Genomic DNA, 112,175 nt, shown 5'->3' on the forward strand with positions numbered 1-112,175 from the left:
AGGCGCTGCTCGGCGCGTCGTGGGATCTCGACATCGCCGGCCGGCAGCACGCGCTGGCGCGCGCCGCCGCGCTGCGTGCGGACCAGCAGCGCGCGCTCGAGCGCGCGGCCGCCGTGTCGCTGCAGGCGGCGATCGTCGAAACCTATCTGCAGCTCGCGCTCGAACAGCGACTGCTCGCGATCGCGCGCGATACGCTGCAGCAACACAGCTATCTGCTGCGCCTCACGTCGCAACGCGCGGACGCCGGCCTCGACATGCAGGTCGCCGTGCTCAGGGCGAGCGAACCGATTCCGCACGCGCAGGCCGACATCGACACGCATGCGGCCGCGTCAGCCCGGCTGCGCCACCGGCTCGCCGCGCTCGTCGGCCGGGGGCCCGGTTACGCCGATGCGCTGACGCCCGCCGCGCCGCCGGCCGCGGCGCTGCCGATGCCGGCCGTCCTGCCCGCGGCGCTCGTCGGCCGCCGGCCCGACGTCCTGGCCGCGCGCTACCGGGTCGAAGCCGAAGCGGCGAACATCGACGCGGCGCGCGCCGCGTTCTATCCGGACGTCAACCTGCTGGCCTTCGCCGGCGTGCAGAGCTTCGGCTTCCGCGCGCTGTTCCACGGCAACAGCGGCACATTCGGCGCGGGCCCCGCGATCACGCTGCCGATTTTCGAGGGCGGGCGCCTGCGCGCCGGCCTGCGCGCGCAAACCGCCGCGTACAACGCCGCCGTCGCGACGTACGACGACACGGTCGTCAACGCGCTCGCGCAGGTCAGCGACACCCTCGTCCAGATCGACACCCTCGGCCGGCAGCGCGCGCTTCAGCGCGAGGCGCTGTCGCGCGCGCAACAGGCTTACACCATCGAAACGCAGCGCTACCGGAAAGGCATTTCCGGCTACCTCGACGTCCTGCTCGCCGAAGGCCGGCTGCTCGAGGACCGCGCATCGGTCGCCCGCGCGGACGCGTCGTTCGCGATCGAGCATGCCCGCCTGATCGCCGCGCTCGGCGGCGCCACTTCCACTGGAGTCACCCAATGAACCGTCCCGAATCCCCCGCCGCCGAGCCCGCGCTGCAGCGCGCGCGCCGGCGCTACTTCCGCTGGTTCTTCATCGCGCTCGCCGGCGCGGCCGGCCTCGCCGCCGTCGCGTGGGCCACCACGCGCGGCACCGAGACGACCGACGACGCGTACGTCTCCGGCGACGTCGTGCAGATCTCGCCGCAGATCGGCGGCACCGTCGACGCCGTGCGCGTGCAGAACGCCGACTGGGTCCGTCCCGGCGACCTGCTGTTCAGCGTCGACAAGACCGACGCCCGGCTCGCGCTGGACGAAGCGGTCGCGCAACTCGCGCACGCGGTGCGCCAATACCGCACCGCGCACGCGGACGCGGTGCGCGACGAAGCGCAGATCCGGGTGCGGCGCACCGAATGGGCGAAGGCGAACGACGACCTGCAGCGCCGGCTGAGCCTTGCGCAAGACGGCGGCGTGTCGCGCGAGGATCTGCGCCATGCGCGGGATGCGATGGACGGCGCGGCAGCCGCGCTGAACGCGCAGCAGGCTGCCTACGACGCGACCCTCGCGCGCACCGACGGCACGTCGATCGATACGAATCCGCTCGTGCGCGCGGCGGCCGCCCGGGTCCGCAGCGCGGCGCTCGCGCTGCGCCGCACCGAAATACACGCGCCGCTCGGCGGGCTCGTCACGCGCCGGGTCGTGCAGGTCGGCCAGCACGTGTCGCCCGGCACGCCGTCGATGGCGCTCGTGCCGCTCGATCACGTGTGGGTCGAGGCCAACTTCAAGGAGTCGCAACTGCGCGGCATGCGCGCCGGGCAGCCGGTCGAGCTGTTCTCGGACCTGTACGGCAGCGACGTGGTGTTCCACGGGCGCGTCGTCGGGCTCGAAGCCGGCACCGGCGCCGCATTCGCGGCCGTGCCCGCGCAGAACGCGACCGGCAACTGGATCAAGGTCGTCCAGCGCGTGCCGGTCCGGATCGCGCTCGATCCCGCCGAACTGCGCGCGCATCCGCTGCGTATCGGCCTGTCGATGACGGCATCGGTGCCGGTCGATCACGGCCCCGGCACCGCATCGGCATCGCCGCCCGCCCGTCCGCCCGAAGCGCGCCGGTCGATCGACGCCACGTCGATCTATCGCGACGACGACGAAGCGGGCGAGGCGCTCGTCACCGAGACGATTCGCGCGAACAGCGGCGCACGCCCGCTCGCACCGGGAGCCTGACGATGCGCTTCTTCACCCGGAACGCGGCGCCGAAACTGCCGCTGGAGCCGCTCGCCGGCATGCCGCTGGCGCTCGTCGCGATCGCGGTCAGCGTCGCGAATTTCATGCAGACGCTCGACCTGACGATCGCGAACGTCGCCGTCCCGACCATCGCGGGCGATCTCGGCGTCGCCCCGGACATGGGCACGTGGATGCTGACCTCGTTCGCGACGCCGCTCGCGATCACGCTGCCGCTCACCGGCTGGCTCACGCAGCGCTTCGGCCAGGTGCGGCTGTTCCGCGTGTCGGTGCTGCTGTTCGTGCTCACGTCGGTCCTGTGCGGGATGGCGCCGAACTTCGAGTCGCTGCTGCTGTTTCGCGCGCTCCAGGGCGCCGCGTCGGGCCCGATCACCGCGCTGTCGCAGGCGCTGCTGCTCGCGGTATTCCCGTCGGCGCGCCGCCACGTCGCACTGGCCGTGTGGCAGACCACGACGTTCGTCGCGCCGGTGCTCGGGCCGATCGCCGGCGGCTGGATCACCGACAACCTGAGCTGGCCGTACATCTTCTACGTGAACGTGCCGCCGGGCGTGCTCGTGCTGGGCGTGCTCGCGCGGCTGCTGAAGGGACGCGACAACGCGACGCGGCGCTTGCCGGTCGACGTCGTCGGGCTGCTGCTGCTCACCGCCGCGTTCGGTTCGTTCCAGTTGCTGCTCGATCGCGGCCAGAACCTCGACTGGTTCGCCTCCGACGAAATTCGCATGCTGGCGGTCGTGAGCATCGTGTCGTTCGTCGCGCTGATCCTCTGGGAGCTGACCGACAACCATCCGATCGTCGACCTGCGGCTGTTCGCGGACCGCGACTTCACGACGAGCACGCTCGCGATCACGGTCGGCTTCGGGCTCTACTTCGGCGCGCTGGTGCTCGTGCCGCTGTGGCTGCAGACCCAGCAGGGATACACGGCCACCTGGGCCGGCATCGCCACCGCGCCGCTCGGCGTCGCGGGGATCGTGATCGCGCCGCTGCTCGGCCGCTTCCAGGGCCGCACCGACCCGCGCCTGCTCGCGACCGTCGCGCTCGTCGGCTGGGGCGCCGCGTCGTTCTGGCGCATGCATTTCAACAGCGACGTGACCCTCGGCGACATCGCCGCCAATTCGTTGCTGATGGGCGCCGCCACCGCGTTCTTCATCACGCCGCTCGTGTCGCTGTCGCTCGCCGGGCTGCCCCGCGAGCGGCTGCCCGCGGCATCCGGGCTGCAGAACGCGCTGCGCCGGATCGGCACCAGCGTCGCGACCTCGGTCGCGCCGACCTACTTCGAGCGTCGTTCCCGCGTGCACAACACCTATCTCGTCGACCACATCACGCCGTACGATTTCGCGTCCGGCGACTGGTTCGCGCGGCTCGATCACGCGGGGCTGTCGCCGTCCGGCGCGCTCGCGTCGGTCTCGCATGCGATCGACGTCGAAGCGCACATGCTCGCGCTGAACGATTTCTCGTTCGGCTGCCTGCTGCTGTTCGGCGCGACGCTGCTGGCGGTCTGGTCGATCCGCTACCGTCATGCGTGACGTCGTGAACGGAAACCGCCGGAAGCCGTGTCGCCCGGCGGAGCGATCGACCGGGTAACCGGACGACAGGCGGCGGAAATCTCCGCCGGATCGCATTGCCGTCATCGATGAATCGACGGCGCGGGCCGCATTCGACGGCGCCCCGAATGAAAAAAGGGTGCCGCGCCGATCGACACGGCGCGGCACCCCCTCGACTTCAACTTCGACTTCGCTTAACGCGGATCGCCGGCCGCCGGCACGTAGCCGTCGGCCAGGATGCCGATCGTCCGCGCGGCCGGCTCGCGCAGACGCTTGGCCGCCTGATAGCCCTCCGACCGATACCACTCGCGGGCGCGCTCCGCCGACTCGAATTCGAGCACGACGACGCGCTTCGGCGCCCAGTCTCCTTCCAGCGTCTCGACTTCGGCGCCGCGCACCAGGAAGCGCCCGCCGTACGCGGCCACCGTCGGCGCGCCGAGCCGGCGGTAGGCCTGGTACGCATCGACGTCGTGCACGTCGATATCGAACACAACGTACGCGCTCATGATCGCGCCTCCGCCGGCGTCGCCGCATCGGCCGGCGCGAGCTGCACGAACACGCGGCCGTTCTCGATCTTCACCGGATAGGTGTGCACGCACGTCGTCAGCGGCGCGCACAGCGCAATGCCGGTCCGCACGCTGAAGCGCCCCTGATGCAGCGGGCATTCGATCTCGTCGTCGAGCAGGAAGCCGTCGCTCAATCGCGCGTCGCCATGCGTGCACTGGTTCTCGGTCGCGAAGATCTCGTCGCCGACCGCATACAGCGCGATGTCGCGGCCGCCCACCCAGACGCCGAGTATTCCGTCGGCGCGCACCGCTTCCGGCGCGACCGCATCGATCCATTCCGTAGTCACTTTCGGCACCTCGTTCAGATCGGATAAATCAGCGAGTTCGGAATCATCTCGCTGTCGTACACGCAAATGCGCGACTCGAAACGCAGCCCGTGCGGCGTACGCACGATCCGGTCCAGGTAGCGCCCGGTGTTGTACACGTCGCTCATCTGCTCGGTCTTCGTGCGCAGCACCGCGTAGTTCGTCTCCGCCTCGATCACCGCGTCGTCGAGATACGTGATGAACGGCAGCCCGATCACGTGGCGCTGGTAGTACGGATCGAAGAACAGCGTCTCCTTGATCCCGTAGACGCGATCCTTCAGCATGCCCTTGCTCTCGAAGTCCATCACCGCGAGGGGCAGGTTGCGCTCGTGGTTCTCGCGCGGCACCACCGTGTACCGGCATTGCTCGACGAAGAATTCCGGCCATGCGTCCCAGTCGCCGCCGTCGAGCACGGCCGCGTACCGCGCATTGAACTGGACGAGTGAATAGAAATCCTCGAAGTTCGCGCCGCCCGCGTGCGGCTCGGCGGACGGCCGTGCCGTTCGTGTCGTGATCGTGCTCATTCAGGCCTCCATCACTTGGCGCCAGTACTGGTACATGCCGCGCACCAGCGTTTCGCTGACCATGTGTTCGGTCTGCTCGTCGATCTGCCGGCCGCCGAGCTCGTTGTAAACGTTGCCGTGCTGAATCTGCTCGAAGCTCTGCTGCACGCATTCGATGACCTCGCCGTCGTCCGCCGACACGAAGCCGGCAGGCCCGAACAGATTGGCCTGACGCAGCCGGCGCCGCGTCATCTCCTCCGTGTCGGTCTCGAAACCGAAATGCGTCCACACGTAGTCGAACACGCCCGGGCCGATCGGCCGGATGCGACGCGTCGACAACGCATTGACCTGCTGCTGGATGATGACGCTCGGCATCAGCGTGAGCATCACGACCGTCGGATCGCCCCACCACGGTTCGTGCACGACATCGAGGAAGCGGTCGTCGTGCAGCGTCATGCGCTCCTTGAAGCTCGTCACGTTGTGGGTCACCTCGCCGCCGCCGCCGCCGCTGCGGATCGACACCATCGCGCCATGCCGGTGATGCGCATCGGTCACGAGCCGGGCGGGATTGTCCGCGCGCCACAGGCCGAAGTTGACGAACCAGGTATGCAGCAACCCCGCGTGATACGGATCCTTGATGTTCTCGACCATCAGCTTCCAGTTGCTCGGCACGCGCTGCCGCGTGTAGCCCAGCACGGTCAGCTTCGGGCCGTGGAACAGGCGATCGTAGTAAGGCAGGATGCGCGGGCCGAGGAAGTCCTCGAACGATTCGACGTTCTCGTCGAACGACGCGAACACGGCGCCGCCGCGCGTCGACACGCGCAGGCGCCGCAGCGCATGCTTGCCGGGCTCGAAATCCGCCGGCATGCCGCCGTTGATCGTGCCGCCCTGACGCACGCCGCGCCGGAACGGCACACCGATCAGGTTGCCCTTCAGGTCGTAGTTCCACTGGTGATACGGGCAGTGGAAATCCTTCGCTTTCCCCGAGCGCTCGCGGCAGAACTGCATGCCGCGGTGCGCGCACGCGTTTTCGAAGACGACGATCTCGCCGTCCTCCGTGCGCGTCATCACGACGGATCGCTCGCCGACTTCCGTGCGCTGGAAATCGCCGGGGGACGGCACTTCGGCTTCGAGGCCGATGTAGCACCAGTGATTCGCATAGAACAGGCGCTCGAGTTCCCGCTGGTACAGCGCTTCACTCGTATACGCCTCGTATGGCGTGCGGCTGGCGCCGTCGCCTTTCCAGTCGAGCGCGCGGGCGATGTCGATGGGTGAGTTCAAGAGAGCTCCTTTCATTCAGTAAGAAACGGCCTGCATCGCGACGGCGGCGCCGTGCGCGATGAAGCCGGCTGGCGAACGCCGCCGCGCAACCGCCGCGGCAGCCAACTGCTCGACGAGTTCGGCCGTGTGATCCCAGCCGAGACATGCGTCGGTGATGCTTTGGCCGAATACCGGCGGCGTGCCCGGCACCAGGTCCTGCCGCCCCTCGACAAGGAACGACTCGATCATCACGCCCACGATCGCGCGCTCCCCGCGATGCAGTTGCGCGGCGACGTTGCCGCAGACGTCGATCTGCGCGCGGGTCTGCTTGCCGCTGTTGCCATGGCTGGCGTCGATCACGACATACGGGGGAAGATGGGCGTCGCGCAGCGCGGCGCAGGCGGCCGCGACGCTGGCGGCGTCGTAGTTCGGCGTCTTGCCGCCGCGCAGGACGATATGCGTGTCGGGATTGCCGCGCGTGGTCGCGATTTCCACGCTGCCGGACACGGACGACCTCAGGTAGCTGTGCGACGCCCGCGATGCGCGGATCGCGTCGATCGCGACCTTCACGTTGCCGTCGGTGCCGTTCTTGAAGCCGACCGGCAGGTCGAGCCCCGATGCCGCCTGGCGATGGATCTGCGATTCGGTCGTGCGCGCGCCGATCGCGCCCCACGACACGAGGTCGTCGAGATACGGCGCGGTCATCGGATCGAGAAATTCGGTCGCGGCCGGCAAGCCCAGCGCATTGATGCCGAGCAGCACCTTGCGCGCAACGCGCAGGCCGTCCTCGATCCGGAAACTGCCGTCGAGATACGGGTCGTTCAGCAGCCCTTTCCAGCCGACCGTGGTGCGCGGCTTTTCGAAATAGACGCGCATCACGATCTCGAGCACGTCGGCGTACCGCTCGCGCAGCGGCGCGAGCCGGCGCGCGAACGCCAGCGCGGCGTCCGCATCATGGATCGAGCACGGGCCGACGATCAGCGCCAGCCGGTCGTCGTCGCCCGCGATGATGCGCGCCAATGCGCGCCGCGCATCGCCGATCGACCGTGCCAGGCCGGGATCGCAGGGCAACTCGGTGCGCAACCGCTGCGCACTGATCACCGCCACGCCTTGCGTCAACGCTGCCTCAACGGATTTTTCCATTTAACGCTCCACTCTCGCTGATCGGATGCCGATTTACGGAGCCAATTAGAGCGCGGTCAAATCGCCGGTGATACTGTCATTTATCTCAGAAGCATTTCACATAGTGGATATCTGTGATTTCCGACAGTATTCCGATATGCGGTTCACGTCTAACTTAACTCCTGCCAAAAACGTTCTCACCAGCCGTTCTGCCAAGGAGCCTCGTAATGACAAGAAAATATTTTGAAACCCGAATCGACGTGAAGTATCGGGAAACGGACGCGATGGGCCATGTGAGCAGCCCCGTCTATTACGACTATCTGCAGCACGCATACCTGACCTACATGCACGATCTGCTCGAGCTGCCCTATTCGGAAAAGCTGCCGCACATCATGGTCAAGACCTCGTGCGAATATCTGAAGCCCGCGCAGTACGGCGATACGATCACGGTCCGCAGCAGCGTCACGCGCTTCGGCTCGAAGAGCTTCGAACTGGAATACCTGATGGTGCGCGACGGGCAGGCGGGCACCGAGGATTCGGCCGATGATCCGGCCGTGGTCGCGCGGGCCGTGTCCACGCATGTGATGTTCGACTACGGCAGCAAGACCACGGTGCCGGTGCCGGAAGAGTTCAGAACGCGCGTGCTGTCGTTCCAGGGCGCGATCTGATGCCGCAACCGGGGGTCCGCGACGGACGCCCCGGTACCGTTCAAGCAAACACGATCAGGCCCATCAACACGGCTTTCACGACCGCATTGGTCTTGTTGGACGCGTTGAGCTTGACGATCGATCTCGAAATATGGAAGTTGATCGTCCGCTCGGTCAGGCCGAGAATGATGCCGATCTCATAGGCGGTCTTCCCTTCCGCCGCCCATCGCAACACCTCGCATTCGCGCATGCTCAGCGCGACATCCACGGGAGCCGCTATATTCGCCGCACACTGAATCATTCGTTTCTCCATCCAGAATAAGACGCCAATGTTTCAGATTCGTTATTTCCACCGTTCACCTCAATTCACATACCCCTCGGATTGGATATTTATTCTTTAAAGGCGTCACGAATATTCGGCGAATTCACATGCAACGATCGTCCCACGCATTATCTCCGGCGTTGTCACAATGGATTCGAGCATACCGAATCGATTTACGCTGCGGAAGATGCACGAGACGCAATGTATCAATGACGTTGACGCACGCCACCAGAGTTGCATGACGCGTCACATCGAAGCGACCGCGTGACAAGCGGGTGCGATCGCCTCGGCCACGCGCGGCGCGCAGATACCGCGCACGCAATCGCGCAGCCAGCGATGCGCGGGGTCGCGATCGAAACGCGGGTGCCAGATCTGCGAGACGGTCAGGTCCGCGATCGGCAACGGCAGCGTGAAGCTGTACATGCCGACGCGGGACCGTTCGGTCTGCCGCTCCGGCACGCTCGCGACGAAGTCCGAACTGCGCGCGAGCGACAGCGCGGTCGGAAAGCTCGACACGACGGTGGTCACCGAGCGCGCGATGCCGAGCGAATCGAGCAGCGTATCGATCGGGCCGTTGAACTGCCCGCGGCGCGACACGCTCACTTGCGGAAACGATGCGAAGCGTTGCGGCGTGATTTCGCCGGTCGCCAGCGGATGATCGGCGCGGACCACGCCGATGAAGCGGTCGCGAAACAGCGCCTGCACGCGCAGCTCCGGGCCGGCCTGGCCGATCACGCCGACCTCGAGATCGATGTCGCCGTTGCGCAGCGCGTCGACATGCTTGTTGGGTTTCGGCGCGAAGCGCAGCCGCACGTCGGGCGCGGCGCGCGACGCGTGTTCGAGCAGCGCCGGCGCGAAGGTCTCGACGAATGCCTCGTTCGCGCGAATCGAGAACGTGCGCTTGAGCGTGCTCATGTCGACCCGTTCGCACGGACACATGACCGAATGCGCCTCCACGACGAGCGCATGCACCCTGTCGCGCAACTCGAGCGCGCGCGGAGTCGGGACGAGATCGCGCCCGGCCCGCACCAGCAACGGGTCGCCCGTCATCACCCGCAAGCGTGCGAGCGAGCGGCTGAGGGCGGACGGACTGAGGCCGAGCGCGTTGGCCGCGCCCACGACGCTGTTCTCGGACAGCAATGCGTCCAGAACGACGAGAAGATTGAGGTCGATGGAAGTCGCCATGTTGCGCTCTTGCTGTACTGTCGGGACCGGCCGGCCGATGGGCCGACGGCATCGTGCCTCGGGCGCATGTGCTCCGTGATTCGCGATAGACCGGAAATCGGCAGTCGCGCCGCCGAGCCCGACGCACGAATCGTGCGTCCGCCGAAATGGCGGGCAGCGAATGGCGGGGAGTATTCGTGCCGCTGAGAAAATCCGCTACGGATTTATTGCACTTGTGAACGATTGTGCACCGCGCTGCAATAAATCGCAACCTGACGCGATGCGTATCGGGTTTAAATGAAACGATGCGCGCGAATGAACAATAAAACAAAACCGTTTTCGACTGTGTCGATCCGCGCATCGCGCACGCAAGCCGGCAGTGAAGCAGGGCCCGCGGCGGCAAAGCCTGGGCGGGCGTCACCGGACGCCGCATGCCCGGCCGGCACGGCTTCCGCGCGAAGCACCGCACATTCCCGCACATCGCGATCGAATATCAGAACATTTAGACGCTTCTATTGACTTTCACACCGATATTCCGCGCTGGCTCGCATACGTTTCACGAAACCTATTCGATCGGCGGATTCGCGCAGGTCTTCCCGCGATATGAGATAACCTGCTGGATTGTCCGGCCTGCCCCTTTTGTGACTCGATCGATATTTCACTTGTCCGGTGACGTTTGGTCCTATCCGCGCTGCCCGAGTCTTGACCCTGGTCAAAATTGTGGCATCACCCGATCAATTGTTTCACGGGCGCCCCGCCACCGACCTCACCGGCGCACCGAGCCGGGCCAAACGGTTGTCACATTCAGCAAGAAAATTCGAATATTTGTCGGGCTAGCGCCACTGCAAACTTAACACCGCTCTTTCGGTTGCGACCTTCAGGGGTTCGTTGTAACCGCTATCGCCGAGCGCTTGCCCGCTACGATGTAGTGTTGTCGCCCGGCAAACCGGAAAGGATTGCTCCGATAATCCACCGATGATGTCCCAGCGGCTCTTTGCTCTCGATATCTTAGCGGGCGAGCCGTGCCGTGATGCCACGTTTCTTCAAGCAATGTCGGCACCCTCGGCAGTCGTAGCCTATGTCCGGGGCAGCCTGCTGAGCCACGTGTGCAACCGCGCCATCTCGACCCGGCATCGCCGGAATAGCATTGAGCGTTGCTCCAAACGCCATCGAGTCATGTCGGTGGCACCTGTGACCGCCTGCAGAATGTCACGAGTGCCAGCCTGCTCATCGCCTCGACCGTGAACTGTTTCGGTGTCCGACGCTAACAGCTTGCCCAAAAAGTTAGCATCCCATATGAATCTCTATGAACCCGTCTCCTAGCGCCATCCGCGCGATTTGCTGGAGGCTCGCCTGGCAATTCTGCCGGGTTCAAGTCATCGATCGTGCCCGTGGACCGCAACCTCGGTAGGGTTAAAGCATCTTCCGCTTGCAACACCATCCGAAATCGGCTAACAATGCGAAAGCACAACGAAAGAATTGCGAAATTATCTTGTAGTAATGCCGAACGGGTTTTTGATCTTTGGAGGCATGGACTTTGACTTGCGCAATTCGCATGGGACCGTGCGGATCCAATCGGCCTATCTCGGAATTACCTTGATGTTGAGGGATGTCTTATCCAAGGCTGCATGACACTTCGCGGTGTTAGATAAAGCAACAACTCTCGTGGCGCCTTATTCATCAACTTGTTTCGCAGTTCTATGTAAATAATAGTATGGAGCGTGCACCCTCAAGCGATTGACGGGCGATCTACGGCCGCGAGGTACCAGACGCAGTGCGCGATCAGCGTGATCGATTTCGGACTGAACAAGCTGATTCGCGCGACGCATGTCCGCACCGTCAAAGGCCCGGATGTCATCCGGTTCGTCGACAGCCTGCCAGGCGTCCCTTATTGCGACAGAACCGACTTTATCGACCGCTCATCAAAAAAATTCACATAACTAGGTCAATCGGCAACCAACCGACCGTTTAACCCCCCCACAAAAAACTTATCTCTCGCCAATCACGGCGAAAGATATTTTTTGTCAAATTATTTCAACACCCAGGAGGGCAAATGAAATTATTGTGGTGACCAATTATGCGAATTTTTATTATAAATTATGCAGATAAATTCATGAGAAAAATCACCAAAATAGCGACTGCCACTATTTTTTTAACGATATTTAAAAACAGTGTATTCGCACAAAACATCCTACCACCCATCAACATCAATGCATCTAGTTGGAAGGGGATGCCTTCTGATTTTATGGGTGACATTGGACCACCATCCAACGGGCCATCTGTTTTCGCGCAAGCCTACATCCCTTTCGGACCGAAAATGAAATGCGATTTCACAAGATCCCTCAAAATGGATTTGATGAATGTCAAAAGTTGCGACCTAAACAATCCGCCTGACATCGGTCGCTTCAGTATCGAACAGCAATTGGCGCGCAACCAGCCGATCCGGGCAGGCGTTCGGCTTGTTTGGCCAAATTATGCCAAACTTCAGAACGGATGCGGCCCCGCCAATGGTTGGATAAGGCATATCATTCCGAACAGCATCGGAGGATTCGATTTTACTGGAGCATGCAATGCCCATGACGTATGTTACGGTAGCGGGATCAGAAAGGGCGAATGCGATGACAAATTCGATTCCGATATGCGCGGAATCTGCGGTGGAAATGGTTTCTGCAATTCCGCAGCAGATATCTATTCCAAGGCCGTTCGTGACCATGGACAATCGGCATGGGAAGAAGCACAGGATCAGTACAAGTGTGCCATGTACGGAGCCATGCGTGGGCACATTAGTCAATTCCTGCAATATAATTGGTGCCAGCTTTAAGGGACGAAAATGAATAATACAGTTAAATTATTAATTGCAGTAGTTCTTTTGTTGATTGCGTACTTCGGCTACCGATCGACACGGGAACCCGCGCCTGCCGCGAAGATTGTTGACGAAAAAATCAGTACCGAAAGCGGCGCAATCAATTTCGGCAACCAACAGCCGGTTGCCGAGAAGAAGGGAGAAATCTCGATTCCGAAAAAGTTTCAGCTCGCGGAGGCATCCGCGCCCGATAAATTCGAGACGGATGAAGATTTGAAAAATTCTTTCAATGGGTCAGATCGTTTAATCATGGATGAATTCTACAAGAATTTCAATGGAAATATCATTGCCTTCAACCGTCCCGGACAGTATGCATGGTTAGTAAAGAATGGCTACCCGCTCCCCGAAGATGTTATAGCCGCTCACCAAATGAGCTCTGAAGATTTGGGGAAATTGGTTGAAGAAGGAAACTTCAAAGCCAGCTACTTTTATCTCATACGAGAAGTTTTTAACAAAAACCCTGACACATACTTCAATGACTTGAAAATAAATGGCCAGGATGGATCGCTGGTAAAAAGGAACAGCATGGCTGAACAGACCATATTGAAGAGCGGCTCGCCTTTCATCGGATATATTTGGGGGATGAGAAATTATCAGAATGGCAAAAATCCAGAAAGCTTGTATGCAGGTTATGCCTTGGCGGCCATCATGGGTGACGGACGTGCATTGAATGAAGTCGCCATGATTCCACAAGGGGAGTTTTCACAACGATCCTTTGTATCCAGTTTGTCCAGTTACATCGACATGGTGAAAATGGCAAATCCTAGCGCCTTCGCGGGCAGAACGAGTCAATTTCCGGACATGTATAGCGTTGGTGTAAGACAATAATTGAAGATGAAGCCCGGTTTGTGCCGGGCTTTTTGTGTGCGCCCGACACGGGCACGCTTCGAGTTAAAGTCAAATATGGTGCGTCGGCACGATCAAGGGGGGCCAGCTGTTGCTGCGCCGGCCTGCTGTCGGTTACCGAGACGTCGTCTTTAAACGCGATTCCACCGAGCATCTCCGCAAGCTTCTCAACGCACCGAGATACGTGCGAAATCACCTATTACGTCGTTGATTCCTTCGATCTCCGTCTCCGATTTCACCGATCGGGACATTTCCCCCAATCGCGCGACATGGGTTCGTCGGTCTCGTTGTGCAGGCAACACAGCGCCGCGCGGCCGTCTATGTCTTTCTCCGCGAACGGTCGTGGCCGATAATGGACACGCCGTTCGTCCCGGCATGACGACACACGTCGCGAGGATCGACGGACACGGCAACCGCGCCAGGAGGACCCGCCGCATGACCACCTCATTCAAGCTGGGCGACCACGTCCGCTGGAATTCCGAGGCCGGCTACGTGACCGGCACGATCATCGCGATCCACACCGCCGACTTCGACTACAACGGCCATCGCCATCGCGCGTCGCCCGACGATCCGCAGTGCCACATCAAGAGCGACCGGACCGACCCTGTCGCCGCGCATCGCGGCCGCGTGCTCGAACGGATCGCCGGCAAGGACCGCGCATGACGCTCCCGTTCTACACGATCGGCCATTCGAACCGCACACTCGACGAATTCGTCGATCTGCTCGATGCGGTCGAGATCACGCTGCTCGCCGATATCCGCAAGATGACGCGTTCGCGCACCAACCCGCAGTTCAACGAAGCGACGCTGCCCGATACGCTCGCCGCCGCCGACATCGCGTACGAACACATCGCCAAACTCGGCGGCCTGCGCGGCAAGTCGCGCGGCATACCCGACGACGTCAACGACTTCTGGACGAACCGCAGCTTTCACCGCTACGCGGATTACGCGCTGTCGCCCGAATTTCACGCGGGCCTAGACCGATTGATCGCCCAGGGGCACGAGCAGCGCTGCGCGATCATGTGTTCGGAAGCCGTGTGGTGGCGCTGTCATCGACGCATTGTGTCCGACTACCTGATCGCGTGCGGCGAAACGGTACTGCACATCATGGGGCGCAACCGCGTGGAACCCGCGTGGAACCCGCGTGGAACCCGCGTGGAACCCGCGTGGAACCCGCGTGGAACCCGCGCGGCTCACGGCCGGCGCAGTCGTCCGGCCCGACGGCACGATCGTCTACCCGAATGTCGACGACGACCACGACAGCGCCGCGCCAGCGAAAGACGCCCCACCGGACGCGTGACATCGCGCACGCGCCCCGCACCGGCTTCCGGCGGCCGCCATCCTGCATTACCATCGTGCGGCCACCCCGCCCGCGCTCGTCCGGCAGCGGGCCCCGCCACCTCTTCCGTTGCGCACCGATGCTCGCTCTCATCATCCTCGCCGGCCTCTGGGCCGGCCTGCAGAACGCCCTCGCGGGCGGCGGTTCGTTCATCACGCTGCCCGCGCTGATCGTGTCGGGCATGTCGCCGCTCGCGGCCAACATCACGTCGACGGTCGCACTGTTCCCCGGTCAGGTCACGACCGGCTGGGCGAGCCGGAACATGGTGAGCGGCGTGGGCAGGCTGCCGTTTCGCGCACTGTTCGCGATCAGCGTGGCCGGCGGCGCGCTCGGCGGCCTGCTGCTGCTGAAAACGCCGTCGTCGATCTTCTCGCACCTGGTGCCGTGGCTCGTGCTGTTCGCGACGGTCGTGTTCGCGTGGGGCAGTTTCTTTCGCAAACCGCGCGCAGGCGCGCAACATCTCGGCCCCGTCGCGGCCGGGGTCTCGCAGTTCCTGATCGCGGTCTACGGCGGCTACTTCGGCGGCGGCATCGGGTTCCTGATGATGGCCGCGCTGACGATGGCCGGCCTGCCGCCGCGTCACGCGATGTCGACGAAGAATGCGCTCGCGGGCGTGATGAACGCATCGGCCGTCGTGCTGTTCGTGACGTCGCCCCAACTGCACTGGCGCGCGGCGATCGCGCTCGGCGCCGGCGCAATCGTCGGCGGCCTGCTCGGCGCGTGGGCGCTGCATCGCGTGAACGAACGCGTGCTGCGCATCGCGATCGTCTGCATCGGCGCGCTGCTGACCGTCGGGTTGTTCGTCAAGCCGATCTGATGCACGCGCGCCGTTGCCGCGGCAACCGGTCCGGCCCGGCGTGCGCGTTCAGCCGAACGGCCGCACGCCGATCAGCGGGCCGTGCAGGAACCGCGCGAACACGGCCCACGCGACGAGCCCGGCCGCAACGGCCGCGACGTCGCCGGCCAGCGCGCCGGCCGGATAGCGGACGCCGTCGCGGCGATCCCGCGCACGCGACACGACAAAATCGACGATCGACCACACGAAGAACGCGCCGAACAGCACGACCGCGTGCACGGTGCCGTTCACGAGCAGGTGCGCAACCGCCCAGACCATCACGCCGGCCAGCATCGGATGCCCGACGAGCGTCTTGATCCGGTTGCGCGGCACGTACGATGCGGCGATCAGCACGAACGCGACGGCGGTCAGCATGCCCGTCAGGTGGCGCACGCCGACCGGCGACACCCACAGCAGCGTCGCGCCCGCGCGGGCGAGCCCGTACCCCCAGACGATCAGCACGAAGCCGACGATCGACGCGATCGCGTAACCGCCCTTCCAGCCCTTCTCGCCGATCCGCTCGATCGTCGCGGACCGCCAGCCGTCGGCGACGATCCGGATCGAATGCACACCGAGGAAGATCGCTAAACCGAGAATCAGGACGAGCATCGGCTGTCTCCGTCTGGAATGATGGGTGGGGAAGCGTTCCACGCGGCGTCCGGTGCGCCGTTCGCGGGGCCGGCGGCGGGGCCGGCGCGGGTCGCGCGAGGCATGGGCGCAACCCGCGCCGATCATAAACGCCGGGGCCGCCGTTGTGAAGCATGCGGGACGTGCGGTGCGTCAAGCTCGATGCATTCACGCACCGGATCGTGCGGGCACATTGGTCGCGCAGCGTGCTGGTCGGCCGCGACGGGCACGCCTGAAAAAGTAAGGAAGGCGAAAACCGCGACGCTGTCGCTTCTCGTGATCGGGAACTACGCCTGCTTGCGCTTCGTCGCGGGTTTCGGTGCCCGCGCGGTCGACGATTGCGATGCCGGATTCGCTTTCTGCGCGGACGCGCGTTTCGATGCCGTGTTCGCCGCCGGTTTCGTTTCCCGTGCCGACGCGGATTTCGTTGCCGGTTTCGTCGCGGGCTTCGCTGCCGGTTTCGTTACCGATTTCGCTGCAGGCTTCGCTGCCGGTTTCGCTGCACGTTTCGACGCGGCCTTCGGCCCCACCCCGGACACCGTCTCCGACGCCACCTTCGCCTTGCGCTTCGGCGGCCCGGCCAGCAGCGCCGCGCGATACGCGCTGCGGCACCAGTCGAACAGCGCGCCCGCATCCTCGAGCACGTCGGCCGGCGTCTCGTAATAGCCCTCGAGCGAGACGGTGCGCGTGGGCCGCGCGTACGAGAACGGCCCCATCCCCGCCGCGACGAACGCCGGCCGGTTCACGTCGTCCACACGCAGGAACAGCGACCCGCGCGACATGAAGCCGAACATCACGCCATCGAGCCGCAACGCCGCCCCGCTGAAGAACCGCGCAACGGCGACCGTACCGAGCGGCGCAAGCTGGTACGCGATTTCCTCGCCGTGCGCCTTCTCCGCCTGCCAGCTCATGCGGGCACCTCGCAGCGCTGCGTCCATGCATCGAGCGCGGCCGCGTCGATGCCGACGGCCGCCGCGCTCTCGCGAATCTGCCGCCACGTCGCGCGGTCGACCGGAATGCCGGTCGTGCCGCGTGCGGCGCGGCTCGCTTCTTCAGGTTCGCCGGGCATCTGCACCGGTGTATCGCCGGCCTGCGGCGACGCCTTCGCCCACGCGACGAACGCATCGGCTTCGCGTTCGGCATCGGCCGCGTCGAACGCTTTCGGATCGATCAGCACCGACAGCATCCCGTTGACGATCGCGCTCGTCTTCTGCAGCGTATCGCCGTACGTCGTATGCCCGCCCACGAGTGCGCCGCCGAAGATCTCGCACATCGCCGCGAGCGCATATCCCTTGTGCAGCCCGAACGGCAGCAACGCGCCGAACGGCTGCTCGTGCATCACGGCCGGATCGTCGGTCGGCTCGCCGCGGTGGTCGATCAGCGACCCGGCCGGCACGCGCTTGCGCTGGTTGTACGCGACCCGCGTCTTGCCGTACGCGATCGCGCTCGTCGCGAAATCGAGCAGCAGCGGCGGCTTGCCCGCACGCGGATACGCGGCGCAGAACGGGTTCGTGCCGAAACGCGGATCGGTGCCGTGCAGCGGCGCGACCAACAGGTCGCCCGGCACGTTGACGAAATGGAAGGACACGAGCCCCGAGCGCGCGCACTGCTCGGCCCAGTGCCCGATGCGGCCGAGGTGATGGACGTCGCGCAGCCCGATCGCGCAGATGCCCATGCGCCGCGCCCGCTCGATCCCTTCGACCATCGCCTCGAACGCGATCACCTGGCCGAAGCCGCGCCCGCCGTCGATCGTCAGCACCGCGCCGCCGTCGCGGACGATCGACGCGTGCGCGTTCAGCTGCAACTGCCCTTCCCGCCACGATGCGACGTAATTCGGGATCATCCCGATCCCGTGCGAATCGTGGCCCGCGAGATTCGCGCCGACCAGATGATCGGCGACGAGCGTCGCCTCGCGCGGATTGCTGCCGGCCCGCTCCCAGAGTGCCGCGACGAACGCATGCAGCGGTTCGGCGCGCATGCGCAGCGGTTCGGTGTCGGGCGTCGGCAGTGCGGTCATCGGCAACACTCCATCCAGTCGGTTCGGGTCGGGCAATAGGTACGTCGAATCGGTACGTCGAACGCTGCGACGCTCAGCGCGCGGTCGCGATCACGTCGGCCACCGCCGCCGTGAGCTTCTTCGCATACGGCACGTGCAGGAACTCGTTCGGGCCGTGTGCGTTCGACTTCGGCCCGAGCACGCCGCACACCATGAATTGCGCGGCGGGAAAGCCTTCCTGCAGCACGTTCATCAGCGGGATCGTGCCGCCGAGCCCCATGTACGCGCAGTCGGCGCCGAAGTGGCGGCGCGACGCGGCGTCGAGCGACGACGCGAGCCACGGCGCGAGATCCGGCGCGCTCCAGCCCGTCGCGGCGCCTGCGTCGGGCTTGAACGTGACTTTCGCGTTGTACGGCGGATCGAGTTCGAGCAGTTCCTTCAGCTGCTGCACGGCCTGCACGGCGTCGACGAGCGGCGGCAGCCGCAGCGACAGCTTGAACGCGGTGCGCGGACGCAGCACGTTGCCCGCATCGGCGAGCGCCGGCATGCCGGCCGCGCCCGTCACCGATAGCGACGGACGCCACGTCGAATTCAGCAGCGCCTCGCGCGGATCGGTCGTGGTCGGCAGCACGGGCTTGCCGTCCTGGCCGCACGCCCAGGGCAGCCCCTTCCACACCGTATCGCCGAGAATCGCGGCGGCCGCTTCGGCTTCGCGCACGCGGCTCGACGGAATCTCGCAATGGAACACGCCCGGCAGCAGATTGCCGTTCTTCGCGTCTTCGAGGCGTTCGAACAACTGGCGCATCACGCGGAAGCTCGACGGCGCGATGCCGCCGTACACGCCCGAGTGGATGCCTTCTTCGAGCACCTCGACCTGCAGGTCGCCGGACACGAGGCCGCGCAGCGACGTGGTGAGCCACATCTGGTCGTAGTTGCCGGCGCCCGAATCGAGGCACACGACGAGCGATACCTGGCCGAGCCGGTCGCGCAATGCGTCGACGTACGGCAGCAGGTCGTAGCTGCCCGACTCTTCGCAGGTCTCGATCAGGCCGACGCAACGCGGCCGCTCGACGCCCTGCTCGTCGAGCGCGCCGAGCGCCGCGAGGCTCGCGTAGATCGCATAGCCGTCGTCCGCGCCGCCGCGGCCGTACAGCTTGCCGTTCTCGAACTTCGGCGTCCACGGGCCGAGATCCGCGCGCCAGCCGTCGAATTCGGGCTGCTTGTCGAGGTGGCCGTACAGCAGGATCGTGTCGGTGCTGCCCGAACGCGTGGCCGGCGACTCGAAGAAGATCACCGGCGTGCGGCCCGGCAGACGCACGATTTCGAGCTTCAGGCCCTTCACGGGCTGCCGTTCGGCCCACTGCGCGGCATCGCCGACGACGCGTTCGAGATAACCGCGCTTCGCCCAGTCGGGGTCGAATGCGGGACTCTTCGCGGGAATCGCGATGTAGTCGGTCAGCGCGTGGAGGATTTCATCGTTCCACTTGCGCTCGATGAAGGTGACGAGCTTGTCATGGTCGAGGACGGGGGTAGTGTCGACGGAAGTCATGGTGGGGTGCCTGGATCGGGCTGACGAAAATCCAGATCATACGCCGATGCTCCCCCGCCGGCGCCCCTCCCGACCGTTCAGCCAGCCTTCGGAAACGCGTCGCGCAGCCCGGCCGCGCAGGCGAGCGCGTCGCGCCACAGGCGCCGCGTCAGTTCGCCGGCATCTTCTTCGCGCGCGAGCGCCGCGGCCTCGCCCGACCACAGCAGCGAGAAATCGTCGCGGCCCTGCCGCTCGAACGCGCCGCGCAGCGGATCGACCGCGGCCGTCGCGAGCGGAAACGCGGGCGCGAGCGCACTCATCGGCCCCTGTTCGCGCATGAAGCGCGTCAGCAGCCCGCGTGCGGGGCGGCCCGTGTACAGGTTGGTGATGCGCGTACCGTCGTCGCGGGCGGCGCGCACGGCCGCTCGATGTTGCGCCGAGCGGCCGGCCTGCGGCGTCAGCAGGTAGCCGGTGCCGATCTGCACCGCGCTCGCGCCGAGCGCGAACGCGGCCGCGATGCCGCGCCCGTCGGCGATCGCACCGGCCGCGATCACCGGCGCGCGGACGGCATCGACGATCTGCGGCAGCAACGCGAACAGGCCCGGTTGCGCGTGGATATCGTCGGTCAGAAACATCCCGCGATGGCCGCCGGCCTCCGCCCCCTGCGCGACGATCGCGTCGACGCCGCGCGCATCGAGCCAGCGCGCCTCCTCGACGGTCGTCGCGGACGACACCACCTGTGCCCTCGTGCGACGCACGCGGTCGAGCAGCGCGTCGTCCGGCAACCCGAAATGGAAGCTCACGACGGCCGGCCGCAGTTCCTCGACGACCGCGCACATCGCATCGTCGAACGGCGCGCGGCCGGGGCCGCCTTTCACGTCGGCCGGGTCGAGCCCGGCTTCCGCGTAGTAGCCGCCGAGCGCCGCGCGCCAGCGGGCGTCGACCTCGGCATCGGACGCGGGCGGCGCATGGCAGAAGAAATTCACGTTGAACGGCGCGGCCGTGCGCGCGCGGATCGCCGCGATCTCGTCGCGCAACTGCTGCGGGCCGAGCGCCGCGCACGCGAGCGAACCGAGTCCGCCGGCTTCGCACACGGCAATCGCGAGCGGGCTCAGCGAGCCCACCATCGGGGCCTGGATCAACGGCAAACGGGAAGGCAGCATCGTCATCGGAATCCCTTTTTTTGAATGAGTGGCCGCGCCACGTCGGGGGTGCTTTTCTTCGTCGCGCACGTGCGATCCGGCCCGGCGCCTGCTACGTGCCGCCGCGATCCATCCCGCGCCGGTACGCGGCCGGGCTCGTCGCCGCGACGCGCCGGAAATGCCGGCGCAGCGATTCCTCGGACCCGAATCCGGCACGCGCCGCGACCTGCGCAAGCGGCAACGCGGGGTGCGCTTCGAGCATGTCCTTCGCGACGTTCACGCGTTCGCGGATCAGCCATGCGAGCGGCGACATCCCGGTCGCATCCGCGAACTGACGCTGCAGCGTGCGCGTGCTCATCGCGGCCTGCGCGGCGAGCGACCCGAGCGTGTGCGGCTCGGCCGCATGCGCGCGCATCCAGTCGATCAGCTTCGCGAGCCGGTCGGTGCCGCCCGGCGCGACCGGACGCGGCACGAACTGCGCCTGCCCCCCGTCGCGATGCGGCGGCAGCACGAGGCGCTGCGCGACGCGATTCGCGATCGCACCGCCGTGATCGCGGCGCACGAGATGCAGCAGCATGTCGAGCCCCGCCGCCGAGCCGGCCGACGTGACGATCTGTCCTTCATCGACGTACAGCGCATCGGGATTCACGCGCAGCGCCGGATAACGCGCCTGCAGGCGCTCCGCATACCGCCAGTGCGTCGTCACGGTGAGACCGTCGAGCACGCCGGCCGCCGCCAGCACGAACACGCCCGAACAGATCGAGCAGAGCCGCGCGCCGCGCCGGTGGGCCGCCCGCAGCTTCTTCAGCAACGGCTCGGGCGGCAGTTCGTCCGGATCCCGCCAGCCGGGAATCACGATGGTGTCCGCGCGATCGAGTGTCGCAAGCCGGTAAGGCGCGGCAACGGTAATGCCGCCCGCCGCGCGCACGGGCCCCGGTTCGCTCGCGCATACCGCGAAGCGATACCAGCCGACGCCGAGTTCGGGGCGCTCGAGGGCGAACAGTTCGACCACGCAGCCGAATTCGAACGTGCAGAGACGATCGTAGGCGAGCGCGACGACGAGATGATTGTGCATGGCGCGATGTTACCGGAACTTGTCGATCGCGCCACTGCCGCGAAACGGCCCGAACCGCGATACTGCCCTTCATTGCGGCGCGTTCCGTGCCCGCTCAACCAGGAGAGCCCGACCATGTCCTATGTCACCGACGTCCCCGCCGCCGACAGCCCCGCCGCGCTCGCGCACTTCGAGGCATCGCTGCGCTTCGAGACCGATTGCTGGGACGTGCACGACGCACTCGCGTCCGGCACGCCCGATTTCGTGCTGCTGGACGTGCGCGGCCCCGACCTGTTCGCCGCCGGCCACGTGCCCGGCGCGCGCAACCTGCCGCGCCGCAAGATCATCGAAAGCAAGCTCGCCGGTTACCCGGCCGATACGCTGTTCGTCGTCTACTGCGCGGGGCCGCACTGCAACGGCGCCGCGCGCGCGGCGATCCGGCTCGCGCGCCTCGGCCGGCCGGTCAAGCTGATGATCGGCGGTGTGACGGGCTGGCTCGACGAAGGTTTCGCGCTGAGCAAAGACGCGCAGCCAGCCGACGCCGAAGCCGCCTGATCGTCACCAAAAGCGCAACAATCAATTGCCTGCACACGAACGGAAAAAGCGCGACAATCAGCCTCATTGCAGTTCGGACGGAGCAGCACCATGCATGATGCAGTCCTGATTCAAGTGGCCGGTTCAGTCGCGGCGATCGCGCTCTATTTCCTGCCGGCCGTCATTGCCGACCGGCGCGGCCGGCACGACAAACTGACGATCGCGATGTTCAACGCGCTGTTCGCGTGGACGGGCATCGGCTGGCTGATGACGCTGTACTGGGCGTGCCAGCCGAACCCGCGCACCGACGTCGCGCAGACGATCCTCGCGAAGCGCCGCGGCGTCAGCATGCGGACCTTCTCGACCGGCCTCGTCGAACGCGTGCAGCGCCGCGTCGCCGCCCAGGAGCAATGGGCGGAAAAACAAGGCTGCCGTTAAGCCCCCCTTTCCGCTTCACCGACTCGCGTCGAACTTCGGCATCCTGACATTGGTCGACGCGCGGTAATCCCACCTCAGTGCGCCGCGCGGCGGCCAGCCGCCCGCGCGCAATCGCGCCGCGAACGCCCCCGCCGTCACCGCCCGTGCGATCCGCTCGCCCGGACACCCGTGCGGCCCCGTGCCGAAGCCGAAATTCGGCCCGGCCGTGCGCCCCGGCATCAGCCGGTGCGGATCGCGGTGCACGGCCGCATCGCGGTTCGCCGCCGCGAGCACGACGAGGATCGCATCGCCGGCCTCGACGCTCACGCCTTCGATCGACGTGCGCGCCGCGACGAAGCGGCGCGTGTTCTGCACCGGCGCATCGAAACGCCCGACTTCGGCGACGAATGCGTCGAGCGCGGCCGCGTCCGGCACCGCGCCTGCTTCGCCGTTCCATGCCACGATTGCATTGCCGAGCCAGGCGGCCGTCGCCTCGCACGTCTGCGACAGCAACCCGACGAGATTCGCGACCAGCGCGCCGCTCGCGTGCCAGCCCGACGGGCGGGCCGCCTGCTGCACGGCGGCGACCAGCGTGCCGTCGTGCGCGTGCGACTGCGCGACGCGTTCCGTCATCCGGTCGAGCAGGTGCCGCGCCGCGTCGCTCGCGCGCGCCAGCGCCGCGGCATCCGACAGCGGCGACAGCGCGGCGACGAACTCGACGACCCGCGCGGCGATGTCGTCGAGTTGCGTGTCGTCGAAGCCGAGCAGGTCGGCAACCGCGCACACCGGCACCGTCATGCACCACGCGTTCAGCGCATCGGCATCGCCCGGCGTCGGCAAGCGCCGCGCGGCAAGCGCGTCGGCGCGAGCGCGCAGCGCGTCCGTGTCGATCGGAGCGAACGCCGTGCGCAACACCTGCTTCGGCAGGTCGTGTCGCGACGCGCCATCGTTCATGCGCACCAATTCGCCGAACAGCGCACCGGCCGTCGTGCCGCGCAGCGCGGGCGGCACCGGCGCGTCGAGCGGGCGCACGCGGCAGGCCGGATGGCCGAGCACGGCCGTCACGGCCGCCGCGCGGCTCGCGACCCACAGGCCGAGCGTGGCGTCGAACGCAAGCGGCGGCCCGTCGACGAGCGCGGCGTAATAGGGATAGGGATCGCGGTGCGTGACCGCGGCAATGGGATCGGTCGGGTTCATGCGTTCAGTATCGGCGCAGCGCGCCGCCGCATGTTTCGGTATGGCGTGAAATGTCGTCGCACGGCCGCCGCGCGTCGCGGCATCGCGGCGGCCGGCCGGCGTCAGGCCGCCGACCGGTAGCGGTGCGACTGCATGCGCAGCCGAACCCGCCCGGCCGAAATCGCGCGCGGCTCGGGCGCCACCGTGTCGTGATGAAACATTTCCTGCCGGAACTCGCCGTTTTCGTCGAACCACTGGCAGATCAGCCAGTCGCCGTCGTCGAACACGACCGGCCCGGCATAGGTGACGGTCATGCGCGGCCCGCCCGTTTTCAGCGTCACGACATCGCCCACGCGAAACCTGACGCGGTGATTTTCTCGGATCGTCATCGCTCTCTCAGCTTTTTATATATTGAATATATTGATATTCCCGGCAGCCCACTCGCCGGCCATTCGAACGTGACGCAGATTATCAATCAAAAAATCATCCGGCAACTCCCGTGGACTGAAACGTTCTGAACGGGAACCTGCAACAATGGGCGGTATCGTCGCGCATGAGGGCCCGTCGGGCCTCGGATCCGGCGTCGTTTGCGCGCCGGCGGCGGCTGATCGGGCGGAATGCGGAGAATAAACGACGATTTTCGCATCAGCATCGACGATTAATGCGGACGCGAAACCGATTGATTATTGTCAATCAATGCTTGATTGGAAACGATTCCGGATTTTATTGGGGCTCATTCGCCGGACAAAATCGGCGAATTATCCGGCGCCGCGAACCAGCGGTTGATATCGCGCCCCGGCACGGCTGCCCGGGCAAACGTGAACGTGCCGTCGCGCCTCATCTCCGTCGCCGCGCGCAGGAATGCGCCCAGCGCGGCCCGCGCCAGCGCGCCGCCGACGCTGACGCGCTTCACGCCGAGCGCGGCCAGCTCGTCGAGGCTCAGCAACCCGCCCTGCAGACCCATGACGACATTGACGGGCGCGCCGACCGCGCGGGTCAACGCCGCGATCTCGTCGGCGTCGGTGATGCCGGGCGCATACAGCACGTCGGCGCCCGCGTCGCGATAGGCGACGAGCCGCGCGATCGTGTCGTCGAGGTCGCGGCGGCCGTGCAGGTAGTTTTCGCAACGCGCGGTCAGCGTGAACGGAAACGGCAACGCGCGCGCCGCGTCGACGGCCGCCGCGATGCGTTCGACCGACGCGTCGCGCGCATAGATCGGCGCATCGGCGCGGCCGGTCGCATCCTCGATCGAGCCGCCGACCGCGCCCGCCTCGGCCGCCAGCCGGATCGTTTCGGCCACCGTGTCGGGCGCGTCGCCGAAGCCGTTCTCGAGATCGGCGCTGACGGGCAAGCCGCCCACGGCGACGAGATCGGCGATGTGATCGAGCATCGCGTCGCGGTCGATCGCGTTGTCGGGCCGCCCTTTCGAAAACGCGTAGCCGGCGCTCGTCGTGGCGAGCGCTTCGAAGCCGGCCATCGCGAGCAGGCGCGCGGTGCCGGCGTCCCACGGGTTCGGGATGATGAATGCGCCGGGGCGCGTGTGCAGTGCACGGAAAGCTTCGGCGTGGCGGGCTTGCTGGTCGGAACGGGTCATCGCGAACTCCGGGAAGGTGTTGACGGTGAGCTTACGCCGGTCGTGCACGCGACGTTTCAGCGTTTGCCGAAATGTCGTCGCGCAACGGGAAAACTCGCCCGTGCCGAATGCGGGCCCCCGCGCACGGTCGCCCGCGTCGCGTCACGTCGATGCCAGCCGCCCGACGTCGACGCCGAGCAACACGTCGGTGACGGCCTCGGAGAACCGCATCGCGCGACCGTCGATCACCACGCCTTCCGGATTCGACGGATCGCGCACCGCCGGCGGCACGCCGTACGCAAGCAGCATGCGCGCGCACGCTTCCCAGTCGGGATCGCCGACGCCGGCCGGCTCGTTGACGGACGCCCACGACAACGTACCGAGCGCATCGCTGCCGAACCCGTGCAGGTCGCGCCATCTCGCGCCGTGTGCAAGCAGGAACGCCAGCAGCTCGGCATCGCCGCGAAACACCGCGTGATTCAGCGCGCTCGCGTCCCAGTCGCCGCCGCGCGCGGCGATCGGCCAGCCCAGCTCGACCATCACCTTCACCGCATCGCGCGAGCCCCATGCGGCGGCATCCGGCAGCAGCCGCAGCCGGTCGCCGGACAGCGCGCCGGGGAGTTCGGGGTGTTCCGCCTGGATGCGCCGCGCGTCGTCGGCATCGGCACGCGCGCAGGCCGCGATGAACGCGTCGTGCGCATCGAGCGCCTCGTCCGCGCCGGCCGCGCGCAACAACGCCGCGACGTCGGACAACCCGGTCTGCATAGCCAGCCGGTACGCGCCGACGCCCGCCGCGGTCCGCGCGCCGGGATCGGCGCCGGCCGCGAGCAGCGCGGCGACATGGCGTGCCGGGCAACGCACGGCGATCGCACGCAGCAACGGCGCCCCCCACAGCTTCGTCGGCCCTTCGCCGGCCGGTTCGTTCGGGTCGCCACCGTGCGCGAGCAGCAGCTCGAGCGCGGCCGCGTCCGGCACGTCGAGGGCGCGCCGCAACGCATTCGTCCCGCCCACCCGTGCGCCGTGCTCGAGCAGCAGACGCGTGCACGCCGGATTCTCCACCGAGTGATACAGCGATTCGCCGTCGTTCGGATCGGCGCCGGCTTCCAGCAGCATCGCGGTGAGCACCGGATCGCGATTGACGCCGGCGGCGCCATATAGCGCCGACAACGGTTTCGACTCGTCGGGCTCGGCAAGCGAGGCCGGCGGATACCGGTTGCCGATCCGCTGATTCGGATCGGCGCCCGCATCGAGCAGATGACGTGCGCACGCACGCAGCCTAACCGCGAATTCGGGAAGCTGCGCGAGCCGCGAATGCGTGACGGCGACGAGCGGCGGCAACTTCAGCGCACCGTCGGCGCGCGCGATCCAGCCGGAATCGGCAGCCAGCGCCGCCTTCACCGCGTCGAGATCGCCGGCCGCACACGCGACGGTCGGGTCCGCCGACACGAGATCGGGATGATCGAGCAGCAATTGCGCGGCGACGCGCGGCCGGGCCGCGTCGAAGCCGCCGGTCACGTCGGCGCCGTAGGCGAGATCGAGCCAGCGCCGGATCAGCCGCGAGCGCGGTTGCCGCGTGAGTGCATGCGTTTCGACGAACACGCCGAGATCGGCCCACGAAGCAAAGCCGTACTCGCGTGCGATGCAGGACTGCGCGTCGTGCAGGCGCAGCCCGAGCGCGAGCGTTTCGTCATGCGTGCGATGTGCGGCGGCGGGTAGCGACTGGACGAAGCGCGCGACGGCATCGGCGTCGCCCTGCCGGTACAGGCGCAACAATGCCTTCGCCTGCTTTTTCAGATGATCGGGATGGGCGTTCGGAGGCAGCTTTTTCATGCGGATCCTCGTGCATGGATGGCCGAAGGTCCGCAATACCGCCAGCACGAAGGATGGGGAAGACTGGATTGGCAACGACAGGTGGGTTGAACCCTTTCCGCGGACCCGGAAGCGACCTGCATCGCTGCCCGGTATCGTAGGCGACGGCCGCCGGCATCGTCAACCGTGCCGCGCGGCGCCGTTCAGCCCGCGAGCTTCTTCGTCAGGAAGATGCGCGTGTGCCCGACCGGATAATCGGGCAGCTCGCCGAAACGCACATACCCGCGCTTCTCGTAGAACGGCCGCGCCTGGAAGTCGAACGTGTCGAGCCACGCGCTGTGGCAGCCGCGCGCGACGGCCTCTCGTTCGGCCAGATCCATGATGCGCGTGCCGGCGCCCTGGCCGCGCGCAGTCTCGGGCACCACGAGCAGGTCGACATGCAGCCAGCCGAACGCCGTGCCGCCCCACAGGCCGCCGACCACCGCGCCGGCCGCGTCGGTCGCGATCACGGCCAGCGGCCGGAAATCGGCCGGGCCGGCCTGGCTTTCGTTGAAGCGGACGAGCGGCGCGACGATCTGCTTGCGCACGTCCGCGTCGGCCGTGTCGGTCACTGCGTAGGTCAACGTCATCGGTTGCATCGGGTCGTCATTGAAAGTGGGCCCAACAAGCTGCATGGATCGCGCCCGTCAAACGACGTACGCGCCCTTCGCGTGCAGTTCCGCCTCGGTCCGCTCGAGCGCCGCGACCGCATCGCTGCCCTCGAGCGCCAGCAACTGCGCGACGAGCGCCTCGGCCATCGCATGCGCGGCCACCAGCGACGGAAAGAACGACGGGCTGTCGTGCGTGAAGATCAGTTGCGCGTCCGCGTGCAGCGCGATCGGCGACACCGCGCTGTCCGTGATCGCGACGATCTTGCTGCCCTGGGCTTTTGCCGCCTGCGCGACGCGCGTCGCCTCGGCCGAATACGGCGCGAAGCTGATGATCACCGTCACGCTCTGCTTCGCGATCGCTCGCAGCTCCATTTCGAGCGAACCGGCGACGCCGTTGAGCAGCGACACGGTCGGACGGAACAGCCGGTAGCCGTAGACGAAACCGAATGCGACCGGATAGCACGAGCGAAACCCCGCCACGTGCACGTGCGATGCCTTGCGGATCAGCTTCGCCGCATCCGCGAGCGCGTGCTCGTTCTGCGTGGCGGTGGCCGACAGGTTGTGCTGCTGCGCGGCGAGCAGATCGTGCGCGAGCGACGCCTTCGCGTCGGGCCGCACGAGCGAGCGCGCGCGTTGCGTGAGCGGCTCGGGACGCGTGCGCACGCGCGCGACGCACAGGTCGCGCAGCTCGTTCCAGCCGGGAAAACCGAATTGCTGCGCGAGCCGCACGAGCGATGCAGGCTGCACCTGCGCGCGCTGCGCGACCTTGCGCATCGACGACGTGGCGACTTCGTCGGGATGATCGAGCAGGAAGGCGGCGCCCGCCTGGAATTGCGGGCTCAGCTCGGAAAATTGCGCCCGGATCCGGGACGCGAGTTCGTCGAAATTGGCGGCCATCTTGGTGGGAACGGGAACCGGTCGTCCATGGTATCACCGGCCCCGCGCCCACCGGTCAGCGCAGCACTTCGACGTGATCGGCGTCGACCTTCACGCTGCCCGACCACTTGCGCTCGAATTCGCCGGTCAGCTTCACTTCGCTCCGGTCGCTGACAGGCTGGCCCGCCGCCCACAACTTGTGGTCGATCTCGACGCGGATCGTGCCGGTGGCGTCGGCGAACTCGTAATCCTCGCCGCCGACGTGCTTGACGATGCGCCCCTGCAACTGCACGTGCTGGTCGTCCCGGCCGTTGGCGAGCAATTCCTTCACGGTCGTCGTGGTCAGCGCGGACGGCCCCGTGTATTGCGCGTAGACGGCGGCAGGCAGCGCGACGAGCGCAACCGCCAGGATGCTGGCCAGGTGTTTCATGATCTCGGTCCTCTCGTTGATGTGGCGCCGCGCTCCGTTGAACGCGACGGCGCCATATTACGGACCGTAAGATTAAACAAACCTGAAGGGCGTACCGACGTGACACGGTGCTGCATTGGACGAGTACGAAAGCGGGTCGCGCACCGCGCGCATTTAAGCTTCGCCTAAGACGCGTGCGCTTATCATGAGTACCCCGGGCGCCGCGGCGCCCCCGTTGGAGAGGCACGAAATCCATGCGCGTACTGCTCGTCGAGGACGATCCGCTGATCGGTAGCGGGCTCGAACAGGGCCTCAAACAGGAAGGCTTCGCGGTCGACTGGGTGAAGGACGGCGACGCCGCGTCGCTCGCGCTGCGTACGACCGGCTACGGGCTGCTGCTGCTCGATCTCGGGCTGCCGAACCGCGACGGTTTGTCGGTGCTCGCCGCGCTGCGCCGCCGCGACGAAAACCTGCCCGCGATCATCATCACCGCGCGCGACGGCGTGCCCGACCGCATCGCGGGCCTCGACAGCGGCGCGGACGATTATCTCGTCAAGCCGTTCGAGCTCGACGAACTGCTCGCCCGCATCCGCGCAGTCACCCGCCGCCATGCGGGCCGCGCGCAGACGACGCTCGCGATCGGCCCGCTGCGGCTCGATCCCGTCAAGCACCTCGTCTGGCTCGACGACGACGAAGTACCGCTGTCGCCGAAGGAATTCGTGCTGCTGCACGAGCTGATGCGCGAACCGGGCGCGGTGATCTCGCGCGAACAGTTCGAGGAACGGCTGTACAGCTGGGGCGAGGAAATCGAGAGCAACGCGGTGCAGGTGCATATCCACAACCTGCGTAAAAAGCTCGGCCACGACATGATCCGCACGGTGCGCGGCGTCGGCTACCGGATCGGTGACGGCACGTGACGCGGATGCAACGCGCGGTCGCGCGCTGGCGCAACGCGTCGCTGCGGCGGCGCCTGCTGACGTGGCTGCTGCCGGCCGCGTGCGTGATCGGCCTGGTCGCGAGCGCCGGCACCTACTGGGGCGCGCTGCGCGAACTCGACGACCTGCTCGACGACCAGATGCGCAGCATGTCGAAACAGATCGTCGTCGGCCCGAACGGCGAGCTGTCGTTCAGCAACCACGCCAAGGGCAAGCACGGCTTCGAAGCGAGCGACCCCGATGCCGTGCTGCTGCAGGTGTGGCGCAACGGCACGCTGGTGTATTCAACCGACCGCGATTCGAAACTGCCGCCGCCCGCGCAGCAGGGCATCGGGAGCGTCGACGTCGGCGGCCAGCCGTGGCGCACCTACGTGACCGAGCGCGGCGGCACGACGATCCGGCTCGCACAGGCGCGGCATGCGCGCTGGGAAGCGATCGCGGGCATCGCCGTCCACCTGCTGTGGCCCGTGTTCTCGATGCTGCCGCTGCTCGCGCTCGGCCTGTGGTTCGGCATCGGTGCGGGGCTGCGGCCATTGCGGGCGATCGCGGCCGGCCTGAAACGCAGGAATGCAAACAATCTCGAGCCGGTCGACGTCGCATCGATGCCGAACGAGGTTCGTCCGCTCGCCGAAGCGATCAACGACCTGCTCGCACGCCTCGACCGCTCGTTCACGCTGCAGCGGCACTTCATCGCCGATGCCGCGCACGAGCTGCGCACGCCGATCATGGGACTGTCGATCCAGTCGGAACTGCTGCGGCGTGCAGCGACCGCGGAGGAACGCGAGCATATCCTCGCGCAAATCCATGCGGGCACGACGCGCCTCGGCCACCTCGCCGAACAGTTGCTGACGCTCGCGCGCCTCGAACCCGATGCGCAAGCGGCCGTCGCCGCATCGGCGCCGGTCGATCTCGCCGCGCTGTGCCGCTCGGTGGTGTCGGACCGCGCGCGTGTCGCCGATGCGCACCGCATCGATCTCGGCGCGATCGTCGACGCACCCGTGATGGCCGCGGGCAATGTCGACACATTGCGCGTGCTGCTGAACAACCTCGTCGACAACGCGATCCGCTATGCGGGCGAAGGCGCGCGCGTCGACGTGTCGGCGCGCATCGACGGCGAGACGCCCGTGCTCGAAGTCGCCGACGACGGCCCCGGCATTCCGGAGGCCGAACGCACCGACGTGTGGGAGCGCTTCTATCGCGGCGAAGGCGCACAGGCGGTCACGTCGTCGGGCAGCGGGCTCGGGTTGTCGATCGTCAAGCGAATCGCCGAACAGCATCGCGCGACCGTCGCGCTCGGCACCACGCGCGGCGGGCGCGGGCTGACCGTCACGGTGCGCTTTCCACGGCCGGCCTGATGCGCGTGGCGGGCGGCTTTTGTCCACAGATTATGTTGGCAAGCTTGTGGACAAGCTTCCATTAACGGCATCAAGCCATTGATCGGAAAGGGTTTGTCGTGCGTGCGCGGCAAACGCGCCGGCGCGGCGCGAAGCTGTCGGCCTACCCGTCGTCCGCCGTCGTCAGTCCGCACCTGTTCCAGAAGGTCGGCGTGGCCGGTATCTGCACCGCTTGAGCCGGCGTGCGAATCGTGGCAACGCGTGGCATCGGCCGAATCGCGAACGCGGACTTCTCCACAGAAAATGTTGGCAAGCTTGTGGATATCCTGCGCACCGCGACGCTAAACCCTTGATCCGATGGACTTTGGCACGCGTGATGCAGATGCGGCGCGCGTCATGGCCATCGCGCACACCGCTTCGCCGCACTTCGCATCACGATGCCAACGACGCCGCGCCGATGCGAGTCCGATGCACGCCATAACCGCCGCACGCGGGCCTGACTTGCCAGGCGGCACTTACCCACAGATTGTGTTGGCAAGCATGTGGATAGCCTGCGCATACCGTGACCAAGCGCTTGATCCGAAAGGCTTTGTCCGCGCTGCTTCGAAAGCGGCGCGCGGCCGCCCAATAGCCGGTTGCATGCCGCCTCGGCGCGTGGCGCGCCGCCTGCCACGCCGGCTGCCCTGCTTGTCCACAATTTTTGTTGGCAAGCGTGTGGATAGCCTGCGCATACCGCGACCAAGCGCTTGATCCGAAAGGCTTTGTCCGCGCTGCTTCGAACACGGCACGACGGCGCGTGTCACGCCGCACGACGCAGCGCGCAGGCTTGTCCACAATTTTTGTTGGCAAGCATGTGGATATCCTGAGCATGCGTGTTCCAAGTCGTTGATCGCACAACGTTTGAGCGCGCGGGTCACGACTGCGGCACGGCGCGTCCGCGGAACTCGCCACGCGCGCCGTGCCACGCTGCTCAGCCGAACGTCTGCGCGACGATCCGTGCGACCGACGCGATCACGTCGTCCTTCGCCCGCGCATCGGCGCGAGCCTGCGTGTAGTACACGGCCAGCACGATCGGCGCGCGCGACGTCGGCCAGATGACGCCCACGTCGTTCGTCGTCCCGTAGTCGCCGGTGCCGGTCTTGTCGCCCACCGCCCACCCGGCCGGCACGCCCGCACGAATCCGCTTGTCGCCGACCTTGTTGCCGCGCAGCCATGCGACGAACTGCGCACGCTGCGCGGCCGGCAATGCGTCGCCGAGCGTCAGCACGCGCAGGCTGGCGGCCATCGCGGCGGGCGTCGTCGTGTCGCGCGTGTCGCCCGGCAGCGCGGTATTCAGTTCGGTCTCCCATCGATCGAGCCGGAACGTGTCGTCGCCGATCGAGCGCGCGTAGGCGGTCACCGCCGACGGGCCGCCGATCAGCTTCATCAGCAGGTTCGCGGCCGAGTTGTCGCTGTACTGGATCGTGGCCTCGCACAGCGCGGCGACCGTCATGCCCGCGCCGACATGCTTCTCCGACACCGGCGAATAGTTGACGAGGTCGGCCTTCGTATACGTCACGCGCTGTTGCAGCAAGCCCGGCCGCTCGACGCTCTGCGCGAGCACCGCCGCGCTCAGCATCGCCTTGAACGTGCTGCAGAACGGGAAGCGCTCGCTCGCGCGATGCTCGATGACCCGGCCGCTCGCCGTGTCGATCGCGCACACGCCGAGACGGCCGCCCGCGTCGCGCTCGAGATCGGCAAGCGTCGCCGCGGCCGCCGCGGGCGCGATGGCATCCGCGGCAGCCGCCGCTGCCGCCGTGGCTTCGTCCGGCGCGGCGGCCGGCCGCGACGCGCACGCGGTGACGGTGAAAACGAGCGGCGCCGTCGCGGCGGCCAGCAACAGGGTTCGACGTTTCGATGAGTAGGTCATGTCGGTTGTCTCGTGGTGGAATGGCGGCGAAACGTGGTCGACGCGTTGAAAACGGCCGGCCGCCGAGACCGCACTATCGAGACTTTACGGTTGACTGACAAGCAACGATAATTGGGCGCTGACAAAAGAAATTCTTATGACTAAGCTCCGCCCTCATCTTCCGCTCAATGCGTTGCGCGCGTTCGAATCGTCGGCGCGCCACCTGAACTTCACGCGCGCCGGCCTCGAGCTGAGCGTGACCCAGGCCGCCGTCAGCCAGCAGGTGCGCTCGCTCGAGGAGCGACTCGGCTGTACGCTGTTTACGCGGCTGCCGCGCGGCCTGGGGCTGACCGACGAGGGCCGCGCGCTGCTGCCGGTGCTGAGCGACGCGTTCAGTCGCATCGAGACGGTGCTCAAGCAGTTCGACGGCGGACGTTTCCACGAGGTGTTGACGCTCGGCGTCGTCGGCACCTTTGCCCTAGGCTGGCTAATGCCGCGGCTGAAGCAGTTCGGCGACACGCACCCGTTCGTCGAGCTGCGGCTGCGGACCCACAACAACGTCGTCGATCTCGCCGCCGAGGGCCTCGACTTCGCGATCCGCTTCGGTGAAGGCAACTGGCCGGCGACGCGCAACGAGCGGCTGCTCGATGCGCCGCTCACCGCGCTGTGCGCGCCGGACATTGCGCGGCGCATCGCGCAGCCGGCCGATCTCGCGAACGAAACGCTGCTGCGCTCGTATCGCACCGACGAGTGGCTCGGCTGGTTCGACGCCGCGCGGCTCGAACCGTGGGCCGTCAACGGGCCCGTATTCGATTCGTCGCGGCTGATGGTCGAGGCCGCGATGCAGGGTGCGGGCGTTGCACTCGCGCCTGCCTGCATGTTCGCGCGCGAACTGCAGCTCGGCCAGCTCGCGCGGCCGCTCGACATCGACGTGCGCGCGGGCGGCTACTGGCTCACGTCGCTGAAGTCGAAACCGCTGACGCCCGCGATGACGCTCTTTCGCGACTGGATCGTCGCGGAAGCGGCCGGCGCGGCGGCGGCCGGGTAACGCGGCGTCGCTTGTCCACAGAAAGTGTTGGCAAGGATGTGGATATCCTGGGTACCCGCGGCCTAAGCCCTTGATCGCGCACGCATTCACGTGCAGATGCACGGAGCGGGCAGCCTTGGCGCGCGGGCTTCGCGCATGCGGCCCCTGTCGATCGGATCGTCAACCATTGCGACGCAATCGATTGCAAGTTGTCCACAGATTTTGTTGGCAAGCCTGTGGATATCCGTCAGATCGGACGCATAACATCTTGATACACAAGGGGATTCGATCCACGGACCTTGACCGGTCAATGGTGTGGCACCGGAATGGTTGTCGAACCGCACGCCTTGCACGCGCGGCGCGCCCGGCCCGGGGACGGGCGGTTCTCCACAGATTGTGTTGGCAAGCTTGTGGATATCCTGCGTATCGGGCACCTAACTGATTGAGCGCACGGGGTTTTGTGCCGCGTCCACCGAATCGGGCAGCGCGTGCGCGGCCCGTGCATCAGTGACGGTCGAGGCCGCCGCGCAATTCGCTCGCCTTGTCGCGCAGCGCTTCGTAGCCGGAACGCGCATGCTCGGGCAGATCGGGATCGCCGATCAGCGCGCCGAGCGTTTCGATCAGGCTGAACAGGATGCCCTTCGCCGCGCCGACCGCAATGCTCTGCGATTCGATCGACTTGTGCAGGTGGTCGACCGCCGCTTCGAGATTCTCGAGCTTGTGCTCGCCGTCGTCGGGCCGGTTGTCGGTCGTCATCGTCTACCTCCGCCATCGTTCAAGGGTCATGTCACGATTCTATGCCGCTGCGCGCGAACGTGGCGCGACATCGCGCAACGTTCGCGCGGCACCGCGCTACAGCACCGCGACCACCTGCACGCGGCCCGGCTGCTCCGCCGCCGCGATGACCTGGCCGTCGACACGGCGGAACGTCAGCGACACGGTTTCGTCGCCGACGCGCAGCGCATCGATCCGCAGCCAGTCGACGCCTTCCGGCAATGCCGGGCGCTCGACGCGCACCTCGTGGCGCGACGCGTCGATGCTCACGCCGAGGCACGCCTGCAGCATCATGAACGGCGCGCCGGCCGCCCACGCCTGCGGCAGGCAGGCCACCGGATACGCGGTCGGCGGTTCGCCGCGCCGGCGCGGGAACCCGCAGAACAGCTCCGGCAGGCGCATCTCGAAGCTCACCGCCGCCTCGAACAGCGCACGCAGCAGATTCACCGCGGCCGTCTTGTCGCCGTAGCGCGCCAGGCCGCGCGCGATCAGCGCATTGTCGTGCGGCCACACCGAACCGTTGTGATAGGCCATCGGATTGAAGCGCGGCTGGCCGGCCGCCAGCGTGCGGATGCCCCAGCCCGTCTGGAACAGCGCCGAGCCGAGCACGCCCGCGACCGCCGCGCCGCGCTCGGCGTCGGGCAGCCCGAATGCCAGCAGGTGGCCCGCGTTCGACGCGGACACGCGGCACAGCTCGCCATGACCGTCGAGCGCGATCCCGTAGAAATCGCCTTCCGGCATCCAGAACAGCGCATCGACCTGGTCGCGCAGCGTCTTCGCGCGCAACGCATAGCGCGTCGCGTCGGCCGCATGGCCGCGCCGGCGCGAGCACGCCGACATCGCGTCGAGCGCCGCGCACGCATAGGCCTGCACTTCGACGAGTGCGATCGGCCCGTCCGGGAAACGGCCATCCGCGTGGAACACCGAATCGTGGCTGTCCTTCCAGCCCTGGTTCGCGAGGCCGCGCTCCGACGTGCGCTGGTAATCGAGCAGCCCGTACGGGTTGCGGTCGCACTTGTCGATCACCCATTGCGCGGCGCGCTCGAGCGCGGGCCACAGCTCGTCGATCAGCGCATCGTCGCCGGTGCGTTCGGCATAGGCGCCCGCGAGCACGATGAACAGCGGAGTCGTATCGACGCCGCCGTAGTACAGCGCGAACGGCACCTCGCCCGTCGCGGCCATCTCGCTGCGGCGGAACTCATGCATGATCTTGCCGGGCTCCGCATCGCGGAACGCGGAGGTCTCGCGCGCCTGATGCTCGGCGAGAAAACGCAGCACGCCGCGCGCGAGCGACGGCTGCAGCCACAGCATCTGCAGCGACGTGATGATCGCGTCGCGGCCGAACGGCGTCGAGAACCACGGAATGCCCGCATACGGGTACGGCCCCGTGTCGAGCTGCGTCGTGAGCAGCCCGAGATCCGCGAGCGAACGATCGAGCCAGGCGTCGAACAGCGGATTGCCGGTGTTCACGCGCGCCATCGACTCGCGCCGTGCGCGCATCTCGCGATGCACGCCGACGAGCGCGGTGCGCAGCGCGACGCGGCCGCATCCGGGCCCTTCGGCCTGCGCGGGCCCGAGCGTCGCATCGACGGTCAGGTAGATCGACACGCACGCCTGCGCGGCGATCGTCAGCGTGTAGTCGGCGCGATCGACCGACAGCGCGTCCGGCGCCGGCGAGAAATGCACGGTCACGTTGCGCTCGACGCTGTCGAGGCCGTCGTAGCGCAGCCGCACCGCGCCCGCGTCGACGCGCGGCGCGCCCACCGTGCCGCGCTTCGGCCGCTGCGTGCCGCGCACTTCGAACATGTCCTTGAAATCGGCCGCGAACGACAGCGACAGCGGCACCTCGGCTTCGCTCGCGCCGTAGTTCGTCAGCGTCAGCGCTTCGTACAGCACGTCGCCCGCGAGCACGCGCATGCGCTCGATATGGATCACGCCCTCGGGCGTCTCCTTGCCGCCGAGCGGCGGCAGCGGGCGGTTCGTCAGGTGCGCGGTGAACGACGCGTTGTCGGCGCTCGTCGCACCCGACAGCAGCGACGGCGCGCGGCCGCCGAACGTCAGGCGCCAGGTCGACAGCACGCGCATGTCGTCGACGAACAGGCCGTCGTCATGCCCGCCGATGTCGCCGAGCGCGTCGCTGACCACGAACGCGTCGCCGGATTTCAGCACGTACTGGTTGTTGCGCGCGAGAACCTGCGGATCGGCTTCGGGCGCGATGAAGGCGGGACCCGACGCGGGGGTCGCGGCAATCGGCGCGACTTGCGGCGCCTGCGTCGTCGTGGCTTCGGCGTGGTTCGGCATCGATGCTCCTGTGTCGAGGCGCAACGCGCGGCGCGCGTCGCGTGTTTCGCACAGGATAGGCCAGAACGGCGAACGTGCGCAGCGACGAAACGGCCGCGGCGCGGGGCGACGTTGCTTCGTCGCCTCGCGCCGCGTATGGGCACATCAGTTGCCGGTCAGAATTTCCACAGGATGTTGCCGAGGATCGCGTTGTCGCGCACGCCGCTGCCGAATTGGCCGCTGTACGTGAGGCCGAGCGTCAGGCGCTTCGTGATGTTCGCGTCGATGCCGGCTTCGAGCACCGCGCTGTCGCGAGCAATCGGCACGCCCGACACCTGGAACGACGTGCCGCCGTTCGCGAACGTGAACGCCGACGACGGCCGCACGTTGCCGAACGCATGCCGCCAGCCGACCGTCCCGCGCGCGGTGAACGTGCCGCTCGCGATCGAGCCGAGCTGCGACGCCGCACGCAGGCCGAGCGTCGAGAAGCCGACGTGGGTCGTCTCGCCGCCGGCGCGCAGCGCGGCCGCGCCGCCGGTTTCCGTATAGCCGTCGGTATGCAGGTTCACATACGCGAGGCCCGCGAACGGTTCGATCGCAACCGGCCCGACCGGCACCGCGTAGCCGACTTCGCCGAACACCTGCGCCGAATGCGCGTTGTAGCCGGCCGAATCGTGATCGGAGAAGCCCGCGAAGCCCGGATAGCGGTCGCTGTTGATCCGATACCACGTGTACGACGCGCCGCCGCGCACGCCGAGTGCGCCATACTGCGCGCCGCCGTACAGCGACACGTAGTAGCTGTTCACCGCCGCCGACGAACTCTGGTCGTTGTCGAGCGAGCTGTGCGTGACGCCCGCGGCCAGACCCGCGCGCCACTTGTCGTTGAGCGCCATGTCGGCGCCGGCGATGAAGCCCGTCATGCTGCGGTTGATCGACGACGCGTTGCCGTCGCCCCCGAGCCGGCTACGACCGCCGAACGCTTGCCCCCAGACGACCGGCTGATAGGGCGTCCCGCCGTAGCACCCGGCGCGCGAACCGATTCGGCGTTCTGGCGGCAGCGTCGGATCCGCCACGCCGGCCGTGTTGTCGCCGCACAGCGCGGCGCCGCCCGACGACAGGGCCGCGAGCGGGCCCGATCCGGGTGCGAGGCCCTGACGAACGCGATCGGTCACCGCATCGCGCACGTAGCGGCTGTCGAGCAGCAGCATGCTCTTCAGGCTCGCCTGCAGCTCGCCGTCGAGCAGCCCGTACGCGCGGCGTGCGGTCGGCGCGTCGGTCGTCAGCACCGTGTCGTACAGCGGATTGCCGGTGCCGAGCGCGGCCACCGCGGTTGCGACCGAGCGCTGGTTCGGCGTCGTCGCGACGTCGGGCAGCGCCGTGCCGTTCTGAGCCAGTTGCAGATACACGTGACCCGGATCGTAGCTGAGGGTCGGCGTCAGGAACGCATAGTTCGCACTCACCTGGGCGAACGCGCCCTGCACGCCCGACGACGCACTGAGGATCGTGTACGTCGTGCCCGGCTGATAGGTGCTCTGGTTCGCGAGCACCTGCACGGTGCCGCCGTTCAGCGTCGCCGTGCCGCTCGCCGCGAGGCTGCCGCTTTGCTGCGGCGTGGCGGCGACCTGGAACGTCGAACCCGGCTGGAACGTGACGTTGCCGCCCACGTTCAGCGCCGCGCCCGGTTGCGTGGCGGCCGCCGTCGCGCCGCCCTGCACCACGAGGCCGCCGATCGTACCGGTGCCCGTCACCGTCGCACCGTTCTGCACGGTGACGGTCGACTGGCCGAGTGAACCGTTGACGGCGAGCGTGCCTGCGCTGACCGTGGTCGGGCCGCTCAGCGTGCTCGTGCCGGTCAGCGTGAGTTGCCCGGTTCCGGCCTGGGTCAGCGAGCCGGTACCGGACAGTACGCTCGCGATCGTCACGTTGCCCGATTGATTGACGACCAGCGCACCGTTGTCGACGACGTCGCCGGCCACGCTGCCCGACGTGCCGCCGTTGCCGAGTTGCAGCGTGCCGCCGGCTGCGATCGTGGTGCCGCCCGTGTACGTGTTGCCGCCGGTCAGTACCTGCGTGCCGCTCGCCACCGTCACGCCGCCCGTGCCGCCGATCGTGCCGCCGAACGTGCTGCTGCCGCTGCCGTTCAGCGCCAGCGCGTTCGCGCCGAGATTCACGTTCGTGCCGGCCGTACCCGAGAGCCCGCCGATCGTTTGCGCGCCGGTCGCACCGCTCACGTCGAACGTCGCGCCCGTGCCCGCGAGATTCACCGTGCCGGTCGACGCCAGGCTGCCGCCCGCGCCGAGCGCCAGCGTGCTGCCGCCGCCGATCGTCGTGCCGCCCGTGTACGTGTTCGCGCCCGTCAGCGTTTGCGTGCCGGTGCCGGCGAACGTCACCCCGCCCGTCCCGCCGATCGCGCCGCCGAACGTACCGTTGCCGCTGCCGTTCAACGTCAGCGCATTCGCGCCGAGATTCACGTTCGTGCCGGCCGCGCCGGACAGCGTGCCGAGCGTCTGCGCGGCCGTCGCGCCGCTCACGTCGAACGTCGCGCCCGCGCCCGCGAGGTTCAGCGCGCTGCCGGACACGAGGCTGCCGCCCGCGCCGAGTGCGAGCGTGCTGCCGCCGTTGATCGTCGTGCCGCCGGTATACGTGTTCGCCCCCGTCAGCGTTTGCGTGCCCGTACCGGCGACGGTTACACCGCCCGTCCCGCCGATCGTGCCGCCGAACGTACCGTTGGTGCCGCCATTCAGCGTCAGCGCATTCGTGCCGAGGTCGACGTTCGTGCCGGCCGCACCGGTCAGCGTGCCGATCGTCTGCGCGCCGGTCGCGCCGCTCAGATCGAGCGTCGCACCGGCGCTGGCGAGGTCCACCGCGCCGGTCGATGCGAGGCTGCCGCCCGCACCGAGTGCGAGCGTGCCGCCGCCGCTGATCGTGGTGCCGCCCGTGTACGTGTTCGCGCCCGTCAGCGTCTGCGTGCCGCTGCCGGCCAGCGTCAGGCCGCCGGTGCCGCCGATCGCGCCGCCGAACGTGCTGCTGCCGTTGCCGTTCAGCGTCAGCCCGTTGCCGCCGAGGTTCACGTTCGTGCCGGCCGCGCCGGTCAGCGTGCCGAGCGTCTGCGCGGCCGTCGCGCCGCTCAAGTCGAACGTCGCCCCCGCGCCCGCGAGGTCCAGCGTGCTGCCGGACGCCAGGCTGCCACCCGCGCCGAGCGCCAGCGTGCTGCCGGCGCCGATCGTCGTGCCGCCCGTATAGGTGTTCGCGCCGGACAGCGTCTGCGTGCCGGTACCCGACAACGTGAGACTGCCGGTGCCGCCGATCACCCCGCCGAACGTGCCGCTGGCCGTGCCGCCGAGCGTCAGGGCGTTGCCGCCCAGATTGACGTTCGTTCCCGCGACGCCCGACAGCGCACCGAGCGTTTGACCGCCTGTCGCGCCGCTCAGGTCCAGCGCCGCGCCCGCGCCGGCAAGGTTCATCGTGCCGGTCGACGCGAGGCTGCCGCCTGCGCCGAGCGCCAGCGTGCCCGCGTTGATCGTCGTGCCGCCTGTATAGGTGTTCGCGCCGGTCAGCGTCGTGGTCGCCGCGCCGTCCTTCACGAGGCTCCCCGTGCCGGAAATCGCGCCACCGAGCGTGAGACTGTTGCTGCCGCCCAAGGTGAGTGCGGCACCCGTGCCGAGATTGACCGCGTTGCCCACCGACAACGCGGCATTCGTATCGAGCGTCGCCGCGCCGCCGACGGTCAGCGCGCCGAAACCGAGTGCGCCGCCGTTGCCGAGCACGAGGCTGCCGCTATTCAGGTTCGTGCCGCCCGTGTAGATGTTTGTGCCGGTCAGCGTCTGCGTGCCGGTGCCCGCCAGCGTCAGACTGCCCGTGCCGCCGATCACCCCGCCGAACGTGCCGCTGGCCGTCCCGCCCAGCGTCAGCGCGTTGGCCCCCAGGTTGACGTTCGTTCCCGCCACGCCCGACAACGCGCCGAGCGTTTGACCGCCTGTCGCGCCGCTCAGGTCCAGCGTCGCGCCCGCGCCGGCAAGGTTCATCGTGCCGGTCGATGCCAGGCTGCCGCCCGCGCCGAGCGCCAGCGTCCCCGCGTTGATCGTCGTGCCGCCCGTATAGGTGTTCGCGCCGGTCAGCGTGGTGGTTGCCACACCATCCTTCACGAGGCTGCCCGCGCCGGAAATCGCACCGCCCAGCGTGAGGCTGTTGCTTCCGCCCAAGGTGAGTGCGGCGCCCGTGCCGAGATTGACCGCATTGCCCACCGACAACGCGGCATTCGTATCGAGCGTCGCCGCGCCGCCGACGGTCAGCGCGCCGGAACCGAGCGCCCCGCCGTTGCCGAGCACGAGGCTGCCGCTATTCAGGTTCGTGCCGCCCGTATAGGTGCTCGCGCCGTTCAGCGTTTGCGTGCCGGTGCCCGCCAGCGTCAGACTGCCGGTGCCGTCGATCGTGCCGCTGAACGTGCCGCTGGCCGTCCCGCCCAGCGTCAGCGCGTTGGCGCCGAGGCTCACGCTCGTACCCGCCACGCCCGACAGCGCGCCGATCGCCTGCGCACTGCCCGTACTGATGTCGAGCGCCGCCCCTGCGTTGGCGAGATCCACCGTTCCCGTTGCCGCGAGGCTGCCGCCCGCGCCGAGCGCCAGCGTGCCCGCGTTGATCGTCGTGCCGCCCGTATAGGTGTTCGCGCCGGTCAGCGTCGTGGTCGCCGCGCCGTCCTTCACGAGGCTGCCCGCGCCGGAAATCGCGCCCCCGAGCGTGAGACTGTTGCTGCCGCCCAGGGTGAGTGCGGCGCCCGTGCCGACGGTGATCGCATTGCCGACCGACAGGCTCGTGGTCGTATCGAGCGTCGCCGCGCCGCCGACGGTCAGCGCGCCGGTGCCCAGCGCCCCGCCGTTGCCGAGCACGAGGCTGCCCGCGTTCAGCACCGTGCCGCCCGCGTAGGTATTCGCGCCGGACAGCGTGAGCGCCGCCGCGCCGTTCTTCACGAGACCGCCGCCACCCGCGACCACGCCACCCAGGCCGAGATCGGCGCTGCCACCGAGCGTCAGCGTCGTGCCCGTCGCGATGTTGACGCCGTTCGCGAGCGACACGTTGGCAGTGGCATCGAGCGTCGACGAACCGTTGACATTCACCGCGCCGAGGCCGAGCGACGTATTGCTGCCGACGACGAGGTTGCCGCCGTTCAGGTTCGTGCCGCCCGTGTACGTGTTCGTGCCGGTCAGCGATTGCGTACCGGTACCCGACAGCGTCAAGCTGCCGGACCCGCCGATCGTGCCGGCATAGGTGGCATTGATGCTGCCGCCGAGCGTCAGCGAATTGGCGCCGAGGTCCACGTTCGTGCCGGCCGCGCCGGCCAGCGCGCCGATCGTCCGCCCGCCCGACGCGGCGCTCATATCGAACGTTGCGCCCGCACCGGTCAGGTTGACCGTGCCGGTCGCCGACAGACTGCCGGCCCCGCTCAGCGCGAGCGTGCCGCTGTTGATGGTCGTGTCGCCCGTATACGTATTCACGCTGCTCAGCGTCGTGGTTGCCGCGCCGTTCTTCGTGAGGCCGCCGCTTCCGCTGATCGCGCCGGTCAGCCCGAGATCGTTGCTGCCGCCGATCGTCAGCGTCGAGCCGGTCGCGAGATTGACCGCGTTGCCGAGCGTCACGTTCGTGCTGGTGTCGAGCGACGCCGACGCGTTGACGTTCAGCGCGCCGGTGCCGAGCGCCGAATTGTTGCCGACCACCAGCCCGCCGGCATTCAGGTTCGTGGCGCCCGTGTAGCTGTTCGCGCCGGACAGCGTCAGCGTGCCGCCGTCGTTCTTCGTCAGCGCACCGCCGCCCGACACCGTGCCGGACAGCGTCAGCCCGGTCGCGCCCTGCACCGTCAGCCCGCCCGCGCCAAGCGACACGTTGTTGGACACGTCGAGCCCCGCCGTGCCCGCCTGCAACGCGCCGCCGTTGCCCGTGACGGTACCGGTGCCGAGCGACGCGTTGTCGTTGATGATCGCCACGCCGCCCGTCAGCGTCGCGTCCTGCGCGGTGGACGCGCCGTTGATCGTCCAGTTGCCGCTCGTGACGTCGAGGTGATTGAAGTTGATGTAGTTGTTGACCGCGATCGTGCCGTTCGCCGCGACGCCCTGCTGCAGGTTGAGCGTATTGTTGCCGCCCGCGCCGCCGTCGACGACGCCGGTTGCCGCCACGCCGAGCGTGACCGGGCCGACCGTGATGTTGAACGCGCCGCCGGTGCCGCCGGCCGTATTGACCGACGAGCCCGTCACGGCATTGAACGTATTCGTGCTGTTCGCCCCCATCGACACGCCGCCGTTGATCGTGCCCGAGTTGGTGAACGTATTGCCCTGTCCCGGTGTGCCGCTCGAACCCAGCGACACGCGACCGGTGATCGTTCCGCTGTTCGTCATGTTGACCGTGCCGCCGCCGTACGCGGCGACCACCGGCGCATCGGCGCCGACGAGGGTCGCGCCGACCAGCGGGGAGGAGCCGATCGTACCCGTGTTCGTAATCGTCGACGTGCCGCCCGTGCCGTTTTGAACCGACAGCGCCATGCCCGTCACGCCGCTGACCGCGACGCCGGTCGAGCCCATCATCGTGCCGTTGTTGGTCACGGTCGTGGTGCTCGCCGCCGCGTTGCCGACCACCGCACCGCTCGACAGCACGCCGAGCCCCGAGCCGAGCGCCGACGGGTCGATCGTGCCGTTGTTGGTCAGCGTGACGTTACTGCCGGTCAACGACATCGCCGTGCCGCCGACACCCAGCAGCACGCCGACGGTCGCACCGGGATTGACCGTCGCGTTCAGGTTGTTGGCGCTGTTCGAATAACTGGGCGCCAGCGGATTTGCGACGCCGGAACAGGTCACCGTGGTGCCCGCCGTGCTGCAGGTCGCATAGGCGGGGACAATGCCCGCGCCCGACAGCGCCAGAAACACGCCGGTGGGCAACAGCAGTCGCGGAAACGGCTCACTCGTTTTTTTCGGACGGACAGGGTTCATGCTTTCCCTCTTTATTGATTTCGGCTTTGGTATTGGTATTGCGGCCGCAACGGACGGCACGCAGCAGAAAATCGCGGATAAAAGCGTCCTCCCCGGCAATCGCGATGCGCTGTCGGTTTATTCGTGATGAGTTTTTTTATCGGCCCGGGAATGCAGCTGCGGAACTAGTCGAATGACATGATGGCGGCCCCTGGTTTCTGCAGCGACTTTCTGGTTGATTTGATTACTGCCCGCTTTCGTCAGACTAGGCTATATCAAAGTCAAACCGTTTTCCAGTCGATATTTTCCCAACGGATCAACGGCCGACGATTATGTACTTTTTTTACTTTCTGACGGACACGCAGTAAAAACATGCGACGCACTCTTCGCCGGCTTTCCTTGATTTTTCGCAAAGACAGCGGTTGTTCCGCATCGGTGGAAACACCGATATATCGTCCTGATTCAATACGCGCGGATTTTGCATCGCAATATTTTTACCGCGACGAATGATCCATGCAGATAATCAACGTCCGCTTAATAAATCGATCGAATCCGGATTATGGAACTGTCGGCGAAATTGTTTTGATTTTTCGCTCGCAAGAATCTGTAACGCGAATCGTTATTATTTATTCATTGCCCGTGACATTCGCGCGGCAGGCGCGAGACGACGGGAAACCGGAGAAAACAAACGAAACCGCTCGCACCGGAAGCGCGCGCTTGCGGGCCGCCCCGTCACGAAAACAGGCGCATCAGATAAAGCATCGGCCGAAACGAAACCGGCCGCGCATCGGGATTCACCCACAGCCGCACCGCATACACCGCGTAGGCCGGCACCTCGCGCCAGCTCGAATAGAGATCGCGCCACTGGAAGCGGCGCGGATACGCGGCGGAGATGTTCGACCGCGCAATGCCGACGCGCTCGAACGCGAGGCGCGCCCGCGCGAGGTGGTAATACTGGCTGACGATCAGCACGCGCGACAGGCGATGCGCGCGCAGGTAGGCAAGCGTGTGCTGCGCGGTCGCGAGCGTGTTGTCGCCCTGGTCGTCGACGGCGATCCGGTCCGCCGGCACGCCGCGCGCCACGAGGTAGTCGCGCATGGCCGTCGCCTCGTTCAGCCCGGGGCCGTCGATCGCGCCGCTGACCAGAAACGCCGGGCACTGCCCCGCGCGGTAACAACGCACGCCGACATCGAGCCGGGCCGCGAGCACGGGCTTCGGCGCGCCGGTTTCGTCGAGCGCGTTGCCGAAGATCACGGCGACGTCCGCCGGGTCGCTCGGCATCCGCATGCCATGGACGACGATCGCGGCGGCCGCCGCTGCCCAGACGCACGCGACGACGGCCAGCACGCGGCCGGCCCGGGCCGCGAAGCCCCGTTTGGTTCGATGTTTCAAGGTATTCGGTCTCTCAGGTGTCGTCGGGCGCGTCGGCCGGCCCGGCCCCGAACGGGCGCGTCACGCTAGCACGGCGCGCCCGCGCCTGTCCATGCGATGGACCGATGCCCGCCGAGCGGGCCGGCCACCGGGAGATCGAAAAAATGTGAAGGCGTGCGCCGGGCCGCGGCCGGCAGCACCGGCCGGCTCAATCGGCCGGGCACATCGCGAGCCGCCCCATCGCCTCGCCGGCGCCGCGCACCGCGCAGGTGGCCGGCTCGTCGGCGATCCGCGCGACCAGCCCGGTCTCGTCGTACAGCAGGCGTTCGAGATCGGCGAGCAATGCGCCGCCGCCGGTGAGCACCACGCCGCGATTCGCGATGTCGGTCACGAGTTCGGCCGGCGCATTTTCCAGCACCGACTTCACCGCGCCGATCACCTGCTTGAGCGGTGCGGCCAGCGCGTCCGCGACGTCGTGATTGGACAGCTCGACCGAGCGCGGCAGGCCGTCGCCGATGCTGCGGCCGACGGCGCGGGTCGACGTGCGCGGCACCGCGCTGGTGGCCGAGCCGATCGTCTTCTTCACGTGCTCCGCCGTCTGCTCGCCGAGCAGCACGCCGTACAGGTTGCGGACGTGGTTGACGATCGCCGCGTCGAACTGGCTGCCGCCGACGCGAATCGCCTCCCGGTACACGATGCCGCCGAGCGCGACGACCGCGACTTCGGTCGTGCCGCCGCCGATGTCGATGATCATCGAGCCGACCGGCTCGGTCACCGGCAAACCCGCGCCGAGCGCGGCCGCCAGCGCTTCCTCGATCAGTTCGACCTCCGATACGCCGGCCGCGAACGCGGCCTCGCGGATCGCGCGGCGCTCGACGGCCGTCGCGTCGGACGGCACGCACAACGTGACCTCGACGCGGCGGCTGAAGCGCGAGCGGGTGCGCGACATGTCGATGAAGCTGCGGATCATCTGCTCGGCCGCATGCGCGTCCGCGATCACGCCGTGCCGCATCGGCCGCACGGCTTCGAGATGCCCCGGTTCGCGGCCGAGCAGCGCCTTCGCGAGCTCGCCGACGGCCTCGAGCGTCGGCCGCGCGTCGCTCGCGCCGCCCTTGCGGAAGCAGACGACCGACGGCTGGTTCAGCACCACGCCGCGTTCGTGCGTATAGATCCGCGTACTCGCCGTTCCCGGGTCGATCGCAACGGGTTGCGCAAACAACTTTCCGAACAGCGGTGTCGACATATCAAACCTTTGTGAGGGAACGGGCCGGGACAGCCGCGCCGCACATTTTGCCGCGCGTCCATGCCGCCCCATCACGAGCTTAGCGGCAAATCGTTCCGATACTTTAGGCAATTCCGATGATTTTTTCGCGGCGGAATTGCCGGATGGGGCGTTTCGGGCACGTCCGTCCACGCAACGGCCGCTCGCGTCGGGCCTGTAAAACACGGTAATCTCTCGGTCTTGCCTGCTCCCGGCAGGCCTCAGACGCACGATCACGCCAGGTATGTTCACCATGACAGCGACCGTTTCCTTCCGCCGGGCGCCGGTGCGCCCGCTCTGCACGACGCTCGTTGCCTTCTGGTGCTGCACGGTCTTCGCGCAACCGCTGCCGGCCGCCGAACCCGCCGCCGCCCAGACCGCTGCCGCCAATGCGCCGGCTGCCCCCGCACCCGCCGCACCCGCTGCGGCGGCGCACACCTGCACGGCCGACGGCGGCTCGGCCGGCCGGCCGTCGATCGGCCTCGTGCTGTCCGGCGGCGGCGCGCGCGGCTACGCACACCTCGGTGTCCTGAAAGTACTGGAGGACAACCGGATTCCGATCGACTGCATCGCGGGCACCAGCATGGGCGCCGTGGTCGGCGGCCTGTACGCGAGCGGGATGGCGGCCGACGAGATGCAGAAGCGGCTGTCCGAGGTCAACCTGGCGGATATCGCGTTCGACGTGACGGACCGCGCGGACCTGCCGCAAACCAGCCGCGAAGACGAACGCCTGTACATCAACGGGCTGACGCTCGGCTTCGGCAAGAAAGGCGTCAAGGCGCCGGTCGGCCTCGTCCAGGGCAACCGGCTGCAGGCACTGCTCGCGAACTGGACGGCCGCCGTGCCGACCAACCAGCCGTTCGACCAGCTGCCGATCCCGTACCGCGCGGTCGCGACCGACCTGCAGACCGGCCAGATGGTCGTGCTCGACCACGGCTCGCTGCCGCTCGCGATTCGCGCGAGCATGGCGATGCCGGGCCTGTTCGCGCCGGCCGAGATCAACGGGCGCGCGCTCGTGGACGGCGGTCTCGTCAGCAACCTGCCCGTCGACACCGCGCGGCAGATGGGCGCGAACGTCGTGATCGCCGTCGACATCGGCTCGCAACTGCGCCCGCTCGACGCGCTCGCATCGCCGGCCGACGTGATGCAGCAGATGGTCGGCATCCTGATCCGCCAGAACGTGACCGCCCAGCGCAAGCAGCTCGACGCGCAGGACGTGCTGCTCACGCCGGACCTCGGCGCGCTCGCGTTCACCGATTTCCAGAACGCGAAACAGGCGATCGCCGCCGGCGAGATCGCCGCGACCGCGGCGCTGCCGAAGCTGCGGCGGTTCGCGCTCACGCCGGAACAGTACGCGGCCTACCGGTCCGCGCACGCGCAGCCGCTGCCGCCGCCGATCCGGATCACACGCATCGACATCAAGACCAGCGGCGGCGTGCCGAAGCGCGTCGTCAGCAACGCGCTGCACGTGAAGCCCGGCGACATCTACGATCCGAAGACCGTCAGCCAGGATCTGCTCGGGCTCACGACGGGCGGCAACTTCGAGAGCGTCACACAGCAGATCGTGAGCCGCGGCGACGACAACGTGCTCGAGATCGACGCGCGCGAGAAGTACTGGGGGCCCAACTTCCTGCTGTTCGGGCTCGGCATGTCGAGCAGTTCGACCGACGAAGGCGGCTTCCGCCTGCACGTCGGCTACCGGCGGCCGTGGCTCACGGAGTCGGGGCTGGAATTCCGCGCGGACACGACGATCGGCAGCGACCTGCAGTCGGCGCGCGTCGAATTGCGCCAGCCGCTGTCGACTGCGTACGGCGTGTACCTGTCGCCGTACGCGGAGTATCAGCGTCGCTACGCGAACCTGTACGACGACTCCGGCGACGTGAAAATCACGCAGTACCTGATGCAGACGGCGCGCGCCGGGATCGACCTCGGCCTGCCGATCGCGCGGCTCGGCGATTTCCGCGTCGGCCTCGGTTACGTGACGGGGCACGGCTCGCCGACCTACAACCTGCCGTTCCCGGCAGACGACGGCAGCGGCCAGAGCCTGCTGTGGCCGAGCTTCACGTCGCAGGCGCTGATCGCGCGGGCGCGGCTCGTCATCGATCAGCTCGACGATCCGATGTTCCCGCGCAAGGGTTATTTCGGCGAACTGCGGGTCGAACGCTCGCTGGTGTCGCGCAACGGCGGCTCGGCGCAGGCATTCGCCGACGAGACCAGCAACGCGCCTTATACCGAGATCTACGGCAAGGCGATGATTGCGCAGCAGTTCGGCCGGCACAGCGTCAGCGCGACGATCGAAGGCGGCAAGAGCATCGGCGGCACCAACCTGATCAACGCGTTCAACTTCACGCTCGGCGGCTTCCAGCATCTGTCCGCCTATGCGGCCGACCAGTTGAACGGCAACGAGCTCGCGTACGGGCAGATCACGTACATGAACCAGTTGATGACGTTCAACGCGTCGCCGGTCAAGGCGCTGTCGGTGGGCGCCAGCGCGGAAGTCGGCAACGTGTGGTCGAGCGGCCAGAAGATCGGCGGCGGCGCGCTCAAGCAGAGCTACACGTTCTTCACGAGCCTGTCGACCGCGTTCGGGCCCGTCTATATCGGCGTGGCGCTCGCACCCGGCGGCCGACGCAACTTCTACCTGCAGCTCGGCCGCACCTACTGAGCATGCGCGGATGCCGCGTCGGCGGCATCCGTGCCGAGCGGCGCGCGACGTCGCACTAGACCGGCCAGCTGATCTCGAACCGCGCGCCGCCAAGTTCGACCGGATCGACGACCGCGATCCGGCCGTTGTGCGCGTGGAGCACCTGCCGCGTGATCGAGAGGCCGAGCCCGTAGCCGCCGGTGCGACGGTCGAGACGCACGAACGCGTCGAAGATCCGTTCGCGCTCGCTTTCCGGCACGCCCGGGCCGTCGTCCTCGACGAAGATCCCGATGTTGCCGTGCACGAGCGCGATCCCGACGACGATCCGTGCGTTCGCGTACTTGCTCGCGTTGCGCAACAGGTTGCGCATCGCATACGACATCAGCCGACGGTCCATCTTCACGCGCAGATCCGATCCGATCGCGACGCGGGCCTCGATCGTACGGTCCGGATACAGCAGTTGCGCGTCGTTCACCTGGTGCTCGAACCACGCGACCGGCGCGGTCATCTCGAGGTTCGACTGCAGCGAGCTGTATTCGAGCCGCGCGTACGTGAGGCTCATGTCGATCAGCTCCTCGAGCTCGGTCACGTCCTGCGCGATGCTCTCGAGCGCGCCCTGGTATTCGGCCGCCGAACCCGGTTCGCGCAGCATTTCGAGCGCGAAGCGCACGCGCGCGAGCGGCGTGCGCAGTTCGTGCGAGATCCCGTTCGTCAGATCGCGCTGCGCGGCGATCAGCCGCTCCATGCGCATCGCGAGCGCATTCAGCGTGCGCGCGAGCGGGCCGATGATCACGCTGTGCGATTCGCGGGCGCGCGTGTTGAAGCGCCCGCCGGTGAAGTCGATTGCGCGCTCGCGCACCATCACGAGATCCGACCAGACCGGCCGCATCCACCGGTACGCGGCGAGCGCGGGCGCGGTGAACACGAACGCGAGCACGATCCAGATGTCGCCCGGCAGCGAGTCGAACGCATGCCACACGACCTGCGGCGACAATTCGACGCACAACGCGAGCGCGGGCACCAGCGCGGTGAGCAACACGAGGCCGATCAGATGCAGGTAGGTGCGCACGTACAGGCGCGACCAGCTCGGAATGCGGTCGGCGCGCGTGTCGGTCCACGCGCGGCGGAAATGCAGCCAGCGCCATTTGACGTAGCGCAGCGTCGGCAGCGGCGGTGCATCGGGGTGCGAACGGGTTCGTCGAATCATCGCGGCTCCCGGCCGGCGGGCGGAATGCCCGCGCGGAACGTGACGGCGTCGCGCGACGGCGGCGTCATTCCCACGCGTGCTTGCTGAATTGATAACCCTTGCTGCGGATCGTCTTGATCCGCTGCGGGTTGCTCGCGTCGTCGCGCAGCTTGCGGCGCAGCTTCGAGATACGCCCGTCGATCGTGCGGTCGAGGCCGTCGAATTCGACGCCGCGCAGCTGCAGCATCAGATCATCGCGGCTGACGACTTCGCCCGCGTGGCACACGAGCGCCCACAGCAGGTCGAATTCGGCCGACGTCAGATCGGGCGTGCTGCCGTCGGGCAGCACGACGGTGCGGTCGGTGCGGTCGATCGAGAACTTGCCGAACGCGTAGCGCTCGGGCTGCGGCGCGGTGCTCTCGGCCGCGCGCGCGGGCGCGCGGCGCAGTTGCGCCTTGATCCGCGCGAGCAGGATGCGCGGCTCGACCGGCTTGTGCACGTAGTCGTCCGCGCCGAATTCGAGGCCGAGCAGCTCGTCGAACGGTTCGTCGCGCGCCGTCACCATGATGATCACGCCGTCGTACTGCTTGCGCGCCTCGCGGCAGATTTCGAAGCCGTCCTTGCCCGGCAGGTTCACGTCGAGGATGACGAGATCGGGACGAATGGACAGGATCGCCGGCACCGCGGCATCACCATGCAGCACGGTGTCGACTTCATAGTCGTTCTTGCGCAGGTAGCCGGCGATCAGCGTGGACAAGCGGGTGTCGTCTTCGACGAGCAGGATGCGAAAAGACATGGGCGGCGGTCGGATCATCGGGGAAGCCACGGGGGCGCCGGCGGGTGCCGGACGCCGGCCCTCGGCCGAAACGTACCGCATGATACTGCGCCAGCCGCTCGCCTGTTTGCCGGTCTTGAAAATAAGGGCGCGATTCGGGCCGCGCTTGACGAATCGGCGCCGGGACGGTTCCATACGGGCTCGCCGGAATCCGGCCGTGCCTCTACCCTGCCTGACGTGATGAATTACCAATCGATTCTTGAACGCATCCACACCGAACTCGCCCCCTGGATCGGCCAGGGCCGGGTCGCCGACTACATCCCCGAACTCGCGAAAGTGCCCGCCGACAAGTTCGGGATGGCCGTCGTGACGCTCGACGGAAACGTTTACACCGTCGGCGACGCGCACGAGCGCTTCTCGATCCAGAGCATCTCGAAGCTGTTCGCGTGCACGCTCGCGTTTCAACTGCTGGGCGACGCGCTGTGGGAACGGGTGGGCCGCGAGCCGTCCGGCACCGCGTTCAATTCGCTGGTCCAGCTCGAAAGCGAGCGCGGCAAGCCGCGCAATCCGTTCATCAACGCCGGGGCGCTGGTCGTCACCGACGTGCTGTGCCGCCGCTTCGTGAAGGCCGAGACGGCGCTCGTCGAATTCGTGCGGCGGCTGATCGGCGCGAACGACATCAACTACGATTCGCGCGTCGCGACGTCGGAGCTGCAGCACGCGGAGCGCAACCGCGCGATGGCGCATTTCATGGCGAGCTTCGGCAACATGCAGATGCCGCCTGATACCGTGATCGACGCGTATTGTCGGCAGTGTGCGATCGAGATGAATTGCGTCGAGCTGGCCAGCGCCGCGCTGTTTCTCGCGAACGGCGGTGTCGCGCCGGCAACCGGCGAGCGGATCGTCGATTCGAGTTCCGCGAAGCGGCTGTCGGCGCTGATGCTGACCTGCGGCACCTATGATGCGGCCGGCGATTTCGTGTATCGGGTGGGGCTGCCGGCGAAGAGCGGCGTCGGCGGCGGGATCGTCGCGGTGCTGCCGGGGGAGATGGCGGTGTGCGTGTGGGCGCCGGGGCTGGATGCGAACGGGAACTCGCTGGCGGGCACGCTGGCGCTGGAGTGGTTGACGACTTATACGGGAAGGTCGATTTTTTGAAGGGGCGAAGTTGAGCGCGCGTCATTTGCCGCAACGGCGACAGGTAAATATCGGCGTACCCTCCGATGGCTCATACAAAAGATTAAAAGATGAAAATATTGCCGATCGCCGCACTAGGAATTTCATTGTTTTCTCAACTATCCGCAGCCTTTGCGGATAGTGACAACGGGAAAAGGATCTTCCTGGCGAGATGCGCCATGTGCCACGGAGCAGACGCCCGAGGAACGGGACCGTTGGCCAACAAAAGCCGCCCGCCCACGCCCGACCTTACGACACCCACCTTCAAAAAACGGCTTAATGACTATCCGGGCGTCATCGTTTCATCCGTCATACTTCGTCCAAACGGAGATCTGATTCCAAAAACCTTGCGGGAAAATGGCGTAAAGCTGCCTCCACATCCATGGACGGTTAAAGATTTTCGCGATCTGAATCAATATATGACTGGATTGATTTTAAAGAAATAGCGCGCTGAACCCCCGGATATACCGGCCGAGCGATTTCATCCATTCGCCGTATCGACGGGTCGAATCCGCAGGCCGAGGCGCTCTCACGCGTACGCGTCAGTCCGGCATCCCGTCATGGTCTCCGAGCGGTCGGGTGGGCCAGTCGACCCATCGGTCCGCGCGGGTAAGTTCGTACGCTTCGTTGAGCGGGTAACGGATACGGTTGTCGTCGCGAGGACGTTCGCCGATCACCATCAACCTGACTTCATCGTTCGTATTGTTGATGAAGGTGTGACAAATTCCGGTGCCTGCCGGAAACGCGACGGAATCGCCCTCGGCAACCGGGTGAAGCACGCCGTCGATCCATACATCGGGCTTGCCTTCGAGCACGTACACAAACTCCTGCTCGGTACTTTCGGCGTGCGGATATGACGTCCGCCGTCCGGGCAGCAGCCTGACATGATGGATTCCGATACGCGTAATGCCGAGCGCGGCGGAAAGCGGCGCGTCGAGCGCCATTGGCTCGGTATCGCCGCGATAGGAGTGGGCATCCGGTTCTTCGAGTTCAGTCCAGTGCTTAATGAAATCTGGCCGGCTCATCGGGTTTTCTCCTTTAAGTTGAACGTCCATGATAGCGGCTTGCAGAAAGGACAAAACGCGTCCGCAGCGCGCAGCATTTTGGACGTCGGGCTGCAACCGACGCGAGCGACCGTTTCGCCGATCCATGTTGACGCTGGAGTCGTTGACGGCTTATACCGAGCGGTCGACTCCTGGAACGACACGCACGAAACATTCAGATGCGATTTGCCAACAGCACGGAGAACGTCATTCATGAACGAGGAAAACGCACCGGATATCGAAATGGCAACCCACTCACCCGCCACTGATGACAACGCGCGCGCTCAAAGCACGATCGACCGGATTCCCCGCATCGCGCCTTCCCAAACCGCGCTGCTCGTCATGCATTACCAGACCGACATCCTCGGCCTCTTCCCGTCGGTCGCGCCTGAACTGCTCGCCAATACGCGCCGTCTCTGCGACGCCGCACGAGCGGCCGGCGTCGGCGTCTGGTTCGCGAATCTCCGGTTCAGCCCCGGTTATCCGGAAGTCAGCCCGCTGAACAAGAACGGCCAGGGCATCAAGCAGCTCGGCCTGTTCATCGACGATGCCCCGTGCCCCGAACTGGCCAGGCAGCCCGACGAACCGCTGATCCTGGCCCACCGCGCGAGCGTGTTCTTCGGCACCGATCTACAGGCGCGTCTCATCGCACAGGGCGTCGATACGCTGATCATGGTCGGCATCGCGTCGACCGGCGTGATGCTGTCGTCGATCGCGCATGCGAGCGACGCCGATTTCCGCCTCTACACGGTCAAGGATTGCTGCTACGACCCGGACCCGGTGGTCCATGAGCATCTGTTCGCCACCGCGTTCGAATCGCGCACGACGGTCCTGTCGCTCGCGGATGCGCTGCGGCTGCTGGCGTAACGACGGACTCGTGGCACCGCCGTTCGAAACCGTCCTCCAGACGGCGGCTTACCGGGCTGCCGCCCCGATCCCCGCCAGAATGAGGTCGATGCCGGCCAAGAACTGCGCGCGCTCGTCGTGCGCGGCCAGTTGCGCCGCCACCTTATGCACGAACGGATACTGCGCCGATTCGAGCTGCGCCCACCGCTCGGCAACGGTCGCGACGATCTCCGTCGGCCCCGTCTCGCGCGGATGCAGCCGCGCGCCGGCCGCATACTGGCCGGCCAGCCCGAAGATGTAGTGCATCAGCGCCGACGCCGCGTTGAATTGCGCGGGCTCGGGCACGCCCAGCGCCTGAAGCTGACCGCCGATGCGCTCCAGGATCCGCAGCACCGCCTGCTGCCACGGCTCGCGGAACAACTGCGCACCTACCCACGGATGCGCGCTGAACGCGTCGAACAGGCGCAGCGCGATGCGCCGGAGCGCTTCGGCCGCATCACCGTCACGCTGCGTCGGCACGTCCGTCAGCGCAGCCGCGATCACTTGATCCGCGGCCGCTGCCAGCAAATCGTGCTTGTCGGCGACATGCCAGTAGATCGCGCCGCTTCCGGTCGCCAGGTGCGCGGCGAGCGCGCGAAACGTCAGCGCGCCCTCGCCTGCATGGTCGAGAATCGCGATCGCGGCCTCGACGATCCGCTCTTTCGACAGCGCGTCCGCACGCCGCTCGGTCCGTTTGCTGGTTTTCATGCGCGCTAGCTTGACACATCTGGAACATCGTTCCAACATCTCGCCGATGGAACAATGTTCCATTACTTTCCCGAAGAGTGCGCAATGCCGGCGCGTACCGCCCTTTCGACCACGCCGGGCCGCTTTGACCCAAAACCAAGCCATCGATGAATCTGTCCGTCACCCATGATGTCGTGATTGCCGGCGCTGGCCCTGTCGGCCTGTTTCTCGCGTGCGAGCTGCGCCTTGCCGGTGCAACCGTGCGGGTGGTCGAGCAAACGGACGATCCGGAATCCCCGCTGAAGCATCTCCCGTTCGGCATGCGCGGCCTGTCCGCGCCGGCGATCGATGCGCTCTACCGCCGCGGCCTGCTCGACGGCATCGCGCTGCCGGCCCGCGCAACGGACACCGCGCACTGGATGCAGCAAGCGCGTCGTCCGGCCGGCCATTTCGCCGGCATCCCGTTCTTCCACGACGACATCGATGCGTCGCAGTGGCCGTACCATCTGCCCGGCCCGGCCGGCACGCACCTGGCGACCGACATCGCGCGAATCGAATCCGTGCTGACCGCCCGTGCGCACGCAACGGGCGTCGAGATTCGGCGCGGTCTGATCGTCGAGGGTTTCGACCAGTCGGACGATGGCGTCATGCTACACGCAGGCGGCGAGACATTCCACGCACGCTGGCTCGTCGGCTGCGACGGCGGCCGCAGCGCGGTCCGCAAGGCCGGCGGCTTCGCGTTCGCCGGCACCGACGCCGAGTTCACCGGCTACTCGATCGAAGCCGAGCTCGCCGATCCGGGCGCGCTGCTGCCGGGCCGTCACACCACGTCGGCCGGCATGTACACGTACACGCCGCCCGGGACCGTCGCGCTCGTCGAGTTCGACGGCGGCGCGTTCCACCGGAGCGGGCCGATCACGCTCGAGCATGCGCAGGCCGTGCTGCGCCGCGTGTCCGGCACCAGCGTCACGTTGACCGCGCTGCGGCTCGCCACCACGTGGACCGATCGCGCGTACCAGGCATCGACGTACCGCGACGGCCGCGTGCTGCTCGCGGGCGATGCCGCGCACATCCATTCGCCGCTCGGCGGCCAAGGGCTCAATCTCGGGCTCGGCGATGCGATGAATCTCGGCTGGAAACTCGCCGCGACGATCCGCGGCGACGCGCCGGCGGGCCTGCTCGACAGCTACACGGACGAACGACATCCAGTGGGCGCGCGCGTGCTCGACTGGTCGCGTGCGCAGGTCGCGCTGATGCGGCCCTCGCCGGGCTCGCGCGCGCTCGCGGCGATCATGCGCGATCTCGTCGACACGCGCGACGGCGCGACGTACTTCGCCGAACGTCTGTGGGGCGTGTCGCTCGCGTACGATTCCGGCAGCGGCCATCCACTCGTGGGCCGCGGCGTTCCGGACTTCGAACTGGTCGACGGCACGCGGCTCGGCGAACACGTCAGGCACGGCAAGGGCGTGCTGCTGGACTTCGATGCGAACCAGCCGCTTCGGGCCGTGGCAGGCCGCTGTCGCGACCGCATCGCCTATATCGCGAGCGACGCGAAGGACCGGCTCGGATTGCGCGCGGTACTCGTGCGCCCGGACGGTTTCGTCGCGTGGGCTTGCGGCGACGATGCGGACGTGGACGTCGACGCCGCCACGCAGGCGGTCACGCGATGGTTCGGCGCGCCTTGCGCGGCACATTGAGCGCAGCCGCCCAACGCAGGAAGCGAATGTGTGTCGCCGACCGCCAAACGTCCATGCGAGCCGGCCACGGCGCTCCCGGCATCCTCGAGTGCCCACAGCCCACGACGTGCGCGATATCGCGCACGTCGGCCGCCCCCATCACTTCGCGATAAACACCCCCGACGTCGGGCACGTACCCTGCGTATTGCCGTCCGTCACGAGCGACGCGGCGCTCGGAAACTGCGCGGTCGCATTCGTCTTCACCGCGATCCATGCTTCGGTGAAGTAGCTCACGCCGTTCGTCTTCGTGCATTTCAGCGACACCGCGCTGCGCGTGTTGCTGCCGAACGCGCCTTCGAACGCCGACAGCAACTGGTTACGCGTGACCGTCTTGCCCGCGTTCGCCTGCAGGAACGCGTTGAACGACGTGTTGCCCAACCGGCTGATCATGCCCGACGCCTGGTTCCAGTAAGCATCGGGCGTCGCCGAATTCGAACAGGTGCCGTGCTTGAACCATTCGTGCTTGTCGAGACACGATGCGACGCCCGGCATGTACGTCGACAGCATGTTGCGGGTCGCGCTGCTGATCGGGTACGCGTCCATGCTGCACCACTCGTGCGCGTTGTCGAGGTCGATGTCGTTCTGCGGCACGCCGCAGTAGAACGGCTGGTTCCCGTCGTAGCGGTTCGGCCACAGCCCGTGCAGCGACAGGCTCGTCGCCGCATACGAGCCGGCGAGGTTCGTGCATTCCGGTGTGTCGTGCGACGCGCAGAAGCCGGGCTCCCACGACGCGGCGAGCAACAGGTAGTCGTAGCTGGTCTGCGCGGCGGCGTGCAGTGAAACGGAAGCGACGGCGAGTGCGGCGGCGGCGCGGGCGAGCGTCTTGAGCATGGCGTGTTTCCTCGGAAAAGGCTTGCGGTCGCGGGATGCGCCGCAAGATTGTCGAATGTCTGCCCGCGATTGTTGCCGCCGCAACGTGGCACGAATGTGAAGGTGCACGAAAGAATGCGCGTTTCGCTCAGGTGCCGAGCTGCGTGCACGCCCGTGCCGACGCTTCGGGGCCTTCGAGCGAGAGAATCTGCCACACGCCGACGCTGACGCGCCGGCGCGCGGCCGTCGACGGATCGGCCAGCAACGCCTCGACACGCGGTGCGGCATCGGGCGCCTTCTGCTGCAAGGCAGCGTGGTGCCGCGCACGCGCCGCCGGTTCCGGCTCGTACACGTCGCACAGGCGCACCATGCCGGCGAGGCCGGCCAGCGTATCGTCCTTGTCGATCGCGGCCGGCTCGACGGGCACGAGCCCGTCGCGCTCCGCGGGCGGCAGCTTGTTGCGCGCGCCTTCGTCGATCGCCGTGGCGGAAGCCGGCGGCAGGCCGCCGATCGCCGCGACGATCCGGCTGCCGGCGGCGATCATGTCGCCCTGGCACGCGATCTTCTCGGCGGCCGCGACGTTCGAGCAGAACGACACCGACATCCGGTACACGTCGTTGCTCATGCGCGGCACGTCGTCCGTGCCCGCCTGCGCGAGGCCGGTACTCGCCAGCGCCAGCGCCAGCGTCAGCGCGGCGGGCGTCAGGATGCGGAACGCTCTCGTCTCGTTCATCGTTGTCGTCCGTGGGTTTTTATGGCGGGCAATCTCGCCGGGCCGCGCGGTGGCGCCCCTTGTGATACCGGGCCCTCATCCGGCGCCACGCGTTCACTTCATCGATGCTGCCTCCGATCCGCCGGGCGACAGCGCCGCACTGTCCTGCTCGCGCCACGCGCGGCGCGACGCCATGATCGCGCTCACCGCCGAGCGCGCGACCTTCCACCACGCGAACGGACGCGGATCGGCGAGCATGCTGAGCGCGCGCGCATAGTCGAGCGTGAGCCCGGGCGTCCACGCCATCGTCACCGCGCGCTTGCGGATCTGCGCGGCCACCCACAGCTCGGGCGTGAGCAGCAGCCGCACGAATGCGCCCCACCCGGCCCGCTCGCCCTTCAACCGCCACACTGCGCCGTCGAGCGCGGCCTCGAGCGCATTCGACACGGTGCTCGAGCAGTTGCGGTGCGTGAGGTTGTACGTCGTGTTCTGCCGGTACGACGACCAGAACGCGTCGAGCTTGGCCGGATCGTAGTTGCGGATGCGCACGCGCACGGTCGACGGGCACCACGCCTTCGACTCGGTCGCATAGTCGGGCTGGAACAGGCCGGGCACGTCGTTCTCGCGCGTTGCGCGCAGGATGCGCGTGAACTCGTCCGGAGAACGATCGATTTCGACACCCGGATACAGGCTGATGTAGATGCCCTCCGGCGACTCCAGCGCCGCATGCCCGGTCGAGATCACGCCGTTGACGTCCACCGCCGCGATGTAGCGGTCGATCACCGGATAGCGCTGCGCTTCGGCCTTCGACGTGCCGGTCGGTGTCCATACGTGCACGGTGAGCGCGCGCTCGCCGTCGGCCGGCGGGCCGTCCCATTCGGATTGGGCGAACTGCGGCAGGTCCTGCGCATCGTCGAGATCCGGCGCGAGGGCCGGCGCGGGCGACGTCGCGAACGCCGGGTTGCGCGTCAGCCGCCGCACGCGCGCGGCGAGGCTCAGCATGTGCATGCCGCCGAACATCAGCAGCAGGCCGAGGCAGTACGGCACGGTGCCCGCGTAGTGCGTCGGGTACGGCTGAAAGAAGAAGATCGCCAGCAGGATCTCGACGACGCCCCACGAGAACGCGACGTGCCAGCGGCGATAGCGCACCATCCATGCGGACGTGCACTGCAGCAGCCCGTCGACGAGAAACAGCGTGCCGAAGATCATCGACAGCAGGAAGTGGCCGTGATGATGGCCGGCAAACACGAGCCCCGCGGCCGCCACGACCGCGATGCCCTTCACGTAGCGCAGGATGCGCTGCCCGCCGACACCGCTGCCGGCCACCGCGAGCGTCGCGAGCCCTTCGATCAGGAACAGCCACGCGAACAGCTCGATCGGGAAATGCAGTGCGCCGTCGAGCGCATCGACGAAAATGCCGATACCCGCGACGACCCACAGCCAGCCGAGCACGGTCAGCCCGCGCCAGCGGGTTCGCAGATATTCGATGCCCAGCAGCAGCAACACCAGTCGTACCATTGCGCCCTCGTATCTTTTTCGGGACACGCGCGGCCTCGCGTTCCCTGTCGTGTCGGCCGGCACGCGCCGCTCTGGCCGAATAATAAGATATGGCGGAGCCGGTTGAAAGCGTCGCGGAAACGTTTTCGATGGAGCGAGGACGGGCGCGGCTGCCCGCTGCCGCGGCAGGGTTCGGGTTCGACAACGTGCGACGGATACGCGAGAATCCAGCCTCCGAGGGCGAAAGCCACCCAACCGAACCGCACAGACGGGACAACAAGAAATGAGCCTATCCATCACGCGCCGGCGCCTGCTGGCCGCCGGCGTCGCCGCAAGCAGCCTCGCACTGTCGGGCTGCTTCACGCCGAAGCTGTACAAGAACGACGCGTACAGCGAACACGTATCCGCATTCATGATGACCGAAGACGGCAAGAAACTGGTCGTCCTCGGCACGCGCTACCATTACATCTTCGATCTGCCGGCCCGATTACGGCCCGTCCTGCTGTCCGGCTACCGCAAATCGGTACGCACGACATTCGCGGACTTTCATGCGAGCGGCGGCAGCGTCACCGGGCATTACCGGATCGTGCTGCCGAAAGACGCATCGGACGACGATCGACGGGCCGCCTCCGCCGACGGCTTCGTCAGCGAGCCGGCCGGCCTCGTGCTCGAAGGCGACATCGACGGCAAGCGCTACTCGACGGAAGGCTTCGTCGAGAAGGACGAGGCGGCCGCGCAACCCTTCAACCGCCCGTACTCGGTCTACATCGTGGAATCGCCGTCCGTCGTCGGCATGGGTCTGCGGATTCTCGCCACGCCGATCACGGTGGCCGCCGACGACGTACTCGTGCTGGGCGGCATCGTGCTCGTGCCGTTCGCGGCAATCGCAATCCAGGCAAGCGGCGGCATCCGGATCACGTAACGGCGCGGTAACGACGCGCCCGGCACGACCAACAGGAGCATCGCCATGACCGCCTCACCGCTTCACGCGTCCTCGCTCGGCCCGCAACTGAAGCGCTGGCGCGCGCTGCACCGCGTGAAGCAAAGCCATGCGGCCGAACTGTTCGGCGTCGCGCAATCGACGATTTCGCGCTGGGAGGCCGGCCTCCAGCAGATGTCGCCCGACGAGCGCGCGACGGCCGAACGGCTGCTCGCCGCACGCATCGATTCGGCGGGCGACCGCGCGCTCGCGCGGCTGATCGCCGGCAGCGCGGGCCGCATGCATCTCGTCTGCGACCTCACGCACCGCCTGCTTGCCGGCTCGCCGGCGCGCGCGGCCGAGTTCGCGCAGCCGCTTTCGACGCTGCTCGGCACGTCGCTGTGGCGCTACGCGACGCCGGAAATCGTCCGCATGGAAGCCGCGCTCGACCCGCTCGGCTGGCACGATCGCGCGGGGCCGCCGAGCGTCGAGTTCGACACCGGCGCGAATGCGTCGCGCGTCGTGCCGATTCGCGGCAGCCGGTGCCGGTGGACGCGAATGGCGCTGTCGGATGGCGCGGCCGTGCGGCTCGTGGAAACGCTCGACGCCCGCTGACGCGCCGCGCATATTTCATGCGTGGACGACGCGCGGCCGGCCCGCGTACGCTTGACGGCTCATCGCAAGGACTCCGACCATGAATTCCGACACGATCCACGCGCGGCTCGATTTCCTGCGCGAAGCCGAACGCCTGAAGAACGTGCTGCGCAGCGGCTACACGTCGGCCGGACGCCCGGAGAGCACGGCCGAGCACAGCTGGCGACTATGCCTGATGGCGCTCGCGTTCGCCGACGCGTTGCGCGGCGTCGACACGCTGAAGCTGCTGAAGCTGTGCATCGTCCACGACCTCGGCGAGGCGCTGCACGGCGACATCCCCGCGATCGAGCAAGCCGCGCACCCCGACAAGAGCGCACACGAACGCGACGATCTGCTGACGCTGACCGCGTCGCTCGATCGCACGCTGCGCGACGAGATCGTCGCGCTGTGGGACGAATACGAGGCGGCCGCGTCGCCGGAGGCCCGTGCGGCGAAGGCGTTCGACAAGCTCGAAACGATCCTGCAGCACAACCAGGGCAGCAATCCGCCCGATTTCGACTATGCGTTCAACCTCGGCTACGGCCGGCGCTACACCGACGCCGCGCCGCTATTCAGCGCGATCCGCGAGATCGTCGACGCCGATACGCAGCGCAGGATCGATGCGGGCGGACACCGCGCGTAAGCGCGCGGCATCGGGCGACCTTCACGCTCGCGCACCGGGACGAATGGGCATCGACGCCGGAGCAGGTCGACACGCTGACCGCGCTCGATGAGGAACGCGATCGGCCGATGACGGCGATCTTCGCCGCGCGGCGGTAACGCCGGGCGCCGCCTTTTCACAGATCGCAACAATTGCGCGGTCTGGCCGACCGCATGGGTACGGCATCCGCACAATTCAGCACAATTTCCACACGATGCGGCGCGAATTCGTCGCTTACCATGAGCGCCTGATTCGATTCGGCACGCCTGCGCGACACGTACGCGGCTTCCGTCGCGGGCAACACGCCCGACATGCGACGTCGACCGGATCGTTCCGTTCGGCCGCACGCATCGCCGGCGCCGGCTTCATCCTCGCTGCATGCTCATGACCCAGAAGACCCATCGCCGCCGGCGCCTCGTGCTGGCTACCCTTGCCGTCGTCGCGATCGCCGCCGGCCTCACGCTGAAGGCCTGCGCGCCCGCCAAGCCTCCGCAATACCTGTCCGCGCCCGTCACGCGCGGCGATCTCGAGAACGCGGTGCTCGCGACCGGCGCGCTGCAGGCGTTCAGGCAGGTCGACGTCGGCGCGCAGGTGTCGGGGCAGTTGAAGACGCTGAAGGTCAAGCTCGGCGACAAGGTCACGAAAGGTCAATGGCTCGCCGAGATCGATCCCGTGATCTCCGAAAACGCGCTGCGCCAGGCGCGCGCCAGCGAAGAAAGCCTGCGCGCGCAGCAGCAATCGGCGGCTGCACAGCTGACGCAGGCCGAACTCGCGTTCCGCCGCCAGCAGGCGATGCTGCCCGACGACGCGACGTCGCGCGAATCGTTCGAGGCCGCGAAGGCGACGCTCGACGTGCAGCGCGCGACCCTCGCGTCGCTCGCCGCGCAGATCCGTTCGGCCCGCATCCAGATCGAGACCGCCCAGGCCAACCTCGGCTACACGCGCATCGTCGCGCCGATCGACGGGGAGGTCGTCGCGATCGTCACGCAGGAAGGCCAGACCGTGATCGCGCAGCAGCAGGCGCCGGTGATTCTGAAACTCGCGAATCTCGACACGATGACCGTGAAGGCGCAGGTGTCGGAGGCCGACGTGATTCGCGTGAGCGCCGGCCAGACCGCGTATTTCACGAGCCTCGGCGAACCGGACAAGCGGCACTACGGCAAGCTGCGCGCGATCGAACCGGCGCCGCAGAACTACGCCGACGTGCAAAGCCCGCTCGGCGGCGGCGCGAAGCCGAACGCCGCCGTGTTCTACAACGCGTTGTTCGACGTGCCGAATCCCGAGCACCGGCTGCGCATCGCGATGACCGCGCAGGTCAACATCGTGCTCGGCGACGCGCGCAACGCGCTGATCATCCCGGCCGCCGCGCTCGGCGAAAAGCGCAAGGACGGCACCGTCGCGGTACGCGTGCTGCGCGCCGACGGCAGCACGGAAACGCGCCATGTCCGCATCGGCATCAACAACAACGTGCGCGTCGAAGTGCTGGCCGGCCTGAAGGACGGCGAGCGCGTGGTGATCGGCGAAGCATCGGCGGACGAACGCGCACCGCTGGCGGACGTGGTGTAACGATGCGCCAGCCCCTGCTCAAGCTCGCTGCCGTCACGCGGCGATTTCCGGCCGGCGACAAGGACGTCGTCGTCCTGAACAACGTCAACCTGTCGATCGACGCGGGCGAGATCGTCGCGATCGTCGGCGCGTCGGGGTCCGGCAAGTCGACGTTGATGAACATCCTCGGCTGCCTCGATCATCCGAGCGAAGGCACGTACACGGTCGGCGGACGCGACACGCACATGCTCGACAGCGACGAGCTCGCGCAGCTGCGCCGCGAGCACTTCGGCTTCGTGTTCCAGCGCTATCACCTGCTGGCGCACGTCGACGCGGTCGCGAACCTCGAAATGCCGGCGATCTATGCGGGCACCCCGCGCGCCGAGCGGCACGCCCGCGCCCACGCGTTGCTCGCGCGCCTCGGGCTCGCGGATCGCGCGCATCACCGGCCCGGGCAACTGTCCGGCGGCCAGCAGCAGCGCGTGAGCATCGCTCGCGCGCTGATGAACGGCGGCCAGGTGATCCTCGCCGATGAACCGACCGGCGCGCTCGACACGAAAAGCGGCCAGGACGTGATCCGCATCCTGCACGAACTGAACGCGCTCGGCCATACGATCGTGATCGTCACGCACGACAAGGCCGTGGCGCGCCATGCACGGCGCATCATCGAGATCAGCGACGGCGAGATCGTCGCCGACCGGCCGAACCGCCAGTACACGGAAGCGCTCGCGGAATCCGGCGTCGCCGCGGCCGCAAACGCCGTGACGCCCGAAACGGCAACCGACACGCCGTCCGCACCGGCTTCCGACGATGCCCCGTCGCCCGCCGGCGCCGACACCGATCCCGCCCCGCGCGCCCGATGCTTCGCAGCCGGCACCGGCCGCTTCACCGAAGCGTGCCGGATGGCGTGGATCGCGCTCGTATCGCACCGGCTGCGCACGCTGCTGACGATGCTCGGCATCGTCATCGGCATCACGTCGGTGGTATCGATCGTCGCGGTCGGCGAAGGCGCGAAGCGCTACATGCTCGAAGAGATCGGCAGCATCGGCACCAATACGATCAGCCTCTATCCGGGCACCGACTGGGGCGACAGCCGCGCGGACGCGATCCAGACGCTCGTGCCCGCCGACGTCGCCGCGCTCGCCGAGCAGCCGTACGTCGACAGCGCGACGCCCGAAACGTCGCGCACGCTGCTGCTGCGCTACCGCAACATCGACGTCCACGCGCTCGTGAGCGGCGTCGGCGATAGCTACTTCCACGCGCGCGGGATGCGTTTCGCGCTCGGTGTCCCGTTCGACGACGATGCGGTGCGCCGCCAGGCGCAGGTCGCGGTGATCGACCAGAACACGCGCCGCAAGCTGTTCGGCGCGACGCGCAATCCGGTCGGCGAAGCGATCCTGGTCGACAACGTGCCGTGCGTCGTGATCGGCGTGACGGCCGACAAGAAAAGCGCATTCGGCAGCGTGAAGAGCCTGAACGTATGGCTGCCGTACACGACCGCGAGCGGGCGCCTGTTCGGCCAGCGCCATCTCGACAGCATCACCGTGCGCGTGCGCGACGGGCAGCCGAGCGCCGCAGCCGAAAAAAGCCTCGAGAAGCTGATGATCCAGCGCCACGGCCGCAAGGACTTCTTCACGTACAACATGGACAGCGTCGTCAAGACCGTCGAGAAAACCGGCCAGTCGCTGACGCTGCTGCTGTCGCTGATCGCGGTGATCTCGCTCGTGGTTGGCGGGATCGGCGTGATGAACATCATGCTGGTGTCGGTCACCGAGCGCACGCGCGAGATCGGCATCCGGATGGCGGTCGGCGCGCGCCAGTCCGACATCCTGCAGCAGTTCCTCGTCGAGGCCGTGCTCGTGTGCCTGCTCGGCGGCACGATCGGCATCGCGCTGTCGTTCGGGCTCGGCGCGCTGTTCTCGATGTTCGTCGCGCAATGGAAGATGGTGTTCTCGGCCGGCGCGATCGTGACCGCGTTCGTGTGCTCGACGCTCACCGGTGTGATTTTCGGGTTCATGCCCGCGCGCAACGCGTCGCGGCTCGATCCGATCGATGCGCTCGCGCGCGACTGACGAAACATGGCGATCACGCATTCCTCCCCGCTTCACCGTCTCGGCGCATTCGCGTGCGCGGCCGCGCTGCTCGCCGGCTGCGCGGGCACGCGCCACGATCCGCTGCCGGCCGTCGCGATGCCGGCGAACTGGGCCGCGCCGGTCACGGCCGACGCGCCGGCCGCCACGCGCGACTGGTGGCGCAGCTTCGGCGATCCGCAACTCGACGCGTTGATCGACGATGCGCTGCGCGCCAACAACGATCTCGCGATCGCGGCGATCCGCGTGTATCGCGCGCAGTTGCAGGCCGGGCTCGTCGATACGAACCTGACGCCCAACGTGACGCTCGGCGCGAACGGCGCCGTGTCGCGTACGCTCGATACGCACCGGACGAGCCGCTCGAGCGGCGTCAACGGTTCGCTCAGCTACGAAATCGACCTGTGGGGCCGGCTGGCCTCGCTGCGCGATGCCGCGCACTGGGAAGCCGACGCGACGGCCGCCGATCTCGAGGCCGCGCGGCTGTCGCTGATCGGCACGACCGCGGCGCTGTACTGGCAGATCGGCTATCTGAACCGGCAGATTGCGCTCGGCGACGCGAACATCGCGTATGCGGAACGCACGCTCGCGCTGGTGCGGTCGCGCCACACGGCCGGCGCCGTGACGGGGCTCGACCTCGCGCAGGCCGAACAGAGCCTCGCCGCGCAGCGCGCCGCGCAAACGCAGCTGATCCAGCAGCGCACCGAGAACCGCCACGCGCTCGCGATCCTGTTCGACCGGCCGCCGCAGCAGCGGGCGGCCGAACCGTCGGCGCTGCCCGACGCCCCACCGCCCGACGTGGCGGCCGGCCTGCCGGCCAGCCTGCTCGGCCGGCGCCCCGACCTGCGCGCGGCGGAATTCCGGCTGCGCGAGTCGCTCGCGCAGGTCGACGCGACGCGCACGAGCTTCTATCCGACCTTCACGCTGACCGGCAGCGCCGGCACGACGAGCACGAGCCTCGAGCGCGTGCTGGCGAACCCGGTCGGCACGCTCGGGCTCGGCCTCGCGCTGCCGTTCATCCAGTGGAACACGATGCAGTTGCAGATCAGGGTGTCGAAGTCGCAGTACGAGGAAGCGGTGGTCGGCTTCCGCCAGCGGCTCTACACCGCGCTCGCCGAAGTCGAGAATGCGCTGTCGGCGCGCGTGCAGCTCGAACGCGAAGCCGAACAGCGCGCGCTGTCGCTCGCGCAGGCGCAGCGCGCCGAACGGCTGGCCGCCGCGCGCTTCGCGGCCGGCGCGACCGCCGTGCAGCCGTGGCTCGACCAGCAGCAGGTGCTGAGGAGCGCGCAAAGCGCCAACGAACTGACACGCCTGAACCGGCTCAACAATCAGATGAAGCTGTACCGCGCGCTCGGCGGCGGGATCTCCTGACCGGCCGTCGCACGCCACGCGCCACGCGCCGCGCGACGGTCCGGCCGCGTCATTCGCACACGGCCGCCCCGCGCCGCGCCGGCGCGAACGCCACCGCGCTCGCGGCCGCGAGCACGGCCACGCCCGCCGCGCCGTACACCATCACCCAGCCGAAGCCGTGCACGAGCGCCGCGTGCAGTGCCGCGCCGCTCGGGTCGGCCTGCGCGAGCGCCGGCGCGATCGCCTGCAGCCCGTCGGTGCGGCCCGACGCGATCTCCTGCGCGAGCCGGCGCAGCGCCGCATCGCCGATCGCACCGGCCGGGCCGCCCTGCAGGCTCGCGACGATCCCCGCCACCAGCACGAAGCCCATCGCCGCGATATTCAGCGCAAGCGAGATCATCCGCGCGCTCATGTCGATGCCCGACGCCATCCCGGCCCGCGCACTCGGCACCGCGCCCGTCGTCGTGTTGGTGACCGGCGTGTTGGTCAAACCGAGCCCGATGCCGGCGATCACGCAACCCGGCAGCATCGTCAGCCAGCTCGCCTGATCGGCCGCGCTGCCGAGACGCATCAGCACGAACCCGGCCGCGATCGTGAACAGGCCGCCCGGAATCACGACGCCCGGCCCGTAGCGCAGCGCGAGCCGTTCGCCGAACGGCGGCGCGATCAGCGTCGGCAGCGTGTACGCGAGCAACGCGAGGCCGGCCGTCACGCTGTCGTAGCCGAGCGCGACCTGGAACCAGATCGGCAGGTAGATCATGAACGGCCAGAAGCTGAAGTTCATCCCCATCGAGCCGAAGATCGCGCCGGTGAACGCGCGGATCCGGAACACCGAGAAGTCGAACATCGGCCGCGCGCTGGCGCGCTCCGCGATGAAGAAGCCGATCACCGCGAGCACGGTCGCGCCGAGCACGCCGAGGCCGGCCGCGCTCGTCAGCCCGAGCTCGGCGCCTTGAGTGATGTAGAACGCGAGGCCGAGCACCGCGAGCGACAGCGTGACGATGCCCGCGACGTCGAGCGTGCCCGCATGCGGATCGCGCGATTCCTGCACCGCGCCGCCGATCAGCACGAGCGCGACGGCCGCGAGCGGCGCATGGACGAGGAACACCCACGGCCAGCTCGCCAGCGCGACGATCGCGCCGCCGACGATCGGCCCGAACCCGAGCCCGATGCCGAACACGATCCCCCAGATCCCGAACGCGCGGCCGCGTTCGCGCCCCTCGCGGAACTGGTGCGACAGCACCGCGATCTGGCAGATCAGCATCGCGCCGCCGCTCGCGCCCTGCAACAGCCGGCCCGCGACGAGCACCGGCACGTTCGGCGCGAGCCCGCACAGCAGCGACGTCGCGCCGAACAGCACGGTGCCGATCACGTACACGCGCTTGCGGCCGAACCGGTCCGCGAGCGTGCCGGCCGCCATCAGCACCGTCGTACAGGCGATCGTGTACGCGTTCATGATCCACTGCATGCCGTTGAAATCGCCATGCAGCACGTGTTCGAGCGTCGGCAGGATCACCGGCACGCTCGATATTTCGAGGCCGAACATCAGCGACGTGAGACAGACGGCCGCGAGCGCGACCGCATTCCTGCGGGAGTCGGATAGCGTCATGCGTATTGCGCGGCGGCCCGGCGACAGGCCGCGCGCCTCCAGGTCAGTAGGATTCGCCGCGTGCGGCCGGCAACGCACGCTGGACGGGAATCGGTACTATAGTGAGAATTTTCATCTCCATTGACGCACGCACTTCCATGCACTGGGGAATCTCCGGACCCAATCGACGCAACCCACGATGACCGACAGACTCGACGGCGTAACGACCTTCGTCCAGGTCGTGGAATCGGGCAGCTTCGCGCTGGCCGCGGAGCGGCTCGACATCACGCGCTCGGCGGTCGGCAAGGCGATCGCGCGGCTCGAGAAGCGGCTCGGCGCACGGCTGCTGCAGCGCACGACGCGCAGCCAGAGCCTGACCGACGACGGCCAGGCGTACTACGACCGCTGCGTGCGCGCACTGGCGGAGCTGGAAGCGGCGGAAGCCGATCTCGACTGCGGCCGCCACGAGGCGCGCGGCAAGCTGCGGCTGAGCGTGCCGCTCGCGTTCGGGCACCACTGCGTGACGCCGATCGTGCTCGATCTTGCGCGCACTTACCCGCACCTGCGGATCGACGTATCGATCACCGACCGCTTCGTCGATCTCGTCGAGGAAGGGATCGATCTCGCGGTGCGGATCGGCACGCTCGCGGACAGCACGAGCCTCGCGGTGCGGCGGCTCGGCACGCAATACGGCAGCCTCGGCGCGGCGCCGTCCTATCTCGCGCGCCACGGGATGCCGAAGACGCTCGACGACCTGAAGCACCACCGGACGATCGCGTATTCGCGTTCGGGCGTGGTGCAGCCGTGGTACCTGCGTGCGCCGGACGGCTCGACGGTCCACATCGACATGCCGCATCAACTGAGTTTCGACGACGTGCAGGCGATCGCCGCAGCCGGGGCGGCCGGGTTCGGGATCGCGTGGGTGCCGAGCTGGCTGCTCGACCAGTACGTGAAGCGCGGGGAAATGGTGGTCGTGCTCGATCGCTGCTTCGTCTGCGAAGGCGACATTCACGCGATCTGGCCGAAGACGCGCTACCTGCCGCGCAAGACGCGCTGCGTGATCGACGCACTCGCGCAGGCGATTCCGCCGATGATCGAACGCCCGGACGAAGCGCGCTGAGATGGGTCGAAGCCGACGCGCCGCGCGGCGCGTCGGGTCATCACGCAGAGATCACGCCGCGCCGAGATCGGCGAGCGGATGCGCGAACAGCTTCCACGGCGACGTCAGGAAATGCCGCACGCGTTCGGCGCGCAGCTCGACGAGCGACGCGGGCGCCCAGCGCGGCTTGCGATCCTTGTCGACGAGATGCGCGCGCACGCCTTCGCAGAAATCGCCTTCCTCGATCGCCCGCGCGACGATGCCGAGCTCCATCCGGAACGACTCCGCGAGCGTCATCTGCCGGCCGCGCAGCAGCGCCTCGCGCGTCACCGCGAGCATCGTCGGCGAATGGCTCGCGAGCGCATCGAGCGTCGCCTGCAGCCATTGGCGGTGCTCGCGAGCGAGTTCGTCGCGCGCCAGCTCCTGTGTGAGCGTCGCGACGATTCGCTCGACGGTCGAGCGCTTGTCGAAGTGGCGGACGATCCACGGCATCTGGCTGTCGAGCGCCGCATGCGGCACCACGTTGCACGGCGGCTCGAACACCTTGCGCAGCAATGGCAGCGCGTCGCCGTCCCACTTCACGCTTTCGATGCGCGTCTCGAACGTATCGAGCCACGCGGACGGCACGCACAGGTCCGCGAGCTTCGCGCTCAGCGCGTCCGCGCCCGACAGCATCGCGCCGGTCAGCCCCACGTACAGTTCGAGTTCGACCGGCATGCGCGACAGGAAATGCGTCGCGCCCACGTCGGGCACGAGGCCGATGCGCGTTTCCGGCATCGCGATCCTGCTGCGCTCGGTCGCGACGCGCAGCGCCGCGCCCTGCGCGAGGCCCATGCCGCCGCCCATCGTCACGCCGTCCATCAGCGCGACCACCGGCTTCGGGAACGTGTGGATCGCGTAGTCGAGCCGGTATTCGTCGACGAAGAACGGCAGCCACGTTTCGCGCTGCGCGACCATCCTGTACAACGCACGCACGTCGCCACCCGCACAGAAGCCCTTCTCGCCCGCGCCCCGCAGCACGACCGCGACGATCTGGTCGTCCTGGCGACAGCGCTCGAACAGCGCCGTCAGTTCGCCGATCATCGCGTACGACAGCGCGTTGAGCGCGGCCGGCCGGTTCAGCGTGATCAGCGCCACGCGGTTCACCACGCGAAACAGCACCTCGGGCGCATGCTCCGCGAATGCATCGTGATTCGTCACCGGCGTGCTCATCGTTGCGGCTCCTCCCCATCGGTGCGCCACTGCGGCGCGCGTTTGCCCAGGAATGCCGCCACGCCTTCGCGCGGATCGGCCGTGTCGAACAGGTCGACGAAGCGTTCGCGCTCGACGGCAAGCGCCGCGCCGCGCGGCACGCCGCGGCGCGCAAGGCCGATCAGCTCCTTGCTGTAGGCGACCGCGTGCGGGCTTTGCCGCGCGACGTTGCGCGCCAGCGCGAGCGCCGCATCGCGCGCGGCGCCGCTTTCGACCACGTCCTCGACGAGGCCGATCCGCAGCGCGGTGGCCGCATCGACGCGCGCGCCGGTCAGGATGATCTTCTTCGCCCAGCCTTCGCCGACGAGCCAGGGCAGCGTCTGCGTGCCGAGCCCGCACGGCAGCAGGCCGACCGACGGCTCGGGCAGCGCCATCTGCGCATGCGTCTCGGCGATCCGCAGGTCGCATGCGAGCGCGCATTCGAGTCCGCCGCCCATCGCATAGCCGTTGATCGCCGCGATCGTCACCACGCGCGCGTCGTGCAGCGCCTCGAACGCCGCGCCGAAGCGCGACGCCATCGCGCGCGCAACCGCGCGATCGCCGTCGGCGAACGTGTTGAGATCAGCGCCCGCGCTGAAGAATTTCGGGCCGTCGCCGGTAATCACCAGCGCGCGCACGCGCGGGTTCGCATTCAGTTCGGCGACGGTTTGCTGCAATTGCCGCAGCCCGTCGGCGGTAAAGGCGTTCGCGGGCGGACGCTTGAGCGTCGCGCACGCGATCGCGCCGTCGTCGACGTAGTCGAGTTCGATCATGAGGCGTCCTTCTTCGTGGCCGGTTGATACAGGCGGATCACCGCCGAGAAATCGAGCTGGCCGTCGCCGCGGCTGCTCATCGTCTGGTACAGCTGCTGCGCGAGCGCGCCGAGATAGACGGGCTGGCGCGCCTGCTTCGCCGCATCGTTCGCGAGGCCGAGGTCCTTCAGCATCAGGTCGGTGCCGAAGCCGCCCGTGTAGCCGCGCGACGACGGCGCGGTCTCGATCACGCCCGGATACGGGTTGTAGGTATCCGAACTCCAGCAGCGTCCCGTCGACGTGTTGACGATGCCGGCCAGCACCTTCGGGTCGATGCCGAGCGCGACGCCGAGCGACATCGCCTCCGACACCGCCGCCATCGAGATGCCGAGCACGAGGTTGTTGCAGACCTTCGCGACCTGCCCCATCCCCGTCGCGCCGCAGTGCACGATGTTCTTGCCCATGCCGGCGAGCACCGGCTTCACGCGCTCGAAATCCGCGTCGCTGCCGCCGACCATGAAGGTCAAGGTGCCTGCCGCCGCGCCGCCGGTGCCGCCCGACACCGGCGCATCGACGAACGCGCCGCCGTGCTCGCGCACCAGCGCGCCGAACGCCTGCGCGCTCGCCGGGTCGATCGTGCTCGAATCGATCACGGTCGCGCCCGCGCCGAGACCGGCCAGCACGCCGTTCTCGCCGGCGAGCACCGAGCGCACGTGCGGCGCGGCCGGCAGCATCGTGATCACGAACGTCGCACCCGATGCCGCATCGCGCGGCGACGCGGCCACCTGCGCGCCGGCGTCCTGCAACGCGCGCAACGCGTCGGCGCTCAGGTCGAACGCATGCACGTCATGGCCGGCTTTCAGCAGGTTCAGCGCCATCGGCGCGCCCATGTGGCCGAGGCCGATAAATCCGATTTTCATGTTGGGTTCCTCCGCCGCTCAATGCAGCCGGATCGTCGTGTTCACCGGGCCGGCCGTCGTGTCGTCGTCGAACCAGCGCGCGGTGACCGTCTTCGTCTGCGTGTAGAACTGCACGACCTGCTTGCCGTACGGGCCGAGATCGCCGAGCTTCGAGCCGCGCGAACCGGTGAAGCTGAAGAACGGCACGGGCACCGGGATCGGGATGTTGATGCCGACCTGGCCGACGTCGATCTCGCTCTGGAACTTGCGTGCGGCCGCGCCGCTCTGCGTGAAGATGCCCACGCCGTTACCCATCGGGTTCGCATTGACGAGCTCGATCGCCTCGTCGAGCGTGTCGACTTCCATCACGACCAGCACCGGCCCGAAGATTTCATGCGTGTAGATCGACATGTCGGTTTTCACGCCGGAGAAGATCGTCGGGCCGATGAAGTTGCCTTCCTCGAAGCCCGCGACCTTCACGTCGCGGCCGTCGAGTTCGAGCTTCGCGCCTTCCTTGATGCCCATGTCGATCAGCGACAGGATCCGCGCCTTCGCCCCGCGCGACACGACCGGCCCGACGTCGGTGCCCGCTTCCGAGCCCGCGTTGACTTTCAGCGTCTTCGCCTTCGCGACGAGATCGGGCAGCCATTCGCGCGCGTTGCCGACGAGCACCGCGACGGAAGTCGCCATGCAGCGCTGGCCGGCCGCGCCGAAGCCCGCGCCGACGAGCGCGTTGATCGCCTGCTCGCGGTTCGCGTCGGGCAGCACGATCGCGTGGTTCTTCGCGCCCATCATCGACTGCACGCGCTTGCCGTGCTGGCTGCCGAGGTTGTACACGTGGGTGCCGACGGCCGTCGAGCCGACGAACGAGATCGCCTTCACGAGCGGATGCGTGCAGATCGCGTCGACGACTTCCTTGCCGCCGTGCACGACGTTCAGCACGCCTTTCGGTACGCCGGCCTCGAGCGCGAGCTCGACGAGTTCCATCGTCGACATCGGGTCCTGCTCGGACGGCTTCAGCACGAACGTGTTGCCGCAGACGATCGCCATCGGGAACATCCACAGCGGAATCATCGCGGGGAAATTGAACGGCGTGATGCCCGCGCACACGCCGATCGGCTGGCGCAGCGTGTAGGTATCGACGCCGCCCGCGACGTTCTCCGCGAATTCGCCGAGCTGCAGCGTGCCGATCGAGCACGCATGCTCGACCACTTCGAGGCCGCGGAAGATATCGCCTTCGGCATCGGGAATCGTCTTGCCCTGCTCGGCCGTCAGCGTCTTCGCGATGCGCTGCTGGTTCGCGCGCACCAGGTCCTGGAACTTCAGCATGATGCGCATGCGCGCGGAAATCGGCGTGTTCTTCCATGTCGCATACGCGGCGTGCGCGGCCCGCACGGCCGCGTCGACTTCCGCGACGGTCGCGAACGGCACGCGCGCGAGCACCTGCTGCGTCGCCGGGTTGACGATGTCGCGCCACTCGCTCGTGGCGGACTCGACGAAAGCGCCGTCGATCAGCAGCTTGACCGTCGGCACGTCTTGCCCCGTACGGGGCGTCGGATTCGCGTTCATCAGTGCACTCCTTGCAGTGAGCCGCGTGGCGTCAGGCAACGCGCGGCCGGTTCGGTTCAGTGTGGCTGCGGACGGCGCGCCGAAAAATGCGGCGCGCGCGGCCCGCGGCCGGTCATTTCAGTTCGGCCGCGAAATCTTCTTCCCAGTATTCGCCAGGCATGCGCGCGGTCGCATCGTCACCGCGCTCGATCTCGCGGCGGCGCAGTTCGACGCGGCGGATCTTCCCCGAGATCGTCTTCGGCAGCTCCGCGAATTGCAGCCGGCGAATGCGCTTGTACGGCGCGAGCTTCTCGCGCGAGAAACGGAAAATCTCCAGCGCGAGCGCGGGGCTTTCTTCATAGCCCTGGCGCAGCGTGATGAACGTCTTCGGCACCGACAGCCGCACCGGGTCCGGGCTCGGCACGACGGCCGCTTCCGCGATCGCCGGATGCTCGATCAGCACGCTCTCGAGTTCGAACGGGCTCAGCCGGTAGTCGGACGACTTGAACACGTCGTCCGCGCGGCCGATGTACACGTAATAGCCGTCGTCGCGACGCATCGCGATGTCCGACGTGCGGTAGTGGCCGTCGCGCATCGCGTGGGCCGTCGCGTCGGGATGGTTCGCATAGCCTTTCATCAGCCCGACCGGGCGCGTGACGTCGTCGCCGATCGGCAGCGCGACTTCGCCTTCGGTCACCGGTGCGCCGTCCGGGTCGAGCAGCGCGATCCGGTAGCCGGGCAGCGGCCGGCCCATCGAGCCCGCGACCACCGGCTGGCCCGGCGAGTTGCCGATCAGGCAGGTCGTCTCGGTCTGGCCGTAACCATCGCGAATCGAGATGTTCCATGCCTTCTTCACGCGCTCGATGATCTCGGGATTCAGCGGCTCGCCCGCGCCGACGATCTCGCGCAGCTTCACGTCGAACGACGCGAGCGGCTGCTGCACGAGCATGCGCCACACGGTCGGCGGCGCGCACAGCGTCGTCACCCGGTACTTGACGAGCGCATCGAGCACGACCTTCGGTTCGAAGCGCGCATAGTTGAACGCGAACACGCACGCCTGTGCATTCCACGGCGCGAAGAAGCAGCTCCACGCGTGCTTCGCCCAGCCCGGGGAGCTGATGTTCCAGTGGATGTCGCCCGGCTGCAGGCCGACCCAGTACATCGTCGACAGATGACCGACCGGATAGGTGCGGTGCGTATGCTCGACGAGCTTCGGCTTCGACGTCGTGCCCGACGTGAAGTACAGCAGCATCGGATCGTTCGCGTGCGTGACGGCGTCCGGCTCGAACGCGGCGCTCGCCGCATAGCCGTCGTTCATCGCGAGCCAGCCCGCGCGCGGCGCGCCGGCGACGATCTTCTGCTTGAGGCCGAGCCCGGCCTGCTCGAACTTCGCGGTTTCGTGCTCGTCGACGATCGCATAGGTCGCGCCGCCGATCTGCACGCGGTCGCGCACGTCGTCGGGCGACAGTTGCGTGGTGGCGGGCAGCACGATCGCGCCGAGCTTCATCGCGGCCAGCATCGCGTCCCACAGCTCGACACGGTTCGGCAGCATCAGCAGAATGCGGTCGCCGCGTACGACGCCGATCGAACGCAGCCAGTTCGCGATCCGCGACGAACGCTCGGACATCTGCGCGAACGAGTACGGATCGCCGGTGCCGGTCGCCGCGTCGACGATCCACAGCGCCGGCTGGTCGTTGCCGCGCGCCATCGGGTCGAAGTAGTCGAGCGCCCAGTTGAACGCATCGAGCACCGGCCATTCGAAATCGCGGTACGCGGTGTCGTAGTCGGTGCGATGGCGCAGCAGAAAGTCGCGTGCGTCCAGGAATGCCTGTACCGTCATGTGTCGTCTCCGTCCAGTCTCCATGCCCAGCGGTCAACCGGCGCAGGTGCCGCAGCACCTGCGCCGTTCCGTGTTGCACGGCGCACGGTCACGTCGTTGCGTGCCGCGTTCGCCGCGCTGCCCTCGTGCCTGCCTCGTGTGCCTGCTCGTTCGATTGCGTGGTGTCGGATGGAGCGCGCCGCGACTCAAAGCTGCCGCGCGATCACCATCCGCTGCACTTCGCTGGTGCCTTCGTAAATCTGCGTGATGCGCGCGTCGCGATAGTGACGCTCGACTTCGTAGTCGACCAGGTAGCCGTAGCCGCCGTGGATCTGGATCGCATCCGAACACACGCGTTCGGCCATCTCGGACGCGAACAGCTTCGCCTGCGACGCTTCCGACAGGCACGGCAGCCCGGCCGTGCGCAGCTTCGCCGCGTGATGCACGAGCAGGCGCGCGGCGTTGATCTGCACGGCCATGTCGGCGAGCTTCTGCTGGATCGCCTGATGCTCGGCGATCGGCTTGCCGAACTGCACGCGCTCGCCCGCATAGCGGCGCGCCTTGTCGAATGCGGCGCGCGCGATGCCGAGCGCCTGCGCGGCGATGCCGATGCGCCCGCCTTCGAGGTTCGACAACGCGATCTTCAACCCTTCGCCGCGATTGCCAAGCAGGTTCTCTTCCGGAATCGCGCAGTTCTCGAGCGTGATCGGGCACGTATCCGACGCGCGGATGCCCATCTTCTTCTCCGGCTTGCCGACGATGAAGCCGGGCGTGTCGGTCGGCACCAGGAATGCGGAAATGCCGCGCTTGCCGGCCTCCGGGTCCGTCATGGCAAAAACGATCGCGACACCGGCGCGCTGGCCGTTGGTCACGAACTGCTTCGCGCCGTTCAGCACCCACTGGCCGTCGCGCAGTTCGGCCCGCGTGCGCAGGTTGTTCGCCTCGGAACCGGCATGCGGCTCGGTCAGGCAGAATGCGCCGATCACGCGGCCGGCCGCCATGTCGGCCAGCCAACGATCCTTCTGCGCGGGCGTGCCGAAGCCGAGGATCGGCCCGCAGCCGACCGAGTTGTGCACGCTCATCATCGTCGCGCACGCGGCGTCGCCGGCCGCGACTTCCTCCATCGCGAGCGCATAGGCCACGTAGTCCGTATACGAGCCGCCCAGCTCCTGCGGCACGATCATCCCGAGCAGGCCGAGCTCGCCGAGCTGCGCGACGATCGCGTCGGGCAGGTGCGCGTCGTGGTCCCACTGCGCGGCGTTCGGCGCCAGCCTCTCGGTGGCGAACGCGCGCGCGGCGTCGCGGATCATCCGCTGGTCTTCGGTGTAAAGCTCGTCCATGGTGCTGCAGTCTCCCGCGGCCGCCGGGCGCGACCGTCCTTGCGTTTCGATGCAACAAGTGTAGGCAAGCGCGCGCGACTGTTCGATGCTCGCGTCGCTCATTTACACTGAGCGTTTTTGCCACACCGGCGACACCGATGAAGCAGGAAGACAAGGGAACCGTCGCGATCAGCCTCGTCGCGTACAGCGTCGCGCTCGCCACGCGGCGCGGCGTCGCGGCCGAGCCGCTGCTCGCGCAGGCCGGCATCGCCCCGACGCTGCTCGCGCAGCCGCGCGCACGCGTGTCCGCGCAGCAGTACGGCGCGTTGTGGAACGCAATCGCGCGCACGCTCGACGACGAGTTTTTCGGGCAGGACAGTCACCCGATGCGCAGCGGCAGCTTCATCGCGATGAGCCAGGCGGCGCTGTCCGCGCGCGACGGGCTGCATGCGATGGCGCGCGCGGTGAACTTCATGCACTGCGTGCTCGACGACCTGCACGCGGAACTCGACGCGAATCCGCAGCGCGTGCGGCTGCGTTTCGTGCACCGCAACAACGGCGCGACGCCCGCGATGTTCACGTACGCGACCTATTTCATCATCGTCTACGGGCTCACCTGCTGGCTGATCGGCCGGCGCATTCCGCTGCTGCATGCGAGCTTCCGCTGCGACACGCCGCCCGCCGACCACGAATATCCGTCGATGTTCTGCGACGACATGCGTTTCAACGAGCCGGATTCGTATGTCGATTTCGATCCCGAATTCGCGACGCTGCCGGTCGTGCAGAACGCGAAGACGCTGAAGACGTTCCTGCGCAACGCGCCGGCCAGCTTCATCGTCAAGTACCGCAATCCGAACGCGCTCGCGCAGCGCGTGCGCGCGGTGCTGCGCGGGATGCCGCCGGCCGCGTGGCCGGGCGCGGGCGGGATGGCTGCGCGGCTGCACGTGGCCGAGGCCACGCTGCGCCGCAAGCTGCACCAGGAAGGCCACGCGTACCAGTCGATCAAGGACACGCTGCGGCGCGATCTCGCGTTCGAGGCGCTGGCCGACCCTGCCCGCACGATCGCCGACGTCGCGGCTGCGACCGGGTTCGCCGAGCCGAGCGCGTTCTACCGCGCGTTCCGCAAATGGAGCGGGCGCAGCCCGGCCGACTATCGCGACGAAGTGCTCGCGCGCGGCGGCGGCGCGAGCTGACGCCGGCCGGTGCGGCCGCACCTTCGCGCTTTCGGCCGAAACCGCCTAATCTTCAAGCATCGGGCCCACGCCCTTTTTCGCGAGCCGGACGGCACGCGGCCGTGCGCCGCCCGGACGTCCCGATGCGTTTTCACCGTCATGAGCCGCCGGCGCCTGCCGCGCCGGCCGGCCGCCCCCGTCACCCGCTGTCCGCGCGGGTCGCGCGCGCCGCGCTGTTCGCGGCGCTGCTCGTCGTATGCGCCGCGGTCGCCGCGCCGCCATCGGCCCATGATGCGCCTGCCGCGCATCCGGTCGTCGTGATTCCCGTCAACGGCGCGATCGGCCCGGCCAGCGCCGATTTCATCGTGCGTTCGCTCGACCGCGCGGCCCGCGAGCACGCGCCGCTCGCGATTCTCCAGCTCGACACGCCCGGCGGCCTCGATACGTCGATGCGGCAGATCATCAAGGCCATCCTCGGCTCGCCGGTGCCGGTCGCCGCGTTCGTCGCGCCGGGCGGCGCGCGGGCGGCGAGCGCGGGCACCTACATCGTCTATGCGAGCCACTTCGCGGCGATGGCGCCGGGCACCAATCTCGGCGCGGCGTCGCCCGTGCAGTTCGGCATCGGCGGCGCCGCGCCGCCGGGCGCGCACCCCGCTGCGCCGCGACCGACCGGTGCATCGGGTGCGTCCGGCGTGTCGGACGCGCCGGCCACGCTGCCGACCGATACGCAATCGACCGAGATCCGCAAGGCGATGCAGGATGCGTCCGCGTACATCCGCGGCCTCGCGCAGTTGCGCGGGCGCAATGCCGAATGGGCCGAGCGCGCGGTGCGCGAAGCCGTGAGCCTGTCGGCGAACGAGGCGCGGGCGCAGCGCGTCGTCGACCTGATCGCGCAGGACTCGGCCGATCTCGCTCGCCAGCTCGACGGCCGCGCCGTGACGACGACCGCCGGCACGCTGCACCTGGCGACCGCGCACGCGCCGCTCGTCGTGCTCGCCCCCGACTGGCGCAGCCGCTTCCTGGCGATCATCGCCGATCCGAACGTCGCGCTGATCCTGCTGACGATCGGCATCTACGGCCTCTTCTTCGAATTCGCGAATCCCGGTTTCGTGCTGCCGGGCGTCGCCGGCACGATCTGCCTGCTGGTCGGGCTGTTCGCGATGCAGTTGCTGCCGGTCAGCTATGCGGGCCTCGGCCTCATATTGCTCGGGCTCGGCTGCCTCGTCGCCGAGGCGTTCCTGCCGACCTTCGGCGTGCTGGGGTTCGGCGGAATCGTCGCGTTCACGATCGGCGCGCTGATGCTGATCGACACCGACGTGCCCGGCTACGGGATTCCGTGGCCCGTGATCGCGAGCCTCGCGCTCGGCGGCGGGCTGCTCGTCGCGGGCGTGTCGAGCGTCGCGCTGCGCGCGCGTCGCCGCCCGGTCGTGACCGGCGCCGAGGCGATGCTCGGCAGCATCGGCGAAGTGCTCGACGACGGCCTGCAGCCGGACCAGCCGCAGGGCGCGGCCGGCGCCGCGCCGTCGGCCGCCGGCTGGGCGCGCGTGCACGGCGAGCGCTGGCGCGTGGCGAGCAGCACGCCGCTGGCGGCCGGCTGCCGCGTGCGCGTGACCGGCCGCCACGGGCTGACGCTGACCGTCGCGCCGCTCTACGACGCGCCCGCCTCCGCCCATCCCCAGGGAGAACCTTCATGATCGGTTACACGTTCGGCTTCAGCAGCGTCCTGGTCGTCTTCGTCGTGGTGCTCGTCGCATCGTCGATCCGCATCTTTCGCGAGTACGAGCGCGGTGTCGTGTTCATGCTCGGCCGGTTCTGGAAGGTGAAGGGGCCGGGGCTCGTGCTGATCATCCCGATCGTCCAGCAGGTCGTGCGGATCGACCTGCGCACCGTCGTGTTCGACGTGCCGGCGCAGGACGTGATCACGCGCGACAACGTGTCGGTGAAGGTCAATGCGGTCGTGTATTTCCGCGTCGTCGATCCCGAAAAGGCCGTGATCCAGGTCGCGCGCTTCTTCGAGGCGACGAGCCAGCTCGCGCAGACGACGCTGCGCGCGGTGCTCGGCAAGCATGAACTCGACGCGCTGCTCGCCGAGCGCGAACAATTGAACGCGGACATCCAGAAGACGCTCGACGCGCAGACCGACGCGTGGGGGATCAAGGTGTCGACGGTCGAGATCAAGCACGTCGACCTGAACGAGACGATGATCCGCGCGATCGCGCGGCAGGCCGAAGCCGAACGCGAGCGACGCGCGAAGGTGATTCATGCGGAAGGCGAATTGCAGGCGTCGGAGAAGCTGCTGCAGGCCGCGCAGCGGCTCGCGCTGCAGCCGCAGGCGATGCAGTTGCGCTACCTGCAGACGCTGACGACGATCGCGGCGGACAAGAATTCGACGATCGTGTTTCCGCTGCCGATCGATCTGCTGGGCGCGTTGCTGGACCGGTTGGGGGCGAAGCGCGAGCCTTGAGACGCGCGCGGGCCGATACCGATAAGCGCGGGGGCGGGGGGCTGCGCCGCCCCGCCCGCGTCAGGCCAGCAGCTTGCGCTCGGTCTTGCCGTACTTGATCGACTTCTCGTCCGGGATCATCAGCCCCGTGTGCTCGTCGCGGCCCTGCAGCAGGAAGCGCGCGTCCGGGTTGCCGATCTGTTCGGCCGCGAGCTTGCTGTCCGCGCCGATCTCGCCCTTCTTCATCCGGTTGACGATCACGCCGGCCGCGGTGTCCTTGAAATCACGCAGCATCCACGCGTCGCCGTCGCTGTCGCCGAACACCAGCAGCGGGCCGTAGCCCTTCTTCGACGCGAGGACGGTGCGAATGCCCACCGTCTTGCCCGGTCCCCAGTTGAAATGCCAGCCGGCCGGATAGGTGCTCGTGTACTTGCCGTCCTGCATGTCGAGACGCAGGCCGATCACGTTCTCGGGCGGCACGCCGTAGCCATAGTTCGGATTGCCGGCGAATACGCGCACGACGTCGTCGAGCGACGCGGTGCTCACGTACACGTCGATGCCGTTCGCCCGCAGCGTATGCATCACCGCGCGGATTTCCTCGTGAATGCGGATCCCGTGGAAATGCGTATCGGCCACCACGCCGGCCTTGCCCGGCAGCGTCTTCGGGCTTTCGTAGCCGACCTTGCGCAGCGCGTCGCCGATCCCGTAGTTGTTCGACGCTTCCGCCATCGCCTGCAGCTCGGCGGTCGTCATGTTCTTGTAGAAGTAGATGATCCACTTGTAGCCGACTTCGAGCGGATGCGTGTCGCAGATCGCGTCGTACATGAAGTACAGCTTCGCGCGGAAATCCTTGAACTGGTCGGTCTCGCGGATCTCGTCGAGGCGCTTGTCGCCGCCGAAGCCCTGGTAGTTCGCATGGAGCCAGCGGTAGTCGGACTCGACGTCGGCGGCGAGGTCCTCCATCGTCACCGGCTTGCCGTCGACGGTCGTGTAGTCCTTCATGAACGCGCCCTTCGGCACGTCCTTCCACATCACGGCGACGAACTCGTCCGGCGTCAGCTTGTACTGCAGATGGTTGATCTGGTACATCAGCAGCGCTTCTTCACAGTCGTTCATGATGCACGTGTTGTCCCAGTCGAACACCGCATACGGGCGGCGCTTCGCGTCGTAGCGCGCACTCTTGACGCCATGCCGGTCGAGCACCGCCTGCAGGCGCGCGGCGTTGAATGGCGACCAGCGGCCCGGGTCCAGCGCGTCCGGCGCGGTGGCGCTCTTCGCGCCGGCCATGCCGGCCTTGAGCATCAACGGCGTTGCGGCGGTCGCCGCGGCAAGGGTGTTCATGAACCGACGGCGTTGCATGGTCTCTCTCCGTGGAATGTCGAATCGGCTTCGGTCGCCCCGCGCGACGCGTGGCACACCGGCCTCGCGAAGCCGAAAAAGCTTCGAATCGGGGCGGATGATGTGACGAAATTATTTCGGCAATTTGACAGCGTCGTGCCGCGACGCGACGGGGAGTTGATCCGGCGCGACATTCCGGGCCTGCGCCGGGATCTCGCCTGGCGCTCCCGGCCGGCTCCCCCGCTCGGGACGCATGAGTACGCGCCGACCATCCAGTCCCAACCGCCGCAAACCTAGAGCTTCCCCTCCATTTCGGCACTTCATTAGGAGAAGTCCTCATCCCCGGGGGGTGGCGCACGACACCGAACCGGCTATTATGATTACATCAACCAATGGCACATTAAATGCTGGCTGAATAATCCGCCCGGGATCATCGGTGGATGCGTTCCGATCAGCGCCCCGCCTTGCACAGGACCCGCGTCGCGCCGAGACGCAAACGCGGGCCGACACATGGAGACGCCTCATGACCGCCCACCATCCGCTGCCGGAAGTCCATCTCGACGAGCTGCCGCAATTCCGCGCGGTTCAGCAGCTTGCCTACCGCTGCGTCGAGACCGTCGGCGCGATGCTCTATCCGGGCATCACGGAAAAGGAAGCCGCGCGCCTGCTGACCGAATGGCTGCAGGATCACGGCGTGCACGACTGGCTGCACAAGCCGTTCGCGTGGTTCGGCGACCGCACCGCGTTCGACGGGTTCTCGGGCCTCAAGCACATGGGCGGCTTCAACCTTGCGTTCTTCCCGAGCAACCGGCAGCTCGAAACCGACATGCCGGTGATCCTCGACGTCGCGCCGGTGCTCGACGGCATCGTCGCCGACGTCGGCTACGCGCACTGTCTCGGCCGCAACCCGATCCTCGAGCAGTTGCAGGACGACCTGCTGGACCATCGCGACCTGATCGTGCGGCTCGTGAAGGCGCGCCGGCCCATGGCGGAAGTCGCACAGGAAGTCGACGCGCTGTGCCGCCGCCAGGGCGTCGAGCCGCGCCACAAGGCCTATCCGTTCAAGGTGCTCGCGCATCGCGTCGCGAAGATCCACAAGCTGTCGAAGCCGCGCTTCGTCGCGCGCTTCGGGCTGAACGCGACGCGCAACCTGCTGCTCGACCAAGGCCGCGCGGCGAAGCAGCAAGGCTGGTCGCCGCTGTGGTCGATCGACCGCCGCTCCGAGCATGCACCCGTGCCGGGCCTGTGGGCCGTCGAGCCGCATCTCGGCTTCGCCGGCGTCGGCGCGAAATTCGAGGAACTGCTCGTGATCACCGACGACGACGCGTACTGGCTCGACGACGACCTGCCGCACGTGCGCCGCTGGCAGCGCCGCCAGGCTGAACGCGCTCAGGCCGCGGCGAACGTTCCGGCCGCCGCCTGACGCGCCCGCACCTCCCCTCGACTCCCTGAACGACGGACTCACGATGCAGCCTCTTTCCGACGAAGCGCCGCTGGCCCTGTTCGAATCGGTTCACGGCGAAACGGCGGTCGCCTCGGGCGACCTGACGCTCGCGGTCAGGACCTGGGGCGACCCGGCCCGCTCGCCGGTCGTGCTCGTGCACGGCTATCCCGACGACAGCAGCGTCTGGCAGCACGTCGCGCCGCTGCTCGCGCGCCGGCACCACGTGATCGCGTACGACGTGCGCGGCGCAGGCCTGTCCGGCGTGCCGACGCGCACGGCCGACTACCATCTCGCGAAGCTGACCGACGATTTCGTCGCGGTGATCGACGCGCTCTGCCCGGGGCGCGCCGTGCACCTCGTCGCGCACGACTGGGGGTCGATCCAGGGCTGGGAATTCGTCACCGATCCGCGTCTCGCCGGCCGCATCGCGTCGTACACGTCGTGCTCGGGCCCGTGCCTCGACCACGTCGGCTTCTGGCTGCGCGAACGCGTGCTGCGCCCGACGCCCGCGTCGCTCGCCAAGCTCGGCGGCCAGCTCGTGCGCTCGTGGTACGTGTATCTGTTCCATCTGCCGTTTCTTCCCGAGCTCGGCTGGCGGCTGTGGCTCGGCCGCGCGTGGCCGGGCCTGCTGCGCCGGCTCGAGAAAACGCCAGCCGCGCCGCGCCCGACCCAGGCCGACGACGGCGCGCGCGGCGTACGCCTGTATCGCGCGAACTTCATCCGCTGCCTGTTCGCGCCGCGCGAACGCTACGCGCACGCACCGGTGCAGACGATCGTGCCGCTCGGCGACAAATACGTGAGCCCCGCGCTGTCCGAGAACCTGTCGCGCTGGGTGCCGCAGTACTACCGCCGCGAAGTCGCGGCCGGCCACTGGCTGCCGCTCGCCGATCCCGCGCGCTTCGCGGATCTCGCCGGGCAATTGATCGACGCGGTCGAATCCGGCAACGAACCGCCCGCGCTCGCGAACGCGCGCCGCCGCGCCACCAGCGGGCGCTTCGGCGGCAAGGTCGCGGTCGTCACCGGCGCGGGCAGCGGGATCGGCCGCTGCGCGGCGCTGGCCTTCGCGCGCGAAGGCGCGACGGTCGTCGCATGCGACATCGATCTCGCGAGCGCCGAACGCACCGCGCTGCTCGTCGGGCTGACCGGCGCGCACGCGCATGCGAAACGCGTCGACGTCGGGTCGGCCGACGAGATGGAAGCGCTCGCGGCGTGGGTCGGCAGCGAACTCGGCGGCGCGGACGTCGTGATCAACAACGCGGGCATCGGCATGGCCGGCGGCATCCTCGACACGAGCACGCGGCACTGGGAGCGCATCCTGCACGTGAATCTGTGGGGCGTAATCCACGGCTCGCGGCTGTTTGCGCAGCAGATGGTCGCGCGCGGCACCGGCGGGCATATCGTCAATACCGCATCGGCCGCCGCGTTCGGGCCGTCGCGCGACCTGCCCGCGTATGCGACGACGAAGGCCGCGGTGCTGATGCTCAGCGAATGCATGCGCGCGGAGCTCGCGGATAAAGGCATCGGCGTGACGGCCGTATGCCCCGGTTTCGCGGAAACGGGAATCATGGCGTCGACGCACTATGCGGGCGCCAACGCGCAGGACGAAGCACGGCTGCGCAAGCGCGCGACCAGGCTGTACCAGCTGCGCGGCCTGAAACCCGAAACCGTCGCGCAGGCGATGGTCGACGGCGTGCTGCGCAACCGCCCCGTCGTCGCGGTCGGCGGCGAAGCGCACGCGCTACGCTTCGTCGGCCGTTTCATGCCGTGGCTGGGGCGGATGATCGCGCGCATCAGCATGGCATCGCATTGACGGCGCACGACGCCGCACAGGACAGGGAGACAACATGACCGATACCGCCGACTATCACAAGATCAAGGCCCGGCACGTGAAGTTCGACTTCAGCGACACGCCGGTCACCTGGGTGCCGAACGATCCGGGCAGCACGCACATCATCAACACGCTGAACCTGCTGTTCCCGGAAGGCGAGCTGTGGTTCTGCCGCGTGTACAACAAGGCGCTGCCGCTGATCGCCGATGCACGCCTGCGCGACGAAGCCGAAGGCTTCCTGCGGCAGGAAGCCGTGCATTCGCGCTCGCACGCCGGCGTGCTGAAGCACTACTACGACCGCCACGGCATCGACACGAAGCCGTTCACGCAGAAGCTCAACCGGCTGTTCACGCGCGTGCTGGGCGAGCAGCCGTTCGGGCTGAAGATCGGCCATACGCGCTTCTGGCTGCGGCAACAACTCGCGGTGATCGCGTCGCTCGAGCATTTCTTCGGCTATCTCGGCAACTGGGTGCTCAACGCGCACGGGCTCGACGAAGGCCGTGCGGACCCGACGATGGTCGACCTGCTGCGCTGGCACGGCGCCGAGGAAGTGGAGCACCGCACCGTCGCGTTCGACATCTACCGGCACCTGGGCGGCACCTATCCGGAGCGCTGCGTGCACATGGCATTCGTGATCCTGCTGCTGCTCTACTACATCACGACCGGCGCGAAGTTCATGTACCGGCGCGACCCGGACGCCGGCCGCTACCCGGGCTTCGTGCTCGCGTGGTGGCAGGGTTCGCGGCGCGGGCACCTGCCGTCGTTCTGGAAAGTGCTCGGCGCGGCGCTGCGCTATTTCAAGCCGGGCTATACGCCGCACCACGAAGGCTCGACCGAGCAGGCGCTCGCCTACCTCGCGCGCTCGCCGGCCGCGCAGGCAGCCGCGCACGGCGGCAACTGGGGCACGACGAAAGGCGCGTGACCGGGTCGCCGGCCGGTTCGGCGGGCGGCGCCTGCCGAAATGCGTACAATCGCGGCTTCAATTTCCCGGAGGTGCCGCGATGGCCATGAAGAAAACCGATCTCGAAAAGAACAAGGCGCTCAAGCTGACGCACGCGATGAAACAGTCGAGTTCCGCGCGTTTCGGCAAGGGCGCCGACGAAGCGGCCAAGCTGGATCGCCGCGCGCAGCGCAAGCTCGACCAGGAGCAGGGCCTCGTGCCGTTCGCGTGCAAGCTCAACGCCGAGCTCGTCGAACAGCTGAAGGCTCGCGCGGCCACGCACCCGGGAGGGATGACGGGCCTGCTGTCCGAACTGCTCGTGAACGGCCTCGCGCAACGCGACGCGTAACCGCCACGTCTGTCGACATTTCCGTTGACACGGTTGCGCGGCCACGACACACTCGTTCACATGCTCATGCTCAAGCCCATCGCCATCGCGCATAAAAACCGAGTGAACGCCCACCCGCGGCGATCACCGGAGGCGCTTGTGCGTTAGCATCGAAATTCAGTCACGCATGTCACAAGGCCTCGCCGGAAACGGATGAGGCCTTTTGTTTTGGTGCGCGTCATCCCGCCCGGCTCAACGGAACGGAGATGACGATGGACCAAGCAAGCCGGCGGGTTGCCTGCCCCGATCGGTGCCGCACCGATACGATCGCATTGCCGAGCGTCGCGTTGCATTTCACGGTCGCGCCGCGCAAGACGCTGACGTGGCGCGCGCAGCACGACGCCGAGATCCGCGTACACGACACCACGCTGTGGATCACGCGACTCGGCAACGTCGACGATTACTGGCTGCGCGCCGGCGACGTGCTGCGCGTGCAGCGCGGCGAGCGCGTCTGGATCGGCAGCGGCGACGACCGGCCTGCCGAAGCATCGATCACGACCGTGTACGTCATGCAGCGCGATACGGGGCTGACGCGTGCGCTCGCGTGGATGCGCTGCCGGCTGAGCGGGCAATGGCGGCGTCGCGCATGATGCACGCATCGCTGCACACGCGATCCCGGATCCCTGTGCGCACCGACCTCGCGAAACGCCGCATGCGCGCGGCAACGCATCGCCCGCGCATATCCCGAAAATTGTCGTTGACAACACCGCACACCCGCAACAAAATCGTTCGCATGCCTACGTTCAAGCTCGTCGCCATCGCGATTCATTGCCCGGTGAACATTCGAAAGAATGGATCACGGGAGGCGCTTGTGCGTTAGCAACCGAGCAGTACCGCATGTCACACGAGGCCTCGCCGGAAACGGATGAGGCCTTTTTGTTCTGGTGCACGTCATCCGTCCGGCTCACTGAATGGAGAAGACGATGGACCAGGCAAGCCCGCTGTTTGACCGTCCCGATCGGCGCGTCGCCGGCACGATCGCGTTACCGACCGTCGTGATCCGCTTCGCGGTCGCGCCGCGCACGACGATGACCTGGCGCGCGCCGCAGGACGCGGAGATCCGCGCGCACGGCGCGGCGCTGTGGATCACCCGCCCGCCGGGCGTCGACGATTACTGGGTGCGGCCCGGCGACGTGCTGCGCATCGCGCGCGGCGAGCGCATCTGGCTCGGCACCGATGCCGACCGGCCGGCCGAAGCGACGATCACGACCGCGTACGTGCGGCGCGGCGAACGCATCAGGCGCATGCTCGCGCACGTGCAACGTTTGCTCGTCGGGAGAGGGAGAAGGAGCGGGTGAGCGGCGCGCCGTGTCGCACGCGTCAAGCGTGCGACACGCGGAACGGCCGCGACCGGAAACGGACGCACCCGCGGCGCAACGCGCCGCAGGTGCGCATCGAAGGACGCGGCACGCCGATGCGTGCCGCGAGCGATCGCGCGCCGTGCGCAGCGACGGGATGCAGCAGAGGCATCAGGTGCTGGCGGCGAGACGCGGGCCCGTGCTTCGTGGAGTGGCATCGAAGTCGGGGCGTTGCGCAGCCTGCGAGGTCACCCACGGATCGATGCCCTGCTTCTGCACCTCTTCGAGGAATGACACACGTGTGCGCCAGTAATCCGCTTGTAATTTCGCATCGATGACGCGCTGTTCGGCTGCGAACAGTTCCATGCGCGCCGTCACGAGCATCGACGCAGCGGTTTTTTCCGGCGTGGGGGCGTGTCGCATCGCCCAACGGCTGATCCAGTTCAACATGCTGACCTCCGTGATTACGGACGAACCCGCATCGGGCAATCGCAATCGGCCGCGCCTGACCGGCGGTGCCGAACTAGCCGTGCCTGCCCAAACGCGCAACGGCCTTGACCGCCATTCACCGCCTGGCCTGCACGGACTGCGACTCCCCCGCGTCGGCAATTACCGGCCGGCGTGTGCATGCGCGGTGTATCTATCCTAGAAAGACTTGCCGGTTTATGCGATGGGGTCTTGCAATCTTTTACACAGAAACCACAGTCGCCCTCGCATCGCGAAATGACAGTTGCGGACGGGACGGCTTCGGCGCAGGATAGCCCGATACCTGCGGCCGCCTGGACTGACGAATGGCCGCTGCACGCAGGTGCCGTGTCGTGTATCCGCACCGGCGGCACACGTGCGTTCGCCGGCACGCGCCGCCTGCACCGCGTGCGTGCAGCATCCGGGCGCACCGTTTCAGTCGCATGTCATCGCACACCGGCCGCACGCGACGCAGCCGGCTGGCCGTTGCGCACGCATCGGCCGCGTGGCGCACGCATGACCGGTCTCGCCGGCCTGCCTCGCGCCTCTACCGCGCATTTCCCGCGTTTCCCCATTTCTGCCGGACCGTGCCGCTCGAACCGGTAAAATGCGCGCCTTCGTCACGGGGCGGGTGCCCGACCGTTCGCGCGCAGGCAACCGATCGCGCCCTCCAACTATATCGTCCGAGCTATCCGCGCTATTACAATCCGCCGATAGCCGGACAATAGTGGCTGGTTACAGTTAGCCGGCCGCGCTGCCTTTACAACAATTCGGCACAACAATCAACACGACAATCCGACCGGAGAAACGCCTTCATGGAATTCATCAAGCGGTATTTCGGCTTCGCTGAAGCCGGCACCGACTTCCGCACCGAGATACTCGCGGGCGTCACCACGTTCCTGACGATGGCCTACATCATCTTCGTCAACCCCGCGATCCTCGGCGACGCCGGCATGCCGAAGGAATCCGTGTTCGTCGCGACCTGCCTCGTCGCGGCGCTGGCGTCGATCATCATGGGCCTGTACGCGAACTACCCGATCGCCTGCGCGCCCGGCATGGGCCTGAACGCGTATTTCGCGTACACGGTCGTCAAGGGGATGGGCTTCACATGGCAGGCGGCGCTCGGCGCGGTGTTCATCTCCGGCTGCCTGTTCCTGCTCGTCACGCTGTTCCGTGTGCGCGAGGCGATCGTCAACGGCATTCCGAAATCGCTGCGGATTTCCATTACCGCCGGCATCGGCCTGTTCCTCGGCATCATCTCGCTGAAGACGTCGGGCGTGATCGTCGGCAACCCGGCTACGCTCGTCACGCTCGGCGACCTGCACAAACACGAGACGATCCTCGCGATCGTCGGCTTCTTCACGATCGTCACGCTCGACCATCTGCGCGTGCGCGGCGCGATCCTGATCGGCATCATCGGCGTGACGATCCTGTCGTTCTTCTTCGCCGGCAACCAGTTCCACGGCGTGTTCTCGGCACCGCCGTCGATCGACGCGACGCTGTTCAAGCTCGACATCGGCGCCGCGCTGTCGACCGGCATCATCAACGTGATCCTCGTGTTCTTCCTCGTCGAACTGTTCGATGCGACGGGCACGCTGATGGGCGTCGCGAATCGCGCGGGCCTGCTCGTCGAAGGCAAGATGAACCGCCTGAACAAGGCGCTGCTCGCCGACAGCACCGCGATCGTCGCGGGCTCGGTGCTCGGCACGTCGTCGACCACCGCGTACATCGAGAGCGCATCGGGCGTGCAGGCCGGCGGCCGCACCGGCGTGACGGCCATCACCGTCGCGGTGCTGTTCCTCGCGTGCCTGTTCATCGCGCCGCTCGCGGGCGTCGTGCCGGGCTACGCGACGGCGCCCGCGCTGCTGTACGTGTCGTGCCTGATGCTGCGCGAGATGGTCGAGGTGCCGTGGGACGATGCGACGGAAGCCGTGCCGGCCGCGTTGACCGCGCTGCTGATGCCGTTCACGTACTCGATCGCGAACGGCGTCGCATTCGGCTTCATCGCGTACGGCGGCCTCAAGCTGCTGACGGGCCAGGCTCGCACGGTCAAGCCGATCGTGTGGATCATCGCGGCCGTGTTCCTGTTCCGCTTCTTCTATCTCGGTAGCGAGTAAGCGCGGCGCGCGCACCGACGCGACGCACGATGCAAACGCCACCTTCGGGTGGCGTTCTTGTTTTCGCACGACGCTTTCGCGATCTTCGCGAATCGACGCGCATGCCCCGGGGCCGACGCCCGGTCGATCCCGCACGGCCCGCATACGAAAATGCCGCCCGGCCCCACCGAACGGCATTGCGTGAAAGACAACGTCTTCGCGTGCGCCGCGCCCGGGCGCGCCGCGAGACGAGCGTCGTGTCGTCAGCGCCAGTTCGCCTCGTAGAAACGCACGTAGCCGCTGCGCAGCGTCACGCATTGCGCGCGCGTTTCCGACAGCAGGCGCCGTGCGGCCGCCTCGATACGCTCGCGGTGCTGGTCGAATGCGCCGACCATGTCCTCGAAGCGCGGCGATGCCGCGCCGAAGTGGTCTTCCAGCGCCTCGGCGGTGATCTGGCACTGGACCCGCTCGCCATTGACCAGCGCCGTGAACCCCAGCATCAGGTCACGCCCCGAATACTCCGGCTTCTCGTTCGTGAAATGGATCTGCATGGGAGCCGCCTCGACCGGTAGAAAACGAATGACCGCGTCCGTCGTCCGCTACCGGCCGGACGAAATGTACGCGGGCTCGCCGGCGGAGGCTGCTACCGCGGAGTGTGGCGCGGTCGCTGCATGCCGGTTGAATTCCACTTTAGACGGTTTCGCGCGGGACACAAAAATTTCGGTGTGCGTCGTTCCGACGCGCATTTCGTCTGATCTGCGCGGCATCCGGCACCGTTTCGGAAAACGGCGTCAGTGCGGATCGGTCGGCCAGATGTTGAGCGCGATCGCGGCAGTCGTGACGCCCACCGCAATCGCGGCCGCCCCGTATCTCACCGCATCGGTCAGATCGAACAGCAATCCGTGGATCGCCACGGCAATGCCGCCCAGCATGATGAAGGTGGCGATGGCCGCCAGCACGACTCTCAGTTCCGTCCGAACCATGATGCCTCTCCCGAACGGATGCATGTCGCGTCGCATGCATGTTGCAGTGCGGAACACGGCGCGTGCGTGCTCCATTTCCATCATTGCAGGCGGGCGCTTAAAAGCAAGGGGATTTTGTCGGCAGTCGCGCATCGCACGTGGCGCTTGTATGATGATGCGTACCCGGACGAACGGCTGTCGCGCCGAATGGTGCGCCGCGAGCGGAGACACACTCCGCCGCCGCTTCCGATCCGGTCGGCCCCGGCGGCTCCGGGGAACAGGAGACACATCATGCCGCAACCCTTCGTGCTGCCCGCCACCGCGGGGCGTACCGACCTGCTCGCGCAGGCGCATGCGCGTTCGACCGCGGTCGGCCTGCGCGCGCACGAGCGCCCCGATTTCGCGCCGCTGTCGCGCGTCGCGCTGCGCGCACTGCTCGACACGAACCACACGCTGTTCTCGCACGCCCGCCCGGTGATGGAGGATCTCCACGCGCAGATCGCCGAGACGCAAAGCCTCGTGCTGCTGACCGACGCCGACGGCGTGATCCTGCACAGCATCGGCGACGCCGACTTCATCGAGAAAGCCAACCGCGTCGCGCTGTGCAACGGCGTGTCGTGGGCCGAAGGCACACGCGGCACCAACGCGATCGGCACCGCGCTCGCATCGGGCCAGGCCGTGGTCGTGCACGGTTCCGAACACTTCCTGCGCGCGAACCACATCCTCACCTGCGCGTGCGCGCCGATCGTCGATCCGTTCGGCCGCACGCTCGGCACGCTCGACGTGAGCGGCGACCCTCGCGGCTCCAGCCCGCATACGCTCGCGCTCGTGCGGATGTCCGCGCAGCTGATCGAGAACCACCTGTTCGCGAACCAGTGCGGCGAAGCGCTGCGGCTGCGCTTTCACGCACACGAGGATTGCGTCGATTCGCTGTTCGCCGGGCTCGTCGCATTCGGCCCCGACGGCGGGCTGATCGCCGCGAACCGCAGCGCCCAATTCCAGCTCGGCGCGTCGTTCGACGCGCTGCAGCACCAGGCCAGCGACGCGTTGTTCGGCATGCGCTTCAGCCAGCTCGCGCAGCAGGCCGCGCGCACGCCGGGCGCCACGTTCCGCCTCACGCTGTCGACCGGCGTGCGCGTGCTCGCCCGCTGCGAATTCCCTGAAGCGCAGAAAACGACCGTCGCCGTCACCCCGCCGACGCCGGCCGCCCGCGTGCGGGCGCCGGACCCCGATGCGATCACGTTCGCGACGCTCGACACCGGCGACGCGCGCATGGCCGCCGTGCTCGAACGCGTCGCGAAGATTCGCGGGCGCGACCTGCCGCTGCTGATCCTCGGCCAGACCGGCACCGGCAAGGAATGGCTCGCCCGCGCGCTGCACCAGGCGTCGCCGCGCGCGGACGGCCCGTTCGTCGCGGTCAACTGCGCGGCGCTGCCCGATTCGCTGATCGAGGCCGAGCTGTTCGGCTATGAAGACGGCGCGTTCACCGGCGCGCGCAAGCGCGGCAGCCCGGGCAAGATCGCGCAGGCCGACGGCGGCACGCTGTTTCTCGACGAAATCGGCGACATGCCGCTCGCGCAGCAGGTTCGGCTGATGCGCGTGCTGCAGGAGCGCGCGGTGATGCCGCTCGGCGGCGCACGCGCGGTGCCGGTCGACGTGCGCGTGGTGTGCGCGACCCACCGCGACCTGCGCGCGATGATCGCGGACGGCACGTTCCGCGAGGATCTGTTCTACCGGATCAACGGCCTCGCGGTCACGCTGCCGGCGCTCGCCGCACGCACCGACCTGCCGGCGCTCGTCGAGCGGATCCTCGCGCGGCTCGCGCGCAGCGAGCCGATGCCGCGCCGCCTCGCGGCCGACGTGCTCGACGCGTTCGCGCGCCACCGCTGGCCCGGCAACCTGCGGCAGATGACCAACGTGCTGCGCACGGCCGGCATGCTCGCCGAAGACGAAGCCGAGATCACGCTCGCGCATTTGCCCGACGATTTCTGGCTCGACTGCGACGATGCGCCCACGACGTCGGGGGCAGCCATACCGGCCACATCGCTTCCATCGGCCGGCAAACGCGAAGGCACGACGCTGCACAGCCACCAGGCCGCGATGATCGATGCGGTGCTCGCGCGGCATGGCGGCAACGTATCGGCGGCCGCGCGCGAGCTCGGCCTCGCCCGCAACACCGTGTACCGGTATCTGCGGCGGCACTGACGCCCGTGACTGGCGGCGGCTTCGGGTATGCTTGGCGCGTTGCCGCCGAACCGCCGCCCGCTTCACTCATGACCGATCCAGAACACCCGCCCGTCGTGCGCATCGAGCCGCTCGGCGCAAGCTTCGACGCACCCGATACGCTGACCGTGCTCGAAGCCGCCGCGTTCGCGCGCGTGTCGCTGCCGCGCTCGTGCCGCAACGGCACGTGCCGAAGCTGCCTTTGCCGGATCGTCAGCGGCAGCGTACGCTACACGATCGAATGGCCGGGGCTGAGCCGCGACGAAAAGGCCGACGGCTATACGCTGCCGTGCGTGGCCGTCGCGACGTCGGACCTCGTGCTCGACGTGCCCGACGCGGCCATGCTCGACTAGACATCGCGCGCGGCCGCGTGCGGTGCTCTGCAACGCTCGATCCTGCATGGAGGACATGATGGTCCAGCAAACCGATCGCATCGAAAAACAGACGCTGCTCGCCGCGTCGCCCGACCGCGTCTGGGCAGCCGTGAGCCAATCCGACGAATTCGGCGAGTGGTTCGGCGTGTCGTTCGACGGCCCGTTCGAGGCCGGCCAGCCGCTGTTCGGCCGCATCACGCCGACCCGCGTCGACGACGACGTCGCCAAGGCGCAGGAGCCCTATGCGGGCACCGTGTTCGAAATCGTCGTCGACCGTATCGAGCCCAAACAACTGTTCTCGTTTCGCTGGCATCCGTTCGCGATCGATCCGGCTTTCGATTACGCGTCGGAGCCGATGACGCTCGTCACGTTCACGCTCGCGGCGCAGGCCGGCGGCACGCTGCTCACGGTCACCGAAACGGGTTTCGACCAATTGATCGAAGCGCGTCGCGCGACGGCCCGCGACATGAACGACCAGGGCTGGGCCGCCCAGATGACGCTGATCGCGAAGTATCTGGCGCTGCACGCGTAGCGCGCCGCGATGCCGCACGTCGGTGCCGACCGGCGAACCGGCGTGCGTGGCATAATCGCCCGCATCGTCAGTCCACCCGCCGCCGCGCATCGCATGCTGAGTCGTCGCCTCCGGAAGATCGGCAGTCTGATCGGGATGCTCGCCATCCTGATGACGGCGCTCGCGCCGACGATCTCGCAGGCGCTGACCACGCAAGGGCGCGTCGACGCGCTACTGGCCGGCTACTGTTCGGCCGCGCCGGCCGCCGGCGACCGCTCCGCCGATGCGTCGACGAAAAACCTGCAGGCCCATCTGCAGGCATGCGGCTACTGCAGCCTGCTTGCCCATACGCCCGCGCTGCCCGCTCCAGAACTGACGTTCGCGGCCCATGTGCACGCGATCGAGCATCGCGCGGCAACCCGCTTCGAAAGCCTGCGCCGCGCGCTGCCGCTCACGGCCGCGCAACCGCGCGCCCCGCCCTTCACGTCCTGATCCGTCGTCGTTGCGTGTGATGCCGTCGTGCATCGCGTCGCCCGCGCATGCCGCCCGCGTGCGCGAACTGTCACGTTTCGAAGGACGATCATGTCTCACCCTGCTGCGCGCGGCGTCGTGCCGGGCGCGCGGTTGGCCGCTACCGGTTCGGATTGCCGTGCCGGCATTCGCCCGCATGCGAATGCCCGCCCTCGCACGTCCGCGCCGCGCGCCGCCGATATCGATGCCGCTCGCGCAGCCGTCCGCCGAATCCGTCTTTTTCCATCCGATTCGTCCCATCCAGCCATGAAAACCGCTACTTTCGTTCGCGGCGCACTCGCCGCACTCGGCTTCGTCACCCTCCACGCCGCGCATGCGCATGCGCTCCCGAAAATGCAGGACCCGGCGCCCAACGCCACGCTGTCGAGCGCGCCACACGCGGTCACGATCGATTTCGGCGAGGCGCTCGAGCCCGCGTTCAGCTCGATCGCCGTGACCGACAGCCAAGGGCAATCGGTCGTCGACGGGAAGACGGCCGTCGATGCCGGCAACCGGAAGCGGATGCACGTCGCGCTGGCGAGCCTGAAGCCCGGCGCCTATACCGTCGCGTGGATCGCGGTGGCCAGCGACGGCCATCGCACGCACGGCCGCTACGCATTCACGCTGAAGTAACCCATGTCACGCGCGCGATGCGCGTCGGCGCTCGATGCCGATCGCATTCGCATCGATGCCGCCGGCATCGCACCCGATAAGGAGAACAAATGATGAAACGCCCGATTCCGACCGCCGTGCTCATGGCGCTGGCGCTGCACGCGTCCGCCACCCTCGCCGCGCCGGCCATCCAGGCCGATGCGTGCTGGATCCGCACGATGCCGGCGACGGTACCGTCCTCCGGCTACTTCACGCTGAAGAACGGCGGCGACGCACCCGCGACGCTGACCGGCATCGACACGCCCGCCTACGGGATGGCGATGGTGCATGAAACGCAGACGAGCGGCAGCACCGCGAAGATGGTGCACGTCGACTCGGTCGTCGTGCCCGCGCACGGCACGCTGACGTTCAAGCCGAAGAGCTATCACGTGATGCTGGAGGAACCGCGCCAGGCCGTCGCGCCCGGCGCGAAGGTGCCGATGCGGCTGCATTTCGCGGACGGCTCGACCGTGTCCGTGACCTGCGACGCGAAGGCGCCGACCTACGCCGGCCAGTAACGCCGCCGACCTCACGACCGAAGGAGCCGCACATGAAAAACCGCCTGCCGCTGGCCGACCTGATCGTCCGCTACCGTACCCCGCTGAATGTCGCGGTACTGATCGCCTGCGGGTCATGGGCCGCGTGGATCGCGTGGATGACGCGGCCTGCCGCCATCGATACGCCGCCGTCGATTCCCGCGTACTGCATGCGCGACGCGCGCTGACGCGCCGCGACCGCACGGTTCCGGCGGTGGCGGCCCGCGCCATTATTAGCGTGTCATCATCGCTTCATCCCGACCGCCGGAACCGCCTTTCGGAGCGCCGCATGTCCGTTCAGACCTGGATGCTGTTTGCCGCAGCCTATCTCGCCACGACGCTGTCGCCGGGCCCCAACGTGCTGCTCGTGATTCGCAACACGGTGCGCTACGGCGCGCACGGCACCGTCGCGACGATCGCCTGCACGGTCGTGGTCGTTCACAGCGTCTATTCGGCCGGCGTGCGCCGCCTGCATCGCGGCGTCGGCATGAGCCGCGCGGTGCACGCGCTCAAGCGTGCGAGCGGGCTGCTGTTCGTCGGGCTCGGCATCAAGCTGCTGACCGCGCGGCAGGCGTAAGCCGCCTCCCCGTCAGCGCATGCGCGCGGCCAGCGCGGCCGTGATCTCGTCGAACGACGGCCGCGCGTCGACGTCCTCGTTCATGCACGCCGCCGCCAGCGCATCGAGCGCGCCGGTGTGCGGTTCGCAGCGCTCGAGCAATTCGCCGAGCAGATAGCCGAACGCGCGCACTTCGAGCCGCTCGAACCTCGCGCCGCGCGTGCGCTCGTTCACGTCGTACAGCGACGCCGCGCCGAAATCGCCGAGCAACGCGCCGCCTGCGCCGTCGTGCAGGATGTTGTGTGCATACAGGTCGCCATGCATGATGCCGCGCGCATGCAGCTGGGTGGCGACCGACGCGATGCCGTGCGCGATCCGCAACGCGTGCGCCGGATCGAATTCCGCCTCGGCGGCATAGACGTCGCGCGTGCAGGACGCGAAGCTCGGCGGCCCGGCGAGGTTCGTCAGCGCGGGATCGACCTGCTCCATCACGAGGCCGTGCGTGCCGTCCGGATGGCCGCGCACCTTGCCGATCACCGGGATCAGGTGCGGGTGACGGCCGGCATGCAGGCACGCGGCCATTTCGCAATCGGGCAAGCCGTCGCTCGTCACCGCGCCCTTGAACAGCTTGACCGCGACCGTCCGCGGCGGATGGCCGTCCGCCCGCCATTGCGCGCGATAAATGACGCCCGACGCGCCCTCGCCCAGTTTCCGTTCGCATGACAGCGCGGCCCAGTCGATCTCCGCGACGTCCGGCCCGGCGGACGCCGCGGCCTCCGGCGCCGCGCCGAACGGGTTGCCGGCAACGGCGAGCCACGCGAGCCGCGGCAGTCGCAGCAGCCAGTCGGGCAACGCGTGCAGCCGGTTCGCCGACAGGCGCACCAGCTCCAGCGCGCGGCACGCGGCCATTTCCGTGGGCAGCGCCTGCAGCTGATTGCCGGCCAGCATGAGCTTCTGCAACCGCGCACAGTCGCCGATGTCGGCCGGCAGTTCGTCGATCGCGTTGTCGGTCAGGATCAGCCAGCGCAGCGCACGCGGCAGCGCGCCGCGCGGCACGGTGCGGATCCGGTTCGCCTTGAAGCCGATCATGTCGAGTCGTTCGCACGCGCCGAGCACGTCGGGGAACGCGGTGAAGCGGTTGCCCGACGCGAACAGGATGCGCAGGCGATGCAGCCGCGGCAGGTCGTCCGGCAGCGCGGACAGCGCGTTGCCGGTCAGGTCGAGCACTTCGAGCGTGTCGGCCAGATCGAAGATCTCGCGCGGGAATTCGGTCAGTCCGCACGCGAGCTTCAGTTGCCGCGCGCCCGACAGTTGGCCGGCCTGCAGGTGTTCGAGGGTGTGGGTCACGGGGAGAAAACGGGTGGCGGTTGCGGTGATCGTCAGGTCGATCGGACGAATTCTACCGGGATCGATCGCGTGCCCCTACACGACCTTGTCATCCCCCCTTCACAAACGCGCGATGTGACGTTAGAATTGCGCCCCTTGCAGTGCCGACGTGGTGAAATTGGTAGACACGCTATCTTGAGGGGGTAGTGGCGAAAGCTGTGCGAGTTCGAGTCTCGCCGTCGGCACCAGATGCGTTTTCCGCGCATTCCAGCATGATCCGAAACCCGCGACAGCACATGGCTTCGCGGGTTTTTTGTTGTCTGCTATGCAAGCAGCAGAAAATTCCGCACCACCGCGGACGGCTCGTCGCAGCGCGACGCAATGGCCAGCCTCGCGCGAAACCGGTTGCCCGCGAACGGCCGGTACACGACCCCGGGAACCTGCACCTGCGTAATCGCCTTCGGCACGACCGACACGCCGAGCCCGGCCGCCACCAGCGTCACCGCGGACGCGATCTGCGGCGCCGGTTGACCCATGCGCGGCTCGAACCCGGCAGCCTTGCACGCGGCGACGATGTCGTCGAACAGCGCGGCGCCGGCCGCGCGCGGCACCTGCACGAACGACTCGTCCGCGAGTTCCGCCAGTTCGATGCGCCGACGCTGCGCCAGCCGGTGCGCGACGGGCAGCGCGACGAACATCGGCTCCTCGTCCCAATCGGATACCTGCAGCGTCGCGGCCACGCGGCGCTCGGGCCGCACGATCGCGACGTCGAGGCGCCCGGCCTCCAGCGCCTCCAGCAGCACGCCCGACGTCGCTTCCTGCAACGTCAGCTCCGCATCCGGAAACGCCTCGTGAAAGCGGCGAATCAGATCCGACACTTTCGGATTGAACGCCGCCGTCCCGGTGAAGCCGACCCGCAAATGGCCGGTTTCCCCGCGCGCGGCGCGTCTCGCCGCGCGTGCCGCGCGCTCGGCATCGTCGAGCACGCGTCGCGCTTCTTCCGCGAAGACTTCGCCCGCCAGCGTCAGCTCGGCGCCGCGCGCGGTCCGTTTGAACAGCTCCACGCCGAGCTCGTTTTCCAGCGCCTTGATCTGCTGGCTCAACGGCGGCTGGCCGATGCCGAGCGTTTCGGCGGCCTTCGTGAAATTCGACGCGGCCGCGACGGCCAGAAAGTAGCGGAGATGCCGGAGTTCCATGCGTGACGTGACCTCGCGGTGAGTCGGGGCTGGCCTGCCAGCCAGTGTTAAAACATATTGCTGCGGTTCATTTCATATATTGGACATATACATGACCGTGCGCAAGAATTCGTGTATTCCGTCGCACATCGAGTGCCTTCATGTCCCCCGCTTCGATTTCCCGATCCATGCCCGGTACGCAACCCTCCGCGCCCGATGCGCTGCCGGCCGGCGTGTCCCCGCGCTCGGCCGCGTACAAGCGCATCGCGTTCGCGCTGTTCCTCGCCGGCTTTGCCACTTTCTCGCTGCTGTATTGCGTGCAGCCGCTGCTTCCCGCGTTCGCCCGCGAATTCAACGTCGGCGCGGCGTCGAGTTCGCTGTCGCTGTCGCTGTCGACCGGGATGCTCGCGGTGTCGATCCTGTGCGCCGGCGCGCTGTCCGAACGGGTCGGGCGGCGCGGGCTGATGTTCGCGTCGATGACGCTGGCCGCGCTGTTCAATCTGCTCGCCGCGCTGTCGCCGAACTGGCACCTGCTGCTCGTCTGTCGTGCGCTCGAAGGCTTCGCGCTTGGGGGCGTGCCGGCGGTGGCGATGGCCTATCTCGCGGAAGAAATCGCCGCCGACGGGCTCGGCTTCTCGATGGGGCTCTACGTCGGCGGAACCGCGTTCGGCGGCATGATCGGACGGATCGGGATGAGCGCGCTCGAGGAGCACTTTTCGTGGCGAACGGCGATGCTGTCGATCGGTGTCGTCGATCTGCTCGCGGCGCTCGCATTCGTGATGCTGCTGCCGGCGTCGCGACGCTTCGTGAAGCGCACCGACCTGACGCTGCGTCACCACCTGCGGCTGTGGCACGCGCAACTGCGTCACGCGCGCCTGCCGTTCGTGTTCGCGATCGGCTTCCTCGTGATGGGCGCGTTCGTGACGATCTACAACTACGCCGGGTTCCGGCTCATGGCGGCGCCGTTCAACCTGAGCCCGACCGCCTGCGGGCTGATCTTCGGCGCGTATCTGTTCGGGATGGTGTCGTCATCGAGCGCCGGCGCGCTCGCCGATCGTCTCGGGCGGGCGCCGGTCCTCGTCAGCGGCATCGTCGTGTTCGCGGCGGGCCTCGCGCTGACGCTGTCGCACTCGCTCGTCGCGATCGTCGTCGGCATCGTGCTCGTGACGATCGGCTTCTTCGTCGCGCACTCGGTCGCGAGCGGCTGGGTCGGCGCGCTCGCGGGCGCCGCGAAGGGGCATGCGGCTTCGCTGTATCTGCTCGCCTACTACGTCGGGTCGAGCGTGCTCGGCTCGGTCGGCGGCGCGTTCTGGCAGCGCGGCGCGTGGACGAGCGTCGCCGCGTATGTCGCGGTGCTGCTCGTCGTTGCATGGATGGCCGCGCGGCGGTTGAGCCGTGCGTGATGCGGCGCCCGCCGACGGCGCGCGCCGGCTGTTCGCGGGCTGCGGCATCGTCGCCGAATCCGAGCCGGTCAACGCATTTCAGGAAACCGAACTGAAGCTGTCGGGCATGCAGGCGACGATCCGCGTGCGCGATGCGGCCGCGCAGACGCGTGGCCGCACGCAGGTGTCGGCTTCGTCGATGGTCGACTGATCCGCGTCGACCGTCAAAGCAACGGCAGCGTTTGCCGGATATGGTCGGCGAATGCGACCGTCAGGTGCGACGGCCGCTTCCGGTCGAACCGCAGCGTAATGCCCACGGCCGGCAACGGCGGCAAATGCGGATCGCCGTTGACGATCGCGACGTCGGCCGGCACGGCCGTCTGCGTCATCACCGCGAACGCCTGTCCCGAACGCACCAGCGCGATCAGCCCGGCGAGACTGCTGCTCGCATATGCGACGCGATAGTCGCGGCCGGCGCGGTTCAACGCGTCGCACGCTGCAACGTGATCGAGCGTATCGCGGTCGGACAGCGCAAGCGGCAGCGGATCGAAATGCGCGGGCTCGAGCCCCGGATAGCCGATCCAGACCAGTTGCTCGCGACGAATGATGTCGCCGGTCGCACCGTCGTCCGGCACGGAAATCATCGCCAGGTCGACCGCGCGCTTCTCCAGGTGTTCGACGAGCCGCGGCGTCGGCCCGCAGACGACTTCGACGATCGCCTGCGGATGCTGGCTCGAAAACTGCCGCAGCAGCGACGGCAGCCACACTTGCGCGTAATCGTCCGGACACCCGAACCGGATCGTCCCCGACAGCCCCGTGCCGCACAGATCGGCCATCGCCTCGTCGTGCAGCCGCAGGATGCGCTGCGCATGCACGAGCAGCCGCTCGCCCGGATGCGTGAGCACCACGCCACGGCCGGTGCGCTGGAACAGCGGCTGGTCGACGGCCTCCTCGAGCCGCTTCATCTGCTGACTGAGCGCGGATTGCGTGCGGCCGACGCGCACGGCCGCGCGGCTCAGCGCGCGCACCTCGGCGATCACGACGAACGAGCGCAGCAGGTCGATTTCGAGCGAAAGCGCCAAGGTATTAGCCTCTTTTCTGGCTTGCATTAGAACTATTCGTTTCCATCAAACCAGACGCGCGCCTAGACTGCAAGCGATCCCTGCCCTTTTGCCCGGAGACGCCCATGTCCCTGAACGACGACGCAACCTTCTGGCGCCATGCCAGGCAGCATCTGGTCCGCTACGGCGGCACGTTCGAGCCGATGATCGTCGAGCGCGCGAAAGGCAGCTTCGTCTACGACGCCGACGGCCGCGCGATCCTCGATTTCACGTCGGGCCAGATGAGCGCGGTGCTCGGCCACAGCCATCCGGAGATCGTGTCCGTGATCGGCGAATACGCGGGCAAGCTCGATCACCTGTTCAGCGGGATGCTGTCGCGGCCGGTCGTCGATCTCGCGACGCGCCTCGCCGACATCACGCCCGCCGGGCTCGACCGCGCGCTGCTGCTCAGCACCGGCGCGGAATCGAACGAGGCGGCGATCCGGATGGCGAAGCTCGTCACCGGCAAGTACGAGATCGTCGGTTTCGCTCAGTCGTGGCACGGGATGACGGGCGCCGCCGCGTCGGCCACGTACAGCGCCGGCCGCAAGGGCGTCGGACCGGCGTCGGTCGGCTCGTTCGCGATTCCGGCGCCGTTCGCGTACCGGCCGCGCTTCGAGCGCAACGGCGCGTACGACCCGCTCGCCGAACTCGACTACGCGTTCGACCTGATCGACCGCCAGTCGAGCGGCAACCTCGCCGCGTTCATCGCGGAGCCGATTCTCAGTTCGGGCGGGATCATCGAATTGCCGGAAGGCTATATGGCCGCGCTCAAGCGCAAGTGCGAGGCGCGCGGGATGCTGCTGATCCTCGACGAAGCGCAGACGGGCGTCGGCCGCACCGGCACGATGTTCGCGTGCCAGCGCGACGGCGTGACGCCCGACATCCTGACGCTGTCGAAAACGCTCGGCGCGGGGCTGCCGCTCGCGGCGATGGTCACGTCCGCGGCCATCGAGGAACGCGCGCACGAGCTCGGCTACCTGTTCTACACGACGCACGTGTCCGACCCGCTGCCGGCCGCCGTCGGCCTGCGCGTGCTCGACGTCGTGCAGCGCGACGGCCTCGTCGCGCGCGCGAACACGATGGGCGAGCGGCTGCGGCGCGGGCTGCTCGACCTGATGGAGCGCTTCGACTGCATCGGCGACGTGCGCGGGCGCGGACTGCTGCTCGGCGTCGAGATCGTCAAGGATCGCCGGACCAAGGAGCCGGCGGACGGGCTCGGCGCGAAGATCACGCGCGAATGCATGAAGCTCGGGCTCAGCATGAACATCGTGCAGTTGCCCGGCATGGGCGGCGTGTTCCGGATCGCGCCGCCGCTGACCGTCAGCGAAGACGAGATCGACCTCGGCCTGTCGCTGCTGGAGCAGGCGATCACGCGCGCGCTTTAACGTAACGCTGTTTTCGACCTCACGCGATCCGCCGCACCGGTTCAACCGGCCGGTGCGGCGGATCGCGGATCGATCAACCCGCTTCCGCCGCCCACGCTAACGCATCGGCGCCGGCCGGCATCCGCATCGGGCTCGACGGATCGGTCGCCGCGCGCCACACGGCTTCGGCGACGTCCTGCGCATGGGTAATCGGCCCTGACGCATCGAGCATCCGCGCGACGGCCTTGCCGACGAAGTCCGCATACGCTTCGTGCTCGAAGCCGTGCATGTTGTCCCGTGCGTTGTCCGCGAAACGCGTATCGGGCGCGCGGCCCGGCAGCACGAGATGCGCGCGCACGCCGAAGGGCTCGAGTTCGATCGCCATCGATTCGGTGAACGCGTTCACCGCCGCCTTGCTCGCCCGGTACGCACCGACCAGCGGCAGCGCCTTCAGCGTAACGCTCGACGTGACGTTCACGACCACGCCGGCGCCGCGCGCGCGAAACTGCGGCAGCACGGCCTGCGTCACCGCGATCGTCCCGATCGTGTTGGTGTCGAACAGCGCGCGCACCGTGTCGAGCGGCGTGAGTTCGGCCGGCGCGGCCGCGCCGAAGCCCGCGTTGTTGACGAGCACGTCGATCGGGCCGGCGGCGTCGACCGCGGCGCGGATGCTGTCCGCGTTCGTCACGTCGAGCGGCAGCACGCGCAGGTGCTCCGACGGCGGCAGCACGTCGTCGCTCGGCGTACGCATCGTCGCGACGACCTGCCAGTCGCGCGCCAGAAAATAGCGGGCGATTTCAAGGCCGAAGCCGGAAGAACAGCCGGTAATCAGTACGGTCTTCATGCGAACTCCTGGGGTGTGTTGAGCATGTGTCCGTACGATAGAGGGCCGGTGCCGTATTCGCTACAATCTAAAATCCGCTTTTCTTTTGCGAGAGTCCGGCGATGATCGACCCGCTGACCGAAGTCGTGACGCTGCTGCAACCGGGCGCGCGGTACGCGAAGTACGTGCGCGGCGCGAGCCCGTGGGCGATCAACCGCACGGTCGCCGGCGAGCCGTTCTATTGCGCGGTCCTCGACGGCGGCTGCCGGATCGCGATCGACGGGCACGCGCCGATCGAGCTGCTGGCCGGCGATTTCATGCTGATTCCGGCCGCCTACGGCGTCGCGATGTCGAGCCTCCAACCGCCACCGCCGGGCGTCGACACCGCGCCGCCCGTCATGGTCGCCCCCGGCGAATACCGGATCGGCGATCCCGCGAACCCGGTCGACACGCGAATGATGGCCGGCAACTGCAGCTTCGGTTCGCCCGATGCATCGCTGCTGGTGTCGCTGCTGCCGCGCTTCGTGCACGTACGCGACGAGCCGCGGCTGACCACGCTCGTGCAACTGGTGGGCGACGAATCGCGCGCGCAGCGGCCTGCCCGCGAAATCGTGCTGGCGCGCCTGCTGGAAGTGCTGCTGATCGAGGCGATGCGCTTCACGACCGGCACGCACGCGTCGCCCGGCCTCGTGCGCGGGCTCGCCGACAGCCGGCTCGCGGCGGCGCTGCGGCGCATGCACGAACGCCCCGCGCACCCGTGGACGATCGTCGAGCTCGCGAAGGAAGCCGCGCTGTCGCGCTCGACGTTCTTCGAGCGCTTCAGCCGCGCGGTCGGCGTCGCGCCGATGGAATACCTGCTCACGTGGCGCATGGCGCTCGCGAAGGATCTGCTCCGCCGCAACGAAGGCCGCATCGCCGAAATCGCGGCGCGCGTCGGCTACAGTTCGGCGAGCACCTTCAGCGTCGCGTTCGCGCGGCACGTCGGCCGGCCGCCCGCGCAATACGCGCGCGACGAACAGGCGACGGTGAGCGAAGCATGAACCGCGCTCGCCTGCCCCGTTCCGCCACCTGCAACCCCGTTCCGTCACGCAACGACGACGTACGAGGCCCCCGATGACGACAGACGCCAAGGCCGTCGGCGCGACCGACCACTGGCTCGTCGCGCGCCGCGACGCGGAAACCGGCATCGAAAGCCTGCACGCGCATTTCAACGGCCATGCGTACGATGCGCACGACCACGACGACATGCTCGTCGGCTTCACCGAACAGGGCGTGCAGCGCTTCCAGTGTCACCGCTCGCTGCATACGAGCGTGCCGGGCCGCGCGATCCTGATCGAGCCGGGCGCGATGCACGACGGCCACGCGCCCGAAGCCGGCGGCTTCACGTACGGGATGCTGTACCTGCCGCAAGCGTGGGTCGAGCGCGCCGCGCGCCGGCTCGACCTGCCGGGCCTCGGCAGCGTCGAAGCCACGTTCGGCCATACGCTCGTCGACGATCGCGGCCTCGTCGACGCGATCCGGAACGCATTCTTCGCGATCCACGACAACGAAGGCCGGCTCGCGCGCGACCAGACGCTCGATCGCCTGCTGATGCGGCTCGGCAGCCAGCTGGGGCCGTCCCCGCTGGAAAGCGGCGTCGTGCCGCCCGCGATCGTACGCGTGCGCGATCTGCTGCACGAACACATGGACGGCAACATCGGCCTCGACGAACTCGCGAGCGTCGCCGGCATCGACCGGTTCCGGCTGACGCGGATGTTCCAGCGCGCGTTCGGCACGTCGCCGCACGCGTACCTCGTGCGCTTGCGGCTGCGCGCCGCACGAAAGCTGCTGGCGGCCGGCCGCACGCCCGCGCAGGCGGCCGCCGACGTCGGCTTCGCCGACCAGAGCCACCTCGGCCGCTGGTTCCGACGCGCGTACCGGATCACGCCGGCCGCGTACCGGCAACTCTGCACAAACGTTCCAGACTGATCACGCACGACGTCCGATCATGGGCGCTCCAACCAGGAGCAAGCATGTTCGATACCAAAGTAGCGCTGATCGTGCGCGACGATCTCGCCGCGTGGCAAAAACTCAACGTGGTCGCGTTTCTCGCGACGGGCGTCGCGGCCGGTGCGCCCGACGCACTCGGCGAGCCTTACGAGGATGCGGCCGGGCGCCGCTACGGCCGGATGCTCGGCCAGCCGATGCTGGTGTTCGCGGCCGACCTGAACGGATTGCAGGCCGCGCACCGGCAGGCGCTGTCGCGCGAGCTGACGATCGTGCCCTACGTGCGCGCAATGTTCTCGACCGGGCACGATGCGGCCAACCGCGAAGCGTTTCGCGCCGAGGATGCGGCCAATCCCGATCTGGTCGGCCTGGCGTTGCACGGGCCGAAGAAGGCCGTCGACAAGGCGGTGAAGGGGCTGGCGTTGCATGGGTAAATGCGTCGTGCAACGCCGCCGTTTCGGCAATCAGCGGTGAACGAGCACGTTCACGAGCTTACCGAATGGATCGCGTACGAAAAAGCGCCGCACGCCCCACGGCTCGTCGGCCGGGCCGTATTCGACGGGGATGCGCGCTGCCTGAATGCGCGCGAGCGCTTCGTCGAGATCGTCGACCTCGATCGACAGGTCGGGCGTCGGCGTGCCCGACCCGCCCTGCGACGCGAAGCTGATCTGCACGTCCATCCGTTCGGCATTGCCGTAGGTCGCGATCCAGCCGTGATCCATCAGCAGATCGAGACCGAAGATGTGCTGATAGAAGCGCTTTGCGTCGTCGATGGAACGTGTGTCGATGTTGGCGACGATTCGTTTGACTTTCATCGCTTGTCTCCGCGAAGCAAGGATGTAGCCGATTTGACTACGATCGAAGCCGAATCGGCTACGGATTTTCCGCATAAACGGGCATGGCGCCTGCCGTACCGAACGAATACCGATGCATCCGGAAACGATGCAAAAAACCGCCGGCCCGTTGCAGGCCGGCGGCGTCCGTCGATCACCCGCCCAGATACGCCTGCTTGATCCGGTCGTTCGCCAGCAGGTTCGCGCCCGTGTCGGCCAGCACCACGCGCCCCGTTTCGAGCACGTAGCCGCGATCGGCCACGCCGAGCGCCTTGTTCGCGTTCTGTTCGACCAGAAACACCGTGACGCCTTCGTCGCGAATCGTCCGGATGATGTCGAAGATCTGCGCGATCACGAGCGGCGCGAGGCCGAGCGTCGGTTCGTCGAGCAGCAGCAAACGCGGCTTGCTCATCAGCGCACGGCCGATCGCGAGCATCTGCTGCTCGCCGCCCGACATCGTGCCGGCCCGCTGCGCCGCACGCTCCTTCAACCGCGGAAACAGCTTGAACACGTGCTCGATGCCGTCGTCGATCTCGTGACGGCTCGCGAAGAAGCCGCCCATCTTCAGGTTCTCGAGCACCGTCAGGCTCGGGAACACGCGCCGCCCTTCCGGCGAAATCGCCATCCCCTGCCGCATGATCTGGTGCGTCGACATCGCGGTGATGTCGTTGCCCTCGAACAGCACGCGGCCCGACGACGCGCGCGGCGTGCCGCATACCGTCATCATCAGCGTCGTCTTGCCGGCGCCGTTGCTGCCGATCAGCGTGACGATCTCGCCCTTGTTCACCTCGATCGACACGCCCGCGAGCGCTTCGACCGCGCCATAGTGCGTATGGACCTGTTCCAGCTTCAGCATCACTCTTCCCCCAGATACGCCTTGATCACGCGCGGGTCGTTGCGGACCGCCTCCGGCGTGCCGATCACGATCGGCCGGCCGTGCTCCATCACGAGGATCCGGTCGGACACGCCCATCACGAGGCTCATGTCGTGTTCGATCAGCAGCACCGATACGCCGAATTCACGGCGCAGCTTGTCGATCAGGTGCTGCAGCTCGATCTTTTCCTGCGGGTTGAGGCCGGCCGCCGGCTCGTCGAGCATCAAGAGGCGCGGCTCGGTGATCATGCAGCGCGCGATCTCCAGACGCCGCTGGTGCCCGTACGACAGCGTGCCGGCCGGCCGGTTGGCGACCGACGTCAGTCCCATCCGGTCGAGCCACACGGCCGCGCGTTCGAGCGCTTCCTTCTCCGCGTGACGATACGCGGGCGTCGCGAACAGGCCGTGCAGCAGCCCGGCCTTCACCTTGCGATGCTGCGCGACCAGGAGGTTCTCGACGACGGTCAGCGACTTGAACAGCCGGATGTTCTGGAACGTCCGCACGAGGCCCTTCAATGCGATCTGGTGGCTCGGCAGGCCCGCGATCGCATGGCCGTCGAGCACGACGTCGCCGCCGGTCGGCTTGTAGAAGCCGCCGACGCAGTTGAACACCGTGGTCTTGCCCGCGCCGTTCGGCCCGATGATCGCGAACACCTCGTCGCGGCGCACGTCGAAATCGATCCCGTCCACCGCGAGCAACCCGCCGAAGCGCATCTGCAGCCCGGCGACCTTCAACAGTTCTGCATTCGCGCTCATTGCGGCAGCTCCACGTGGGGACGGCTCGCGGGCAGCAGGCCCTGCGGACGCCACATCATCATCAACACCATCACCAGACCGAAGATCAGCATCCGGTACTCGGCGAAACCGCGCGCGACTTCCGGCAGCACGGTCAGCAGGATCGCCGCGAGAATCACGCCGAGCTGCGACCCCATCCCGCCGAGCACGACGATCGCGAGGATCAGCGCCGATTCGATGAAGGTGAACGATTCGGGATTCACGAGGCCCTGACGCGCGGCGAAGAACGCGCCGCCGATCCCCGCGAACGCCGCGCCGAGCGTGAACGCCGACAGCTTGATGCGCGTCGGGTTCAGGCCCAGCGAACGACATGCGATCTCGTCGTCGCGCAGTGCTTCCCACGCACGGCCCATCGGCATGCGGATCAGGCGGCTCGTCACGAACAGCGTGAAGCCCACCAGCACCAGCGCGATCAGGTACAGGAAGATCACCATGTGCTCGCCGCTGTATTCCAGCCCGATCAGTTCGTGGAAGGTCTTCGCGCCTTCGACGCTCGCCGAGCGCGCCATCTCGAAGCCGAACACCGTCGGTTTCGGAATGCTCGAGATGCCGTCCGGGCCGCCGGTGAGGCTCGTCAGGTTGTTCGCGAGCAGACGGATGATTTCGCCGAAGCCGAGCGTGACGATCGCGAGATAGTCGCCGCGCAGGCGCAGCACCGGGAAGCCGAGCAGGAAGCCGAACGTCGCCGCGGCGATCGCCGCGATCGGCAGGCATTCCCAGAACGACAGCCCGAAATACTGGTTCAGCATCGCGTACGTATAGCCGCCGACCGCATAGAAGCCGACATAGCCGAGGTCCAGCAGCCCCGCGAAACCGACCACGATGTTCAGCCCGAGGCCGAGGATCACGTAGATCAGCGCGAGCGTCGCGACGTCCACCGCGCCGCGCGAGCCGAAGAACGGCCACACGAGGCCGACGGCGAGCAGCACCCAGATGATCACGCGCTGCTGCTGCGCGCCCATCGCGGGCATCGCCGGCAGCTTCACCGCCGATTTCGCGCGCACGAGCCACGGCTTGAACAACTGGAACAGGAACACGGCCGCGACCGCGATCCATACCGGGCGCCAGTGCGGCGTCAGCACCACCTGATAGCCTTCGAGCTTCAACTGCAGCCCGAGCACCGGAATCGTGAGGATCGCCGTCAGGATCGCGGCGGCCACCGCATTCTTCAGCGCCTGGCCGACCGACGCGTCGGCGGCCGGGCGGCGAACGGAAATGACTTGACTCATCTGCGTCTCCGTCAAACCTTTTCGATGTCCGACTTGCCGAGCAGGCCAGTCGGGCGGAAGAGCAGGATCAGCACGAGCAGGCCGAACGCGACCACGTCCTTGTACTCGGCCGGCATGTAGCCTGCGGCGAAGGTTTCGGCGAGGCCCAGCAGCACGCCGCCGAGCATCGCGCCCGGGATGCTGCCGATCCCGCCGAGCACTGCGGCGGTGAACGCCTTGATGCCCGCGACGAAGCCGATATACGGATTCAGCTTGCCGATCGTCAGCCCGATCAGCACGCCGCCGACGGCCGCCAGCATCGCGCCGAGCACGAACGTGAACGAGATCACGCGGTTCGTGTCGATGCCGAGCAGGTTCGCCATCTTCATGTCCTCGGCGCACGCGCGGCACGCACGACCCATCCGCGAATGCGAGATGAACAGCGTGAGCGCGATCATCAGCACCAGCGTCACGCAGACGATCAGCAGGCGCGCATAAGGAATCGTCACGTCGAAGTCGCCGCCGAGATGGATCTCGAACGCGCCGGAGATCAGCACGGGCACCGACACGTCGCGCGCGCCCTGGCCGATCTGCACGTAGTTCTGCAGGAAGATCGACATGCCGATCGCGGAGATCAGCGGCACGAGACGCGGGCCGCCGCGCAGCGGGCGATACGCGACGCGCTCGACCGCGAAGCCGTACAGGCCGGTGACGATCACCGACACGATCAGCGCGGCGCCGAGCACGAGCGGCAGCGGATAACCGGCGGAGATGCCGATCGCCGTGAGGGTCACGAGGCCCACGTACGCGCCGATCATGTAGATCTCGCCGTGGGCGAAGTTGATCATGCCGATGATGCCGTAGACCATCGAGTAGCCGATGGCGATCAACGCATAGATCGCACCCAGCGTCAGGCCGTTGACCAGCTGCTGGGCGAATTGGGGAAAGAAGTCAGTCATGTGCGGGAAGCTCCCGTTGGCGCTGGGTCGCGTGCCGTCGCCGGATCACGGCGATCGGTCGCGCGCAACGCACGGTGTCGTCTCGGGCCGCCCTTTGGCGCGCACGGGTCAGAGGCGCGACCAATACGCACCCGCCCCGTCCGGGTTTCGGACGGGGCGGGTGCGCGGGCGGATACTCCGTTGTTACTTGGCGGCGGTCTTCGTCGCGTCCTTGTGCCACGTGTAGACGACGAACTTGAACGCCTTCAGGTCGCCCTGTGCGTCATACGCGACCTTGCCGATCGGCGTGTCGAACGTCGTCTTGTGCATGTACGCGGCGACCTTCGTCGGGTCGGTCGTCTTCGCGCCCGCGATCGAGTCGGCGATGATCTTCACCGCTGCGTACGCCGGCATCTGGAACGGGCCGTTCGCGTCGCGCTTCTTGTCCGCGAACGCCTTCACGAGCGCCGCGTTGGCCGGGTCGGCCGAGAAGTCGGCCGGCAGCGTCACGAGCATGCCTTCCGAAGCCGGGCCGGCGATCGCCGTCACGTCCTTGTTGCCCACGCCTTCAGGCCCCATGAACGTCGCCTTCACGCCCTGCTCGCGCGCCTGGCGCATCAGCAGGCCCATTTCCGGGTGGTAGCCGCCGAAGTAGACGAAATCGACGCCTTGCGACTTCAGCTTCGTGATGATCGCCGAGTAGTCCGAATCGCCGGCGTTGACGCCTTCGAACAGCACGACCGGGATCTTCGCGGCTTCGAGGTCCTTCTTCACCGACGACGCGATGCCCTGGCCGTACGACTGCTTGTCGTGCAGGACCGCGACCTTCTTCGGCTTCACGTTGTTGATGATGTAGTGCGCGGCGGCCGGGCCTT

General features: G+C 67.8%; 102 protein-coding genes, 1 tRNA gene and 4 pseudogenes (2 of these 107 running past the window's edge). 53 read left to right on the forward strand and 54 right to left on the reverse strand.

Annotated features, from left to right (window positions below):
* The 3 genes in view from A9Z05_RS06190 to A9Z05_RS06200 are tightly spaced (at most 2 nt apart) and all read left to right on the forward strand, a layout consistent with a single transcriptional unit that may run on beyond the window.
* Window positions 1-1,022, forward strand: the 3' portion of a protein-coding gene (locus tag A9Z05_RS06190; protein WP_069617315.1) for an efflux transporter outer membrane subunit. Its footprint begins 424 nt before the window's first position; 1,022 of the gene's 1,446 nt are visible here — the last part of the coding sequence; its start codon lies beyond the left edge, outside the window; the stop codon is at window positions 1,020-1,022.
* Window positions 1,019-2,218 carry an efflux RND transporter periplasmic adaptor subunit gene (locus tag A9Z05_RS06195; protein WP_050014931.1) on the forward strand — a complete coding sequence of 400 codons (1,200 nt, stop codon included), beginning with the start codon at window positions 1,019-1,021 and terminating at the stop codon, window positions 2,216-2,218. The genes A9Z05_RS06190 and A9Z05_RS06195 overlap by 4 nt, the downstream gene beginning before the upstream one ends.
* Before the next feature lie 2 nt (window positions 2,219-2,220).
* A complete protein-coding gene (locus A9Z05_RS06200) occupies window positions 2,221-3,759 on the forward strand; it encodes a DHA2 family efflux MFS transporter permease subunit (protein WP_069617316.1) in 1,539 nt (512 codons plus the stop codon).
* A gap of 212 nt (window positions 3,760-3,971) precedes the next feature.
* Here A9Z05_RS06200 and A9Z05_RS06205 read toward each other — a convergent pair whose 3' ends face one another.
* The 5 genes from A9Z05_RS06205 to A9Z05_RS06225 are packed head-to-tail and all read right to left on the reverse strand — an operon-like array spanning window position 3,972 to window position 7,554.
* A complete protein-coding gene (locus A9Z05_RS06205) occupies window positions 3,972-4,283 on the reverse strand; it encodes a DUF1330 domain-containing protein (protein ID WP_047902672.1) in 312 nt (103 codons plus the stop codon).
* Window positions 4,280-4,630 carry a non-heme iron oxygenase ferredoxin subunit gene (locus tag A9Z05_RS06210; RefSeq protein WP_069617317.1) on the reverse strand — a complete coding sequence of 117 codons (351 nt, stop codon included), beginning with the start codon at window positions 4,628-4,630 and terminating at the stop codon, window positions 4,280-4,282. The genes A9Z05_RS06205 and A9Z05_RS06210 overlap by 4 nt, the downstream gene beginning before the upstream one ends.
* Before the next feature lie 14 nt (window positions 4,631-4,644).
* Window positions 4,645-5,172: an aromatic-ring-hydroxylating dioxygenase subunit beta gene (locus A9Z05_RS06215; RefSeq protein WP_069617318.1), complete on the reverse strand. Its 528-nt coding sequence runs from the start codon at window positions 5,170-5,172 to the stop codon at window positions 4,645-4,647.
* Complete coding sequence (locus A9Z05_RS06220) at window positions 5,173-6,432, reverse strand: Rieske 2Fe-2S domain-containing protein (protein WP_050018149.1); 1,260 nt, start codon at window positions 6,430-6,432, stop codon at window positions 5,173-5,175.
* Between the two features lie 15 nt (window positions 6,433-6,447).
* Window positions 6,448-7,554 carry a 3-deoxy-7-phosphoheptulonate synthase gene (locus A9Z05_RS06225; RefSeq protein ID WP_084044140.1) on the reverse strand — a complete coding sequence of 369 codons (1,107 nt, stop codon included), beginning with the start codon at window positions 7,552-7,554 and terminating at the stop codon, window positions 6,448-6,450.
* A 206-nt stretch (window positions 7,555-7,760) separates the two neighbouring features.
* Between A9Z05_RS06225 and A9Z05_RS06230 the strand changes: the two genes are divergently transcribed.
* Window positions 7,761-8,201, forward strand: coding sequence for a thioesterase family protein (locus A9Z05_RS06230; protein ID WP_069617320.1), 441 nt, complete (start codon window positions 7,761-7,763; stop codon window positions 8,199-8,201).
* Between the two features lie 40 nt (window positions 8,202-8,241).
* Here the strand turns inward: A9Z05_RS06230 and A9Z05_RS06235 are convergent.
* Window positions 8,242-8,439, reverse strand: a pseudogene (locus A9Z05_RS06235) (LuxR C-terminal-related transcriptional regulator); the annotation flags it as partial.
* Between the two features lie 309 nt (window positions 8,440-8,748).
* Complete coding sequence (locus A9Z05_RS06240) at window positions 8,749-9,687, reverse strand: LysR family transcriptional regulator (RefSeq protein WP_069617321.1); 939 nt, start codon at window positions 9,685-9,687, stop codon at window positions 8,749-8,751.
* A gap of 2,092 nt (window positions 9,688-11,779) precedes the next feature.
* Between A9Z05_RS06240 and A9Z05_RS35950 the strand changes: the two genes are divergently transcribed.
* From A9Z05_RS35950 to A9Z05_RS06255, 5 genes and pseudogenes are all read left to right on the forward strand, one after another.
* Entirely contained in the window at window positions 11,780-12,487 is a 708-nt protein-coding gene (locus A9Z05_RS35950; protein WP_141723380.1) for a hypothetical protein, read from the forward strand.
* 9 nt (window positions 12,488-12,496) lie between these two features.
* On the forward strand, window positions 12,497-13,357 hold the full coding sequence (locus A9Z05_RS34185) for a hypothetical protein (protein WP_084044141.1): 861 nt from the start codon (window positions 12,497-12,499) through the stop codon (window positions 13,355-13,357).
* Between the two features lie 453 nt (window positions 13,358-13,810).
* The gene (locus A9Z05_RS06245) at window positions 13,811-14,038 is read left to right on the forward strand and encodes a DUF2945 domain-containing protein (RefSeq protein WP_069617322.1); all 228 of its coding nucleotides are present in this window, start codon (window positions 13,811-13,813) and stop codon (window positions 14,036-14,038) included.
* Window positions 14,035-14,674, forward strand: a pseudogene (locus tag A9Z05_RS06250) (DUF488 family protein). Before A9Z05_RS06245 ends, A9Z05_RS06250 begins: the two are co-directional and overlap by 4 nt.
* A 118-nt stretch (window positions 14,675-14,792) precedes the next feature.
* Complete coding sequence (locus A9Z05_RS06255; protein ID WP_069617323.1) at window positions 14,793-15,530, forward strand: sulfite exporter TauE/SafE family protein; 738 nt, start codon at window positions 14,793-14,795, stop codon at window positions 15,528-15,530.
* 48 nt (window positions 15,531-15,578) lie between these two features.
* Here A9Z05_RS06255 and A9Z05_RS06260 read toward each other — a convergent pair whose 3' ends face one another.
* The 6 genes from A9Z05_RS06260 to ftrA form a co-directional block, all read right to left on the reverse strand.
* A complete protein-coding gene (locus tag A9Z05_RS06260; RefSeq protein ID WP_069617324.1) occupies window positions 15,579-16,157 on the reverse strand; it encodes an NnrU family protein in 579 nt (192 codons plus the stop codon).
* Window positions 16,158-16,462: 305 nt separating this feature from the next.
* Complete coding sequence (locus A9Z05_RS06265; protein WP_069617325.1) at window positions 16,463-17,086, reverse strand: TfoX/Sxy family protein; 624 nt, start codon at window positions 17,084-17,086, stop codon at window positions 16,463-16,465.
* On the reverse strand, window positions 17,083-18,192 hold the full coding sequence (locus tag A9Z05_RS06270; protein WP_069617326.1) for a malate/lactate/ureidoglycolate dehydrogenase: 1,110 nt from the start codon (window positions 18,190-18,192) through the stop codon (window positions 17,083-17,085). Before A9Z05_RS06270 ends, A9Z05_RS06265 begins: the two co-directional genes overlap by 4 nt.
* A gap of 73 nt (window positions 18,193-18,265) precedes the next feature.
* Entirely contained in the window at window positions 18,266-19,720 is a 1,455-nt protein-coding gene (locus tag A9Z05_RS06275) for a M20 family metallopeptidase (protein WP_069617327.1), read from the reverse strand.
* Between the two features lie 77 nt (window positions 19,721-19,797).
* On the reverse strand, window positions 19,798-20,868 hold the full coding sequence (locus A9Z05_RS06280; RefSeq protein WP_069617328.1) for a nitronate monooxygenase family protein: 1,071 nt from the start codon (window positions 20,866-20,868) through the stop codon (window positions 19,798-19,800).
* An 85-nt stretch (window positions 20,869-20,953) separates the two neighbouring features.
* A complete protein-coding gene (gene ftrA, locus A9Z05_RS06285; protein WP_069617329.1) occupies window positions 20,954-21,916 on the reverse strand; it encodes a transcriptional regulator FtrA in 963 nt (320 codons plus the stop codon).
* Between the two features lie 114 nt (window positions 21,917-22,030).
* Here ftrA and A9Z05_RS06290 point away from each other — a divergent pair, with 114 nt between their 5' ends.
* Complete coding sequence (locus A9Z05_RS06290; protein ID WP_069617330.1) at window positions 22,031-22,450, forward strand: rhodanese-like domain-containing protein; 420 nt, start codon at window positions 22,031-22,033, stop codon at window positions 22,448-22,450.
* Between the two features lie 90 nt (window positions 22,451-22,540).
* Complete coding sequence (locus A9Z05_RS06295) at window positions 22,541-22,867, forward strand: superinfection immunity protein (RefSeq protein ID WP_006480800.1); 327 nt, start codon at window positions 22,541-22,543, stop codon at window positions 22,865-22,867.
* Window positions 22,868-22,882: 15 nt separating this feature from the next.
* On the opposite strand, the gene A9Z05_RS06300 is transcribed toward A9Z05_RS06295, so the two are convergent.
* The 7 genes from A9Z05_RS06300 to A9Z05_RS06330 all read right to left on the reverse strand — a co-directional run bounded on the left by A9Z05_RS06300 (window position 22,883) and on the right by A9Z05_RS06330 (window position 29,360).
* Entirely contained in the window at window positions 22,883-24,043 is a 1,161-nt protein-coding gene (locus A9Z05_RS06300) for a cytochrome P450 (protein ID WP_069617331.1), read from the reverse strand.
* A gap of 101 nt (window positions 24,044-24,144) precedes the next feature.
* Complete coding sequence (locus A9Z05_RS06305) at window positions 24,145-24,411, reverse strand: YodC family protein (protein ID WP_050018134.1); 267 nt, start codon at window positions 24,409-24,411, stop codon at window positions 24,145-24,147.
* A 344-nt stretch (window positions 24,412-24,755) separates the two neighbouring features.
* Window positions 24,756-25,616 carry an oxaloacetate decarboxylase gene (locus tag A9Z05_RS06310; RefSeq protein WP_069617485.1) on the reverse strand — a complete coding sequence of 287 codons (861 nt, stop codon included), beginning with the start codon at window positions 25,614-25,616 and terminating at the stop codon, window positions 24,756-24,758.
* Between the two features lie 141 nt (window positions 25,617-25,757).
* Window positions 25,758-27,425, reverse strand: a complete 1,668-nt coding sequence (locus A9Z05_RS06315; RefSeq protein ID WP_069617332.1) for an ankyrin repeat domain-containing protein — start codon at window positions 27,423-27,425, stop codon at window positions 25,758-25,760.
* A 182-nt stretch (window positions 27,426-27,607) separates the two neighbouring features.
* Window positions 27,608-28,033 carry an N-acetyltransferase gene (locus A9Z05_RS06320; protein WP_069617486.1) on the reverse strand — a complete coding sequence of 142 codons (426 nt, stop codon included), beginning with the start codon at window positions 28,031-28,033 and terminating at the stop codon, window positions 27,608-27,610.
* Window positions 28,034-28,090: 57 nt separating this feature from the next.
* Complete coding sequence (locus tag A9Z05_RS06325; protein WP_069617333.1) at window positions 28,091-28,951, reverse strand: MurR/RpiR family transcriptional regulator; 861 nt, start codon at window positions 28,949-28,951, stop codon at window positions 28,091-28,093.
* Between the two features lie 55 nt (window positions 28,952-29,006).
* Window positions 29,007-29,360 (reverse strand): YgiW/YdeI family stress tolerance OB fold protein, encoded by a 354-nt coding sequence (locus A9Z05_RS06330; protein WP_069617334.1) that lies wholly within the window; start codon window positions 29,358-29,360, stop codon window positions 29,007-29,009.
* A 233-nt stretch (window positions 29,361-29,593) separates the two neighbouring features.
* Here A9Z05_RS06330 and A9Z05_RS06335 point away from each other — a divergent pair, with 233 nt between their 5' ends.
* The 3 genes and pseudogenes from A9Z05_RS06335 to A9Z05_RS34190 form a co-directional block, all read left to right on the forward strand.
* Entirely contained in the window at window positions 29,594-30,256 is a 663-nt protein-coding gene (locus tag A9Z05_RS06335; protein ID WP_069617335.1) for a response regulator, read from the forward strand.
* Window positions 30,257-30,261: 5 nt separating this feature from the next.
* A complete protein-coding gene (locus A9Z05_RS06340) occupies window positions 30,262-31,629 on the forward strand; it encodes an ATP-binding protein (RefSeq protein ID WP_249190482.1) in 1,368 nt (455 codons plus the stop codon).
* A gap of 128 nt (window positions 31,630-31,757) precedes the next feature.
* Window positions 31,758-31,844, forward strand: a pseudogene (locus A9Z05_RS34190) (antibiotic biosynthesis monooxygenase); the annotation flags it as partial.
* 734 nt (window positions 31,845-32,578) lie between these two features.
* On the opposite strand, the gene blaPEN-B reads toward A9Z05_RS34190, so the two are convergent.
* Complete coding sequence (blaPEN-B, locus tag A9Z05_RS06345) at window positions 32,579-33,517, reverse strand: PEN-B family class A beta-lactamase (RefSeq protein WP_069617337.1); 939 nt, start codon at window positions 33,515-33,517, stop codon at window positions 32,579-32,581.
* Between the two features lie 136 nt (window positions 33,518-33,653).
* Between blaPEN-B and penR the strand changes: the two genes are divergently transcribed.
* Window positions 33,654-34,544 (forward strand): beta-lactamase transcriptional regulator PenR, encoded by an 891-nt coding sequence (penR, locus tag A9Z05_RS06350; RefSeq protein ID WP_069617338.1) that lies wholly within the window; start codon window positions 33,654-33,656, stop codon window positions 34,542-34,544.
* Between the two features lie 483 nt (window positions 34,545-35,027).
* Here the strand turns inward: penR and A9Z05_RS06355 are convergent, their stop codons facing one another.
* The 3 genes from A9Z05_RS06355 to A9Z05_RS06365 all read right to left on the reverse strand — a co-directional run bounded on the left by A9Z05_RS06355 (window position 35,028) and on the right by A9Z05_RS06365 (window position 44,551).
* The gene (locus A9Z05_RS06355; RefSeq protein WP_006482135.1) at window positions 35,028-35,279 is read right to left on the reverse strand and encodes a hypothetical protein; all 252 of its coding nucleotides are present in this window, start codon (window positions 35,277-35,279) and stop codon (window positions 35,028-35,030) included.
* Window positions 35,280-35,375: 96 nt separating this feature from the next.
* Window positions 35,376-37,598: an amylo-alpha-1,6-glucosidase gene (locus A9Z05_RS06360; RefSeq protein WP_069617339.1), complete on the reverse strand. Its 2,223-nt coding sequence runs from the start codon at window positions 37,596-37,598 to the stop codon at window positions 35,376-35,378.
* Between the two features lie 155 nt (window positions 37,599-37,753).
* On the reverse strand, window positions 37,754-44,551 hold the full coding sequence (locus A9Z05_RS06365) for an autotransporter-associated beta strand repeat-containing protein (RefSeq protein WP_069617340.1): 6,798 nt from the start codon (window positions 44,549-44,551) through the stop codon (window positions 37,754-37,756).
* On the opposite strand from A9Z05_RS06365, the gene A9Z05_RS37620 reads away from it, so the two are divergent.
* Window positions 44,550-44,678 carry a hypothetical protein gene (locus A9Z05_RS37620; RefSeq protein ID WP_256121867.1) on the forward strand — a complete coding sequence of 43 codons (129 nt, stop codon included), beginning with the start codon at window positions 44,550-44,552 and terminating at the stop codon, window positions 44,676-44,678. The genes A9Z05_RS06365 and A9Z05_RS37620 overlap by 2 nt on opposite strands.
* A gap of 584 nt (window positions 44,679-45,262) precedes the next feature.
* Here the strand turns inward: A9Z05_RS37620 and A9Z05_RS06370 are convergent.
* Both A9Z05_RS06370 and A9Z05_RS06375 read right to left on the reverse strand, forming a co-directional pair.
* On the reverse strand, window positions 45,263-45,922 hold the full coding sequence (locus A9Z05_RS06370) for a YdcF family protein (RefSeq protein ID WP_069617341.1): 660 nt from the start codon (window positions 45,920-45,922) through the stop codon (window positions 45,263-45,265).
* Window positions 45,923-46,109: 187 nt separating this feature from the next.
* The gene (locus A9Z05_RS06375; RefSeq protein WP_069617342.1) at window positions 46,110-47,144 is read right to left on the reverse strand and encodes a rod shape-determining protein; all 1,035 of its coding nucleotides are present in this window, start codon (window positions 47,142-47,144) and stop codon (window positions 46,110-46,112) included.
* 271 nt (window positions 47,145-47,415) lie between these two features.
* Here A9Z05_RS06375 and A9Z05_RS06380 point away from each other — a divergent pair, with 271 nt between their 5' ends.
* Window positions 47,416-49,827: a patatin-like phospholipase family protein gene (locus tag A9Z05_RS06380; protein WP_069617487.1), complete on the forward strand. Its 2,412-nt coding sequence runs from the start codon at window positions 47,416-47,418 to the stop codon at window positions 49,825-49,827.
* A 55-nt stretch (window positions 49,828-49,882) separates the two neighbouring features.
* On the opposite strand, the gene A9Z05_RS06385 is transcribed toward A9Z05_RS06380, so the two are convergent.
* Window positions 49,883-51,013: an ATP-binding protein gene (locus A9Z05_RS06385; protein WP_069617343.1), complete on the reverse strand. Its 1,131-nt coding sequence runs from the start codon at window positions 51,011-51,013 to the stop codon at window positions 49,883-49,885.
* Window positions 51,014-51,077: 64 nt separating this feature from the next.
* Window positions 51,078-51,788 carry a response regulator gene (locus tag A9Z05_RS06390; protein ID WP_006498855.1) on the reverse strand — a complete coding sequence of 237 codons (711 nt, stop codon included), beginning with the start codon at window positions 51,786-51,788 and terminating at the stop codon, window positions 51,078-51,080.
* 219 nt (window positions 51,789-52,007) lie between these two features.
* Between A9Z05_RS06390 and A9Z05_RS06395 the strand changes: the two genes are divergently transcribed.
* Both A9Z05_RS06395 and A9Z05_RS34205 read left to right on the forward strand, forming a co-directional pair.
* A complete protein-coding gene (locus A9Z05_RS06395) occupies window positions 52,008-52,922 on the forward strand; it encodes a glutaminase (protein WP_069617344.1) in 915 nt (304 codons plus the stop codon).
* A gap of 89 nt (window positions 52,923-53,011) precedes the next feature.
* Window positions 53,012-53,386, forward strand: coding sequence for a cytochrome c (locus A9Z05_RS34205; RefSeq protein ID WP_084044143.1), 375 nt, complete (start codon window positions 53,012-53,014; stop codon window positions 53,384-53,386).
* A 96-nt stretch (window positions 53,387-53,482) separates the two neighbouring features.
* Here A9Z05_RS34205 and A9Z05_RS06400 read toward each other — a convergent pair whose 3' ends face one another.
* A complete protein-coding gene (locus A9Z05_RS06400) occupies window positions 53,483-53,965 on the reverse strand; it encodes a cupin domain-containing protein (protein WP_069617345.1) in 483 nt (160 codons plus the stop codon).
* A 231-nt stretch (window positions 53,966-54,196) separates the two neighbouring features.
* Here A9Z05_RS06400 and A9Z05_RS06405 point away from each other — a divergent pair, with 231 nt between their 5' ends.
* On the forward strand, window positions 54,197-54,850 hold the full coding sequence (locus tag A9Z05_RS06405) for an isochorismatase family cysteine hydrolase (RefSeq protein ID WP_069617346.1): 654 nt from the start codon (window positions 54,197-54,199) through the stop codon (window positions 54,848-54,850).
* A gap of 48 nt (window positions 54,851-54,898) precedes the next feature.
* Here A9Z05_RS06405 and A9Z05_RS06410 read toward each other — a convergent pair whose 3' ends face one another.
* A complete protein-coding gene (locus tag A9Z05_RS06410) occupies window positions 54,899-55,576 on the reverse strand; it encodes a TetR/AcrR family transcriptional regulator (protein ID WP_084044144.1) in 678 nt (225 codons plus the stop codon).
* A 146-nt stretch (window positions 55,577-55,722) separates the two neighbouring features.
* Here A9Z05_RS06410 and A9Z05_RS06415 point away from each other — a divergent pair, with 146 nt between their 5' ends.
* The gene (locus tag A9Z05_RS06415) at window positions 55,723-57,252 is read left to right on the forward strand and encodes an FAD-dependent monooxygenase (RefSeq protein ID WP_069617348.1); all 1,530 of its coding nucleotides are present in this window, start codon (window positions 55,723-55,725) and stop codon (window positions 57,250-57,252) included.
* Between the two features lie 138 nt (window positions 57,253-57,390).
* Here A9Z05_RS06415 and A9Z05_RS06420 read toward each other — a convergent pair whose 3' ends face one another.
* The 3 genes from A9Z05_RS06420 to A9Z05_RS06430 form a co-directional block, all read right to left on the reverse strand.
* Window positions 57,391-58,122, reverse strand: coding sequence for a ribonuclease T2 (locus tag A9Z05_RS06420; RefSeq protein ID WP_069617349.1), 732 nt, complete (start codon window positions 58,120-58,122; stop codon window positions 57,391-57,393).
* A gap of 127 nt (window positions 58,123-58,249) precedes the next feature.
* A complete protein-coding gene (locus tag A9Z05_RS06425) occupies window positions 58,250-58,834 on the reverse strand; it encodes a hypothetical protein (protein ID WP_069617350.1) in 585 nt (194 codons plus the stop codon).
* 93 nt (window positions 58,835-58,927) lie between these two features.
* A complete protein-coding gene (locus A9Z05_RS06430; protein WP_069617351.1) occupies window positions 58,928-60,331 on the reverse strand; it encodes an HdeD family acid-resistance protein in 1,404 nt (467 codons plus the stop codon).
* Between the two features lie 262 nt (window positions 60,332-60,593).
* Between A9Z05_RS06430 and A9Z05_RS06435 the strand changes: the two genes are divergently transcribed.
* The 6 genes from A9Z05_RS06435 (at window position 60,594) to A9Z05_RS06460 (ending at window position 67,526) form a co-directional block, all read left to right on the forward strand.
* Window positions 60,594-61,232 (forward strand): hypothetical protein, encoded by a 639-nt coding sequence (locus A9Z05_RS06435; protein WP_069617352.1) that lies wholly within the window; start codon window positions 60,594-60,596, stop codon window positions 61,230-61,232.
* Window positions 61,233-61,277: 45 nt separating this feature from the next.
* Entirely contained in the window at window positions 61,278-61,844 is a 567-nt protein-coding gene (locus A9Z05_RS06440) for a helix-turn-helix transcriptional regulator (protein ID WP_069617353.1), read from the forward strand.
* 79 nt (window positions 61,845-61,923) lie between these two features.
* Window positions 61,924-62,505: an HD family hydrolase gene (locus A9Z05_RS06445; RefSeq protein ID WP_069617354.1), complete on the forward strand. Its 582-nt coding sequence runs from the start codon at window positions 61,924-61,926 to the stop codon at window positions 62,503-62,505.
* A gap of 402 nt (window positions 62,506-62,907) precedes the next feature.
* Window positions 62,908-64,089 carry a macrolide transporter subunit MacA gene (macA, locus tag A9Z05_RS06450; RefSeq protein ID WP_069617488.1) on the forward strand — a complete coding sequence of 394 codons (1,182 nt, stop codon included), beginning with the start codon at window positions 62,908-62,910 and terminating at the stop codon, window positions 64,087-64,089.
* A gap of 2 nt (window positions 64,090-64,091) precedes the next feature.
* On the forward strand, window positions 64,092-66,140 hold the full coding sequence (locus tag A9Z05_RS06455) for a MacB family efflux pump subunit (protein ID WP_069617355.1): 2,049 nt from the start codon (window positions 64,092-64,094) through the stop codon (window positions 66,138-66,140).
* 6 nt (window positions 66,141-66,146) lie between these two features.
* Window positions 66,147-67,526, forward strand: coding sequence for an efflux transporter outer membrane subunit (locus A9Z05_RS06460; protein ID WP_069617356.1), 1,380 nt, complete (start codon window positions 66,147-66,149; stop codon window positions 67,524-67,526).
* Window positions 67,527-67,575: 49 nt separating this feature from the next.
* On the opposite strand, the gene A9Z05_RS06465 is transcribed toward A9Z05_RS06460, so the two are convergent.
* Window positions 67,576-69,114 carry an MFS transporter gene (locus A9Z05_RS06465; RefSeq protein WP_069617357.1) on the reverse strand — a complete coding sequence of 513 codons (1,539 nt, stop codon included), beginning with the start codon at window positions 69,112-69,114 and terminating at the stop codon, window positions 67,576-67,578.
* Window positions 69,115-69,292: 178 nt separating this feature from the next.
* On the opposite strand from A9Z05_RS06465, the gene A9Z05_RS06470 reads away from it, so the two are divergent.
* The gene (locus tag A9Z05_RS06470) at window positions 69,293-70,213 is read left to right on the forward strand and encodes a LysR family transcriptional regulator (RefSeq protein ID WP_069617358.1); all 921 of its coding nucleotides are present in this window, start codon (window positions 69,293-69,295) and stop codon (window positions 70,211-70,213) included.
* Window positions 70,214-70,264: 51 nt separating this feature from the next.
* On the opposite strand, the gene A9Z05_RS06475 is transcribed toward A9Z05_RS06470, so the two are convergent.
* The 6 genes from A9Z05_RS06475 to A9Z05_RS06500 form a co-directional block, all read right to left on the reverse strand.
* Window positions 70,265-71,404, reverse strand: a complete 1,140-nt coding sequence (locus A9Z05_RS06475; protein WP_069617359.1) for an enoyl-CoA hydratase/isomerase family protein — start codon at window positions 71,402-71,404, stop codon at window positions 70,265-70,267.
* A complete protein-coding gene (locus A9Z05_RS06480; RefSeq protein ID WP_069617360.1) occupies window positions 71,401-72,195 on the reverse strand; it encodes an enoyl-CoA hydratase in 795 nt (264 codons plus the stop codon). Before A9Z05_RS06480 ends, A9Z05_RS06475 begins: the two co-directional genes overlap by 4 nt.
* A complete protein-coding gene (gene mmsB / locus A9Z05_RS06485) occupies window positions 72,192-73,094 on the reverse strand; it encodes a 3-hydroxyisobutyrate dehydrogenase (RefSeq protein WP_069617361.1) in 903 nt (300 codons plus the stop codon). Before mmsB ends, A9Z05_RS06480 begins: the two co-directional genes overlap by 4 nt.
* Before the next feature lie 18 nt (window positions 73,095-73,112).
* Window positions 73,113-74,642, reverse strand: a complete 1,530-nt coding sequence (locus A9Z05_RS06490) for a CoA-acylating methylmalonate-semialdehyde dehydrogenase (RefSeq protein ID WP_069617362.1) — start codon at window positions 74,640-74,642, stop codon at window positions 73,113-73,115.
* Between the two features lie 112 nt (window positions 74,643-74,754).
* Window positions 74,755-76,461 (reverse strand): AMP-binding protein, encoded by a 1,707-nt coding sequence (locus tag A9Z05_RS06495; protein WP_069617363.1) that lies wholly within the window; start codon window positions 76,459-76,461, stop codon window positions 74,755-74,757.
* 185 nt (window positions 76,462-76,646) lie between these two features.
* Window positions 76,647-77,780: an acyl-CoA dehydrogenase family protein gene (locus tag A9Z05_RS06500; RefSeq protein WP_069617364.1), complete on the reverse strand. Its 1,134-nt coding sequence runs from the start codon at window positions 77,778-77,780 to the stop codon at window positions 76,647-76,649.
* Between the two features lie 137 nt (window positions 77,781-77,917).
* On the opposite strand from A9Z05_RS06500, the gene A9Z05_RS06505 reads away from it, so the two are divergent.
* The 3 genes from A9Z05_RS06505 (at window position 77,918) to A9Z05_RS06515 (ending at window position 81,395) form a co-directional block, all read left to right on the forward strand.
* A complete protein-coding gene (locus tag A9Z05_RS06505) occupies window positions 77,918-78,952 on the forward strand; it encodes an AraC family transcriptional regulator (protein ID WP_069617365.1) in 1,035 nt (344 codons plus the stop codon).
* Between the two features lie 122 nt (window positions 78,953-79,074).
* Window positions 79,075-80,625 carry a nodulation protein NfeD gene (locus tag A9Z05_RS06510; protein WP_069617366.1) on the forward strand — a complete coding sequence of 517 codons (1,551 nt, stop codon included), beginning with the start codon at window positions 79,075-79,077 and terminating at the stop codon, window positions 80,623-80,625.
* Window positions 80,622-81,395 (forward strand): slipin family protein, encoded by a 774-nt coding sequence (locus tag A9Z05_RS06515; protein ID WP_069617367.1) that lies wholly within the window; start codon window positions 80,622-80,624, stop codon window positions 81,393-81,395. Before A9Z05_RS06510 ends, A9Z05_RS06515 begins: the two co-directional genes overlap by 4 nt.
* Before the next feature lie 60 nt (window positions 81,396-81,455).
* Here the strand turns inward: A9Z05_RS06515 and A9Z05_RS06520 are convergent, their stop codons facing one another.
* On the reverse strand, window positions 81,456-82,733 hold the full coding sequence (locus A9Z05_RS06520) for an HAD family hydrolase (protein WP_069617368.1): 1,278 nt from the start codon (window positions 82,731-82,733) through the stop codon (window positions 81,456-81,458).
* Window positions 82,734-83,235: 502 nt separating this feature from the next.
* Between A9Z05_RS06520 and A9Z05_RS06525 the strand changes: the two genes are divergently transcribed.
* From A9Z05_RS06525 to A9Z05_RS06550, 6 genes are all read left to right on the forward strand, one after another.
* On the forward strand, window positions 83,236-84,135 hold the full coding sequence (locus tag A9Z05_RS06525; protein ID WP_069617369.1) for a M24 family metallopeptidase: 900 nt from the start codon (window positions 83,236-83,238) through the stop codon (window positions 84,133-84,135).
* Between the two features lie 43 nt (window positions 84,136-84,178).
* Window positions 84,179-85,966, forward strand: coding sequence for an SDR family oxidoreductase (locus A9Z05_RS06530; protein ID WP_069617370.1), 1,788 nt, complete (start codon window positions 84,179-84,181; stop codon window positions 85,964-85,966).
* Window positions 85,967-86,000: 34 nt separating this feature from the next.
* Window positions 86,001-86,906 (forward strand): metal-dependent hydrolase, encoded by a 906-nt coding sequence (locus tag A9Z05_RS06535; RefSeq protein WP_069617371.1) that lies wholly within the window; start codon window positions 86,001-86,003, stop codon window positions 86,904-86,906.
* Between the two features lie 79 nt (window positions 86,907-86,985).
* Complete coding sequence (locus A9Z05_RS06540) at window positions 86,986-87,273, forward strand: hypothetical protein (protein WP_069617372.1); 288 nt, start codon at window positions 86,986-86,988, stop codon at window positions 87,271-87,273.
* A 251-nt stretch (window positions 87,274-87,524) separates the two neighbouring features.
* Window positions 87,525-87,902 carry a DUF2917 domain-containing protein gene (locus A9Z05_RS06545; RefSeq protein ID WP_069617489.1) on the forward strand — a complete coding sequence of 126 codons (378 nt, stop codon included), beginning with the start codon at window positions 87,525-87,527 and terminating at the stop codon, window positions 87,900-87,902.
* A gap of 333 nt (window positions 87,903-88,235) precedes the next feature.
* Window positions 88,236-88,610 carry a DUF2917 domain-containing protein gene (locus tag A9Z05_RS06550; protein ID WP_069617373.1) on the forward strand — a complete coding sequence of 125 codons (375 nt, stop codon included), beginning with the start codon at window positions 88,236-88,238 and terminating at the stop codon, window positions 88,608-88,610.
* A gap of 171 nt (window positions 88,611-88,781) precedes the next feature.
* Here A9Z05_RS06550 and A9Z05_RS06555 read toward each other — a convergent pair whose 3' ends face one another.
* A complete protein-coding gene (locus A9Z05_RS06555; protein WP_069617374.1) occupies window positions 88,782-89,060 on the reverse strand; it encodes a hypothetical protein in 279 nt (92 codons plus the stop codon).
* Between the two features lie 830 nt (window positions 89,061-89,890).
* Between A9Z05_RS06555 and A9Z05_RS06560 the strand changes: the two genes are divergently transcribed.
* Window positions 89,891-91,192: an NCS2 family permease gene (locus A9Z05_RS06560; protein ID WP_069617375.1), complete on the forward strand. Its 1,302-nt coding sequence runs from the start codon at window positions 89,891-89,893 to the stop codon at window positions 91,190-91,192.
* Window positions 91,193-91,434: 242 nt separating this feature from the next.
* On the opposite strand, the gene A9Z05_RS06565 is transcribed toward A9Z05_RS06560, so the two are convergent.
* A complete protein-coding gene (locus A9Z05_RS06565; protein ID WP_006486743.1) occupies window positions 91,435-91,722 on the reverse strand; it encodes a DUF1488 domain-containing protein in 288 nt (95 codons plus the stop codon).
* 240 nt (window positions 91,723-91,962) lie between these two features.
* On the reverse strand, window positions 91,963-92,238 hold the full coding sequence (locus tag A9Z05_RS38350; protein WP_249190481.1) for a DUF2964 family protein: 276 nt from the start codon (window positions 92,236-92,238) through the stop codon (window positions 91,963-91,965).
* 186 nt (window positions 92,239-92,424) lie between these two features.
* Between A9Z05_RS38350 and A9Z05_RS06575 the strand changes: the two genes are divergently transcribed.
* The 8 genes from A9Z05_RS06575 to A9Z05_RS06605 all read left to right on the forward strand — a co-directional run bounded on the left by A9Z05_RS06575 (window position 92,425) and on the right by A9Z05_RS06605 (window position 97,515).
* Window positions 92,425-94,338 (forward strand): sigma-54-dependent Fis family transcriptional regulator, encoded by a 1,914-nt coding sequence (locus tag A9Z05_RS06575; protein ID WP_069617376.1) that lies wholly within the window; start codon window positions 92,425-92,427, stop codon window positions 94,336-94,338.
* A gap of 68 nt (window positions 94,339-94,406) precedes the next feature.
* Entirely contained in the window at window positions 94,407-94,709 is a 303-nt protein-coding gene (locus A9Z05_RS06580) for a 2Fe-2S iron-sulfur cluster-binding protein (protein WP_050012376.1), read from the forward strand.
* A gap of 58 nt (window positions 94,710-94,767) precedes the next feature.
* Window positions 94,768-95,262: an SRPBCC family protein gene (locus tag A9Z05_RS06585; RefSeq protein WP_069617490.1), complete on the forward strand. Its 495-nt coding sequence runs from the start codon at window positions 94,768-94,770 to the stop codon at window positions 95,260-95,262.
* A gap of 93 nt (window positions 95,263-95,355) precedes the next feature.
* Window positions 95,356-95,733 (forward strand): DUF2946 domain-containing protein, encoded by a 378-nt coding sequence (locus A9Z05_RS06590; protein ID WP_069617491.1) that lies wholly within the window; start codon window positions 95,356-95,358, stop codon window positions 95,731-95,733.
* A gap of 285 nt (window positions 95,734-96,018) precedes the next feature.
* On the forward strand, window positions 96,019-96,384 hold the full coding sequence (locus tag A9Z05_RS06595; RefSeq protein ID WP_069617377.1) for a copper resistance protein CopC: 366 nt from the start codon (window positions 96,019-96,021) through the stop codon (window positions 96,382-96,384).
* 92 nt (window positions 96,385-96,476) lie between these two features.
* Window positions 96,477-96,920 carry a copper chaperone PCu(A)C gene (locus tag A9Z05_RS06600; RefSeq protein WP_069617492.1) on the forward strand — a complete coding sequence of 148 codons (444 nt, stop codon included), beginning with the start codon at window positions 96,477-96,479 and terminating at the stop codon, window positions 96,918-96,920.
* A 32-nt stretch (window positions 96,921-96,952) separates the two neighbouring features.
* The gene (locus A9Z05_RS36830; RefSeq protein ID WP_164725533.1) at window positions 96,953-97,126 is read left to right on the forward strand and encodes a hypothetical protein; all 174 of its coding nucleotides are present in this window, start codon (window positions 96,953-96,955) and stop codon (window positions 97,124-97,126) included.
* Window positions 97,127-97,227: 101 nt separating this feature from the next.
* Window positions 97,228-97,515 carry a hypothetical protein gene (locus tag A9Z05_RS06605; protein WP_069617378.1) on the forward strand — a complete coding sequence of 96 codons (288 nt, stop codon included), beginning with the start codon at window positions 97,228-97,230 and terminating at the stop codon, window positions 97,513-97,515.
* Window positions 97,516-97,527: 12 nt separating this feature from the next.
* Here A9Z05_RS06605 and A9Z05_RS06610 read toward each other — a convergent pair whose 3' ends face one another.
* Complete coding sequence (locus tag A9Z05_RS06610; RefSeq protein WP_069617379.1) at window positions 97,528-98,841, reverse strand: leucine-rich repeat-containing protein kinase family protein; 1,314 nt, start codon at window positions 98,839-98,841, stop codon at window positions 97,528-97,530.
* Between the two features lie 142 nt (window positions 98,842-98,983).
* Here A9Z05_RS06610 and A9Z05_RS06615 point away from each other — a divergent pair.
* A tRNA-Leu gene (locus tag A9Z05_RS06615) sits at window positions 98,984-99,068 on the forward strand.
* 75 nt (window positions 99,069-99,143) lie between these two features.
* Here the strand turns inward: A9Z05_RS06615 and A9Z05_RS06620 are convergent.
* Entirely contained in the window at window positions 99,144-100,016 is an 873-nt protein-coding gene (locus A9Z05_RS06620) for a LysR family transcriptional regulator (protein ID WP_069617380.1), read from the reverse strand.
* Window positions 100,017-100,156: 140 nt separating this feature from the next.
* Here A9Z05_RS06620 and A9Z05_RS06625 point away from each other — a divergent pair, with 140 nt between their 5' ends.
* Together A9Z05_RS06625 and A9Z05_RS06630 are read left to right on the forward strand one after the other, a co-directional pair.
* On the forward strand, window positions 100,157-101,398 hold the full coding sequence (locus tag A9Z05_RS06625) for an MFS transporter (RefSeq protein WP_069617381.1): 1,242 nt from the start codon (window positions 100,157-100,159) through the stop codon (window positions 101,396-101,398).
* Window positions 101,388-101,588, forward strand: a pseudogene (locus A9Z05_RS06630) (salicylate biosynthesis isochorismate synthase); the annotation flags it as partial. The gene A9Z05_RS06625 and the pseudogene A9Z05_RS06630, both read left to right, overlap by 11 nt.
* 13 nt (window positions 101,589-101,601) lie before the next feature.
* On the opposite strand, the gene A9Z05_RS06635 reads toward A9Z05_RS06630, so the two are convergent.
* Window positions 101,602-102,486: a LysR family transcriptional regulator gene (locus tag A9Z05_RS06635; RefSeq protein WP_069617383.1), complete on the reverse strand. Its 885-nt coding sequence runs from the start codon at window positions 102,484-102,486 to the stop codon at window positions 101,602-101,604.
* Window positions 102,487-102,563: 77 nt separating this feature from the next.
* Between A9Z05_RS06635 and A9Z05_RS06640 the strand changes: the two genes are divergently transcribed.
* Window positions 102,564-103,865, forward strand: coding sequence for an aspartate aminotransferase family protein (locus A9Z05_RS06640; RefSeq protein WP_069617384.1), 1,302 nt, complete (start codon window positions 102,564-102,566; stop codon window positions 103,863-103,865).
* A gap of 73 nt (window positions 103,866-103,938) precedes the next feature.
* Here A9Z05_RS06640 and A9Z05_RS06645 read toward each other — a convergent pair whose 3' ends face one another.
* Window positions 103,939-104,688 (reverse strand): SDR family oxidoreductase, encoded by a 750-nt coding sequence (locus A9Z05_RS06645; protein WP_069617385.1) that lies wholly within the window; start codon window positions 104,686-104,688, stop codon window positions 103,939-103,941.
* Window positions 104,689-104,789: 101 nt separating this feature from the next.
* Between A9Z05_RS06645 and A9Z05_RS06650 the strand changes: the two genes are divergently transcribed.
* The 3 genes from A9Z05_RS06650 to A9Z05_RS06660 all read left to right on the forward strand — a co-directional run bounded on the left by A9Z05_RS06650 (window position 104,790) and on the right by A9Z05_RS06660 (window position 107,087).
* Window positions 104,790-105,707: an AraC family transcriptional regulator gene (locus tag A9Z05_RS06650; protein WP_069617386.1), complete on the forward strand. Its 918-nt coding sequence runs from the start codon at window positions 104,790-104,792 to the stop codon at window positions 105,705-105,707.
* A 73-nt stretch (window positions 105,708-105,780) separates the two neighbouring features.
* A complete protein-coding gene (locus tag A9Z05_RS06655) occupies window positions 105,781-106,635 on the forward strand; it encodes an AraC family transcriptional regulator (protein WP_069617387.1) in 855 nt (284 codons plus the stop codon).
* Between the two features lie 44 nt (window positions 106,636-106,679).
* Window positions 106,680-107,087, forward strand: a complete 408-nt coding sequence (locus tag A9Z05_RS06660) for a DUF2000 domain-containing protein (RefSeq protein WP_069617388.1) — start codon at window positions 106,680-106,682, stop codon at window positions 107,085-107,087.
* 30 nt (window positions 107,088-107,117) lie between these two features.
* On the opposite strand, the gene A9Z05_RS06665 is transcribed toward A9Z05_RS06660, so the two are convergent.
* The 6 genes from A9Z05_RS06665 to A9Z05_RS06690 form a co-directional block, all read right to left on the reverse strand.
* Window positions 107,118-107,468 (reverse strand): VOC family protein, encoded by a 351-nt coding sequence (locus A9Z05_RS06665; protein ID WP_069617389.1) that lies wholly within the window; start codon window positions 107,466-107,468, stop codon window positions 107,118-107,120.
* Between the two features lie 172 nt (window positions 107,469-107,640).
* Window positions 107,641-108,342, reverse strand: a complete 702-nt coding sequence (locus A9Z05_RS06670; protein WP_006484776.1) for an ABC transporter ATP-binding protein — start codon at window positions 108,340-108,342, stop codon at window positions 107,641-107,643.
* Window positions 108,342-109,115: a high-affinity branched-chain amino acid ABC transporter ATP-binding protein LivG gene (livG, locus tag A9Z05_RS06675; RefSeq protein WP_069617390.1), complete on the reverse strand. Its 774-nt coding sequence runs from the start codon at window positions 109,113-109,115 to the stop codon at window positions 108,342-108,344. The genes A9Z05_RS06670 and livG overlap by 1 nt, the downstream gene beginning before the upstream one ends.
* Window positions 109,112-110,383 carry a high-affinity branched-chain amino acid ABC transporter permease LivM gene (locus A9Z05_RS06680; protein WP_069617493.1) on the reverse strand — a complete coding sequence of 424 codons (1,272 nt, stop codon included), beginning with the start codon at window positions 110,381-110,383 and terminating at the stop codon, window positions 109,112-109,114. The genes livG and A9Z05_RS06680 overlap by 4 nt, the downstream gene beginning before the upstream one ends.
* A gap of 11 nt (window positions 110,384-110,394) precedes the next feature.
* Window positions 110,395-111,321: a high-affinity branched-chain amino acid ABC transporter permease LivH gene (gene livH, locus A9Z05_RS06685; RefSeq protein ID WP_006749488.1), complete on the reverse strand. Its 927-nt coding sequence runs from the start codon at window positions 111,319-111,321 to the stop codon at window positions 110,395-110,397.
* Between the two features lie 183 nt (window positions 111,322-111,504).
* Window positions 111,505-112,175 carry the 3' portion of a branched-chain amino acid ABC transporter substrate-binding protein gene (locus tag A9Z05_RS06690; RefSeq protein WP_050012348.1) on the reverse strand. It continues 448 nt past the right edge of the window, so 671 of the gene's 1,119 nt are visible here — the last part of the coding sequence; the start codon falls outside the window, past its right edge; it ends in the stop codon at window positions 111,505-111,507.

Origin of the sequence: Burkholderia sp. A2 (assembly GCF_001729305.1) — a bacterium.
Classification (GTDB): Bacteria; Pseudomonadota; Gammaproteobacteria; order Burkholderiales; family Burkholderiaceae; genus Burkholderia; species Burkholderia sola.

What these genes read in the sequence shown, in the direction of transcription:
- A9Z05_RS06195 (WP_050014931.1), top strand. Translation starts at nt 1,019, where the DNA reads ATGAACCGTCCCGAATCCCCCGCCGCCGAGCCCGCGCTGCAGCGCGCG.
- A9Z05_RS06200 (WP_069617316.1), top strand. Translation starts at nt 2,221, where the DNA reads ATGCGCTTCTTCACCCGGAACGCGGCGCCGAAACTGCCGCTGGAGCCG.
- A9Z05_RS06205 (WP_047902672.1), bottom strand. Translation starts at nt 4,283, where the DNA reads ATGAGCGCGTACGTTGTGTTCGATATCGACGTGCACGACGTCGATGCG.
- A9Z05_RS06215 (WP_069617318.1), bottom strand. Translation starts at nt 5,172, where the DNA reads ATGAGCACGATCACGACACGAACGGCACGGCCGTCCGCCGAGCCGCAC.
- A9Z05_RS06225 (WP_084044140.1), bottom strand. Translation starts at nt 7,554, where the DNA reads ATGGAAAAATCCGTTGAGGCAGCGTTGACGCAAGGCGTGGCGGTGATC.
- A9Z05_RS06230 (WP_069617320.1), top strand. Translation starts at nt 7,761, where the DNA reads ATGACAAGAAAATATTTTGAAACCCGAATCGACGTGAAGTATCGGGAA.
- A9Z05_RS06240 (WP_069617321.1), bottom strand. Translation starts at nt 9,687, where the DNA reads ATGGCGACTTCCATCGACCTCAATCTTCTCGTCGTTCTGGACGCATTG.
- A9Z05_RS35950 (WP_141723380.1), top strand. Translation starts at nt 11,780, where the DNA reads ATGAGAAAAATCACCAAAATAGCGACTGCCACTATTTTTTTAACGATA.
- A9Z05_RS34185 (WP_084044141.1), top strand. Translation starts at nt 12,497, where the DNA reads ATGAATAATACAGTTAAATTATTAATTGCAGTAGTTCTTTTGTTGATT.
- A9Z05_RS06245 (WP_069617322.1), top strand. Translation starts at nt 13,811, where the DNA reads ATGACCACCTCATTCAAGCTGGGCGACCACGTCCGCTGGAATTCCGAG.
- A9Z05_RS06255 (WP_069617323.1), top strand. Translation starts at nt 14,793, where the DNA reads ATGCTCGCTCTCATCATCCTCGCCGGCCTCTGGGCCGGCCTGCAGAAC.
- A9Z05_RS06260 (WP_069617324.1), bottom strand. Translation starts at nt 16,157, where the DNA reads ATGCTCGTCCTGATTCTCGGTTTAGCGATCTTCCTCGGTGTGCATTCG.
- A9Z05_RS06265 (WP_069617325.1), bottom strand. Translation starts at nt 17,086, where the DNA reads ATGAGCTGGCAGGCGGAGAAGGCGCACGGCGAGGAAATCGCGTACCAG.
- A9Z05_RS06270 (WP_069617326.1), bottom strand. Translation starts at nt 18,192, where the DNA reads ATGACCGCACTGCCGACGCCCGACACCGAACCGCTGCGCATGCGCGCC.
- A9Z05_RS06275 (WP_069617327.1), bottom strand. Translation starts at nt 19,720, where the DNA reads ATGACTTCCGTCGACACTACCCCCGTCCTCGACCATGACAAGCTCGTC.
- A9Z05_RS06280 (WP_069617328.1), bottom strand. Translation starts at nt 20,868, where the DNA reads ATGACGATGCTGCCTTCCCGTTTGCCGTTGATCCAGGCCCCGATGGTG.
- ftrA (WP_069617329.1), bottom strand. Translation starts at nt 21,916, where the DNA reads ATGCACAATCATCTCGTCGTCGCGCTCGCCTACGATCGTCTCTGCACG.
- A9Z05_RS06290 (WP_069617330.1), top strand. Translation starts at nt 22,031, where the DNA reads ATGTCCTATGTCACCGACGTCCCCGCCGCCGACAGCCCCGCCGCGCTC.
- A9Z05_RS06295 (WP_006480800.1), top strand. Translation starts at nt 22,541, where the DNA reads ATGCATGATGCAGTCCTGATTCAAGTGGCCGGTTCAGTCGCGGCGATC.
- A9Z05_RS06300 (WP_069617331.1), bottom strand. Translation starts at nt 24,043, where the DNA reads ATGAACCCGACCGATCCCATTGCCGCGGTCACGCACCGCGATCCCTAT.
- A9Z05_RS06305 (WP_050018134.1), bottom strand. Translation starts at nt 24,411, where the DNA reads ATGACGATCCGAGAAAATCACCGCGTCAGGTTTCGCGTGGGCGATGTC.
- A9Z05_RS06310 (WP_069617485.1), bottom strand. Translation starts at nt 25,616, where the DNA reads ATGACCCGTTCCGACCAGCAAGCCCGCCACGCCGAAGCTTTCCGTGCA.
- A9Z05_RS06315 (WP_069617332.1), bottom strand. Translation starts at nt 27,425, where the DNA reads ATGAAAAAGCTGCCTCCGAACGCCCATCCCGATCATCTGAAAAAGCAG.
- A9Z05_RS06320 (WP_069617486.1), bottom strand. Translation starts at nt 28,033, where the DNA reads ATGACGTTGACCTACGCAGTGACCGACACGGCCGACGCGGACGTGCGC.
- A9Z05_RS06325 (WP_069617333.1), bottom strand. Translation starts at nt 28,951, where the DNA reads ATGGCCGCCAATTTCGACGAACTCGCGTCCCGGATCCGGGCGCAATTT.
- A9Z05_RS06330 (WP_069617334.1), bottom strand. Translation starts at nt 29,360, where the DNA reads ATGAAACACCTGGCCAGCATCCTGGCGGTTGCGCTCGTCGCGCTGCCT.
- A9Z05_RS06335 (WP_069617335.1), top strand. Translation starts at nt 29,594, where the DNA reads ATGCGCGTACTGCTCGTCGAGGACGATCCGCTGATCGGTAGCGGGCTC.
- A9Z05_RS06340 (WP_249190482.1), top strand. Translation starts at nt 30,262, where the DNA reads ATGCAACGCGCGGTCGCGCGCTGGCGCAACGCGTCGCTGCGGCGGCGC.
- blaPEN-B (WP_069617337.1), bottom strand. Translation starts at nt 33,517, where the DNA reads ATGACCTACTCATCGAAACGTCGAACCCTGTTGCTGGCCGCCGCGACG.
- penR (WP_069617338.1), top strand. Translation starts at nt 33,654, where the DNA reads ATGACTAAGCTCCGCCCTCATCTTCCGCTCAATGCGTTGCGCGCGTTC.
- A9Z05_RS06355 (WP_006482135.1), bottom strand. Translation starts at nt 35,279, where the DNA reads ATGACGACCGACAACCGGCCCGACGACGGCGAGCACAAGCTCGAGAAT.
- A9Z05_RS06360 (WP_069617339.1), bottom strand. Translation starts at nt 37,598, where the DNA reads ATGCCGAACCACGCCGAAGCCACGACGACGCAGGCGCCGCAAGTCGCG.
- A9Z05_RS37620 (WP_256121867.1), top strand. Translation starts at nt 44,550, where the DNA reads ATGCTTTCCCTCTTTATTGATTTCGGCTTTGGTATTGGTATTGCGGCC.
- A9Z05_RS06365 (WP_069617340.1), bottom strand. Translation starts at nt 44,551, where the DNA reads ATGAACCCTGTCCGTCCGAAAAAAACGAGTGAGCCGTTTCCGCGACTG.
- A9Z05_RS06375 (WP_069617342.1), bottom strand. Translation starts at nt 47,144, where the DNA reads ATGTCGACACCGCTGTTCGGAAAGTTGTTTGCGCAACCCGTTGCGATC.
- A9Z05_RS06380 (WP_069617487.1), top strand. Translation starts at nt 47,416, where the DNA reads ATGACAGCGACCGTTTCCTTCCGCCGGGCGCCGGTGCGCCCGCTCTGC.
- A9Z05_RS06385 (WP_069617343.1), bottom strand. Translation starts at nt 51,013, where the DNA reads ATGATTCGACGAACCCGTTCGCACCCCGATGCACCGCCGCTGCCGACG.
- A9Z05_RS06390 (WP_006498855.1), bottom strand. Translation starts at nt 51,788, where the DNA reads ATGTCTTTTCGCATCCTGCTCGTCGAAGACGACACCCGCTTGTCCACG.
- A9Z05_RS06395 (WP_069617344.1), top strand. Translation starts at nt 52,008, where the DNA reads ATGAATTACCAATCGATTCTTGAACGCATCCACACCGAACTCGCCCCC.
- A9Z05_RS34205 (WP_084044143.1), top strand. Translation starts at nt 53,012, where the DNA reads ATGAAAATATTGCCGATCGCCGCACTAGGAATTTCATTGTTTTCTCAA.
- A9Z05_RS06400 (WP_069617345.1), bottom strand. Translation starts at nt 53,965, where the DNA reads ATGAGCCGGCCAGATTTCATTAAGCACTGGACTGAACTCGAAGAACCG.
- A9Z05_RS06405 (WP_069617346.1), top strand. Translation starts at nt 54,197, where the DNA reads ATGAACGAGGAAAACGCACCGGATATCGAAATGGCAACCCACTCACCC.
- A9Z05_RS06410 (WP_084044144.1), bottom strand. Translation starts at nt 55,576, where the DNA reads ATGAAAACCAGCAAACGGACCGAGCGGCGTGCGGACGCGCTGTCGAAA.
- A9Z05_RS06415 (WP_069617348.1), top strand. Translation starts at nt 55,723, where the DNA reads ATGAATCTGTCCGTCACCCATGATGTCGTGATTGCCGGCGCTGGCCCT.
- A9Z05_RS06420 (WP_069617349.1), bottom strand. Translation starts at nt 58,122, where the DNA reads ATGCTCAAGACGCTCGCCCGCGCCGCCGCCGCACTCGCCGTCGCTTCC.
- A9Z05_RS06425 (WP_069617350.1), bottom strand. Translation starts at nt 58,834, where the DNA reads ATGAACGAGACGAGAGCGTTCCGCATCCTGACGCCCGCCGCGCTGACG.
- A9Z05_RS06430 (WP_069617351.1), bottom strand. Translation starts at nt 60,331, where the DNA reads ATGGTACGACTGGTGTTGCTGCTGCTGGGCATCGAATATCTGCGAACC.
- A9Z05_RS06435 (WP_069617352.1), top strand. Translation starts at nt 60,594, where the DNA reads ATGAGCCTATCCATCACGCGCCGGCGCCTGCTGGCCGCCGGCGTCGCC.
- A9Z05_RS06440 (WP_069617353.1), top strand. Translation starts at nt 61,278, where the DNA reads ATGACCGCCTCACCGCTTCACGCGTCCTCGCTCGGCCCGCAACTGAAG.
- A9Z05_RS06445 (WP_069617354.1), top strand. Translation starts at nt 61,924, where the DNA reads ATGAATTCCGACACGATCCACGCGCGGCTCGATTTCCTGCGCGAAGCC.
- macA (WP_069617488.1), top strand. Translation starts at nt 62,908, where the DNA reads ATGACCCAGAAGACCCATCGCCGCCGGCGCCTCGTGCTGGCTACCCTT.
- A9Z05_RS06455 (WP_069617355.1), top strand. Translation starts at nt 64,092, where the DNA reads ATGCGCCAGCCCCTGCTCAAGCTCGCTGCCGTCACGCGGCGATTTCCG.
- A9Z05_RS06460 (WP_069617356.1), top strand. Translation starts at nt 66,147, where the DNA reads ATGGCGATCACGCATTCCTCCCCGCTTCACCGTCTCGGCGCATTCGCG.
- A9Z05_RS06465 (WP_069617357.1), bottom strand. Translation starts at nt 69,114, where the DNA reads ATGACGCTATCCGACTCCCGCAGGAATGCGGTCGCGCTCGCGGCCGTC.
- A9Z05_RS06470 (WP_069617358.1), top strand. Translation starts at nt 69,293, where the DNA reads ATGACCGACAGACTCGACGGCGTAACGACCTTCGTCCAGGTCGTGGAA.
- A9Z05_RS06475 (WP_069617359.1), bottom strand. Translation starts at nt 71,404, where the DNA reads ATGAGCACGCCGGTGACGAATCACGATGCATTCGCGGAGCATGCGCCC.
- A9Z05_RS06480 (WP_069617360.1), bottom strand. Translation starts at nt 72,195, where the DNA reads ATGATCGAACTCGACTACGTCGACGACGGCGCGATCGCGTGCGCGACG.
- mmsB (WP_069617361.1), bottom strand. Translation starts at nt 73,094, where the DNA reads ATGAAAATCGGATTTATCGGCCTCGGCCACATGGGCGCGCCGATGGCG.
- A9Z05_RS06490 (WP_069617362.1), bottom strand. Translation starts at nt 74,642, where the DNA reads ATGAACGCGAATCCGACGCCCCGTACGGGGCAAGACGTGCCGACGGTC.
- A9Z05_RS06495 (WP_069617363.1), bottom strand. Translation starts at nt 76,461, where the DNA reads ATGACGGTACAGGCATTCCTGGACGCACGCGACTTTCTGCTGCGCCAT.
- A9Z05_RS06500 (WP_069617364.1), bottom strand. Translation starts at nt 77,780, where the DNA reads ATGGACGAGCTTTACACCGAAGACCAGCGGATGATCCGCGACGCCGCG.
- A9Z05_RS06505 (WP_069617365.1), top strand. Translation starts at nt 77,918, where the DNA reads ATGAAGCAGGAAGACAAGGGAACCGTCGCGATCAGCCTCGTCGCGTAC.
- A9Z05_RS06510 (WP_069617366.1), top strand. Translation starts at nt 79,075, where the DNA reads ATGCGTTTTCACCGTCATGAGCCGCCGGCGCCTGCCGCGCCGGCCGGC.
- A9Z05_RS06515 (WP_069617367.1), top strand. Translation starts at nt 80,622, where the DNA reads ATGATCGGTTACACGTTCGGCTTCAGCAGCGTCCTGGTCGTCTTCGTC.
- A9Z05_RS06520 (WP_069617368.1), bottom strand. Translation starts at nt 82,733, where the DNA reads ATGCAACGCCGTCGGTTCATGAACACCCTTGCCGCGGCGACCGCCGCA.
- A9Z05_RS06525 (WP_069617369.1), top strand. Translation starts at nt 83,236, where the DNA reads ATGACCGCCCACCATCCGCTGCCGGAAGTCCATCTCGACGAGCTGCCG.
- A9Z05_RS06530 (WP_069617370.1), top strand. Translation starts at nt 84,179, where the DNA reads ATGCAGCCTCTTTCCGACGAAGCGCCGCTGGCCCTGTTCGAATCGGTT.
- A9Z05_RS06535 (WP_069617371.1), top strand. Translation starts at nt 86,001, where the DNA reads ATGACCGATACCGCCGACTATCACAAGATCAAGGCCCGGCACGTGAAG.
- A9Z05_RS06540 (WP_069617372.1), top strand. Translation starts at nt 86,986, where the DNA reads ATGGCCATGAAGAAAACCGATCTCGAAAAGAACAAGGCGCTCAAGCTG.
- A9Z05_RS06545 (WP_069617489.1), top strand. Translation starts at nt 87,525, where the DNA reads ATGGACCAAGCAAGCCGGCGGGTTGCCTGCCCCGATCGGTGCCGCACC.
- A9Z05_RS06550 (WP_069617373.1), top strand. Translation starts at nt 88,236, where the DNA reads ATGGACCAGGCAAGCCCGCTGTTTGACCGTCCCGATCGGCGCGTCGCC.
- A9Z05_RS06555 (WP_069617374.1), bottom strand. Translation starts at nt 89,060, where the DNA reads ATGTTGAACTGGATCAGCCGTTGGGCGATGCGACACGCCCCCACGCCG.
- A9Z05_RS06560 (WP_069617375.1), top strand. Translation starts at nt 89,891, where the DNA reads ATGGAATTCATCAAGCGGTATTTCGGCTTCGCTGAAGCCGGCACCGAC.
- A9Z05_RS06565 (WP_006486743.1), bottom strand. Translation starts at nt 91,722, where the DNA reads ATGCAGATCCATTTCACGAACGAGAAGCCGGAGTATTCGGGGCGTGAC.
- A9Z05_RS38350 (WP_249190481.1), bottom strand. Translation starts at nt 92,238, where the DNA reads ATGATGGAAATGGAGCACGCACGCGCCGTGTTCCGCACTGCAACATGC.
- A9Z05_RS06575 (WP_069617376.1), top strand. Translation starts at nt 92,425, where the DNA reads ATGCCGCAACCCTTCGTGCTGCCCGCCACCGCGGGGCGTACCGACCTG.
- A9Z05_RS06580 (WP_050012376.1), top strand. Translation starts at nt 94,407, where the DNA reads ATGACCGATCCAGAACACCCGCCCGTCGTGCGCATCGAGCCGCTCGGC.
- A9Z05_RS06585 (WP_069617490.1), top strand. Translation starts at nt 94,768, where the DNA reads ATGGTCCAGCAAACCGATCGCATCGAAAAACAGACGCTGCTCGCCGCG.
- A9Z05_RS06590 (WP_069617491.1), top strand. Translation starts at nt 95,356, where the DNA reads ATGCTGAGTCGTCGCCTCCGGAAGATCGGCAGTCTGATCGGGATGCTC.
- A9Z05_RS06595 (WP_069617377.1), top strand. Translation starts at nt 96,019, where the DNA reads ATGAAAACCGCTACTTTCGTTCGCGGCGCACTCGCCGCACTCGGCTTC.
- A9Z05_RS06600 (WP_069617492.1), top strand. Translation starts at nt 96,477, where the DNA reads ATGAAACGCCCGATTCCGACCGCCGTGCTCATGGCGCTGGCGCTGCAC.
- A9Z05_RS36830 (WP_164725533.1), top strand. Translation starts at nt 96,953, where the DNA reads ATGAAAAACCGCCTGCCGCTGGCCGACCTGATCGTCCGCTACCGTACC.
- A9Z05_RS06605 (WP_069617378.1), top strand. Translation starts at nt 97,228, where the DNA reads ATGTCCGTTCAGACCTGGATGCTGTTTGCCGCAGCCTATCTCGCCACG.
- A9Z05_RS06620 (WP_069617380.1), bottom strand. Translation starts at nt 100,016, where the DNA reads ATGGAACTCCGGCATCTCCGCTACTTTCTGGCCGTCGCGGCCGCGTCG.
- A9Z05_RS06625 (WP_069617381.1), top strand. Translation starts at nt 100,157, where the DNA reads ATGTCCCCCGCTTCGATTTCCCGATCCATGCCCGGTACGCAACCCTCC.
- A9Z05_RS06635 (WP_069617383.1), bottom strand. Translation starts at nt 102,486, where the DNA reads ATGCAAGCCAGAAAAGAGGCTAATACCTTGGCGCTTTCGCTCGAAATC.
- A9Z05_RS06640 (WP_069617384.1), top strand. Translation starts at nt 102,564, where the DNA reads ATGTCCCTGAACGACGACGCAACCTTCTGGCGCCATGCCAGGCAGCAT.
- A9Z05_RS06645 (WP_069617385.1), bottom strand. Translation starts at nt 104,688, where the DNA reads ATGAAGACCGTACTGATTACCGGCTGTTCTTCCGGCTTCGGCCTTGAA.
- A9Z05_RS06650 (WP_069617386.1), top strand. Translation starts at nt 104,790, where the DNA reads ATGATCGACCCGCTGACCGAAGTCGTGACGCTGCTGCAACCGGGCGCG.
- A9Z05_RS06655 (WP_069617387.1), top strand. Translation starts at nt 105,781, where the DNA reads ATGACGACAGACGCCAAGGCCGTCGGCGCGACCGACCACTGGCTCGTC.
- A9Z05_RS06660 (WP_069617388.1), top strand. Translation starts at nt 106,680, where the DNA reads ATGTTCGATACCAAAGTAGCGCTGATCGTGCGCGACGATCTCGCCGCG.
- A9Z05_RS06665 (WP_069617389.1), bottom strand. Translation starts at nt 107,468, where the DNA reads ATGAAAGTCAAACGAATCGTCGCCAACATCGACACACGTTCCATCGAC.
- A9Z05_RS06670 (WP_006484776.1), bottom strand. Translation starts at nt 108,342, where the DNA reads ATGCTGAAGCTGGAACAGGTCCATACGCACTATGGCGCGGTCGAAGCG.
- livG (WP_069617390.1), bottom strand. Translation starts at nt 109,115, where the DNA reads ATGAGCGCGAATGCAGAACTGTTGAAGGTCGCCGGGCTGCAGATGCGC.
- A9Z05_RS06680 (WP_069617493.1), bottom strand. Translation starts at nt 110,383, where the DNA reads ATGAGTCAAGTCATTTCCGTTCGCCGCCCGGCCGCCGACGCGTCGGTC.
- livH (WP_006749488.1), bottom strand. Translation starts at nt 111,321, where the DNA reads ATGACTGACTTCTTTCCCCAATTCGCCCAGCAGCTGGTCAACGGCCTG.